This is a genomic window from Paracoccus sp. pheM1, assembly GCF_018499825.1.
GTDB lineage: Bacteria > Pseudomonadota > Alphaproteobacteria > Rhodobacterales > Rhodobacteraceae > Paracoccus > Paracoccus versutus.
Map to the genome: position 1 here is coordinate 167,401 of NZ_JAGXCX010000003.1, position 114,728 is coordinate 282,128.

At 68.4% G+C, this 114,728-nt stretch carries 100 protein-coding genes (2 of these 100 only partly in view); 62 read left to right on the top strand and 38 right to left on the bottom strand.

The genetic code is table 11. The features are described from left to right. The 13 genes from KF941_RS23630 to KF941_RS23690 form a co-directional block, all read right to left on the bottom strand. Positions 1-153: the 5' end (the start) of an HAD-IA family hydrolase gene (locus KF941_RS23630; RefSeq protein ID WP_240540605.1), read on the bottom strand. Its footprint begins 528 nt before the window's first position; only the first 153 of its 681 coding nucleotides appear in the window; its start codon is at positions 151-153; its stop codon lies beyond the left edge, outside the window. Positions 154-226: 73 nt separating this feature from the next. Then, positions 227-1,213, bottom strand: coding sequence for a zinc-dependent alcohol dehydrogenase family protein (locus KF941_RS23635; protein ID WP_214274738.1), 987 nt, complete (start codon positions 1,211-1,213; stop codon positions 227-229). A 55-nt stretch (positions 1,214-1,268) separates the two neighbouring features. Next, positions 1,269-2,039, bottom strand: coding sequence for an L-iditol 2-dehydrogenase (locus tag KF941_RS23640; protein WP_214274739.1), 771 nt, complete (start codon positions 2,037-2,039; stop codon positions 1,269-1,271). After that, positions 2,036-3,034, bottom strand: a complete 999-nt coding sequence (locus KF941_RS23645) for an ABC transporter ATP-binding protein (protein ID WP_114536847.1) — start codon at positions 3,032-3,034, stop codon at positions 2,036-2,038. Before KF941_RS23645 ends, KF941_RS23640 begins: the two co-directional genes overlap by 4 nt. A 10-nt stretch (positions 3,035-3,044) precedes the next feature. Next, positions 3,045-3,875, bottom strand: coding sequence for a carbohydrate ABC transporter permease (locus tag KF941_RS23650; RefSeq protein ID WP_214274740.1), 831 nt, complete (start codon positions 3,873-3,875; stop codon positions 3,045-3,047). Positions 3,876-3,882: 7 nt separating this feature from the next. Further along, positions 3,883-4,755 carry a sugar ABC transporter permease gene (locus KF941_RS23655; protein WP_140847706.1) on the bottom strand — a complete coding sequence of 291 codons (873 nt, stop codon included), beginning with the start codon at positions 4,753-4,755 and terminating at the stop codon, positions 3,883-3,885. 102 nt (positions 4,756-4,857) lie between these two features. Further along, positions 4,858-6,162 carry a sugar ABC transporter substrate-binding protein gene (locus KF941_RS23660; RefSeq protein ID WP_072463456.1) on the bottom strand — a complete coding sequence of 435 codons (1,305 nt, stop codon included), beginning with the start codon at positions 6,160-6,162 and terminating at the stop codon, positions 4,858-4,860. A gap of 109 nt (positions 6,163-6,271) precedes the next feature. Continuing rightward, a complete protein-coding gene (locus tag KF941_RS23665) occupies positions 6,272-7,294 on the bottom strand; it encodes a LacI family DNA-binding transcriptional regulator (RefSeq protein ID WP_072463455.1) in 1,023 nt (340 codons plus the stop codon). A gap of 176 nt (positions 7,295-7,470) precedes the next feature. Continuing rightward, entirely contained in the window at positions 7,471-8,748 is a 1,278-nt protein-coding gene (locus KF941_RS23670) for a D-tagatose-bisphosphate aldolase, class II, non-catalytic subunit (RefSeq protein ID WP_214274741.1), read from the bottom strand. A 3-nt stretch (positions 8,749-8,751) separates the two neighbouring features. Beyond that, the gene (locus KF941_RS23675) at positions 8,752-9,693 is read right to left on the bottom strand and encodes a sugar kinase (RefSeq protein ID WP_214274742.1); all 942 of its coding nucleotides are present in this window, start codon (positions 9,691-9,693) and stop codon (positions 8,752-8,754) included. Positions 9,694-9,695: 2 nt separating this feature from the next. Then, complete coding sequence (locus KF941_RS23680; protein WP_072463452.1) at positions 9,696-10,673, bottom strand: ABC transporter permease; 978 nt, start codon at positions 10,671-10,673, stop codon at positions 9,696-9,698. Continuing rightward, positions 10,670-12,181, bottom strand: coding sequence for a sugar ABC transporter ATP-binding protein (locus KF941_RS23685; protein WP_214274743.1), 1,512 nt, complete (start codon positions 12,179-12,181; stop codon positions 10,670-10,672). The genes KF941_RS23680 and KF941_RS23685 overlap by 4 nt, the downstream gene beginning before the upstream one ends. Positions 12,182-12,241: 60 nt before the next feature. Continuing rightward, entirely contained in the window at positions 12,242-13,129 is an 888-nt protein-coding gene (locus KF941_RS23690) for a substrate-binding domain-containing protein (RefSeq protein ID WP_072463451.1), read from the bottom strand. Between the two features lie 652 nt (positions 13,130-13,781). Here KF941_RS23690 and KF941_RS23695 point away from each other — a divergent pair. The 8 genes from KF941_RS23695 to proC all read left to right on the top strand — a co-directional run bounded on the left by KF941_RS23695 (position 13,782) and on the right by proC (position 21,031). Next, positions 13,782-14,453, top strand: coding sequence for a GntR family transcriptional regulator (locus KF941_RS23695; RefSeq protein WP_240540606.1), 672 nt, complete (start codon positions 13,782-13,784; stop codon positions 14,451-14,453). Continuing rightward, positions 14,450-15,274, top strand: coding sequence for a transporter substrate-binding domain-containing protein (locus KF941_RS23700; RefSeq protein ID WP_024844349.1), 825 nt, complete (start codon positions 14,450-14,452; stop codon positions 15,272-15,274). The genes KF941_RS23695 and KF941_RS23700 overlap by 4 nt, the downstream gene beginning before the upstream one ends. Before the next feature lie 75 nt (positions 15,275-15,349). After that, the gene (locus KF941_RS23705; RefSeq protein ID WP_214274744.1) at positions 15,350-16,015 is read left to right on the top strand and encodes an amino acid ABC transporter permease; all 666 of its coding nucleotides are present in this window, start codon (positions 15,350-15,352) and stop codon (positions 16,013-16,015) included. A 7-nt stretch (positions 16,016-16,022) separates the two neighbouring features. Continuing rightward, the gene (locus KF941_RS23710; protein WP_231486716.1) at positions 16,023-16,691 is read left to right on the top strand and encodes an amino acid ABC transporter permease; all 669 of its coding nucleotides are present in this window, start codon (positions 16,023-16,025) and stop codon (positions 16,689-16,691) included. 19 nt (positions 16,692-16,710) lie between these two features. After that, positions 16,711-17,481 carry an amino acid ABC transporter ATP-binding protein gene (locus KF941_RS23715; RefSeq protein ID WP_036755495.1) on the top strand — a complete coding sequence of 257 codons (771 nt, stop codon included), beginning with the start codon at positions 16,711-16,713 and terminating at the stop codon, positions 17,479-17,481. Positions 17,482-17,507: 26 nt separating this feature from the next. Then, complete coding sequence (locus KF941_RS23720) at positions 17,508-18,422, top strand: aminotransferase class IV (RefSeq protein WP_214274745.1); 915 nt, start codon at positions 17,508-17,510, stop codon at positions 18,420-18,422. 43 nt (positions 18,423-18,465) lie between these two features. Then, positions 18,466-20,187 carry a chloride channel protein gene (locus tag KF941_RS23725; RefSeq protein WP_214274746.1) on the top strand — a complete coding sequence of 574 codons (1,722 nt, stop codon included), beginning with the start codon at positions 18,466-18,468 and terminating at the stop codon, positions 20,185-20,187. A 13-nt stretch (positions 20,188-20,200) separates the two neighbouring features. Then, positions 20,201-21,031 (top strand): pyrroline-5-carboxylate reductase, encoded by an 831-nt coding sequence (gene proC / locus KF941_RS23730; protein WP_214274747.1) that lies wholly within the window; start codon positions 20,201-20,203, stop codon positions 21,029-21,031. 256 nt (positions 21,032-21,287) lie between these two features. Here the strand turns inward: proC and KF941_RS23735 are convergent, their stop codons facing one another. From KF941_RS23735 to KF941_RS28190, 7 genes are all read right to left on the bottom strand, one after another. Beyond that, positions 21,288-21,593, bottom strand: a complete 306-nt coding sequence (locus KF941_RS23735) for a TonB-dependent receptor (protein ID WP_240540607.1) — start codon at positions 21,591-21,593, stop codon at positions 21,288-21,290. A gap of 128 nt (positions 21,594-21,721) precedes the next feature. Then, positions 21,722-21,937, bottom strand: a complete 216-nt coding sequence (locus KF941_RS23740) for a hypothetical protein (RefSeq protein WP_214274748.1) — start codon at positions 21,935-21,937, stop codon at positions 21,722-21,724. Between the two features lie 144 nt (positions 21,938-22,081). Then, positions 22,082-23,041, bottom strand: a complete 960-nt coding sequence (locus KF941_RS23745) for an ornithine cyclodeaminase (RefSeq protein WP_214274749.1) — start codon at positions 23,039-23,041, stop codon at positions 22,082-22,084. A 306-nt stretch (positions 23,042-23,347) separates the two neighbouring features. Next, positions 23,348-24,850 (bottom strand): aldehyde dehydrogenase, encoded by a 1,503-nt coding sequence (locus tag KF941_RS23750; protein WP_214274750.1) that lies wholly within the window; start codon positions 24,848-24,850, stop codon positions 23,348-23,350. A gap of 1 nt (position 24,851) precedes the next feature. Then, positions 24,852-25,757 (bottom strand): dihydrodipicolinate synthase family protein, encoded by a 906-nt coding sequence (locus KF941_RS23755; protein WP_072461324.1) that lies wholly within the window; start codon positions 25,755-25,757, stop codon positions 24,852-24,854. Positions 25,758-25,806: 49 nt separating this feature from the next. After that, positions 25,807-26,187 carry an ABC transporter permease subunit gene (locus KF941_RS28185; RefSeq protein WP_346429025.1) on the bottom strand — a complete coding sequence of 127 codons (381 nt, stop codon included), beginning with the start codon at positions 26,185-26,187 and terminating at the stop codon, positions 25,807-25,809. Further along, on the bottom strand, positions 26,184-26,591 hold the full coding sequence (locus tag KF941_RS28190) for a hypothetical protein (RefSeq protein ID WP_240540608.1): 408 nt from the start codon (positions 26,589-26,591) through the stop codon (positions 26,184-26,186). Before KF941_RS28190 ends, KF941_RS28185 begins: the two co-directional genes overlap by 4 nt. Before the next feature lie 165 nt (positions 26,592-26,756). On the opposite strand from KF941_RS28190, the gene KF941_RS28455 reads away from it, so the two are divergent. Beyond that, complete coding sequence (locus KF941_RS28455) at positions 26,757-27,020, top strand: hypothetical protein (protein ID WP_276315900.1); 264 nt, start codon at positions 26,757-26,759, stop codon at positions 27,018-27,020. A 182-nt stretch (positions 27,021-27,202) separates the two neighbouring features. Here the strand turns inward: KF941_RS28455 and KF941_RS23770 are convergent, their stop codons facing one another. The 3 genes from KF941_RS23770 to KF941_RS23780 are packed head-to-tail and all read right to left on the bottom strand — an operon-like array spanning position 27,203 to position 30,890. Next, positions 27,203-28,453, bottom strand: coding sequence for a glycerate kinase (locus tag KF941_RS23770; protein ID WP_214274751.1), 1,251 nt, complete (start codon positions 28,451-28,453; stop codon positions 27,203-27,205). A 9-nt stretch (positions 28,454-28,462) separates the two neighbouring features. Further along, positions 28,463-29,575, bottom strand: a complete 1,113-nt coding sequence (locus KF941_RS23775) for a tartrate dehydrogenase (protein ID WP_214274752.1) — start codon at positions 29,573-29,575, stop codon at positions 28,463-28,465. Positions 29,576-29,579: 4 nt separating this feature from the next. Then, entirely contained in the window at positions 29,580-30,890 is a 1,311-nt protein-coding gene (locus tag KF941_RS23780; protein ID WP_214274753.1) for an MFS transporter, read from the bottom strand. Between the two features lie 130 nt (positions 30,891-31,020). Between KF941_RS23780 and KF941_RS23785 the strand changes: the two genes are divergently transcribed. Then, positions 31,021-31,938 carry a LysR family transcriptional regulator gene (locus KF941_RS23785; protein ID WP_214274754.1) on the top strand — a complete coding sequence of 306 codons (918 nt, stop codon included), beginning with the start codon at positions 31,021-31,023 and terminating at the stop codon, positions 31,936-31,938. A gap of 186 nt (positions 31,939-32,124) precedes the next feature. Here the strand turns inward: KF941_RS23785 and KF941_RS23790 are convergent, their stop codons facing one another. From KF941_RS23790 to KF941_RS23810, 5 genes are all read right to left on the bottom strand, one after another. Beyond that, a complete protein-coding gene (locus KF941_RS23790; RefSeq protein ID WP_346429026.1) occupies positions 32,125-33,654 on the bottom strand; it encodes a BCCT family transporter in 1,530 nt (509 codons plus the stop codon). Positions 33,655-33,946: 292 nt separating this feature from the next. After that, a complete protein-coding gene (gene fdhA, locus KF941_RS23795) occupies positions 33,947-35,134 on the bottom strand; it encodes a formaldehyde dehydrogenase, glutathione-independent (RefSeq protein ID WP_214274756.1) in 1,188 nt (395 codons plus the stop codon). A 102-nt stretch (positions 35,135-35,236) separates the two neighbouring features. Then, positions 35,237-36,535, bottom strand: coding sequence for a hybrid-cluster NAD(P)-dependent oxidoreductase (locus tag KF941_RS23800; RefSeq protein ID WP_346429027.1), 1,299 nt, complete (start codon positions 36,533-36,535; stop codon positions 35,237-35,239). A gap of 4 nt (positions 36,536-36,539) precedes the next feature. Further along, positions 36,540-37,676, bottom strand: coding sequence for an aromatic ring-hydroxylating dioxygenase subunit alpha (locus KF941_RS23805; RefSeq protein WP_341802565.1), 1,137 nt, complete (start codon positions 37,674-37,676; stop codon positions 36,540-36,542). Positions 37,677-38,021: 345 nt separating this feature from the next. After that, entirely contained in the window at positions 38,022-39,104 is a 1,083-nt protein-coding gene (locus KF941_RS23810) for a GlxA family transcriptional regulator (RefSeq protein WP_052096121.1), read from the bottom strand. A gap of 390 nt (positions 39,105-39,494) precedes the next feature. Between KF941_RS23810 and KF941_RS23815 the strand changes: the two genes are divergently transcribed. From KF941_RS23815 to KF941_RS23830, 4 genes are all read left to right on the top strand, one after another. Beyond that, the gene (locus KF941_RS23815) at positions 39,495-40,250 is read left to right on the top strand and encodes an electron transfer flavoprotein subunit beta/FixA family protein (protein WP_214274757.1); all 756 of its coding nucleotides are present in this window, start codon (positions 39,495-39,497) and stop codon (positions 40,248-40,250) included. 15 nt (positions 40,251-40,265) lie between these two features. Continuing rightward, positions 40,266-41,198, top strand: a complete 933-nt coding sequence (locus tag KF941_RS23820; protein WP_214274758.1) for an electron transfer flavoprotein subunit alpha/FixB family protein — start codon at positions 40,266-40,268, stop codon at positions 41,196-41,198. Positions 41,199-41,232: 34 nt separating this feature from the next. Further along, positions 41,233-42,117, top strand: a complete 885-nt coding sequence (gene folD, locus KF941_RS23825; RefSeq protein ID WP_036758022.1) for a bifunctional methylenetetrahydrofolate dehydrogenase/methenyltetrahydrofolate cyclohydrolase FolD — start codon at positions 41,233-41,235, stop codon at positions 42,115-42,117. Between the two features lie 150 nt (positions 42,118-42,267). Continuing rightward, positions 42,268-44,829, top strand: coding sequence for an FAD-dependent oxidoreductase (locus KF941_RS23830; protein ID WP_214274759.1), 2,562 nt, complete (start codon positions 42,268-42,270; stop codon positions 44,827-44,829). 278 nt (positions 44,830-45,107) lie between these two features. Here KF941_RS23830 and purU read toward each other — a convergent pair whose 3' ends face one another. Further along, entirely contained in the window at positions 45,108-45,986 is an 879-nt protein-coding gene (gene purU / locus KF941_RS23835) for a formyltetrahydrofolate deformylase (protein ID WP_036758019.1), read from the bottom strand. A gap of 143 nt (positions 45,987-46,129) precedes the next feature. On the opposite strand from purU, the gene KF941_RS23840 reads away from it, so the two are divergent. Continuing rightward, complete coding sequence (locus KF941_RS23840; RefSeq protein ID WP_214274760.1) at positions 46,130-47,494, top strand: GlxA family transcriptional regulator; 1,365 nt, start codon at positions 46,130-46,132, stop codon at positions 47,492-47,494. On the opposite strand, the gene KF941_RS23845 is transcribed toward KF941_RS23840, so the two are convergent. From KF941_RS23845 to KF941_RS23865, 5 genes are read right to left on the bottom strand one after another with little or no spacing between them, the layout of a single operon-like run. Continuing rightward, positions 47,463-48,326, bottom strand: coding sequence for an EamA family transporter (locus tag KF941_RS23845; protein ID WP_214274761.1), 864 nt, complete (start codon positions 48,324-48,326; stop codon positions 47,463-47,465). The genes KF941_RS23840 and KF941_RS23845 overlap by 32 nt on opposite strands. Before the next feature lie 41 nt (positions 48,327-48,367). Continuing rightward, entirely contained in the window at positions 48,368-49,036 is a 669-nt protein-coding gene (locus KF941_RS23850; protein ID WP_214274762.1) for a TetR/AcrR family transcriptional regulator, read from the bottom strand. Positions 49,037-49,068: 32 nt separating this feature from the next. Next, complete coding sequence (locus tag KF941_RS23855) at positions 49,069-49,914, bottom strand: sugar phosphate isomerase/epimerase family protein (protein ID WP_072461307.1); 846 nt, start codon at positions 49,912-49,914, stop codon at positions 49,069-49,071. Further along, positions 49,914-51,650, bottom strand: a complete 1,737-nt coding sequence (locus tag KF941_RS23860; protein ID WP_036758014.1) for a hydantoinase B/oxoprolinase family protein — start codon at positions 51,648-51,650, stop codon at positions 49,914-49,916. The genes KF941_RS23855 and KF941_RS23860 overlap by 1 nt, the downstream gene beginning before the upstream one ends. An 11-nt stretch (positions 51,651-51,661) precedes the next feature. Beyond that, entirely contained in the window at positions 51,662-53,746 is a 2,085-nt protein-coding gene (locus KF941_RS23865) for a hydantoinase/oxoprolinase family protein (protein WP_214274763.1), read from the bottom strand. Positions 53,747-53,967: 221 nt separating this feature from the next. On the opposite strand from KF941_RS23865, the gene KF941_RS23870 reads away from it, so the two are divergent. The 6 genes from KF941_RS23870 to KF941_RS23895 are packed head-to-tail and all read left to right on the top strand — an operon-like array spanning position 53,968 to position 59,859. Beyond that, positions 53,968-54,948: an ABC transporter substrate-binding protein gene (locus KF941_RS23870; RefSeq protein WP_083539004.1), complete on the top strand. Its 981-nt coding sequence runs from the start codon at positions 53,968-53,970 to the stop codon at positions 54,946-54,948. Between the two features lie 10 nt (positions 54,949-54,958). Then, positions 54,959-55,756, top strand: a complete 798-nt coding sequence (locus KF941_RS23875; protein WP_240540609.1) for an ABC transporter ATP-binding protein — start codon at positions 54,959-54,961, stop codon at positions 55,754-55,756. Further along, entirely contained in the window at positions 55,753-56,544 is a 792-nt protein-coding gene (locus tag KF941_RS23880; RefSeq protein WP_072461304.1) for an ABC transporter permease, read from the top strand. Before KF941_RS23875 ends, KF941_RS23880 begins: the two co-directional genes overlap by 4 nt. A gap of 50 nt (positions 56,545-56,594) precedes the next feature. Beyond that, on the top strand, positions 56,595-57,683 hold the full coding sequence (locus tag KF941_RS23885) for a phosphotransferase (protein ID WP_072461303.1): 1,089 nt from the start codon (positions 56,595-56,597) through the stop codon (positions 57,681-57,683). Continuing rightward, a complete protein-coding gene (locus tag KF941_RS23890) occupies positions 57,680-59,026 on the top strand; it encodes an aspartate aminotransferase family protein (protein ID WP_240540610.1) in 1,347 nt (448 codons plus the stop codon). Before KF941_RS23885 ends, KF941_RS23890 begins: the two co-directional genes overlap by 4 nt. A 44-nt stretch (positions 59,027-59,070) precedes the next feature. Further along, on the top strand, positions 59,071-59,859 hold the full coding sequence (locus tag KF941_RS23895; RefSeq protein ID WP_114536803.1) for a shikimate dehydrogenase: 789 nt from the start codon (positions 59,071-59,073) through the stop codon (positions 59,857-59,859). Between the two features lie 54 nt (positions 59,860-59,913). Here the strand turns inward: KF941_RS23895 and KF941_RS23900 are convergent, their stop codons facing one another. Then, the gene (locus tag KF941_RS23900) at positions 59,914-60,621 is read right to left on the bottom strand and encodes a GntR family transcriptional regulator (RefSeq protein ID WP_036758008.1); all 708 of its coding nucleotides are present in this window, start codon (positions 60,619-60,621) and stop codon (positions 59,914-59,916) included. A gap of 183 nt (positions 60,622-60,804) precedes the next feature. Between KF941_RS23900 and KF941_RS23905 the strand changes: the two genes are divergently transcribed. From KF941_RS23905 to KF941_RS23975, 15 genes are all read left to right on the top strand, one after another. After that, positions 60,805-61,632: a transporter substrate-binding domain-containing protein gene (locus KF941_RS23905; protein WP_036758006.1), complete on the top strand. Its 828-nt coding sequence runs from the start codon at positions 60,805-60,807 to the stop codon at positions 61,630-61,632. A gap of 86 nt (positions 61,633-61,718) precedes the next feature. After that, positions 61,719-62,495: an amino acid ABC transporter ATP-binding protein gene (locus KF941_RS23910; RefSeq protein ID WP_276241788.1), complete on the top strand. Its 777-nt coding sequence runs from the start codon at positions 61,719-61,721 to the stop codon at positions 62,493-62,495. A gap of 8 nt (positions 62,496-62,503) precedes the next feature. Continuing rightward, the gene (locus tag KF941_RS23915; protein ID WP_214274764.1) at positions 62,504-63,166 is read left to right on the top strand and encodes an amino acid ABC transporter permease; all 663 of its coding nucleotides are present in this window, start codon (positions 62,504-62,506) and stop codon (positions 63,164-63,166) included. 12 nt (positions 63,167-63,178) lie between these two features. Then, positions 63,179-63,850: an amino acid ABC transporter permease gene (locus KF941_RS23920; protein ID WP_214274765.1), complete on the top strand. Its 672-nt coding sequence runs from the start codon at positions 63,179-63,181 to the stop codon at positions 63,848-63,850. A gap of 24 nt (positions 63,851-63,874) precedes the next feature. Continuing rightward, the gene (locus tag KF941_RS23925; RefSeq protein WP_214274766.1) at positions 63,875-64,753 is read left to right on the top strand and encodes a dihydrodipicolinate synthase family protein; all 879 of its coding nucleotides are present in this window, start codon (positions 63,875-63,877) and stop codon (positions 64,751-64,753) included. A 63-nt stretch (positions 64,754-64,816) separates the two neighbouring features. Then, positions 64,817-66,049 carry an FAD-binding oxidoreductase gene (locus KF941_RS23930; RefSeq protein WP_214274767.1) on the top strand — a complete coding sequence of 411 codons (1,233 nt, stop codon included), beginning with the start codon at positions 64,817-64,819 and terminating at the stop codon, positions 66,047-66,049. Positions 66,050-66,061: 12 nt separating this feature from the next. Further along, positions 66,062-66,760, top strand: a complete 699-nt coding sequence (locus tag KF941_RS23935; RefSeq protein WP_072461293.1) for an SDR family oxidoreductase — start codon at positions 66,062-66,064, stop codon at positions 66,758-66,760. A gap of 8 nt (positions 66,761-66,768) precedes the next feature. Further along, positions 66,769-68,238, top strand: a complete 1,470-nt coding sequence (locus tag KF941_RS23940; protein ID WP_214274768.1) for an aldehyde dehydrogenase family protein — start codon at positions 66,769-66,771, stop codon at positions 68,236-68,238. After that, positions 68,235-69,266, top strand: coding sequence for a proline racemase family protein (locus tag KF941_RS23945; protein WP_214274769.1), 1,032 nt, complete (start codon positions 68,235-68,237; stop codon positions 69,264-69,266). The genes KF941_RS23940 and KF941_RS23945 overlap by 4 nt, the downstream gene beginning before the upstream one ends. Next, the gene (locus KF941_RS23950; protein WP_214274770.1) at positions 69,263-70,015 is read left to right on the top strand and encodes an SDR family oxidoreductase; all 753 of its coding nucleotides are present in this window, start codon (positions 69,263-69,265) and stop codon (positions 70,013-70,015) included. Before KF941_RS23945 ends, KF941_RS23950 begins: the two co-directional genes overlap by 4 nt. A 4-nt stretch (positions 70,016-70,019) precedes the next feature. After that, positions 70,020-70,760 (top strand): SDR family NAD(P)-dependent oxidoreductase, encoded by a 741-nt coding sequence (locus KF941_RS23955; protein ID WP_140847378.1) that lies wholly within the window; start codon positions 70,020-70,022, stop codon positions 70,758-70,760. A 187-nt stretch (positions 70,761-70,947) separates the two neighbouring features. Then, complete coding sequence (locus KF941_RS23960) at positions 70,948-71,853, top strand: ABC transporter substrate-binding protein (protein ID WP_214274771.1); 906 nt, start codon at positions 70,948-70,950, stop codon at positions 71,851-71,853. Positions 71,854-71,855: 2 nt separating this feature from the next. After that, the gene (locus KF941_RS23965; protein ID WP_214274772.1) at positions 71,856-73,007 is read left to right on the top strand and encodes an ABC transporter permease; all 1,152 of its coding nucleotides are present in this window, start codon (positions 71,856-71,858) and stop codon (positions 73,005-73,007) included. Continuing rightward, positions 73,004-73,948: an ABC transporter ATP-binding protein gene (locus KF941_RS23970; RefSeq protein ID WP_214274773.1), complete on the top strand. Its 945-nt coding sequence runs from the start codon at positions 73,004-73,006 to the stop codon at positions 73,946-73,948. Before KF941_RS23965 ends, KF941_RS23970 begins: the two co-directional genes overlap by 4 nt. Beyond that, complete coding sequence (locus tag KF941_RS23975; RefSeq protein WP_214274774.1) at positions 73,945-74,694, top strand: ABC transporter permease; 750 nt, start codon at positions 73,945-73,947, stop codon at positions 74,692-74,694. Before KF941_RS23970 ends, KF941_RS23975 begins: the two co-directional genes overlap by 4 nt. On the opposite strand, the gene KF941_RS23980 is transcribed toward KF941_RS23975, so the two are convergent. Continuing rightward, the gene (locus KF941_RS23980) at positions 74,678-75,160 is read right to left on the bottom strand and encodes a pyridoxamine 5'-phosphate oxidase family protein (protein ID WP_072461338.1); all 483 of its coding nucleotides are present in this window, start codon (positions 75,158-75,160) and stop codon (positions 74,678-74,680) included. The two genes, KF941_RS23975 and KF941_RS23980, sit on opposite strands and share 17 nt — an antisense overlap. Positions 75,161-75,656: 496 nt before the next feature. On the opposite strand from KF941_RS23980, the gene KF941_RS23985 reads away from it, so the two are divergent. The 26 genes from KF941_RS23985 to xrtE all read left to right on the top strand — a co-directional run bounded on the left by KF941_RS23985 (position 75,657) and on the right by xrtE (position 111,595). Beyond that, positions 75,657-77,564, top strand: coding sequence for a phage tail sheath C-terminal domain-containing protein (locus tag KF941_RS23985; protein WP_214274775.1), 1,908 nt, complete (start codon positions 75,657-75,659; stop codon positions 77,562-77,564). Between the two features lie 29 nt (positions 77,565-77,593). After that, positions 77,594-78,094, top strand: a complete 501-nt coding sequence (locus tag KF941_RS23990) for a phage tail protein (RefSeq protein WP_036757981.1) — start codon at positions 77,594-77,596, stop codon at positions 78,092-78,094. 73 nt (positions 78,095-78,167) lie between these two features. Next, a complete protein-coding gene (locus tag KF941_RS23995) occupies positions 78,168-78,884 on the top strand; it encodes a hypothetical protein (RefSeq protein ID WP_214274776.1) in 717 nt (238 codons plus the stop codon). Then, positions 78,884-79,909, top strand: a complete 1,026-nt coding sequence (locus KF941_RS24000; RefSeq protein ID WP_214274777.1) for a hypothetical protein — start codon at positions 78,884-78,886, stop codon at positions 79,907-79,909. Before KF941_RS23995 ends, KF941_RS24000 begins: the two co-directional genes overlap by 1 nt. A 1-nt stretch (position 79,910) precedes the next feature. After that, a complete protein-coding gene (locus KF941_RS24005) occupies positions 79,911-81,068 on the top strand; it encodes a Pvc16 family protein (protein ID WP_214274778.1) in 1,158 nt (385 codons plus the stop codon). Next, a complete protein-coding gene (locus KF941_RS24010) occupies positions 81,065-82,966 on the top strand; it encodes an AAA family ATPase (RefSeq protein WP_214274779.1) in 1,902 nt (633 codons plus the stop codon). The genes KF941_RS24005 and KF941_RS24010 overlap by 4 nt, the downstream gene beginning before the upstream one ends. Beyond that, positions 82,963-83,235, top strand: coding sequence for a hypothetical protein (locus KF941_RS24015; RefSeq protein ID WP_072461278.1), 273 nt, complete (start codon positions 82,963-82,965; stop codon positions 83,233-83,235). Before KF941_RS24010 ends, KF941_RS24015 begins: the two co-directional genes overlap by 4 nt. Further along, a complete protein-coding gene (locus KF941_RS24020) occupies positions 83,232-83,912 on the top strand; it encodes a hypothetical protein (RefSeq protein ID WP_072461277.1) in 681 nt (226 codons plus the stop codon). Before KF941_RS24015 ends, KF941_RS24020 begins: the two co-directional genes overlap by 4 nt. Positions 83,913-83,924: 12 nt before the next feature. Further along, positions 83,925-84,203: a hypothetical protein gene (locus KF941_RS24025; RefSeq protein WP_036760184.1), complete on the top strand. Its 279-nt coding sequence runs from the start codon at positions 83,925-83,927 to the stop codon at positions 84,201-84,203. Positions 84,204-84,210: 7 nt separating this feature from the next. Beyond that, positions 84,211-85,356: a hypothetical protein gene (locus KF941_RS24030; RefSeq protein WP_214274780.1), complete on the top strand. Its 1,146-nt coding sequence runs from the start codon at positions 84,211-84,213 to the stop codon at positions 85,354-85,356. Next, positions 85,353-86,096 (top strand): phage baseplate assembly protein V, encoded by a 744-nt coding sequence (locus KF941_RS24035; RefSeq protein WP_214274781.1) that lies wholly within the window; start codon positions 85,353-85,355, stop codon positions 86,094-86,096. Before KF941_RS24030 ends, KF941_RS24035 begins: the two co-directional genes overlap by 4 nt. 3 nt (positions 86,097-86,099) lie before the next feature. Continuing rightward, positions 86,100-86,576 (top strand): hypothetical protein, encoded by a 477-nt coding sequence (locus tag KF941_RS24040; RefSeq protein WP_072461274.1) that lies wholly within the window; start codon positions 86,100-86,102, stop codon positions 86,574-86,576. 13 nt (positions 86,577-86,589) lie between these two features. Further along, positions 86,590-86,988, top strand: coding sequence for a GPW/gp25 family protein (locus KF941_RS24045; RefSeq protein WP_072461273.1), 399 nt, complete (start codon positions 86,590-86,592; stop codon positions 86,986-86,988). Continuing rightward, positions 86,985-89,417 (top strand): baseplate J/gp47 family protein, encoded by a 2,433-nt coding sequence (locus tag KF941_RS24050; RefSeq protein ID WP_214274782.1) that lies wholly within the window; start codon positions 86,985-86,987, stop codon positions 89,415-89,417. Before KF941_RS24045 ends, KF941_RS24050 begins: the two co-directional genes overlap by 4 nt. Positions 89,418-89,421: 4 nt before the next feature. Next, entirely contained in the window at positions 89,422-91,962 is a 2,541-nt protein-coding gene (locus tag KF941_RS24055; protein ID WP_214274783.1) for a hypothetical protein, read from the top strand. Then, positions 91,959-95,222 (top strand): phage tail protein, encoded by a 3,264-nt coding sequence (locus KF941_RS24060; RefSeq protein WP_214274784.1) that lies wholly within the window; start codon positions 91,959-91,961, stop codon positions 95,220-95,222. The genes KF941_RS24055 and KF941_RS24060 overlap by 4 nt, the downstream gene beginning before the upstream one ends. Positions 95,223-95,261: 39 nt before the next feature. Beyond that, complete coding sequence (locus KF941_RS24065) at positions 95,262-98,582, top strand: hypothetical protein (RefSeq protein WP_214274785.1); 3,321 nt, start codon at positions 95,262-95,264, stop codon at positions 98,580-98,582. Between the two features lie 184 nt (positions 98,583-98,766). Further along, positions 98,767-103,182 carry a DUF4157 domain-containing protein gene (locus tag KF941_RS24070; protein ID WP_214274786.1) on the top strand — a complete coding sequence of 1,472 codons (4,416 nt, stop codon included), beginning with the start codon at positions 98,767-98,769 and terminating at the stop codon, positions 103,180-103,182. Next, complete coding sequence (locus tag KF941_RS24075; protein WP_214274787.1) at positions 103,179-103,787, top strand: hypothetical protein; 609 nt, start codon at positions 103,179-103,181, stop codon at positions 103,785-103,787. The genes KF941_RS24070 and KF941_RS24075 overlap by 4 nt, the downstream gene beginning before the upstream one ends. Positions 103,788-104,020: 233 nt before the next feature. Then, the gene (gene map, locus KF941_RS24080) at positions 104,021-104,770 is read left to right on the top strand and encodes a type I methionyl aminopeptidase (protein WP_214274789.1); all 750 of its coding nucleotides are present in this window, start codon (positions 104,021-104,023) and stop codon (positions 104,768-104,770) included. A gap of 368 nt (positions 104,771-105,138) precedes the next feature. Further along, entirely contained in the window at positions 105,139-106,893 is a 1,755-nt protein-coding gene (locus KF941_RS24085) for an alkaline phosphatase (RefSeq protein ID WP_072461266.1), read from the top strand. 67 nt (positions 106,894-106,960) lie between these two features. Beyond that, positions 106,961-107,437 carry a hypothetical protein gene (locus KF941_RS24090; protein ID WP_072461265.1) on the top strand — a complete coding sequence of 159 codons (477 nt, stop codon included), beginning with the start codon at positions 106,961-106,963 and terminating at the stop codon, positions 107,435-107,437. Between the two features lie 9 nt (positions 107,438-107,446). Further along, positions 107,447-108,133: an ABC transporter ATP-binding protein gene (locus KF941_RS24095; protein WP_214274790.1), complete on the top strand. Its 687-nt coding sequence runs from the start codon at positions 107,447-107,449 to the stop codon at positions 108,131-108,133. Beyond that, a complete protein-coding gene (locus tag KF941_RS24100) occupies positions 108,130-109,395 on the top strand; it encodes an FtsX-like permease family protein (protein ID WP_214274791.1) in 1,266 nt (421 codons plus the stop codon). Before KF941_RS24095 ends, KF941_RS24100 begins: the two co-directional genes overlap by 4 nt. A 287-nt stretch (positions 109,396-109,682) precedes the next feature. Then, positions 109,683-109,910, top strand: coding sequence for a hypothetical protein (locus tag KF941_RS24105; protein WP_036754346.1), 228 nt, complete (start codon positions 109,683-109,685; stop codon positions 109,908-109,910). Next, positions 109,907-111,595 (top strand): exosortase E/protease, VPEID-CTERM system, encoded by a 1,689-nt coding sequence (gene xrtE, locus KF941_RS24110; protein WP_214274792.1) that lies wholly within the window; start codon positions 109,907-109,909, stop codon positions 111,593-111,595. The genes KF941_RS24105 and xrtE overlap by 4 nt, the downstream gene beginning before the upstream one ends. Before the next feature lie 119 nt (positions 111,596-111,714). On the opposite strand, the gene KF941_RS24115 is transcribed toward xrtE, so the two are convergent. Beyond that, on the bottom strand, positions 111,715-113,322 hold the full coding sequence (locus KF941_RS24115; RefSeq protein WP_036754501.1) for an isocitrate lyase: 1,608 nt from the start codon (positions 113,320-113,322) through the stop codon (positions 111,715-111,717). 123 nt (positions 113,323-113,445) lie between these two features. Continuing rightward, positions 113,446-114,728: the 3' portion of a malate synthase A gene (gene aceB / locus KF941_RS24120; RefSeq protein WP_214274793.1), read on the bottom strand. 334 nt of this gene lie beyond the right edge of the window; the window shows 1,283 of its 1,617 coding nt (coding positions 335-1,617); the start codon falls outside the window, past its right edge; its stop codon occupies positions 113,446-113,448.

Below are 114,728 nucleotides of genomic sequence, written 5' to 3' on the forward strand. Positions count from 1 at the left end.
CAGATAGGCAAGAACCTCGGCGACCGGCGCGCCGACGCGATGCGCCCAGCCGGTCCAGACCCGCTCGACGGCCGGGATCGAGGTCAGCAGCGTGCCGTCCATGTCGAACAGGAAGGCTTCGTAGCCTCCAGGGGTTTGCGTCAATTCCATCATCCCGCCCGATTTCCCATCCCGTGGTCTGGACCATTTCGGAACCGATCACAAACCCCGATCGCATCCCTGCCGGTCACGCCATCAGCACCTTCATGGCGCCCTTGGGCGTGCCGGCCCGGAAAACCCCGGCGATCTCGGGCAGCGGCAGGCGATGGGTTATCAGCCTGCCCAGGCCCGGACCGCAGGCCTGGATGACCTCCAGCGCCTCGGCGATATTGCGGTTCAGGGAATGCGTGCCGAAAAGCGATAGCTGGCGGCGAAAGATCTCGAAGGGGGAAATCTCGATCCGTGCCGCGGGCGGGCAGACGCCGAAATACAGCACGTTGCCGCCGTTCGCAGCGTATCCCGGCAGGCCCGCCGCCACCGCCGGCACGCCGGTCGCATCCACCGCCAGGTCGCAGCCGCGGCGCAGCCGATCCAGTTCGGCCGAGCCCTGGGGCAGCGCGCCGAGGCCGAACTCCGCCGCCATGGCCAGCCGGCTCTCGTCCAGGTCGACCATCGCCACCTCGGCCCCGCGCTGGTGCAGGGCGATGCCCATCAGCATGCCGATGGGTCCGGCGCCAAAGACCAACGCCCGGTCGATCCGCCGTCCGGCCAGGGGCGACAGGCCGTTCAGCACGCAACCCATCGGCTCGGCCAATGCCGCCAGCGCCGGGTCCATGCCGGGGGCGGGCACCAGGGCATCGGCCCGCAGCACGCAGCACTCGGCAAAGCCGCCGTTGCGGGTCACGCCATAGGCGCCAAGGTTTTCGCACAGGTTGACCCGCCCGGAGCGGCAACCGGGACAATCCCCGCAGCCGAGGTTCGGATCGGCCACGACCAGGTCGCCGGGCGCGAAACCCGTCACCCCCTCGCCCGCCGCCAGAACCTCGCCGGCATATTCGTGACCCGGCACCAGCGGGAAGGCCGAGGCGCCGTAATTGCCGCGCAGGATCTCGATGTCGGTATGGCAGATGCCGCTGGCGCGGATGGCGATCAGCACCTCGCCCGGTCCGGGTTCGGGATCGGGCAGGGTTTCGACGGCGACTTGGCCGCCCTGGCGAAAGACGATGGCTTGCATGTGGACCCCGGATGAGAGGGCGGCCCCGGCGGGCGGGGGCCGCGCAGGTGAAAGCTCAGGCCAGCCAGTTGCCGCCGTCGACGCCGAAGGTCTGCCCGACGATGTAATCGGCCTCGGGCGTGGCCAGGAAGATCGCCATGCCGGTCAGGTCCGAGGCGACGCCCATGCGGCCAAAGGGGACGGCTGCCCCGACCCGCTTTTTCTTCTCGCCGGGCTTCAGCCCCTCGAAACGGGCGAAATGCTCGTCCACCATGTCCCAATGCTCGCCGTCCACCACGCCGGGGGCGATGGCGTTGACGTTGATGCCGTGGCGGATCAGGCCAAGGCCCGCGCTTTGCGTCATGCTGATGACGGCGGCCTTGCTGGCGCAATAGACCGCCACCAGGGGTTCGCCGCGGCGCCCGGCCTGGCTGGCCATGTTGATGATCTTGCCGCCCTTGCCGCCCGCGATCATGTGTTTCGCGGCCGCTTGCATGCAGAAGAAGGCCCCGGTCATGTTCACGGCGATGACGCGGTCGTAATCGGCGCGGGTCACTTCCTCGACCGGGGCGGCGGTGAACAGCGCCGCGTTGTTGATGAGGATGTCGAGATGGCCGAACCGAGCCACGACCTCGGCGAAGCCCGCGTCGATGCTGTCCTGTTTCGTGACATCCATCTGCACCGCGATGGCCTGCGGCCCCAGGCTTTCGGCAGCGGCGCGCACGGCATCGGCGTTGATGTCGGCCAGGGCGACACAGGCGCCCTCGGCGATATAGGCGCGGGCGAATTCCAGCCCGATGCCGCGCGCGGCGCCGGTGATGAGGGCGGTTTTGCCTTGCAGTCTCATGTCATGGACCTTCCATCTTCAGAGAAACGATAAATGCGGTCGGGGCGGGGTGTCAGCCGAACCTCGTCGCCAGGATTCAGCCCACGCTCGCCGCTGACGCGGACGGTCAGCTCGCCCAGCTCGGGACTGTCCACCTTGAGGAAGGTGTCCGAACCCAGATGCTCGGCCAGATGCACCCTGCCCTGCCAGCCGCCCTCGGCCGCGATCTCCAGATGCTCGGGGCGGATGCCGATGGTATGGGCACCGTGTTTCGCCGCCTCGGGGCCGGTGATGAAGTTCATCCGGGGGCTGCCGATGAAGCCCGCGACGAAGATGTTCGCGGGTGCGTTGTAAAGCTCCAGCGGGCTGCCCACCTGCTCGATGCGTCCGGCGTGCAGAACGACGATCTTGTCGGCCATGGTCATGGCCTCGACCTGGTCATGGGTGACGTAGATCATCGTCGTCTTGAGCTTCTGGTGCAGCTCGGTGATCTCGTGCCGCATGGTCACGCGCAGCGCGGCATCCAGGTTCGACAGCGGCTCGTCAAAGAGAAACGCCGCCGGTTCGCGCACGATGGCGCGGCCGATGGCGACGCGCTGGCGCTGGCCGCCGGAAAGCTGGCCCGGACGGCGGTCGAGATAGTTCGACAGGTTCAGGATGCGCGCCGCATCCTCGACGCGGCGGTCCTGCTCGGCCGGCGGCATCCCGGCCATCTTCAGCGGAAAGGCGATGTTCTTCCTGACCGACATATGCGGGTAGAGCGCATAGCTCTGGAACACCATCGCCAGCCCGCGCTCGCCCGGAGGGGCGTTGCTGGCCTCTTTCCCGTCGATGACGATCTGGCCGGAGCTGATGTCCTCGAGCCCGGCGATCAGCCGCAGCAGCGTGGACTTGCCGCAGCCCGAAGGGCCGACGAAGACGACGAACTCGCCGTGGTTGATCTGCAGGTCGATGCCGGGAATGACCTCGGCCTCGCCGAAGGCCTTGCGGACCTTGTTGAGCGTAATCTGTCCCATTGGGTTTACCTCACTTCACCGCGCCGAATGTCAGGCCGCGGACCAGTTGCTTCTGGCTGAACCAGCCAAGGATCAGGATCGGGGCGATGGCCATGGTCGATGCCGCCGAGAGTTTCGCGTAGAACAACCCCTCGGGCGAGGAATAGCTGGCGATGAAGGCCGTCAGCGGCGCCGCTTTCGAGGTGGTCAGCTGCAGGGTCCAGAACGCCTCGTTCCAGGCCAGGATGACGTTCAGCAGCAAGGTCGAGGCGATGCCGGGCACCGCCATCGGCGTCAGCACGTAAAGGATTTCCTTGCCAAGGCTGGCGCCGTCCATCCGTGCCGCCTCGAGGATCTCGGACGGGATCTCGCGGAAATAGGTGTGGAGCATCCAGACCACGATCGGCAGGTTGATCAGCGTCATCACCACCGTCAGCCCGATCCGCGTATCCAGCAGGCCGAAGTCGCGGAACATCAGGTAGATCGGGATCAAGACACCCACGGCCGGCATCATCTTGGTCGACAGCATCCACATCAGCAGGTCCTTGGTCCGCCGGCCGGGCTGGAAGGCCATGGCCCAGGCGGCCGGAATGGCGACGATCAGCGCCAGCACCGTCGAGCCGACCGAGATGATGACCGAGTTCATGAAATGCGCGCCGTAGTTCGAGCGGGCCTGCACCTCGGCATAGCTGGCCGTTGTCCAGGGCGCCGACAGCACCTGCAAGGGCGTGCGGATCGCGTCGGTCTCCGACTTGAAGCTGAGGATCACCGTCCACAGGATCGGCAGGAAGATCAGGAAACCGATGCTCCATGCCGCCACAGTGACAACGGCCCGTTGGGTGGGGGAAGTCTTGCGTGCCATGGCTTCCTCATGCGTCCAGGTTCTTGCCGATCATCCGCATCAGGAAGATCGCGACGATATTGGCCAGGATGACGGCGATGATGCCGCCGGCCGAGCCGCCGCCCACGTCGAAGGACAGAAGCGATTGCGAATAGACCAGGAACGGCAGGTTGGTCGATGCGACGCCGGGACCGCCGTTGGTCGTGACCAGGATCTCGGCAAAGATCGACAACAGGAAGATGGTCTGGATCAGCACCACCACGGTGATCGAGCGCGTCAGATGCGGCAGCGTCAGGTAGCGAAAGCGCGAAAGCCAGCCTGCGCCGTCCATCTCGGCCGCCTCCATCTGCTCGCTGTCCAAGGATTGCAGCGCGGTCAGCAGGATCAGCGTGGCAAAGGGCAGCCAGCTCCAGGAAACGATCAGGATGATCGAGGCCAGCGGCGCCTGCGACAGGAAATCCAGCGGCGCGAACCCCAGCGCCTTGGCCAGATGCGCGAACATGCCGTTGACCGGGTTCATGAAGAAGTTCTTCCACACCAGCGCCGAGACCGTGGGCATGACGAAGAAGGGCGCGATGACCATGACCCGGACGATGCCCTGCCCCCAGAAGGGCTGGTTCAGCAGCAAGGCCAGGGCGATGCCGCCGATCACGGTGATCGAAAGCACGCCAAGGACCAGATACAGCGTGTTCTTCAACGCGATCCAGAACGAGGGCTGCGTCGCGAAGTAATAGTAATTGTCGAAACCCGCCCAGGTCTCCATGCCGGGCATGAGCAGGTTGTAGCGCAGGAAGCTGAAATAAACGGTCATGCCCAGGGGCACGATCATCCACAAGAGCAGCAGGATGACCGAGGGCGAGACCATCAGGCGCGCAAGCGCGCGCGAATGCGCGGTGGCCATGCGTGTCTCCAATGAAAGATGATCGGCGCGTGCGGACGGGTAATCGGCCGCTCTCGAAAAGGGCGGAGCTTGCCGCTCCGCCCCTCTCCAGGGAGGAGCCCTTTACTTGGGGTAGCCGGCGCGGGTCATCTCGCGCGCCGCGTAGTCCTGGGCGGCCTTCAGGGCCGCTTCGACGCTCGTCTGCCCGGCCAGCGCGGCCGAGATCTGCTGGCCGACGACCGTGCCGATGCCTTGGAACTCGGGGATCGTCACATATTGGATGCCGGTATAGGGCACCGGATCCTTCGTGGGCTTGGCCGGATCTGCCGCCTCGATCGAGGCCAGAACGGTCGCGGCGAAGGGCGCGGCTTCTTGATATTCGGGCAGCGCATAGGTCGACAGCCGCGTGCCCGGCGGCACGGCGACCCAGCCCTCGTTCTCGCCGACCAGCTTCACGTAATCCTTCGAGGTCGCCCAGGCGATGAAGGACTTGGCCACGTCGGCCTTGGTCGAGCTGGAGGGGATGGCCAGCGACCAGGCCCAAAACCAGGCCGAACCCGCCGGGGTGACTGCCTGCGGCGCGGGGGCGAAGGCGATCTTGTCGGCGACCTCGCTTTGCTTGGGGTCGTAGACCCGGCCCGCGGCCGAAGTGGCGTCGATCCAGATCGCGCATTTGCCGGTCTGGAACAGCGCCTGGTTCTCGTTGAAGCCGTTGCTGACCGCGCCGGGGGGCCCGTATTTGGTCATCAGGTCGACGTAATAGGTGATCGCCTGCTGCCAGGGCTGGCTGTCGATCTGCGGCTGCCAGTCCATGTCGAACCATTGCCCGCCATGGGTGTTCACCAAGGTGCCCAGGAAGGCCATGTTCTCGCCCCAGCCCGGCTTGCCGCGCAGGCAGATGCCGTATTGCTCCTTCGACTTGTCGGTCAGCTTTTCGGCAAACTCGCCGATCTGGTCATAGGTCGGCTGCTCGGGCATGGTCAGCCCCGCCGCCTCGAACAGATCCTTGCGATACATGGTGAACGAGCTTTCGGCATAGAACGGCGCCGCGACCAGCTTGCCATCGGCCGAAAGCCCGGCCGCGACCGAGGGGATCAGGTCGCCGTAGTCGTAATCCTCGCCCAGGTCGTCGAGCGGCATCAGCCAGCCCTGCTTGCCCCAGATCGGCGCCTCGTAGGAGCCGACGGTCATGATGTCGAATTGTCCGCCCTTGGTGGCGATGTCGGTCGTCACCCGCTGGCGCAACACATTCTCTTCCAGGATCACCCAGTTGATCTTGTGCCCGGTGGCCTTTTCCCATTCGGGGGCCAGTTTCTGCATGATGATCATGTCGCCGTTGTTCACGGTGGCGATGGTCAGTTCCTCGGCCTGCGCGGCGCCCGTCAGGGCGATCGCCGTCGCGGCCAGCAACGCCGTCTTCAGTTTCATCCTTGTCCTCCCTCGGTGAAGCTGTTGCCAAGGAAGCTACGAATTTCCACCGAATGGGTCAATCAATATTTTTACGCGCGAAAATTTTTTAGAAGTCGCGAACCAATAATTAGGCCGAGGCACGCAGGATCAGCCTGCCCTCCAACCGGCGTAGCGGGCTGGACGGGCGCACCCCGTCCTCGATCATGCCGAAAAGCGTCGAGACGCTGTTTTCCGCAATGGAAACATAATCTTGCGCCACCGTTGTCAGGGCCGGCGCGGTAAAGCGGGCCATCGGGTGGTCGTCATGGCCGGCCACGCGCAGCGCCGTGGCGGCACCGCGCCCGACCCGCAGCCCCTTTTCAAAGGCCGCCGCGATCAGCCCGATCGCCATGCGGTCGTTGGCGCAAAGCACGGTATTCGTCGGCAGCTGATGCGTGGGCAGCAGGCGCAGCCCGGCATTGTAGCCCAGCTCCTCGAAATCCCAGCCGGCCGATTCGGCCGGGATCACATGCGGCTCGAAACCCTGCTCCTCCATGGCGCGGACGTAGGCTTCGCGGCGTTCGCGGGCATTGGTGTTGACGGCGGGCATGTCCAGGAAACAGGGCGGCTCGCCGCTGCGGCACAGGTAATCGACCATCAGCCCGACGCTTTGGAAATTGTCGGTGCCGACAAAAATCTCGTCCCCGTTCATGTGGTTGTCGAAGATCACCGTGGGAATGTCCGCCGCAAGCTGCCGGATGCGGTCCGAGACGGAAGTGTCCCCCAGGGGCGCGATGATCGCGCCGGCGATGCGCAGGGAATAAAGCATCTCGATGGCGCTCAGCTCGCGCTCGGCATCGCCGTGCGAGCCCAGGACGATGGCCCAATAGCCCGCCTCGACGCAGCGCGTCTCGATCTGGCGGACGATCTCGGCATAGAAGGGATCGACGATATGCGGGACGATGATGCCGATGTTCTTGGTGAACTTGCGGTTCTGGTTGATGGCGAACAGGTTCGGCCGATAGCCGTAGCGGGCGATGGCCTCTTCGATCCGCTCGCGGGTCGAACGGCGGACGCTGGACGGATCGTTGAAATATTTCGAGATCGTCGGCCGCGAGATGCCGCTGACCGCCGAAAACTCTTCCATATTCCTGATCTTCTGCTCTTCCATGCCGCCTCCCCTTTCGGTTGCAAATCCGAAAGCAATATCTTGTCTCGCGTAAAGACTTATCTTGACAATATCAGCCGCGAAACGGCGAGGGTCAATAGCCGCGATCCCTGGTGCAGCATGGCCGGGAACGGCGAAGGGCCGGGAAGATCCCGGCCCTTGCACGGCGGCGGGGCCGTTCAGGAACAGCAGGCCGCCACATAATCCTGCGCCAGCCGCTCGACCGCCGCCAGCGCCAGATCCCTGGCGCGAGGCCGCAGGCGGCCGGCCCGGACCGCGGGATAAAGCCCGCCCAGATATTGCGCGACCAGCGTCTCGGGCAGGTCCACCCCGTCCAGCAGCGCGAAAAGCTCGTCCACCGCCTGCTCGGCGGCAGGCTGCGGCCAGTAATAGCGGATGCGGTCGCTGTAGGAGAAATGCCGCTGCAAGGCGCGCTCGGCATCGGTGCCGTGATAGTAGCGGTCCCAGTTGCCGGGCGCCTCCAGCATCACCGCCTCCATGGCCTGGCGCAGGGTCCGCCGGCGCCGGCCGGGGAACAGTTCCCCGGCAATGGCATCCAGCCCGTAAAGCGCCTCGCGCAGCACGAAGGTCAGGCCCGGCCCGACCTTGAGGATGGCGAAACCATCGCGGACCAGGGCGGCCAGCGCATCGCGGGTCTGGTAGTCGGTCGAATGCGCCTCGAAGACCGTGCCGGGCATTTGCGCCAGCGCGGCGGACAGGTCGCGCGCCGCCGCGGGGTCATAGTCGATGACGTTGTGATTGCCGAACTCGACCCCCGGCTGCACCACCAGGCCGATGACGCGAGCGAAGGCGTCCTGCTGGCCCGCATCCGCGAAGGCCCGCCGATGCACATCGAAGGTGGTCAGGGCGGCATCGGGGCTGGTCAGTTCCAACCCCTCGATCTCTTCCATCGCGCCGCCGGGGATCGGAACCTCGGTGCCGATGATATAGACCGGGGCAACGCCGCCCTGGGGTCGCGCCGCCTCGGCCGCCGCCGCCAGCCGCGCCGCACGGGTCGCGGTTTCGGCATCGTCCAGCGCCACCGGCTCGCCGGCGCAGCCCATGGAACAGTCCAGGTGCAGCTTGGTGAAGCCAGCCGCGGCAAAGGCGCGGATCATCACCTCGGCCCTCTCCATCGCCTGGTCGGCGGGCAGGCCTTTCCACGGGTTCGGGCCCAGATGGTCGCCGCCCAGGATCAGCCGCTCCGGCGGGAAGCCCGTGCGCGCCGCGATCCCTTCCACGAAGCGGCGGAAATCGGCGGGGGTCATGCCGGTATAGCCGCCGTCCTGGTTGACCTGGTTGCAGGTCGCCTCGATCAGCAGCGGCAGGGGGGTCGGCAGGGTGCAGCGCATCGCCGCCTCGATCGCCATGGGATGCGCGGTGCAGATCGAAGGGATGCCCGAGGGGCCGTGACCGTCGCGCCATTCCGCAATGGATTTCAGAGGATTATAGGTCATACTTCAGCCTTTTTGTTCCGAAAGCAGCGCGTCCAGTTCCGCGCGGGTCGAGGTGCCCTCCATCGGCCCCAGCCGGGTCACGGCGCGCGCGCCCGCGGCATTGGCCAGGCGCAGCGCCTCGGCCGGGTCGGACCCGGCCAGCCACAGGCTGAGAAAGGCGCCGCCGAAGGTGTCGCCGGCCCCCGTGGGATCGACCTCCTCGACCGCCAGCGGCTTGGCATCGACGCGCAGGCCGCACTGGAACAGGCTGGCGCCGCCCGCGCCGCGCTTGACGACCACGGTGCGGATGCCGCGATCCAGCAGGGCGGCGATCACCGCCGGCTCATCCCGACCCGCATCGAACAGGAACAGCTCCTCGCCCGAGGGCATGAACAGGTCGGTCATCGCCAGCACCGCATCCAGCGCCGCGCGCATGCCGGGCGCGTCCAGCAGTTCCGGCCGCAGGTTCGGGTCGAACGAGATGGTGCCGCCGCGCGCCTTGATGCGCCGCGCCGCGTCCATCACCATCCCGCCCAGCTCCGGCGCCGAGAAGGCCGAGCCCATGACATGCAGGTGGGTGCAGCTTTCGATCAGCGCCTCGGATGCCGCGGTCGACCGCAGCTTGCCGCAGGCGGCATGGCGGATGTTGTAGACGAAGGCGCGGCTGCCATCCTCGCGGTAGCGGACGAAGGCGCTGCCGGTGCTTTCGCCCGCCGCGATCTCGATGCCCGAGACATCCACCCCGTCGGCCCGCAGCCTTTCAAGGTTCACCCGGCCGAAATCGTCGTCGCCCACGCGCGAGATGATGGCGCAAGGCGTTCCCAGCTTGCCGACCTGGTCGATGAAGATGGCGGGCGCGCCCGAGGGGAAGGGGCCGACCAGCGGCTGCGCCGCAAGAAAGCCGTTGCCGCGGGTGGTCGCCACGATCTCGACGAGAACCTCGCCGATGGTCAGAACCTTGTTCATGCTCAACCCCGCTTCTGCTTGGCGCGCACGTCCAGCCAGACCGCGACCAGGATCACGAGGCCCTTGACGATGAGCTGGTAGAAATAGGGCACCGACAGCATGTTCATGCCGTTGTTCATCACCCCGATGATCAGCGCGCCGATCAGCGTGCCGACCATGGTGCCGACGCCGCCCGCCAGGCTGGTGCCGCCCAGCACCGCCGCGGCGATGGCGTCAAGCTCGTAGCTCATCCCGGCATTGGTCTGGGCCGAGTAGAGGCGCGAGGACAGCAGGATCCCCGACACCGCCGCCATCACGCCCGAGAGGGTGAAGATGGCGATCTTCAGCCGGTCCACCTTGATGCCGGAATAAAGCGCCGCCTCGCGGTTGCCGCCGGTCAGATAGGCGCGCCGCCCGAAGGTCGTGCGCGACAGCAGGACATGGTTGAACAGGAACAGCGCCACGACGATCCAGATGATGATCGGCAGGCCGAGCCAGCTGTCGCTGCCGATCGCCGTCCAGGCCGGGTCCGAGATCATCGCCGGCGCGCCGTTGGTCGGCAGGCTGACCAAGCCGCGATAGATGCCCATCGTCGCCACCGTGACGATGAACGACGGCAGCATCAGCCGGGCGGTCAGCACGCCGTTCACCAGCCCCATCGCCGCGCCGGCCAGAAGCGTGAACAGCAGCGCGGGGGCAAAGCCCCAGCCAAAGGCCAGCGCCTGCGCGCCCGCCATGCCCGCCACCGCGATGATCGAGCCGATGGACAGGTCGATCTCGCCCAACAGGATGACCCAGGTCATGCCGAAGGCGGCGATGGCGACCACCGCCACCTGCTGCAGGATGTTCGTCAGGTTGGCGACCGTCATGAACCGCTCGTTCAGGACGGTGAAGATCACGCAAAGCAGGATAAGCGAGACGAGGATGCCCCCGTATTGATGCAAGGCGGCGCGCAGCTGCTCTCGCCCGGCGCTAAGGGTCGTGTCGGTTGTCTGGGTCATTGATGCGTTCCCGTTGCATGGGCCATGACAAGCTCGGGCGTCAGGTCGCGGCGGGCCAAGGTGGCCCTCAACTCCCCCTCGGCCATGATGGCGATGCGATCCGCCAGCCCAAGCACCTCGGGCAGTTCCGAGGAGACCAGCAGGATCGCGGTCCCCTCGGCGGCAAGTTCGCGGATGATGCGATAGATCTCGAATTTCGCGCCGACATCGACGCCGCGCGTCGGCTCGTCCAGGATCAGGACGCGCGGGCGGGTCAGCAGCCATTTCGCCAGCACGATCTTTTGCTGGTTGCCGCCGGACAGCTTGCCCGCAAGCGTTTCAAGCGAATTGGTGCGGACCCCAAGGCGCTGCACCTCCGCCCTCGCCGCGCGGCGTTCGCTGCCGAAGCGCAGGAAACCGCCCTTTCCCGCAAAGCCGTCCAGCGCCGCCATCGAGATGTTCGAGCGCACCGGGGCGCCCAGGGCCAGCCCTTCCTCCTTGCGGTTCTCGGTCACGAAGCCGATCCCGGCCGCGATGGCCTCGGCGGGATTGCGCAGCCTGGCCGGCTTGCCGTCGATGCGGATCTCGCCGCCCGCCTGGCGCATGCCGAACAGCGCGTTCATCACGTCCGAGCGGCCCGAGCCGATCAGGCCGAAGAAGCCGAGGATCTCGCCCGGCCGGACCTCGAAGCCGACATCCCGGAACCGGCCCGCGCAGGACAGGCCCCGCACGGCAATCATCGGCGGCATATCCGCACCGGGCACGGGCGAAAGCCGCGGCGGATAGATCTCGTCCATCCTTCGGCCGACCATCAGCGCGATCAGCTCCTCGATGCAGGTCTCGTCGCGCGCGCGTGTCGCGACATAGGCACCGTCGCGGATGACGGTGATGTCGTCGGACAGGCGCATGATCTCTTCCATGCGGTGCGAGATGTAGATGATGGCCGTGCCCCGCGCCTTGAGCCGGTCGATGATGCGGAACAGGATCTCGGCCTCGGAATCCGACAGCGACGAGGTCGGCTCGTCCAGGATCAGCACCTTGGCGGGCCGGCTGAGCCCCTTGGCGATCTCGACAAGCTGGCGCTGCGCGATGGACAGCCGCCCGACCTTTGCGGTGACGTCCACGGGCAGGCCAAGCTCGCGCACCAGCGCCCTGGCATTCGCCCGCAGCATCCGGTCGTTGATGAAGCCGAAGCGCGCCGGTTCATGCGTCGCCATGATGTTCTCGGCGACGCTGAGGTTGTTGCACAGGCTGAGTTCCTGAAAGACGATCGCCAGCCCCTGGGCGGCGGCGTCCTTCGGGCTTTGCGGCGCATAGGCTCGGCCGTCGAGCATCATCTCGCCACCCGAAGGCGGATGCACGCCGACCAGGATCTTCATCAAGGTCGACTTGCCGGCACCGTTCTCGCCCAGGATGGTATGCACGCGGCCCGGCCGGACATCCAGCCGCATGGATTTCAGCGCCTCGACGAGGCCGAAGCTCTTCCTGATATCGCGCAAGGACAGCACGAATTCCGCTGGCTGGTTCATCCGTTCAACTCCCCCCGTGGTCACGCCGCAAGGCATCGTCGAAGCCCTGCGGCGCAGCGGTCACTTCTTGACGTAGACGCCTGGGACGATGGGCTGCTCGGCCGGCACGTCCTGGCCTTCGATCACCATCGCGGCGGTATCCACCGCGGTCTTGCCCATCTGGTCGGGGAACTGCTGGATGACACCGGCCATCACCGGGTTGGTGTCGACCGCGTTGCGGGCCTCCTCCATGCCGTCGAAGCCGATCACCTTGACCTGGTCCTGAAGGCCCGCCGACTTCACCGCGACGGCGGCGGCCAGCGCGGCATCGTCGCCGAAGCCGAAGATGCCCGAGATGTCGGGATTGGCCTGGAGCATGTTCTGCGCGACGGCCAGCGCCTCGGCCCGCGTGATGCCGGTCTGCTGGGCGACGATCTCGATTTCGGGATGGGCCTCCAACGCCTTCCTGAAGCCCTCGACCCGCGCGACGACCGATTGCACGGTCGGATAGTCGATGATCGCGACCTTGCCCTTGCCGCCCAGAACCTCGGCCATCAACTCGCCGGCCTTCACGCCGCCGGTGTAGTTGTCCGTGCCGATATGCGACGTCACCTTGGCATCGGCGGCGGGCACGTCGACCGTGACGACCTTGATCCCCGCCGCATCCGCCTTGGCGATGGCAGCCATCACCCCCTGGCTGTCCACCGGCGAGATCACGATGACATCGACGCCCTTGACGATGAAATCCTCGACATCGGCCAGCTGCTTGTTCAGATCCTGGTTGGCGATGCTGATTTCCAGCGGCACGCCCCTGGCTTCCGCCTGGGCTTTCATCGCATCGGCAAGCTCGATGTAGAACGGATGCTGCTGGGTCAGCAGCGAGGCGCCGATGCCATCGGCATGGGCCGCCCCGCCCAGCCCGCAGGCAACAGTCGTCAACAGCGCCGAAAGCGCTTTCTTGAAGGTCATGGAGTCCTCCCAGGATCTCGATTTCGAGGAGATGGTGCCGGCAAGTCCCGGCCGTCCGCCGAAGCTCCTCCCCTATGGCGGCTCAGGGGACGCTAGCCATGTATTTTACGCGTGTCAAATTTAAAGTTTGTTCGCGAAGATATTTGCGAGCGCATCAAACCTATCGAATTGATTTCAAATTGTAATAGCGCGAGGCAAGGCCGGATGCCTTCTGGAAGGGTTTCGACCCCAAAGACCTGGCAAGCTGAACAGCGTAAGCAGCAACCGGCGAATCGTGAAAGGCGACATGGCCTTGCCGGCCTCATCCGGGGGCGGGCAGGGATTGTGCCGTTGCTTGAAACAGCGATGCCGGCACGGCTTCCAGAAACCTCGGCCCGAACGCCCGCGTCTCCGCATCGAATCAAAGGCCCGCGGCCAGCCACCGATGCCCCTTCCCCTTGGCGACCCTGTCCCTGAAGCGGCCTCCCACCGCCATCATTCCGCCAGGAAATAGATAAAAATATCCATGACAAACAACGACAAGACATCCGTCTGCGATGCCGGTCGCATTTTCTGCTCCTCCGACTCACGCTTTCATTGTAGACAATCTGCAATCAGGGATTCGGACAGCGGGACGGGAACCATGGCTGCGCAGTCGATAAGACGTGAAACGATGGGGGCCCAGCTGGTGGCCATGCTACGGTCGGCGATCCTGTCCGGTGAATTCGCGCCCGGAGAGCCGGTCACCGAGACGGCGCTGGCGCTGCGTTTCGGCGTCAGCCGCGGGCCCATGCGCGAGGCGATGCGGCACCTCATCGACCAGGGCCTGCTCGTCACCGTCCCCTATACCGGCACGCGCGTGCTGGATCTGTCGACCGCCGACATCAACGACATTTATTCGATGCGGATCTGTCTGGAAATCTTTGCCTTCGAACAGGCCTGGGACCGGCGCGATGCGGCCTTCCGGGGCGAGATGGCCGAACGCCACCGCAAGCTGCTGGAGGCGATCGACGCCCGCGACGATGTCCGGGCGATCGACGCCGAACTCGACCTGCACGGGCTGGCCTATGAATGGTGCGGCAACAAGCTGCTGCTCAGCAGCTGGGATGCGGTTCGCGGCCGGCTGCAACTTTACTGGGCGGCGCATCACCGCGCCCATGGCATCACCGGGCCGCTGCGCGAAAGCCATGACGACTATATTCGCCTCGCCTGCGGTGACAGCCTCGAGGCGATGAAGAACGAGATCCACAGCCATATGCGGCGCGGTCTCGACAAGACCAAGGCCTTCGTCGAGTCCCTCGACGAGCAAAGGCGGCAAACATCACCCAACGGGAGAACGAAATGAAACGACGGATGTTCCTGATCGCAGGGGCGGCTGCGTCCTGCCTGCCCTATGCGCGCGCCTTTGCGGCGGACAACGATACGCTTTCGCAGGTCAAGGCCAGCGGCAAGCTGCGCATCGGCGTGACCTCGGCCGAGCCCTGGTTCTTCAAGGATCCGATGACGGAGAAATGGACCGGCGTCGGCATCGCCATGGGCGAGCGCATGGCGCAGGAGCTGGGCGTCGAGATGGTCCCGGTGGAGACGAGCTGGGCCAATGCCGTCGCGGGGCTGCAAGCCAACCAGTTCGACATCATGTTCGTCCTCGACCCCACCGAAGAGCGTCGGAACGCCGTCGATTTCCCGGATCAGCCGCTGTTCTACTATGCCATGGGGGCACTCGTCCCCGAGGATTCCGCCGTCGCAAGCTGGGCCGACCTCGACACGCCGGAAACCAAGCTGGGCGTGACCCTGGGCACCTCGCTCGACCGCAACGTGACCGAGATGATGAAGAGTGCGGCGATCAACCGCTTCTCCTCGAATGACGAGGCGATCGCCGCCTTCGCCGCCGGCCGCGTGGACGCGGTGGTGCAGTTCCATCCGGCGCTTGTCGTGCAATATTCGCGGCTGAAGATGGGCAAGGTCGTGCTGCCCACGCCGGTCGATCCTGTCGCCACCTCGGCCGGGATGCGCAAGGCAAGCGACGACAGCTTCAGGACCTGGGTCGGGGAAACCTTTGCCAAATTCTATGAAGAAGGCGTGCCGGACCAGATCTTCAGCGCCTATCTGGAAAGCAAGAACATCGACCCGACCGGCATTCCGGGCCTCGTGAAAGAGAGCTGGTAGACCACCCCGGACGGCCCGCCGCCTGGTCCCGTGGCCGGGCGCGCCGGCCTTCTTCCCCCAAGCGAAAGATGTCAGATGGACTATTCCTGGGACTTCGGCCCGGTCATTGCCCGTTTCGACATGCTTGCGATCGGTTTCCTGAATACGATCAAGATCGTGATCGTGTCGATCCTTCTGGGCGTCGTCGTCGGCCTGGTGCTGGTGCTGATGCGGCTTTCGCCGCGCAAATGGCTTTCCTGGCCCGCGGCGATCTTCATCGAGTTCTACCGCAATACGCCGCCGATCGTGCATTTCTTCTGGTTCTTCTATGCGCTGCCGATGCTTCTGTCCGTCAGCCTCGATCCCTATGTCGCGGCCGTCCTGGCGCTTTCGACGCAATCCGGCGCCTTCTATGCCGAGGTGTTCCGGGGCGGCATCGTCTCGATCGAGCGCGGCCAGTGGGAGGGCGCCCGCGCGCTTGGCATGACCCATGCCGCGCTGATGCGGCGCATAATCGTGCCGCAGGCGATTTCGCGCATGGTCCCGCCCTTCATCGAGCGCAGCTTCGAATTGCTGAAGACCACGGCGCTGGCCTCGACCCTCGCCTATGCGGACCTGCTCTATCAGGCGATGATGGTGAATGCCGAAACCTTCCGGCCCCTCGAGGTCTATACGACCATCGCGCTGATGTATCTGGTCCTGCTGGTCACCGCCAGCCAGCTCGCGCGCCTCGCCGAGGCCCGGCTGACCGCCTATCAGTAAGAGGTCGATGATGAATTATTCCCCCGATTTCAGCGTCGTCCTGGACAACTGGCCCGTGCTTGCCCGCGGGCTTTGGGTGACGATCCAGATCTGGCTGCCCTCGATCGCGCTGGGGCTGATCGGCGGCTTCCTGATCTCGCAGGCCCGGCTGTCGTCGCGCCGCTGGCTCTCGATCCCGAGCCTGGTCTATGTCGAGCTGTTCCGCGACACGCCGGTGCTGATCCAGCTGATCTGGTTCTTCTACGCCTTCCCGATCCTGATCGGCGTGCAACTGACCCCCTTCACGGCGGCCCTGCTGGGGCTGACGCTGAACACGACGGCCTATTCGGCCGAGATCTTCCGGGGCGGCATCAAGTCGATCCATCGCGGCCAGATGGAGGGGGCCAAGGCCATCGGCATGACCCATGCCCAGGCGATGCGGCGGGTGATCCTGCCCCAGGTGGTCAAGAGGATGCTTCCCGCCTTCACCAACCGGATGATCGAGGTCGCCAAGATGTCCTCGCTCGCCTCGGTCATCTCGGTCCACGAGCTGATGTATCAGGGCCGGCTTCTGTCCTCGACCTATTACCGCCCGTTCGAGATCCTGACGGCGGTGGCCTTCATCTATTTCGTGCTGATCTATCCCGGCACCTTCCTGGCAGGGCGTCTGGAAAAGCGCCTCGCGCGGTCGTCCTGAGCAAAGGAAAGGATACCCCATGCAAAAGCCAATTCTCGAGATCAAGGGCCTGCACAAGCGGTTCGGCGACCACCACGTCCTCAGGGGCATCGACTTTTCCGTCGCAGCGGGAGAGCGCATCGCGATCATCGGCGGATCGGGCTCGGGCAAGTCCACCTTCCTGCGCTGCATGAACTTCATGGAAACGCTGAGCGAGGGCGAAATCTGGCTGGACGGCAAGCGCATCGGCACCGAAAGGAACGGCCAGGTCACCTACCCGGAACGCCAGCTATGCGCGGTGCGCGAACGCGTGGGGATGGTGTTCCAGCAGTTCAACCTTTTCCCGCATATGACCGTGCTTCAGAACGTCATGGAAGGGCTTGTCACCGTCAAGGGCATGGCGAGGGAGCAGGCACGGGAAATCGCCCTGCAGGAATTGGACAAGGTCGGCCTGTCGGAAAAGGTCGATGCCTGGCCCGGCCGCCTTTCCGGGGGCCAGCAGCAGCGCGTGGCCATTGCCCGCGCCCTGTCGATGAAACCCGAGATCCTGCTTTTCGACGAGCCGACATCCTCGCTCGACCCGGAACTGGTGGGCGAGGTCCTGCGGGTGATCAATCACCTTGCCGAGGAAGGCCGCACCATGCTTCTGGTCACGCATGAGCTTGGATTCGCCTATCATTTCGCGACCAAGGTCATCTTCCTGGCGGACGGCGTGTTCCACGAAGTCGGCACGCCGGACGAGGTTCTGAAAAACCCGCGGCAAGCCCGCACGCAGGAATTCCTGCGCCGTTTCGGCGAATTCGCCTTCTGAGCTTCCACATATCAAAGGACACTGAAATGACTCCGCAGAGCAGCGCTTCGTCGCAAAGCTATGTCAAGGATCCGCGCAACGAATCCGTCGAGATCTATGTCAACGGCCAGTTCTACAAGCGCGACGAGGCCAAGGTGTCGATCTTCGATGCGGGCTTCGTCCTGGGCGACGGCGTGTGGGAAGGTCTTCGCCTGGTCAACGGCAAGCTTCTGGCCATCGACGAGCATATGGACCGCATCTTCGAAGGCGCGCGTTCGATCCAGCTGGACATCGGCCTTTCCAAGCAGGGCCTGGTCGAGGAGGTCTGGAAATGCCTGCGCCACAACGGGATGGAGGACGGCGTCCATATCCGGCTGATGATCTCGCGCGGGTTGAAATCGACGCCGAACCAGGATCCGCGCTTCGTCGTCGCCGGCGCGACCATCGTGATCGTGGCCGAATACAAGCAGCCTAACCCCGAGCTGAAGAGGAAGGGGCTGAAGCTGATGACCTCCACCATCCGCTGCTCGACGCCGGACGTGTTCGACCTGCGGCTGAACTCGCACAGCCGCCTGAATTTCATCCAGGCCCTCATCCAGGCGATCAACATGGGCGCGGACGAGGCGCTGATGCTCGACGACCGGGGTTTCGTCGCCTCCTGCAACTCGACCAATTTCTTCATCTTCCGGGGCGACGAGCTTTGGACCTCGGAAGGGCTGACCTGCTTCAACGGCATCACCCGGAAAAAGGCGATCCATATCTGGCGCGAAGCGGGTTTCACCGTGCGCGAAAAGCCTTTCACTCTGGCCGAGGTCTATTCCGCGGACGAGGCCTTCGTCACCGGCACGCTCGGGGGGATCACCCCGGTCGCGATGATCGACGGCCGCCCCATCGGGGACGGGAAGCCCGGCGCCCGCACCGCCCGGATCAACCAACTCTACCAAGAGTATATTTCGCAGTAAGCCGGTGGCAAAGCGAACCGGATTCAATCGCAGGCGCCATCGGTTGCGGCGCTTGCTCGCCCCCTTCCGCCTGCGCGCGCTGGTCCGCCGCAGCGAGATCGCCTATACGGTGATCGCGGCCGTGATCGGGATCGTCGCCGGCGGCGCGGTGGTCCTGATGCAGGAAGCCGTGACCTTCATGGCCGTCCTGATCTTCGATTCCGCCGGCGAAGTCAGCGGCGCGGAAAGCGTGAACCCTTTGCGCGCCCTATCCGGCCCGCTGGCCGGCGGTATCCTGCTCGGCGCGTCCTATCTGATCGGCCAGCGCTGGTTCCGGCGCGTCGCCGACCCGATCGAGGCCAATGCCGTGACCGGCGGCAAGATCGCCGTGCCCGGCAGCCTGTTCATTTCCGGGCAGACCATGGTTTCCAGCGGGTTCGGCGCCTCGGTCGGGATGGAGGCGGCCTATACGCAGGCCGCTTCGGCCCTCGCCTCATGGGGCGGCCAAAAGCTTCGCCTGCGCCGGGAAGACCTGCGCCAGCTGGTCGCCGCCGGTGCCGGGGGCGCGATTGCCGCCGCCTTCGACGCGCCGCTGACCGGGGCGTTCTATGCCTTCGAGCTTGTCCTGGCCTCCTATACGGTCGCCGCGCTTCTGCCCGTCCTTGCCGCCGCGATTTCCGCGACGGCCGTCACCCGCCTCGTCGGCGGGCATCACGGGCTGGACCTTTATTTCGCCGGCCAGATCCCGGCACCGTCCTTCATCCCCATCGCCGTGCTTGCCGTCATCTCTGCCGTGGTCGGCATCCTGATCATGCGCGCCGTCTCCGCGACCGAGAACACGTTCCGCAAAAGCGTCCTGCCGGGATGGAGCCAGCCGGTTGTCGGCGGGCTTTGCGTCGGCCTGCTGGCATTGGCGACGCCGCGCGTGCTGTCCTCCGGCCATGGCGCGATGGACGTGGTGTTCGGCAGCAACCTGACGCTGGGTGCCCTTGTCCTGCTTTTCGTGCTGAAGGCGCTCGCCTCGGTCATCTCCATCGGGTCGGGCTTCCGGGGCGGGCTGTTCTTTGCGTCGCTTCTGCTCGGGGCCATCCTGGGCAAGATCCTCGGCATCGCCTGGCTGATGGCATTCGGGCTGGAACTGCCCATCGTCGTCTTTGCCGTGGTCGGCATGTGCGCCCTGGCGACGGCGGTGATCGGCGCCCCCCTGGCGATGTGCTTCCTTGCCCTCGAGACGACCAAGAGCCTGCCGCTGGCGCTTGCGGTGCTGTTTGCCGCGCTGATCGCCACGGCAATCGTGCGGCAGTTCTTCGGCTTCAGCTTTTCCACCTGGCGTTTCCATATCCGGGGGGAAACGATCCGTTCGGCCGCGGACATCGGCTGGGTGCGCGAACTCAGCGTCGGAAAGATGATGCGTCGCGTAGCGTCCGAGGCACCGGCATCGATGAAGCTGGCAGAGGCCCGGCGCCGGTTTCCGCCGGGCTCGACCAAGGCGGTGCCGATGGTGGACGACGCCGGCCGCTATGCCGGGCTGTGCATCACCAGCGAACTTTATGGCGAAGGGCTGGACCCGCAGATGCCGCTTGCCTCCATCGCCCACCTGACATCGGCATGGTTGCGGCCCGACCAGACGGTGCGCGAGGCGATCTTGGCATTCGGCCGCCACGAGGCCGATACGCTCGCGGTATTGGACGCGGACCACCGGGTTCTCGGCACGCTGAACGAGCAATATTGCCTGCGGCGCTATTCGAACGAGGTCAACCGCCGGCTTTATCCCCAGCGCGGCTAGAAAGGATCAGGACATGAGACGGTTTCTATTTGTCGGCTGCGGCAACATGGGTGGCGCGATCGCCTCTGCCGCGATGCGGGCGATCCCCGATGCGAGGATCACCGTCGTCGACCCCTCGCCCGAGCGGGCAAAGGCGCTTCTGCCCGCCGGCATGGCGGTCGAGATCCACCCGGACTTCGCAAAGCTCGGGGAGGCCAGGTTCGATCTCGGCATCCTCTGCGTGAAACCGCAGCAATTTGCCGAGCTCTCCCCCTTGGCGATTTCGGTGATCCGCTCCGGCGCCATCGCCTCGATCATGGCGGGCGTCACGTTGGACGCGCTTGCAGCACGGCTCGGCAGCGAAAGGATCGCGCGGACCATGCCGAATCTGCCCGCCCTTGTCGGGCAGGCGATGACCGTCGGAGTTGCCGCGGATGGGCTGACCCAGGCCGACCGGCGCATGGTCGCGACCCTGTTCGAGGCCGTCGGCCAGTTCCGCTGGCTTTCGGACGAATCCCTTGTCGATGCGGCAACGGCCGTCGCGGGCAGCGGGCCGGGCTACATATTCGCCTTTGCGCAATACATGATGGAAGCGGCCATGGCGTCGGGCATGGATGCCGCGCTTGCCGACCTGCTCGTGCGCCAAACCTTCCGCGGCGCGGCCGAACTCATGCATGCCGATCCCCGGACGGCGGAAGAGCTGAAGAAAGCCGTGACCAGCAAGGCGGGCACGACCGAGGCCGGTCTGGCCGTCTTCGAAGCAAAAGGCGCGTTGCCGGAACTTTGCCTGAAAGCCGTCGCCGCCGCCGCGCAGCGGGCGCGAGAGCTTTCCCGAACCGCCGCGCCGGAAAGCCCCCGGCGATAGCCGCTCCCGGCAGGACGGGGCTCCGGTGAGCAGCCGCCGGCAAGCGGCCTTCGCCTTGCCGGTTTTTACCATCTCCACCGCCCTTCCCGCCCACCCGCGCGGACCGGACCGGCGCCTGCAAGCCGGTGCCGGCAGAAGGCCAGCGCGAAGAGAGTCAGCGGAAGGCTGAGCCTTCCCGACCGGGCGGCGCCTTGCAGCGCGGTATCGCCGAACGGATCGGCGACGGCCCGGCAAGGTCAGAACCGCCCGCGCAGCGTCAGCGTGGCGTTCCTCGGCTCGCCATACCCGTTGCCGCCGGTGGGCGCGGGCCCAGCACCGAATAATAGGGCTTGTCGAAGACATCGTTGACGTTCAGCATCATCTGCCACGGATCGTCGATCCGGCAGCTGACATGCGCGTCCCCAACCGCATGACCGCCCTGCCGGATCTGGTGGTCCTGGCTCGCTCCGGCGATCCGCGCGGTCCCCGAGGTGCCATGGCGGCCTTTCACCGTCACGCCGCCGCCGACGGTCCATCGGGAGTATACGCCCGGCAGGGTGTAGTCCGTCCACAGCTTCAGCATGTGCCGCGGGGTCAGGGCGTGATAAACCGCGCCATCCCTTACGTTCTTGTTGTGGTTGTAGGCATTGCCCGACCTTATGACTAAGACAACCGGGCGGGCGATTCACTCGGTCGATTGCCGAAAAAAGTTCAGACGCTGGAGATGACCCCCAACAGGCCGGAGACCCGGCGCAACCGGCCGCCGGTCGGGCGGACGGCGGCGTCCAGCGCGCGCTCGGGGTCGGAGATGTCGAAAAGGCCGCTGATCCGTGCGCGACCGATGGCGGCATCCGCGACGATCACGCGGCCGGGCAACCAATGCGCGATCCGCGCGACAAGGCTTCCCAGCGGCTCGGCTTTGGCCACGACGATCCCCTTCGCCCCTGTTTGTGGGCCGTGTCACTCACCCGCTGCCTTGGCAACCGCTTCGGGTCGCTCGGTGATCCGGCGGGCCTGCCAAGAAAACCTGGACGCATGACAAGCCACAAGATCCGCGTCCGGGGCGCGGGCCTATCCATCCGTGGAACAGATCCTTGACGCCTCGACCGCCTCGACGACATAGCTGGCGATCATCAGGTCCAGATGCGCGCCGCCGCCGTTCTTGAACAGCGTGACCTGGTCATCGGACCGGCGGCTGGACCCGTCCGCCGCCACCAGATCGTAAAGATCGCCCCGCACATGGCCGCGGCTGATGGCGCCCGAGAGGATCGGCTGCATGATCTCGCCGATCCGGTCCACGACCGTGTCGACGAAATCCACATAGACCAGGGCCGAGGCGATCAAGGCATCGTCGGCCTCGCGCATCTCCGGCGTGAAGGCCCCGATCAGGTCGACATGCGTGCCGGGGCGCACCCATTCGCCCAAGATCACCGGCTGCCGGGCCATGGTGGCGGCCGAGACGATGTCGGCCTGGCCCACGGCCTCGGGCAGGTTCTCGACGGCCGCGACCTCGGCCCGCAGATCGCCCAGCGTCGCGGCCAGCGCCTGGGCCTGCTCGGTCCGCCGCGACCAGATCGAGATCCGCTCGATGCCGGGAAAGGCCGCGTCATAGCCGCGCGCCAGCGTCGCCGCCACCGCGCCGGCACCGACGATCAGCAGGTGCGGGCTGTCCGGGCGCGCCAAGCATTGCGCGCCCAGCAGGCTGTCGGCCACGGTCTTCACCTGCGTGACCAGCTGGCTGTCGATCACGGCGCGCACGGCGCCGCAATCGGGATCATAGAGCAGCACCGCGCCATGCACCGTGGGCAGGCCCTTGGCGGCATTGCCGGGAAAGATGCTGTCGCCCTTGATCGCGAAGCCGAGGCCCTCGATCCGGGCGGCCCGGTTCAGCAGCCTGGCATCGCCCGAGCCGAGCAGCAGGTCGCCCTGCTCGGGCCGCGGCAGCCGGTGGCCCCGGCGCAGGGCGTCTATCGCACCCGGCCAGCTCAGCGCATGGACGCTTGCCTCATAGGTCAGCACGGCTGGAAGCATGGTCTTTCCTTCCCGAAAAGCTGGCGACCGGGGCGCCGAAACAGTCGATGGTGACGCCCAGGCCGGGCCGGACCGGCCGACACGGATTGCGCTGACGCAACTGATAACGGGCAACATGCTCGTTCGTCCAGTCGCCGAAACAGGAAGCATATGCCTGGGTTTGGGCGAGCGGCGATATGCGACGCCGCCGCCCCGAAGTTCCCGATCCTGGGCAAGCCTCTTTCGACGCACCAGGATCCCTGAAAAGCTTTTCACCCAGTCACTTCAAGCCACCCGTCCCCAAGCAGCGGGTGGCTTGGGAGAGCGCTAGCCCAGGCTCACGTCTTGCTGGTTCAGGTCGATCCAGATGGTCTTGAGCTGGGTATACTGGTCATGGGCGTGGATCGAATTGTCGCGCCCGCCGAAGCCCGATTGCTTGTAGCCGCCGAAGGGGGTGGTCACGTCGCCCTCGCCGAAGCTGTTCACCGTCACCGTGCCCGCCCGCAAGGCCCGCGCCCCGCGCAACGCCCGCTTGCCATTGGCCGAGAAGATCGAGGCCGCAAGCCCGTAGTCGGTGTCGTTGGCGACCGCGATCGCCTCCTCGAAACTGTCCACCACGATCACCGTCAGGATCGGGCCGAAGATCTCCTCCACCGCCAGCCGGGAATCGCGCGCGGTCTCCACGATGGTCGGCTCGATGAAGCCGGGGCTGACGACATTGCCGCCGACCAGCACGGTTTCCGATTTCGCCGCATCCAGATAGCTGCTGACCTTGTCGAAATGCGCCTTCGAGACAAGCGGGCCGACGCGGTTCGCCGGATCCAGCGGATCGCCCACCAGCCAGCCGGCCGCCTCGGCCCGGACCTTCTCCAGCAGCCGGTCCCTGATGCCGCGCTGCACGATCAGGCGGCTGGCGGCCGAGCAGTTCTGGCCCATGTTCCAGAACGCGCCGTTCACCACATGCGCCGCCACCGCGTCCAGGTCCTCGGCATCGTCCAGCACGATGCAGGGGTTCTTGCCGCCCAGCTCCAGCACCACCTCCTTGAGGTTGCTGTCGGCCGAATAGTTCAGGAAGCGCCGGCCGGTCACGGTCGAGCCGGTGAAGCTGACCATGTCGACGTCCGCGTGCCGGCCCAAGGGCTCGCCCACCTCGCGGCCCGAGCCGGTGACGATGTTCAAAACGCCCGCCGGCAGCCCGGCCTCGGCCGCCAGCTCCGCCACCCGCAGCGCGGTCAGCGTCGTCTCGCCCGCGGGCTTCATCACCACCGAGCAGCCGGCGGCCAGCGCCGGGCCGATCTTCCAGGCCAGCATCAGCAGCGGGAAGTTCCAGGGCAGCACCAGCCCGACCACGCCGACCGGCTCGCGCACCACCATGGCGATATGGTTGTCCGAGGCCGGCGAGACCTGGTCGTAGATCTTGTCGATCAGCTCGGCGTGCCATTTGATGACATGGATCGTCTCGGGCACGTCCACGGTTTCGCAGTCGAAGATGGTCTTGCCGGCATCCAGGCTTTCCAGCACCGCCAGCTCGCGGGCGTGGTCCTGCATCAGCGCGGCCAGGCGCAACAGCACCTCCTTGCGCTCGCCGGGATGCAGGCGCGACCAGCGCCCGTCCTCGAAGGCGGCACGGGCGGCGGCCACGGCCAGGTCCACGTCCTGCGCGTCGCAGGCGGCGATCTCGGCCAGCGCCTCGCCCGTCGCCGGGTTGGTGGTGGCGAAGGTCCTGCCCGACAGCGCGGGACGGAAGGCGCCGTCGATGAAGGCCTGCGTCGGGAAAGACAGCCCGGCGGCGATGGCCCTGTAATCCTCGGTGCTCAGCAGATCGGTCATCTCACTTCCCTTCCACGATGGCCTGGACGGCGGTCTTCAGCGTGGCGATGACGCCTTCCAGCTCGGCCTTTTCGCCGTCGTTCAGCCCCTGCAGCGGCGGGCGCATCGGCCCGGCGCGCAGGCCGGTGGTCTCGACCCCGTGCTTGACGCATTGGATGAACTTGCCGCCCTGTTCCAGCACCGCCATCAGCGGCATCATCGCCGTCATGATGCGCCGGCCCTGGGCGAAATCGCCGCGCACGGCGCAGGCTTCGTAAAGCGCCACATGCTCCTCGGGCAGGAAGTTCGAGCCGGCGCAGATCCAGCTGCGCGCCCCCCAGGCGAAGAATTCCAGCGCCTGGTCGTCCATGCCGCAGCTCAGCTGGATCTGCGGATAGTCGCAGGCCAGCGTGTGGATGCGGTTCACGTCGCCCGAGCTTTCCTTGATGCCGATGACGTTCGGCGACTGGCCGACGATGTCCAGGAACGCGCGCCCCATGCTGACGCCCATGCGGCCGGGGTAGTTGTAGAGGATCACCGGCAGGCCGGCGGCGCGGTCGATTTCCAGCGCGTTGGCGGCGTTCTCGGCCTCGGTCGGCACCGAATAGGGCGGCGTGCCGAGCAGGATCGCATCGGCGCCCATCTCGCGCGCACCCTGGGCCAGCGCGATGGAATCGGGGGTGCGCATGGCGCCGGTGCCGACGATGACCGGCAGCCGGCCGTCGGCGCGCTCGGTGATGAAGCGGGCCAGCTCCAGCCGCTCCTCGACCGTCTCGGCATAGTTCTCGCCAGTCGAGCCGCCCGAGATCAACCCGTGCACCCCCGCCGCCACCAACCGCTCGACCAGATCGCCCAAAGCGTCGAAATCAATCGAGCCATCCCCCTGGAACGGCGTGATCACAGGCGTGTAAATGCCTTCAAGAACCATGCGAGTCTTCCTTTGCTTTCCATGGCCAGCGATCGACGCCGGGCAAGGTTCATGCCTTCGCGCGCAGCGACACGATCAGCTTGGCGACCATGCCGAGCAGGGTCAGCAGGATCAGCGCCACCGAGATCGCCGCGATGACGGGATCGACGTTGTCTCGCAGCCCGGCCCAGATCATGCGCGGCAGGGTCACGATCTTGACCGAGGTGACGAACAGCGTGACCGCGATTTCCTCCCATGACCTCACGAAGGACAGGAAGGCGGCGGTCAACACGCCGAAGCGGATATTGGGCAGGACCACCCAGAAGGTCGTCTGCCAGATCGAGGCGCCGGGGTTGCGCACGGCAAGTTCGATCCGGCGGTCGACCTGGCTCAGCGTGACCAGGAGCGCCACCACGGCATAGGGCACCGCCATCACCGCGTGCGAGATCACCACCCCCGGCAGCGTGTCGAAGGCGTTGATGGGGTGACGAGGAAATAGAGCGCCAGCGCCGAGATGATCGGCGGCACCGCCAGGGGCGCCAGCACGATGCCGATGAAAGCCGCGCCGTAGCGCGATTTCGCATACCCGATCCCGATGCAGAACAGCGTCGCGAAGACGGTCGCCAGCCCTGCGGCGAGCAGCGCCACCAAGGCGCTGGTCAGGATGCCGTCGTGCCATTGCGCGCTGGACATCAGCTCCCGGTAATGGCGCAGCGACCAGTCGCCGTCCGGCATCGACAGGAAATGCTTGGGCGTGAACGAGATCGGGATCACCGCCAGCAGCGGCGCGATCAGAAACAGCATCGCCGCATAAACGCAAAGGGTGCTGATCCGGCCGGGTTGCTCGTTGCGCATGGTGGCTCTTTCTGGCTGGAAGCGACGGGGAATGGATCAGAGCAGCCGATCGAGCCGGACGATCCGCGACAGGATCCAGATCAGGCCGACGACCAGCACCAGCAACACCGCCGCCAGCGCCGAGCCGAGGCCTTCGAGCGCATCCACCGTTCGAACCTGATCGGCATGGGCATCCTGCCGCTGCGCCTGCCTGCGGGAACGACGCCGCAGTCGCTGGCGCTGACGGTCGCGGACCGGGTCGGGATCACGCTCGATCCATCGCGGCTGGAACCGCGCGGGCCTGTCCGCGTGGCGATCCACCGCGTCTCGGGCAGGGTCGAGGCGTTCGAGGCGAGCCTTGAGGTCGAGACCCTGGCGAAAGGCGGGCTCATGCCGCTGATCCTCGACCGCGCGACCCGCGCCGAGGCGGCGAACCTTACCGCCGAATAGCTGCCGCTCATCGAAAGCGGAAGGGCGCGGTGTTCGAAGCCCTGGGCCCGACCGGGGCAGTCATCCCAGGGTGCACGGATGCAGCCAGGGCCAGGATCAGGGCCGCAGACCGCACAGCGGCGCAGCACGGGGACGAGGTCCAGCGCCACGGCCGCCCCGACCCCCGGCGCCAGGGGTTGGGTCTATGGAATGTATACCGCCCTGAAGTCGTTGACATTGGTCAGGGTCGGCCCGGTCTTGACCAGGTCGCCGAGCCGCGCGAACAGGCTATAGCTGTCATGGCCCGCCAGCACCGCCGCCGGGTCCAGCCCGGCCGCGCGGGCGCGGGGCAGCGTGTCGGGGGCGATGATCGCGCCCGCCGCATCCTCGGTCCCGTCGATGCCGTCGATGTCGCAGGCCAGCGCGTGGATCGAGGTGCCGTCCAGCGCCAGCGCCATGGCCAGCAGGAACTCGGTATTGCGCCCGCCGCGTCCGGGCCTGGCCGCGCCGATGGTGACGGTGGTCTCGCCGCCCGACAGCAGCACGGCCGGACCCCGGACCGGCTGGCCATGCAGCGCGGCGGATCGGGCGATGCCGGCCATGACCTGGCCCGCCGCGGCTGCCTCGCCCTCGATGGCGTCGCCGAGGATCAGGGGCGTCGCCCCCTCGGCGCGGGCGCGGGCCGCCGCCGCCTCAAGCGCCAGCATCGGGGTCGAGATCAGCCGGTAATCCGCCCCGAATGCCGGCAGGGGCTCGGGCACTTCCAGCAGCAGGCGGCGCGCCGGCTCGGGCAGGTCGGGGCCAAGCATCCGCACCACCTCGGACAGGTCCGCCCCCGCATCCGGGTCATGCACCGTCGGTCCCGAGGCGATGGCCAGCGGATCGTCCCCCGGCACGTCCGAGATCGCCAGCGTCACCACCCGTGCCGGCGCCGCCGCCAGCGCCAGCCGCCCGCCCTTGATGGCCGATAGCCGCCGCCGCACCCGGTTCATCACCGAAATCGGCGCCCCGGAGGCCAGAAGCAGGCGGTTCACCCGCATCTTGTCGTCCAGCGTCAGCCCCGGCGCAGGCGCGGTCATCAGCGCCGAGCCGCCGCCCGAGATCAGCGCCAGCACCAGATCCTCGGGGCCGAGCCCGCCGACGGCATCCAGGATGCGCCGCGCCGCCTGGGCGCCGTTCCGGTCGGGAACGGGATGCGCGGCCTCGATCACCTCGATCCGGCGGGTCGGCACGGCATGGCCGTAGCGGGTGACGACCACCCCCGACAGGTCCACGCCGGGCCAGGCCTCCTCGACCGCGCGGGCCATGGCGGCGGCGGACTTGCCCGCCCCCACCACGACGACCCGGCCGCGCGGCGGGTCCGGCAGATGGCGCGCGACCGTCTTCGCCGGATCGGCGCTGTCCACCGCCGCGGAAAACAGGCGCAGCAGGAAATCCCTGGGGTCGCGAGCCATCGCCTTGCCTCAGATATTGGCGCCGCGGATGGCCGCGCAGACGGCATCCGTGACCTGCTGCGTGGTGGCCGTCCCGCCCACGTCGGGGGTCATCACGCCATCGGCGCAGACCTGCTCGACCGCCGTCATCAGGCGCCTGGCCGCATCAGCCTCGCCCAGATGCTCCAGCATCTGCGCCGCGGTCCAGAAGGTCGCGACCGGGTTGGCGATGCCCTTGCCGGTGATGTCGAAGGCCGAGCCGTGGATCGGCTCGAACATCGAGGGATAGCGCCGTTCCGGGTCGATATTGCCGGTGGGCGCCACGCCCAGGCTGCCGGCCAGCGCGCCCGCCAGATCCGACAGGATGTCCGCGTGCAGGTTCGTCGCGACGATGGTGTCGAGGCTTTGCGGGTTCTTGACCATGCGCACGGTCATCGCATCGACCAGCATCTTGTCCCAGGTCACGTCGGGGAATTCCCGCGAGACCTCGGCCGCGATCTCGTCCCACATCACCATGCCATGGCGCTGCGCATTGGACTTGGTGACGACCGTCAACAGCTTGCGCGGCCGCGACTGCGCCAGCTTGAAGGCATAGCGCATGATCCGGGTGACGCCGACGCGGGTGAAGATCGCGACCTCGGTGCCGACCTCTTCGGGCAGGCCCTTGTGGGCACGGCCGCCATGGCCGGAATATTCGCCCTCGGAGTTCTCGCGCACGATCACCCAGTCCAGGTCGCCGGGGCCGACGCTTTCCAGCGGCGACCGGATGCCGGGCAGAATCTTGGTCGGGCGCACGTTGGCATATTGGTCGAAACCCTGGCAGATCGGCAGGCGCAGGCCCCAAAGCGTGATGTGATCCGGCACGTCCGGCGCACCCACCGCGCCGAAGAAGATGGCGTCGAAGGCCCGCAACTGCTCCGACCCGTCCTCGGGCATCAGCGCGCCGGTCCTCTTGTAGCGGTCCGAGCCCCAGTCGAATTCGGTCACGTCAAAGCGGAAGGTGCCGTCGCGCCTGGCCAGCGCCTCCAGCGCTTGCAGGCCGGCGGCGATGACCTCGGGGCCGATCCCGTCGGCGGGAATGGCGGCAATGCGATAGGTGCGGGATTCGGTGGTCAGCTCTGACGCTTTCTGTGCGATGGTCATGGGTTCAGCCTTTCTGGATGGCGTTGGACGAAAGGGCGGCCGAGCGGCGCGCCGTGCCGGCGATGATCAGGGTGACGACGGCCGACAGGATCAGCAGGCCGGCGACGAAATAGAGGCCCCATTCGAAGCTGCCGGTCGCCTGCTTGATCAGGCCGATGACATAGGGGCCGACGAAACCGCCAAGGTTGCCCAGCGAGTTGATCGTGGCGATGCCGGTGGCCGCGGCCGAGCCCGACAGGAACATGGTCGGCATCGACCACAACGGCGGCTTGGCGGCGCTGACGCCGGCATTCACCACCACCAGCGCCAGGACGACGGCGGCCAGCGAGACGGCGAAGCCGGCGAAGAACAGGCCCGCCCCGGCGGCGATGCAGGCCAGCGTCACATGCCAGGTGCGCTCGCCGGTGCGGTCGGAATGGCGCGACCACAGATACATGGCGACGACGGCAAAGATCGGCGGGATGGCGTTGACAAGGCCGGTCTGGAACGAGGTCAGGCCCAGCCCGTGCAGCATCTGCGGCGCCCAGATCCCCAGCGTGTAAAGCCCGGCCGAGGTGCCGAAATAGACCAGCGCCAGCGCCAGCACGCGCGGATCGGTCAGCCCCTTCAGGATCGAATGGCTGGCCCCGGCCTTGTCCTTGGCCGCGCGCTCGGCGTTCATGGTGCTGGCCAGCCATGCGCGTTCGTCGGCTGCCAGCCATTTCGCCTTTTCCGGCCGGTCGGTCAGGTAGAACAGCACCACGACGCCCAGGATCAGCGCCGGCGCCGCCTCGAGCACGAACATCCACTGCCAGCCGTGCCAGCCCATCAGCCCCTCCATCTCCAGCAGCGCGCCCGAGATCGGCGAACCGAGCGCGACCGAGATCGGCGCCGCGGCCATGAACAGCGCCGTCACCTGCGCGCGGTTTTTCGCGGGGAACCAGTAGCTGAGATACAGGATGATGCCCGGAAAGAAGCCAGCCTCGGCCGCGCCCAGCAGGAAGCGCAGGATGTAGAAGCTGGTCGGCCCCTGCACGAAGGCCATGGCGCCCGAGATCAGGCCCCAGGTCAGCATGACGCGGGCGATCCAGATCCGCGCGCCGAACCTTTCCAGCGCCAGGTTCGAGGGCACCTCGAACAGGAAATAGCCGATGAAGAACAGCCCGGCCCCGAAACCGAAGATGGCGGGCGACAGGCCCAGATCCCCGTTCATGTGGATGGCCGCGAAGCCCACGTTCACGCGGTCGAGGAACGCGATGAAATAAAGCAGCATGATGAAGGGTATGATGCGCCACGAGATCTTCCTCATGACGCGCTTTTCGAGCGCATCGCCCATCTGATCCTCCCCGATGTGACCGGTAAAGGCGCACTCCTCTGCGCCTCGGGGAAAATTACGGGCGTGGGGGCGCTGTTCTCAATCGTTCGTTGATTATATAATAAAACGGAATAATCGGGATGAAGCCGGCATGGAGCTTCGACAGTTGCGCTGCACCGTCGCGGTGGCGGACGAGATGCATTTCGGGCGCGCCGCCGCCCGGCTCGAGATGCTGCCGGCCGCGCTTGGCCGCGCCGTGCGCCAGCTCGAGGACAGTCTGGGCGTGCAGATCTTCGAGCGCACGACGCGCTCGGTCGTCATCACCGCGGAAGGCATACGCGTCATCAAGGAGGCGCGCGCCCTGCTGGCCGAGGCGGACGCAGCCCAGGCACGCTGGCGCAGGCTGGGCCGCAAGGGCGGCCAGGTCCTGCGGCTGGGGGCCATCGACACCGCCGCCAGCGGCCTGGTGCCCGGCCTGCTCCAGGCGGTGCATGCCATCCTGCCGGACCTGAGGATCCAGCTGGTCGAGGAACGCTCGATCAAGCTGATCCCGCGGCTGCTGGCGGGCAATCTGGATCTGGCGCTGGTGCGGCCGGGGCTGAAGCCGTTTCACCGCCGGCTGCGCGGGCATTTCCTGCTTAACGAATCCTCGGTCGTCGTCTTGCCGCCCGGCCATCCGCTTTCGGCCCGGCAGGAGGTCGATATTCCCAGCCTGCGCGACGTGCCGCTGATCGTGCCGGATCGCCGCTCGCGTCCGCATAGCCACGATCTGGTCCTGGCGCTTTTCGAGCATGCCGGGGTCGAGCCCCGCATCGTCCAGAACGCGGACGAGAAGCAGACGATGATGAACATGGTCGCCGCGGGAATCGGCGCGGCGATCGTGCCGCGCTGGTGGTCCGGGTTCGTGCCGCGCGACGTTCATGTCTGCGCGCTGGCCCTGCCCGACGACAGCCTGCGGCTGAAATTGCCGCTGCATGTGGTCTGGGCGCGGGATGTCCGCGATCCCACCAGGGATGCGGTGGTCGAGACCCTGCTTTCGCTGGTGGACCGTTACGCCGGGAAGGCATAGGCGAATTTCGCCGGCAGGCTCGCTTTCGAATGCGCAGAGGACGCGGCATGCACCATGCGGCGGCAAAGATATATACCGGGAAGCGGGTAGCGCTTCTCAGTATGGGGTGCAGGTCGATATGGATCGCAGGGCTTGCCCGAAAGGGACCATGCCAGAATGATTTTCCGACAGGGTCCGGGCAACCGATTATGGATGATGGCGTTCCTTCAAGCCGCCGGTATGGGGGTCTATTTCCTCAAAATGGCCATGCACTTCGATATCGTCCAACAGCCCCTTCCACAGCGATGCGCAAAGCCCGACCATGACCACGAGAAATGGCGCGGCCGCGATGATGGAGGCGGTCTGGAGGCCGCCCAACCCGCCGACGACCAGCAGGATCGAGGCCGAGGCGCCGGCCAGCAACCCCCAAAGCACGACAATGCCGGCACGCGGATGAATCGTCCCGAACGAGGACAGCATTCCCATCACGACCGAAGCGGCATCGGCGCCCGATACGAAGAAGATGGCGACAAGGAACATGGCCACGGAAGAGGTAAAGGCATGCAGCGGATATTGCTCGAGCAAGGCAAAAAGGGAAACCTGCTCGCCTTTTCCGGCAATGGCCTCGACCAGCCCGCCCGGTCCGGTCAGTTCCGAGAAAAGCGCGCTGCCGCCCATGACGGTGAACCAGACGAAGGTCACGGCGCTGGGGATCAACAGAACCCCGACCACGAATTCCCGGATGGTGCGGCCGCGAGAAATCCGGGCGATGAATACGCCGACAAAGGGCGCCCAGGAAACCCACCAGGCCCAGTAGAAAATCGTCCAGCTTGCAAGCCATTTGCTGTCGCTGAAGGCCGAGGTTCGAAAGGACATGGAAACCAGATCGCTCATGTAAAGGCCCATTGCCTCGATCAGCGTATCCAGGATAAAGACCGTCGGCCCCAGCACAGCCAGGAACAGCAGCAACATAAGGGCCGCGACCATGTTGATATTGCTGAGAAACTGGATGCCTCGGCCCACGCCGGAGACCGCGGACAGGATGAACAGCACGGAAAGGACCGCGATGATGGTCAGCGCAATGGTCGGGGATTCTCCGGTATTCCAGAGATAATTCATTCCGCTGTTGATCTGCTGCGCGCCAAGGCCAAGGGATGTCGCGGTTCCGAACAGGGTGGCGATGATCGCCAATATGTCGATCATGCGCCCGATCGGCCCATGGATGCGCTCCCCCAGCAAGGGGTGGAAAGCGCTGGAAACCAGCGTGGGAAGGTCGCGGCGATAGCTGAAATACGCCATTGCCAATCCAGCCATCGCATAGATTGCCCAAGGGTGCAGGGCCCAATGGAAATAGGCATATTGCATGGCCACCAGCGCGGCTTCCTGGGTCTGGGGCTCGGCCAGGCCGTGCGGGGGCGTGCCGAAATGGCTGATCGGCTCGGCCACGCCCCAGAACATGAGGCCGATGCCCATTCCGACGCTGAACATCATGCAAACCCATGACCGGGTCGAGAATTCGGGCTTTTCGTCATCGTGGCCCAGCTTGATCCGGCCAAATCGGCTGAATGCCAGGAATATCGCGAAGGCAAGGAAAAACGCCGTGGAAATCACGAAACTCCAGCCGAAAACGCGGATGATCCAATTCAATGTGGCAGATGCGACGGCAGCCAGGCTGTCTGGACCCAGGACTCCCCACGTCACGAATCCTCCCGCGACGGCCAACGCTGGCCAGAACACGCCAGGGTTTATCCTTCGTGATCCACTTGGTTGCATAGCTTCCTCCTCCAGAACTGAGCAACGATTTCTTGCCCACCCCCACTTCCTGAACGAAAATCGATAAATTTTCCTGCCTTACCGGCCGTTTCGTCGCAGTTTTACGGCTGTTGCGTCGCACCTATTTGGAGATCCGAAGCCTTGGATTTCGCCCCCTCTCTCGCTTGAACTCGTTTCATGGCTGCAAGGCAATATGGACATGAAAAGGCTGCGCTTCGCTTATGGAAACGCAGCCTCCTTCAATTTTATTCAATCGTCAGGCCGCTTTCAGCATGTCATGCGGATCAAGGACAAACTTGACGGCCGCGCCCTGATCGAAGGTTTCATAGCCCTGGGCCGCATCCTCCAGGGAAATGATCTTCGCATTGACGATATCGGCAATCGGCAGGCGGTCATGCAGGATCGCCTGCATCAGCTGGCGATTGTATTTCAGCACCGGGGTCTGCCCGGTATGGAACGACTGCGCCTTGGCCCAGCCCAGCCCGAAGCGGAGCGACAGGCTGCCCTGCCTGGCGGCGCTATCGACCGCGCCCGGATCCTCGGTCACATAGAGGCCGGGGATGCCGATCGAGCCGGCGGCGCGGGTGATCTCCATCATCTGGTTCAACACGACGGCCGGCTGCTCGCCGCCGGAATGGCCGCGGGCCTCGAAGCCCACCGCGTCGATGGCGCTGTCCACCTCGTTCGTGCCGACCACATTCGCGATCAGGTCGCCCAGGCGGTCGCTTTTGCCCAGGTCGATCGGCTCGAAGCCCACCTTGGCGGCATGGGCCAGGCGGTCGGGGTTGAAATCGCCGATCATCACAACCGCCGCGCCAAGGATCCGGGCCGAGGCCGCCGCGGCCAGCCCGACCGGACCGGCACCGGCCACATAGACCACCGAGCCCACGCCGACGCCGGCCTTGACCGCGCCGTGAAAGCCGGTGGGAAGGATGTCCGACAGCATCGTCAGGTCGCGGATCTTGGCCATCGCCCGGTCGCGATCGGGCAGCTTCAGCAGGTTGAAGTCCGCATAGGGCACCATCACGTAGCGGGCCTGCCCGCCGATCCAGCCGCCCATGTCCACATAGCCATAGGCGCCGCCGGCGCGCTCGGGGTTCACCGTCAGGCAGACACCCGTGTCCTGCGACTTGCAGGTGCGGCAGCGACCGCAGGCGACGTTGAAGGGAACCGAGACGATGTCGCCGATTTCCAGCATCTCGACATCGCTGCCCTTCTCGATCACCTCGCCGGTGATCTCGTGGCCCAGGACCAGTCCGGGTTGCGCGGTCGTCCGCCCCCGCACCATGTGCTGGTCCGAGCCGCAGATATTGGTCGAGATGACCTTCAGGATCACGCCATGCTCGATGCGGCGGCCGTTGGGCGCCTCCAGCCTTGGGTCCGCAATGTCCTGAACCTCGACCTTGCCGGGTTCCATGTAAACGACACCCCGATTTCTGCTCATGATCGCCCACTCCTCCATTGACACAGGGTTGCGGCGGCACCTCTCATCGCGCAGCGTCAGGCCACGCCCGCCAAGGCCGGGAAATGCGCGCGCCGAATGTCGTTACGTGACCACAGTCCGCTGGCCGGCGGCTATCACGATAGCGAAGTCGAATTTCGCGAATCTGGAATTCTCGCGCTGCCGGCGATCCTTTGCGCAGCCGCCGCATGTTCGCCCGCACCGCCACGAAGCACGGGCCGGAACCCATCCGGCGACCTTCGGCGCGGCATCGGCCACCTTCACGCCTCGACCTCTAGCTTTCCAAGCGGCCGCGAGCAGCAGGCAAGGATCAAGGATGTAGCCTTCCTCGATTTCCTCGTCGAGGATCCCGCCGTTGTGGTTTATTTCCACCTCGCCCGAGAGCTTCAGGATCTTGCAGGTTCCGCAAAGGCCGGATTCGCAAGCGGCGGGGATGCGCACCCCCGCCGCGCGCGCGGCCTGAAGAACGGTCTGCCCCGGAAGGCATTCGCCCTCGACCCCGGACATGGTGAAGCTGACCGCGGTGACGCCCGTGCCCTCGACGCCATCCACGCCATCGGGCGTGAAGACAACCGGCTCGGTGGGGGCCTCCTTGGGCGGCTCGCCGAAGCTTTCCTGGTGATAATGCGCCATGTCGAAACCGGCATCGCGCAGCAGATCCCGGATATCCTGCATGAAGGGTTCCGGGCCGCAGCAGAACACCTCGCGCTCAAGCAGGTCGGGCGCGAAAAGCGGCAGGCGGACCGCGTCGATCCGGCCCAGGTGCCCGGCCCAGCTTTTGTGAAGCGACCGCTCTTGCACGATGAAGCCAAGCGACAGGGCGGGCATGCGATGGCTGAGCAGCTCAAGCTCCTGCCGGAAGATCAGCTCCTCGGGCCGCCGGGCGCAATTGACGAAGGCGACGTCGGTGCCCGGCGCGCAATCGGAAAGCCAGCGCAGCATGGACATCATCGGCGTGATGCCCGAACCGGCCGAGATGAACAGGTATTTCGAGGCGGAATGCGCGAAAAGCGTGAAATGCCCCGCCGGCCCATAGGCCTTGACCAGGCTGCCGGGCTTGAGGTTCTGGAACATCCAGCGCGTGCCGATGCTGGTCGGCTGCGCCTTGACCGTGACCGAAATCGAAAACGGCCGCGAGGGGGTGGACGACAAGGTGTAGGTCCGCATCAGCGGACCGTCGTCGGCGGGCAGATCAAGGGTGATGAACTGTCCCGGCTTGTATTTGAACCAGGTCTGCGCATCGGACCGGAAGGTGAAGGTCTTCACCTCCGGCGCCTCGTCGGTGACGCTGACCACCTCCAGAACCTGGAGGCGGTCGTTCCACGGCGTCATCTCGTCGAGGTGGCGATAGACGTGGTGATCCGTCGGTTGGCCTGCCTGCATCACGTTATGCGACACTCTTCAGGGGCCTCGGGTCGCTGCCTTCCAGACGCGATCCCATGAAGGTCTTGTACCATTCGACGAACTGGATGACGCCGCCCTCGTGCAATTCGGAATAGGGGCCCGGCTCATAGGCGGGGGATTCGATGCCGCGGGCGTTTTCCTCGACGATCTGGCGGTCCTGGTCGTTGGTGTAGGTCCAGACATGGGTCAGGCGTTCGACATCGTAGTCCACGCCCTCGACGGCATCCTTGTGGACCAGCCACTTGGTCGTGACCGCGGTCTGGTTCGGGCCGATCGGGGTGACGCGGAACGTCACCGCATGGTCCATCAGAACATGGTTCCAGGTGGTCGGATAATGAAACAGCATCAGCGCGCCGATATGGTCGGCCCGGACATCCGACAGCGTGCGGCCGACAGCGGGCTTGCCGTCCATGGTATAGCTGACCGCATCGCGCAGCAGCGGCGACCGGATCGCCCGGAACTGGCCGCTTTCATGCATGTGGAAGCGCGCGGGCAGCCCCGCGGCCTCGCATTTGTCCCAATGCGCGGCCATTTCCGGGTCATCGGCGCCGCCGGATACGCCGGTGACGTTCGGCGCCTCGGGATAGGTGCGGCAAAGCTCGGGGTGGTTGGCCGCGCAATGATAGCATTCGCGGTTGTTTTCCCACACCAGCTTCCAGTTGCCTTCCTCGATGATGGTCGTCTCATGCGCGACCTTCGCCTCCAGCAGGTTGTGGGGGGCAAAGTAGGGCTCCATCAGCGCGCGGAACGGCTGGAAGTCGGCCGGCTCCTTGGCAAGGCAGATGAAGATGTAGCCGGCCACGGTCTCGCAGGCGACCGGCTTGAGCGAATGCGCCGAGGTATCGAAGCCTTCCGCCATCTGGCGCGCGAAAAGCAGCTTGCCGTCCAGGTCGTAGGTCCATTGGTGATAGGGGCAGACCAGCTTGGCCGCAGTCCCCTTGGCCTGGGTGCAGACGCGGCTGCCGCGGTGGCGGCAGGCGTTGTGGAATGCCCGGATGTCGCCGTTGCGGTCGCGCACGACGACGACCGGATAAGACCCGATCTGCAGGGTGAAATAATTGCCGGGCTTGGGAATTTCGCAGTTATGGCCGGCAAACAGCCAGTCACGATACCAGATCATCTCCAGATCGATCTGGAAAAACCCGGGATCCTTGTAAAAGGCCTGGGGCAAGGAATACCCGAATTGGTGCATTCGGATCATGTTCAGCATTTCACTTCGTATATCCATATCGTGGCTTCTCCCTGCACGACCATTCCCGCAAGCGCATGCAATGGGTAAATCCCGACACGAGCTTGCATTCCCCCGAGCGGCGCGGTTCATTCGCTGGCTGCTGGAAGGGAACTTACCCGATACGGAATCGGCAGGTTGGCATCTTAACGACGCAAGTCCGGCGCAAACATATCAGCGCGCCTTATCCGCCCCGGCCGCGATTCGCCGAAAGCGCGCGGCAGCAAGGCGGCGCGGCTAGAGCCCCTTGGGAACATGCGCGGGGCCGTCCCCCTCGGGTGCCTCGCCCAGGCCCATGCTGCGCACGTCCTGCGGCGTGCAACCGTAGAGGCGGCGGAACATGCGGCTGAGGTGCGAGGAATCGCAAAAGCCGCATTCGACCGAGATCATGGCGATCGTCTTGTTGCTGGACACCAGCAGGTGCCGGGCCAGCGCCAGCCTGAGGCCCATGAACGCAGCCTGGGGCGAGGTGTCCAGCGCCGCGCGGAAATGCCGTTCCAGCCGGCGCTTGCTGTGACCCATGCGCTGCGCGATCTCGGACACGGAAAGCGGCGTGTCGATATGCTGCTGCATGATCAGCAGCGCGCGCTGGACCAGCGGATCATCGGTGCGCAGGCCGATGGGGATGCCCGGCTGGGGCTTGTCCGCCTGCAGGACGCCGTCGATGATCATGATGTGCAGGCTCTTGTTCGCCTGCGAGCGGCCGACGTGCTTTTCCACCAGATAGGCCGCAAGATGGGCGGAACTGGCCCCGCCGGAACAGGTCAGCCTGTCGCGATCCACCACGAAGATCTGGTCCGAGACGTGATCCAGGCCCTGGAACTGCTCAAGGAAATCCGCGCTGTGGAACCAGCTTACGCAGCACTTATAGCCATCGAGCAATCCCGCCCGGTGCAGCACGAAGGCGCCCGAGCAGACCCCGATCAGCGGCACGCCGGCGGCGGCCGCCCGGTGCAGATAGGTCTTGTAGGCATGGCTGACGTTCTCGAGCGCATCGGTCAGGCCGCCGACCACGGCGATATAGTCGAATCGCGTCGGGTCGCCCAGCTTCTCATGCGGCTGCACGGCGACGCCGCAACTGGACATCACCACGTCCATCGTGTCCGAAAGCACCGACCAGCGGCACAGGATGGGACGGCTGCGGTCCCCCTCGTCTGCGGCCAGCCGCAGCACGTCGACGAAGTTCGCAAAGGCGCATAGCGTGAACTGCCGGGTCAGGAGGAAGCCGACCGAAAGCCGGGGGCCAGCCTCCCTTGGCCGCAGGGATCCCTTGGCGACAGGGTAGGAACGGGAATGCCCTTCTCTCACGCCGACACCCATCTTCGATCTCCGATGATGCGCCCTATGGCTGGGTTTGTCGTAGCCATCTTGCTTGACCGGCGCAATTGTTCTTCTCGATCCCCGTTTTCGTCGCAATAGTCCGACGAACATTGCCGGGAACGCCACGGTCGCCACAGGGGATTCTGCACGAAAGGCAGGCCCGGCCGGCGACGGGGTGCCGCTTAGCTTCCGAAGCCGTCGGGAAGCAAGGGGAATCCGCGGCGGTCGGGAATGCGCAGCAAAGGGGGAACACTTGCGCTACAGGCTTCTACCCTATCCCGTGGCCGGGTCGTCCGGGCCGGCGGCCGCCGCCGCGGGGCCGGCCAGGCTTGCCGCAAGGGGCGCCTGCCCCGCCCTCCTCTGCCTCAACATCTGGGAAAGGACCGCAAGATGAAAGTATTGGTGCCCGTCAAGCGGGTGGTCGACTTCAACGTCAAGATCCGGGTCAAGGCCGATGGGACCGGGGTCGATCTGTCGAACGTGAAGATGTCGATGAACCCCTTCGACGAAATCGCCGTGGAAGAGGCGATCCGCCTGAAAGAGGCGGGCAAGGCCGAAGAGGTCGTCGTGGTCTCGATCGGCCCGGCGCAAGCCCAGGAGACGCTGCGCACGGCCCTGGCCATGGGCGCGGATCGCGCCATCCTGATCAAGGTCGAGGACATGGTCGAGCCCCTGGCCGTCGCCAAGCTGCTGAAGGCCGTGGCGGATGCCGAAGGCCCGCGGCTGGTCGTCCTGGGCAAGCAGGCCATCGACGACGACGCCAACCAGACCGGGCAGATGCTGTCGGCCCTGCTGGGCTGGTCGCAGGCGACCTTCGCCTCGGCGGTCGCGCTTGAGGGCGACAAGGCTCGTGTCACGCGCGAGGTCGACGGCGGCCTGCAGGTGATCGAGGTCACCCTGCCCGCGGTCGTCACCGCCGACCTGCGCCTGAACGAGCCGCGCTATGCCAGCCTGCCCAATATCATGAAGGCCAAGAAGAAGCCGCTCGAGGAAAAGACCCCGGCGGATTACGGCGTGAACGTCGATGCGCGCCTGAAGGTGCTGAAAACCGAGGAGCCGGGCACCCGCAAGGCCGGCGTCAAGGTCGCCAGCGTCGCCGAGCTGCTGGACAAGCTGAAGAACGAAGCCGGCGTTCTGCAATTCTGATCGGAGAGAAATCCCATGGCCATCCTGCTTTTCGCCGAACACGACAACGCCGCCCTGTCCGACCAGACCGCGCGCACGCTGACCGCCGCCCGCCGGATCGGCGGCGAGATCGACATCCTGGTGGCCGGCAAGGACGCCGCCGCCGTGGCCCAGGCCGCCACGGCCTTCCAGGGGGTCCGCAAGATCCTGCTGGCCGAAGCCGATGCGCTGGAGCATCGCCTGGCCGAACCGACCGCCGCGCTGATCGTTTCGCTGGCCGGCGACTACGACACCGTGATCGCCCCGGCGACCACCACCGGCAAGAACGTCCTGCCGCGCGTGGCCGCGCTTCTGGACGTGATACAGGTTTCGGAAATCGTCGAAGTCGTCTCGGCCGACACGTTCAAGCGGCCGATCTATGCCGGCAACGCCATCCAGACGGTGCAGGCGACCGACGGCAAGAAGGTCATCACCGTGCGGACCTCGGGCTTCGAGGCGGCGCAGGCCGAGGGGGGCAGCGCCCCGGTCGAAACCATTAGCGAGACGGCCGACCCGCGCCTGTCCGGCTTTGTCGAAAACCGCCTCTCGGAAAGCGAACGCCCCGAGCTGGCCTCGGCTCACATCATCGTCTCGGGCGGCCGCGCCCTGGGCTCGGAAGAAAGGTTCCGCCAGGTGATCCTGCCTGTCGCCGACAAGCTCGGCGCCGCGGTCGGCGCCTCGCGCGCGGCGGTCGATGCGGGCTATGCCCCGAACGACTGGCAGGTCGGCCAGACCGGCAAGGTGGTCGCCCCGGAGCTCTACGTGGCGGTGGGCATCTCCGGCGCGATCCAGCACCTGGCGGGGATGAAGGACAGCAAGGTCATCGTCGCCATCAACAAGGACGAGGACGCCCCGATCTTCCAGGTTGCCGATTACGGCCTGGTCGCCGACATCTTCGATGCGCTGCCGGAGTTGGAGCGCGCGCTCTGACCCCGCCGGATCGCTTGGCACGAGGAGGATGCCCATGACGGCACAGACAATCGACGGGAAGGCCCATGCCGACGGCCTTGGCGCCCGGATCAGCGGCGCCATCCCCTCCTTTCGGGAACAGACGGGCCGGCCGCCGGGCCTTGCCGTGGTCCTGGTCGGCACCGATCCGGCCAGCGAGGTCTATGTCAGCAGCAAGGGCCGCATGGCCCGCAAGCTGGGCATGGCAAGCTTCGAGCATATCCTGCCCGAAGCCACCACCCAGCAACAGCTTCTGGACCTGATCGCGCAGTTGAACGCCGATGACAGCGTCGATGGCATCCTGGTCCAGTTGCCGCTGCCCGCTCACCTGGATTCCCTGCCGGTGATCGAGGCGATCGATCCCGCCAAGGACGTGGACGGGCTGCACCCGTCCAGCGCGGGCCGCCTGGTGTCGGGGCTGCCCGGCCTCGTCTCATGCACGCCGCTGGGATGCCTGATGCTGCTCCGGTCGCAGCTTGGCAACCTTTCGGGGCTGGATGCCGTGGTGGTGGGCCGCTCGATCCTGGTGGGCAAGCCGATGGCGCAGCTGCTGCTGGCCGAGAACTGCACCGTGAGCATGGCCCATTCCCGCACCCGCGACCTGCCGGGAAAGATCCGCCAGGCCGACATCGTGGTCGCGGCCGCGGGCCAGGCCGAGATGATCAAGGGCGACTGGATCAAGCCGGGGGCGACGGTGATCGATGTCGGCACCAGCCGCATCGTCCGCGACGGCCGGAAGACGCTGGTGGGCGATGTCGAGTTCGCCTCGGCCTGCGGGGTCGCGGGGGCGATCACCCCGGTTCCCGGCGGCGTCGGCCCGATGACGATCATGTGCCTGATGCACAATACGCTGCTTGCCGCCTGTCGGCGCAAGGCGCTGGCCGAGCCACGGCTATGGTAGCGGCCCTGACGGCACATGCATCGACAACTGGACAAGGCATGACCCGCTTTGCGGGCCATGCCGTCGCATTTGGGCAGCCCGGCTTCGCCTGCTGGCGGTCACGGGAACCCTTTCGTCACAATCTCCCTTCAGACATCGAGAGGACAGAACATGTCGGGATTTCCTGATAGAGCGCGGGTGGTCATCGTCGGCCTTGGCGGCATCGTGGGCGCCTCGGTCGCGCATCACCTGATCGAGCGCGGCTGGGACGATATCGTCGGCGTCGACAAGTCGGGCATCCCGACCGATATCGGCTCGACCGCGCATGCGTCGGATTTCTGCTTTGCGACCAGCCACGATTTCCTCAGCACCTGGACCACGCTCTATTCCATCGATTTCTTCGAGAAGATGGGCCATTACGCCAAGGTCGGCGGGATCGAGGTCGCGCGGGTGGGCGACGAGACGCGCATGAACGAGCTCAAGCGCAAGGTCGCCTCGGGCAAGGCCTTCGGCACGCGGGCGACGATGATCAGCCCCGCCGAGGTCAAGGCGAAATTCCCGCTGGTCGAGGAAGACCAGATCCAGGGCGCGCTGTGGGATCCCGACGCGGGGCTGGTGGTGCCGCGCTCGCAGACCGTGGCGGGCAAGCTGGTCGACCAGGGCGTGGCCTCGGGCAAGCTGCGGGCCTTCGCCAATTGCCCGGCCACCTCGCTGGTGATCGAGGACGGGCACATCCGGGGCGTCGTCACCCCGCGCGGCACCATCATGGCCGACCTGGTCATCGTCTGCGCCGGTCTCTGGGGCCGCCTGATCGCCGAGATGGCGGGCGAGGACCTGCCGGTCTTTCCGGTCGACCATCCGCTGACCTTCTTCGGGCCCTACGACGAGTTCGAGAATACCGGCAAGGAGATCGGCTATCCGCTGCTGCGCGACCAGGGCAACTCGGCCTATCTGCGCGACACGGGCGACCCCAAGACCACCGAGGGCGGCCAGATCGAATGGGGCTATTACTACGAATCGGACCCGCGCCTGTGCCATCCGCGCGACATCCTGGAAAAGGAATACGCCCGCCTGTCGCCCTCGCAGCGCGACCTGGAGCTGGACGATGTGCTGTCGCCGCTGGAACGCGCCATCGAGCTGACCCCGATCCTGGGCGAGCTGGGCTATAACGAAAGCCATTCCTTCAACGGGCTGTTGCAGACCACCACCGACGGCGGGCCGTCCATCGGCGAAAGCCAGAAGGTGCGCGGGTTGTGGTATGCCGTGGCGATCTGGGTCAAGGACGCGCCCGGCATGGCCAAGCTGGTGGTGGACTGGATCACCGACGGGCGCACCGGCATCGACCATGCCAGCATCGACTATTCGCGCTTCAACCCCTTCGCATTGCAGGAAAAGTTCATCGAGGAACGCTGCATCGAGACGGCGGCCAAGATCTACAACCCGCCGGTCCACCCGCGCGAACCCTTCGCCGGCGGCCGCGGCATCCGCCGCTCGCCCTTCTACGAGCGCGAGGTGGAGCTGGGCGGCTACTTCATGGAGCTGGGCGGCTGGGAGCGCGCCCATGGCTATGCCGCCAACGAACACCTGCTGGAGAAATACGCGGATCAGGTGCCGGTGCGCGAGCATGAATGGGACAACCGCCATTTCTGGCGCGTCTCGAATGCCGAGCATCTGGAGATGAGTGCGGATTGCGGCATCATCAACCTGTCGCATTTCCACATGACCGACATTGCCGGCCCCGATCACGTCGAACTGCTGGAATGGCTCTGCGCCGCCAAGATCGGCGGCGAGGGCAATATCGGCAAGGGGATCTACACGCATTTCCTGGATGACGAGGGCAATGTGCGCGCCGATTTCACCGTGTTCCGCCTGGCCGACCGCTGCCGGCTGGTCAACGGCGCCGATGCCGGGCCGCGCGACCTGAACTACATGCGCCGCGTGGCGCAGGACCGGGGCCTGGACGTCACCATCACCGACGTGACCGAGCAGTTCATCACCATCGGCATCTGGGGTCCGAACGCGCGGGTGAACCTGCAAAAGGTGGTCGAGGATCCGGCGGGGCTGGAAAAGGACGCCTTCCCCTTCGCCGCCATCAAGCCGATCCGCATCGCCGGCCGCGACGTGACCGCCTTCCGCATCTCCTATGTCGGCGAGCAGGGCTGGGAGCTGCACATGGCCTATGAGGACGGGCTGGCGGTCTGGGACGCCTTGCGGTCCACGGGCGTGATCGCGGTGGGGATCGAAACCTACGCCAACTCGCGCCGGCTCGAAAAAAGCCTGCGGCTGCAGAACGCCGACCTGCGCACGGAATACAACCTCTACGAGGCCGACCTGGCCCGTCCCAAGGTCAAGGAGGCCGATTTCCGCGGCAAGGCCAAGCACCTGGAATATCGCGCCCGCGACCACCAGCCGGCGATGCTCTGCACCCTGGTCATGACCGACAACGTGGACAGCAACGGCATCGCCCGCTATCCGGTCGGCATCCTGCCGGTGCAGGATGCCGAGACGGGCGAGGTTCTGGTCGACACCCTGGGCCGGCGGTCCTGGACCAGCTCGATCGTCTACGGCCCGACCATCGGCAGGAACATCGCGCTGGCCTACCTGCCTTGGTCGCATTGCCAGGAAGGCCGCAAGCTGACGGTCGAATACATGGGCGAAACCTTCCCGGTCGAGGTCGCCGCCGTCGGCTACAAGCCCCTCTACGACCCCGAGAACCTGAAGCCCAGAAGCTGATACGCGCCAAGCAGAAGGACCGGGCGAATGCCCGGTCCCCTGATCGCCCGGCCCCTATTCGGCGCGAATGGGTAAAAGAAAATCTGCCGGGTCAGGATATCGGACGAACCCAAGACCGCATGACGAAAACCGGCCCGGCGCATTGCGCACCGGGCCGGTTTTTCATCTGGTCCTGAGCCCCGCGTTTGATTTCTTGCGCAAGCCGGGCGCTGGACGGAACCGTCAAGGCCAGAGAAACGAGCGGATCATCCCGCGCCGCGCCCTGGCCCTTTTCGTCATTATCCCATGCGCTCCGAGGCATATTCTCCCGGCGATGCGGGAAAGACGACGGTCTTGTTTCCGTTCAGGAAAACCCGGTGATGAATATGGGCATGAACCGCCCGAGCCAGCACCTGCGCCTCGACGTCGCGGCCAAGGCTGACATAATCGGCGGCGCTTTGGGCATGGGTGACGCGGATGATATCCTGTTCGATGATCGGCCCCTCGTCCAGGTCGGCGGTCACGTAATGCGCCGTTGCCCCGATCAGCCGGACCCCGCGCTCATAAGCCTGTTTGTAGGGGTTGGCGCCCTTGAAGCTGGGCAGGAAGGAATGGTGGATATTGATGATCCGGCCCGACATTTCGCGGCACATCTGGTCCGACAGCACCTGCATATAGCGCGCCAGAACGATCAGCTCGGCCCCGGTGTCGCGCACCACCTGCATGATGGCAGCCTCGGCCTCGGGCTTGGTTTCAGGCGTGACGCGGATGCAGTGAAACGGGATGTCCTCGTTCACCACCTGCCTCTGGTAATCGGTATGGTTCGAGATCACCGCAACGATTTCGACCGGCAGCGCCCCGATGCGCGACCGATACAAAAGGTCGTTGAGGCAATGGCCGAAACGCGACACCATCAGGACAACCCTGGCTTTTTGCGACAGGTCGCGGATTTCGTAATCCATCTGGAACTCTCGGGCCGTGGCGGCAAAGCCCTGCGCCAGCCCTTCGCCGTCCCGATCCGACTGAAAGCGCAGCCGCATGAAGAACCGGCCGTTTTCCTGATCGGTGAATTGCGAACTGTCCTGGATGTCGCAGCCGGCAGCGGCCAGATAGCCCGATACGGCGGCAACGATGCCCGCGCGCGTCGGACAGGAAACTTTCATCACGTGATTGGTCATATCTTTTCTCTCCCCCCGGAAATCAAGAGCCGGGCAAATCCGCGGGAATGCCGCCCTGCTTGATTTCGAAGCATTTCAAGATCGTGCTGCGTCGGTTTCGCCCCAGGCCGTGGCGCAAGCCACGCGACGCCATGAAGCAAGGCATGAAATGCTTCGAAACATGGCATGTCGCGACCCGATGGTTATGGCGTGTCCGAAATGGTTACGACCTGTCCGAATTTCGCGAAAGAACAACTGCGTCATCGAAACGTAACATTGCGCCGCGCTTTTGCGCGATATGGGCGGAAAATGCCCTTGCCGCTTTGCCCCGCCGAACCGTGATCGCCATCCGGTTCGACACGTCCCAAAATTACCGGCACGCCGTCGCAGATGTTATTGGACCCGCGCCGCCGTTAAATTACCTCCCTTGTCCTGGCTGGCCCGGCATCTGCATATGCGGGGATTGCCGTGGCCACGGGGCAGCGCTTTACATGAACAAGTTGGCTAACAAAGAAAAAGCGTTCATATTCCTGCTCATGCCGGAATTCACGCTGCTTGCCTTTTCATCAGCCGTCGAAGCCCTGCGCATGGCGAATGCCGCCATCGGATACGATGTCTATACCTGGAAGGTCGTCGCGCCCCAAGGGGACGAGGTCCAGTCCAGTTGCGGCGTGCAAATCCATTGCGACAGCTCGGTCGCGGCTTTGCGTCGCTCGGTGAATTCCTCGATCCGCGATTCGACAATCATCGTCTGCGGCGGCCTGAATATCCAGATCCATTCCGACAGGGCGACCGAATCCTGGTTGCGCGAATGCAAGCAGAGCGGCTGCATGATCGGAAGCCTTTGCACCGGCGCATATATCCTGGGCCAGGCCAAGCTTCTGGGCGAAAGGAAATGCGTCATCCATTGGGAAAATGCCGCCAGCTTCGGCGAGCAATTCCATGACGCCTCGGTCCGTGCCGCCCTGTTCGAGATCGACAACGGGATCGCGACCTGCGCCGGCGGGATGGCCGCGTTCGACATGATGCTCTACCTGATCCAGCAGGAACATGGCGAGGAAATCGTCGCCGCGATCTGCGAGCGCGCGATTGTCGACCGCATCCGCAATCCGGGGGACCGGCAAAGATCCATTCTCACGTCGCATGTCAACAGGCAAAACCAGGTCGTGACAACCTTGATCGAGCGAATGCAGGAATCGCTGACCGATCCGATTCCCGTCAAGGACATATTGTCGGGCATCGGGTTGACGCGCCGCCAGGTCGAAAGGATCTTTCAGCAGGAGCTGCATATTTCCCCCGCCAAATATTACATGAAGCTCAGGCTGGAACGCGCCAGGCTTCTGCTGCACCAGACGAATACCCAGATCGTGGACATCGCCATGGCAAGCGGGTTTTCCTCGGCCTCGCATTTTTCCAAGGCCTATCGGGATTTTTACGGCCATTCGCCCCACAGGGCACGCAAGGGCGCCGGGATCAGGAAGAATGAGCCGGACGGGATCACGCCTTCCCACCGGAAAGGGACGCCCTGACCGAAAGCCCGATCGACAGGAACACCATCGCCACGCCCAGCCCCTGCTGCGCGTCCAGCGTCTCGTGCATGAGGCCGATGCCCAGAAGCAATGCCACCACCGGGCTAAGGAATGCCAGCACCGAAACCCGGCTGCCCAGCCGCTGCACGCCGCCGACCCAGAGCCAATAGCCCAGGGCGGTCGCGAACAGCACCAGATAGCCCAGGCCCAGGCTGTTGCGCATGTCCCAATGCGCGGGCAGGCCCTCGACCAGCAGGGCAATGGGCAGGATCAGGGCGCCCCCGATCAGCAATTGCCATGCCGTCATCTGCACCGGCGGCGCAAGATCGCGCCAGCGCTCCATCAGCACGATGCCGAGCGCCATGGACAATGCCGCGCCGATACCCGCCAGGACGCCGGCCGGGTCGAAGGCGAGGCCGCCGTTCAGCACCATCAGTCCGACGCCGGCCATGCCCAGCACCGCCAGCGCGATCTGGCCCATCCCCGGCCGGCGCCCCAGCAGCGGCCATGCCAGGAACGCGACCAGCAAGGGCTGGCAGGCGGCCAGCGTGGCGGTGATCCCGCCCGGCAGCCGGGCCGCGCTGATCAGCAGCAAGGCGAAGAACAGGCCGATATTGGTCAGCGCCAGCACGGTGACGGGAAACAGGATGCGGCGCGGCGGCAGGCGCCGGACCAGAAGCAGCAGCAAGAGCCCCGCCGGCAACGCCCGCAGCGCCGAGATCAGCACCGGGTGATCCGTCGGCAATGTCCCGACGAAGACGACATAGGTCGTGCCCCAAAGCATCGGCCCGATGGCGGTGCCGATGAAGCGGCCGGCATTGTGGTCAGCCATGCCAATCCTCGCGGTCCGGATGATCCTTGCCGGCGCGCCGGTCAGCGCGCCAGTTCCGGCGTCCAGTCTCCGGGCTCGGGCTGGCGGGTCAGGTAGCTGATCACCATGTCGACCAGATGCGCCTGCCGATGCTCGATATTCTCGGGCGCGCTCAGCTTTCGGTTGAACAGCATCGACAGCGTGTGCTGGTTCGACAGGTAGAAATAGCCCAGGCCCGAGATCGAGATGTACAGTTCGACCGGATCGACGCCCTTGCGGAACACGCCCTGCTCTTCCCCGACCCGCAGGATCTCGCGCAGGTTTTCCGACAACCGGTCATACATGCTGCGGATGATCGTGGACTTGGCGATATGCCGGGCGCGATACAGGTTCTCGGTGTTCAGCATCACGATCACGTCCGGCTCTTCGACGAAGACCCGGAAGGTGTTCTCGCAAAGCCGGATCATCGCGCTGAGCGGATCGAGCCCGTTCACCGGAACGTCGCTTTGCCGGCGGCGAAGCGTCTCGTAGGTGCGTTCGAGGATGCGGATATACAGATCCTCCTTGCCGCGGAAATAGTGGTAGAGCAAGTTCTTGCTGACCTTGGCCCGCGCCACGATGGCATCCACGCGCGCGCCGTCATAGCCGCGGCGCGCGAATTCGGCCTGCGCCGCCGCGAGGATCTTTTCCTGCGTCCGTATCGCATCCCGGATAGCGGGTTTCTCCGCCATCTGCCCTCCTACCCCTTCCGGCAAAGGGCCGTTCAGCACGGCACCTTCTGCCTTTCCCTCACAAAGGGCGCGCAACGCTCGACCGAAACGGCGACCGTTTCGTTGCCGTCGCGCAACCACCAGTCGAACTTCGAGAACAGCTCGATCTCGAAGGGACCGTCATAGCCGATCTCGTCGAGAAGCGCCTTGCACCCCGCGAAGTCGACCACGCCGTCGCCGATCATGCCCCTGTCATGGTATAGATCGCGGGTCGGCACAAGCCAGTCGCACAGATGGAAGGTCAGGATGTTTTCCGGCCCCGCCTGGCGCAGCCCCGGCAGGAAACCGGCGTCCCACCAGCAATGATAGGTGTCGGCGACGATGCCCGCGCCGTCGCCCAGGCTGCGGCAAAGATCCAGGCAATGCGCAAAGCTGTTGAGACAGCTGCGATCGGCGGCATACATCGGATGCAGGGGCTCGAGGCCCAGCTTGACCCCGACCTGCCGGGCATGGGGCAAAAGCTCTTCCAGCGCGCCGATCACCCGCGACCGCGCCGCCGCCAGATCCTTTTCCCCCGTGGCCAGCCCGCCCGGCACCACGACCAGGCAGGGCGCGCCGATCTCGGCCGCCGCGTCCAGGCGACGGCGGTTTTCGGCAAGAGCGGCGGCAAAGCCGGCCTTGTCCGCGATATTGACCCAGGCGCTGGTGCAAAGGCAGGGCACGAACAGCCCGGCATCGCGGATCAGCCGGGCGCCCCGCCCGACCCCGGCGGCGTCCAGATAATCCATCCAGACCCCGATCCCGGCCACCCCCTGGCGGGCATAGCCATCGACCGCCTGTTCAAGGGTCCAGTCGCGCGTGGTGATCTGGTTGATCGCAAAGCGGCGCAGATCGGGCATCAGGCCATCTCCGGTTGCAGATTGCGCAGCTCGGCCGTCGCCTTTTCGTCGATCCGGCCATCCTCGATCACGACGCGGTAATGCTCGCGGGCGAAGGCCGGGGTGATCTTGCCGTCCAGCGCATCCTCCAGCACCTGCTCCAGCGGGCGCTGCAACGGGTCGCCATAGCCGCCGCCGCCGGCCTGTTCGTGGCGGATCACGTCGCCCCTGGTCACATTGCGCGTGACCTTGCTGTCCAGCAGCTCGAACGCGCCGCCGTTCAGGCTCAGCAGGTTGCGCGAGGACGCGGCCGGATTGCCGCCGAAGAGGCCATAGGGCCGATGCTGGTAGCGGTCGGCGCGCAGTTGCAGCACCGCATCCTCGGCCAGCAGGCGGTATTGCCGCACCACGCCCAGGCCGCCGCGCTGCCTGCCTGCACCGCAGGAATCGGTGCGCAGCGAATATTCCTCGATGCGGATCGGATAGGTCGATTCCATCAGCTCGACCGGCATGTTCGACATGTTCTGCGACGGGTTGGTGATCGCGTCGATGCCATCCTTGGTGGCACGCGCGCCCAGGGCACCGTTGATCATGTCGACCATGACGAATGGCTGGCGGGTTTGCCTGTCATAGCCGCCCAGGCAGACCACCGAATTGCCGCCCTCGCCCGCCGCCGCGACGCGGGTCGGCACGATCTTGGACAGCGCGCCAAGCACGGTATCGACCACGCGATAGCCGGTCAGGGCGCGCGCCGCGACCGGCGCCGGGAAATGCGGGTTCAGGAAGCAGCCCTTCGGCGCCGCGATGTCGATGGCGCGATACATGCCCGAATTGTTCGGCACCTCGCTGTCCAGCGTGCAGCGGATCGCCAGGTAGGTGGCCGATTTCACGAAGGACAGGGTCGAGTTGATGGCGCCCTTGACCTGGGGCGAGCTGCCGGTGAAGTCCACCTCCAGATGGTCGCCCTTGACGGTGATCGTCACCTTGATCGGGATCGGCGCCGGGTCGAAGCCGTCGCCGTCGATGTAATCGGTGAACTCGTAGCTGCCATCGGGCCATTTGGCGATCTCGTTGCGGGTCAGCCGCTCGCCATAGTCCAGGAAGTCGGCAAGGAACTGGTTGAAGACGGGCGCGCCGTATTTGTCGACGATGCGCAGCAATTCGCGCTCGCCAAGCGCGCAGGTCGCCAGCTGCGCCTCGATGTCGCCGATGACCAGGTCCGGCAGGCGCACGTTGCGGCCGATGATGTCGAAAACGATGTCGTTGCGGACCCCGCGATCATAAAGCTTCAGCGGCGGCAGGCGCAGCCCCTCCTGGAATATCTCGGTCGAGTCGCTGGCGTTCGAGCCGGGCACGCGGCCGCCCACGTCGCAGTGGTGGCAGATCACCACCGAGAAGCCGAGGTGTTCGTCGCCATGGAAGATCGGCTTGAACATGAAGATGTCGGGCAGGTGCATGCCGCCTTCATAGGGATCGTTGAAGATGATGACGTCGCCGGGGTGCAGGTCGCCCTGGAACCGCGCCAGCAGCGCCTCCATCGCGTCGGGCACGGCGCCCAGGTGCAGCGCCACGGTCTTGGCCTGCGCCAGGATGCGGCCCTTGGCGTCGCACATGGTGGTGGAATAATCCAGCACGTCGCGGACGATGGGCGAACGCGCGGTCCGCATCACCGTATAGGCCATGTCGTCGACGATGGATTCGACGGCGCTTTTCAGCACGGCAAAGGTGATCGGGTCGTTGGCGGAAATCTCGGCCATGACGGCGCTCCTTACGAAAGGCGGATGTGAAGGTTCAGGAAATCGTCGCGCTCGACCGTGGCATCCGGCGGAACGACCACGGTCGAGTCGTTCGATTCCAGGACGACCGGGCCGGTCAGCTTGCGCGGCGAGCGGGTGCGGTCATAGACCGGGGTTTCGATCCAGCCGGCATCCTTGCCGAAATAGACCTTGCGCCGCGAGACCGGCCCCGCCTCTTCGTGATCCGGCGCCGAGAGCTTGCGGAAATCCAGCCGCCCCTGGCGCAGCCCGCGGCCGGTCATGCGGATGCCGACCACCTCGACCGCGTCGGACGACACATAGCTGTAGATCGAGCGATAGGTTTCCAGGAAATCCTCGCGCACGCGGGCCGGATCGAAGGGTTCGGCAAAGGGGATCGCCAGCGACATTTCCTGGCCGCGGAAGCGCATGTTCGCCTCGGGCAGCAGTTCCATCGCCTCCTCGGGGATGCCCTCCTCGCGCAGGTTGGCGATGGCCTGCCGGCGCAGATCCGCGGTCGCGGCGGCAAGGTCTTGCAGGTCCACATCCTCGACCACCCGACCGATGGGGGCGGTGAAATAGCGCTCGATGTCGCCCGAAAGCATGCCCATGGCGGTAAAGACGCCGGGCGTGGCCGGGATCAGCAGCTTGTCCATCGACAGGAGCGAGGCGATGGCGGCGGCATGCACGGGGCCCGAGCCGCCGATGGCGACCAGGGTGAAGTCGCGCGGGTCCACGCCGCGCTCGACAGTCACGGCGCGGATGGCGCGGGCCATGTTGGCGTTCACCACCTCGCGGATGCCATGGGCGGCCTCGGTCGCCTCAAGGCCAAGCGCGTCGCCGAGCCGGGCGGCGATGGCGACCTCGGACGCGGCCTTGTCCAGGTGGCGCGCGCCGCCGGCCAGTTCCTCGGGCAGGTAGCCCAGCACCAGGTTCGCATCCGTCACCGTCGGCGCCTCGCCGCCAAGGCCGTAGCAGACCGGCCCCGGATCCGCCCCGGCCGAAAGCGGTCCGACCCGGATCAGCCCGGCGCTGTCCAGCGCGGCGATGGAGCCGGCGCCGCTGCCCACCTCGGCCACGTCGACGGTCGGCACGCTCATCATGTAGCCGCCGGCCTTGATGAAGCGCGAGGGCGTCGAGATCCCGGCGCGGAATTCGTATTCGCTGACCCGGCTCAACTCGCCGCCATTGACCAGCGTGGCCGAGGCGGTGGTGCCGCCCATGTCGAAGATGACCAAGTTTTCCTGGGCCAGCGCCTCGCCCAGGCGGGCGCCGCCGACGGCGCCGGCCGCCCGTCCCGACGAGATGAAGAACACCGGCTTCTCGCAGGCGGTCTCGGCCGAGGCCAGCGCGCCGTTCGAGTTGCTGACCAGCAGCGGCGCATTCACGCCCAGCCTTTTGATGCCGGTCTGCAGGCGCTGCAGATAGGCGGCCAGGACCGGCCCGACATAGGCGTTCACCACCGTGGTGCTGGTGCGCTCGTATTCCTTGGCCTCGGGCAGGACCGAGACCGAGGTGGTGATCTGGACCTTGGGGAAGCGCGCGCGGATCAGTTCCTCGGCGCGCTGTTCATGGACGGGATTGCGATAGCTGTTCAGGAAGCAGACGGCGATGGAGTCCACCCCCGCCTCGACCAGGGCGGCGGCGGCGGCGATGAAGCTTGCCTCGTCCAGCGGCGTGATCACGGTGCCGTCGGCGGCGATGCGCTCCTGCGCCTCCAGCCGGTGCCGGCGCGGGATCAGCGGCGCGGGCTTGTCCCATTGCAGGTCGAACATGTTCGGCGTGCGCAGCCGGCCGATCTCCAGCACGTCGCGGAATCCGGCCGTGGTGATCAGGCCGGCCCGCGCGCCGACCTTTTGCAGCAGCGTGTTCGAGCCGACGGTGGTGCCATGCACGATCTCGCGCACATCGGCGACCGAGATGCCCGAATCCCGCACCAAGTCCGAGATGCCGGTGATCACCGCCTCCTCGGGCGCCGCGGGGGTCGAGGGCACCTTGGCATGATAGAGCCGCCCGTCGCCCTCGATCATCACGAGATCGGTGAAGGTGCCGCCGATGTCGACGCCGATTCGCGCAGTTCTGGTCGCTGAAACCGTCATGATTCCCATCCTTGTTGGACTAGTTGGTTAGTTTAGTAACACGCAGGTTTCCGAACCGACAAGCGATTTTTTATTCTATATATTCCAGTATATTACTGATGTTTTTCGCCGGATACGCTAAAGAAACTTGATTACAATTGGACTAGTAGTGCTATTAATCATCTTGGAAACAAGAACACCCGCGGGCGATTCGCCGCAGGCCGCACAACAGGAGAGGACGAATGAGAAAGATGCAGATCTTGCCGCCAGCCGCCGCCGCTGCGCTGCTGATCCTGGCCGGGCCCGGCCTGGCGCAGGACAAACTGACCGTGCGGCTGGACTTCTCGCCATGGGGCAGCCATGCCGCCATGCACCTGGCCCAGCAGCAGGGCTGGTTCAAGGAAGCCGGGCTGGATGTGGACGTGCAGGACGGGCGCGGCTCGGGCAATACCTTGCAGCTGGTCAACGCCGGCCAGGTCGATGTCGGCCAGATCCAGCTGGGCCTGGTCCCGGCGGCGCGCCAGGGCGGCGCCAAGGTCAAGGGCATCGCCGGCTGGGACCGCCGCACCGATCTTTGCGTGCTGGTCGACAAGGATGCGCCGGTCGAGCAGATCGCGGATCTCAAGGGCAAGAAGATCGTCGTCTTCGCCGCCAGCCCCTGGGCGCCCTATATCGACACCTTCCTGGCCGCCGGCGGGCTGGATCGCAACAACACCCCCATCGAGTTCGTCGATGCCTCGGCCCTGTGGGGCACCTATACCTCGGGGCGGGCGGACGGGATGATGTCCACCGTCGCCTCGGCCCTGCCGTTGGCCGAGGCGCAGCGGCCGTCGAAATGCCTAACCTCGGATTCGGCCGACCTGTTCTTTCCCAGCTACGGCCTGGTCGCCTCGGACGACACGATCGCCAACCGGGCGAAGGCGCTGGAGAAGCTGGTCGCGGTCCAGCAGCGCGCCTGGGCGGAAATCGCCAAAAATCCCGACCTGGGCGTCGAGGCGATGCTGGCCCAGCGTCCCGATGCCATGCTGAACCCGGACGTGCTGCGCGAACAGATCCGCCTGACCGTGGAATATTTCGACACGCCCGCGACCCAGGGCAAGCCGCTGGGCTGGCAGGCGGACGAGGATTGGGAAGCCGCGCTGAAGGGCATGGAGCGTGCCGGCGTGGTCAATCCCGGCTGGCAGGTCGCCGACTATTTCACCAACGACCTGATCCCGGAATGAGGCGGTGGGCATGAACATGATGACCGGCACCACCCCCGACACCTATCTGCGCATCAAGGGGGCGGGCAAGACCTACCCCTCGCAGCACGGGCCCGTCGTCGCGCTCAGCGACATCAACCTGGACGTGCGTCCGGGCGAGTTCCTCAGCATCGTCGGGCCCAGCGGCTGCGGCAAGAGCACGCTGCTGAAATGCCTTGCCGGGCTGGAAGACATCACCTCGGGCGGCATCACCGTTTCCGGCAAGCCGCTGGCCGGGCCGCCGGACCGCATGGGCGTGGTGTTCCAGCGCGACGTCCTGCTGGACTGGCGCACCATCCTGGACAACGTGCTGTTGCAGGCCGAATTCCTAGGCCACCCGCGCGAGCAATACCGCGACCGCGCCTTGCAGCTGCTGGAACGTTTCGGGCTCAAGGGCTATGAAAAGCGCCATCCTTGGGAGCTGTCCGGCGGCATGCGGCAGCGCGCCTCGATCTGCCGGGCGCTGCTGTGCGATCCCGACCTGCTGCTGATGGACGAGCCCTTCGGTGCGCTGGACGCGATGACCCGCGACGACCTAAACGTCGAGCTGGCCCGCATGTGGCAAGAGACCAGCAAGACGGTGATCTTCATCACCCATTCGATCTCCGAGGCGGTCTTTCTGGCCGACCGCGTGGTAATGATGTCGCGCGGGCCGGGCCGCATCGTCGATGTCTTCGACGTGGACCTGCCCCGGCCGCGGCCGCTGTCGGTGCGCGAATCCGATGCCTTCGGCGTCTATGCCCAGCGTATCCGCCATCATTTCGCCGAATTGGGAGTGCTCAAGGAATGAAAGACAGCCTCATCGCGAAAATCATGCGGGACAATCGCTCGCTCGACATCGTCCTGGTGCTGCTGGGAACGATCCTGCTGTGGGAACTGGGGGTGCGGCTGTTCAATCCACCGGCGATCATCCTGCCGGCGCCCTCGGCGATCTGGGCGGCCTTCATGCAAAGCCCCTGGGTGTTCATCCGCAACATGCTTTACACGCTGATGACCACGGGCCTGGCCTTCGTCATCTCGGTGGTGCTGGGCGTGATCATGGCGGTGGGCATCGTGCAGTCGAAATTCCTCGAGCGCACGGTCTACACCCTGCTCATCGCCATCAACTCGGTGCCCAAGGTGGCGCTGGCGCCGCTGTTCGTGATCTGGCTGGGCACCGGCGTATCCTCGCAACTGGCGGTGGCGGTGATGCTGGCGATCTTTCCCATCGTCATCAACACCGTCCTGGGCCTGCGCTCGGTCGATCCCGACATGCTGAACCTCGCCAAGGCGACGCGGGCCTCGAAATTCGACATCATCTACAAGATCCGGGTGCCGAACGCCCTGCCCTCGCTGTTCTCGGGCATGAAAGTGGGCATCTCCTTCGCGCTGGTCGGCGCCATCGTCGGAGAATTCGTCGCCGGCGGCCGCGGCCTGGGCTTCCTGGTGCTGACCGCACAGGGCCAGTTCGACACCACGCGCGTCTTCGTCTCGCTGGTGCTGCTGGGAGTAATGGGGACGATCCTGTTCTATGCCGTCGACGTGATGGAGCGGATCGCCCTGCCCTGGCACAGCTCGCAACGCCAGCCCAATGCCTGAGCCAGGGGGCCGTCCAGCCCCCTTTTCCCAGCCGATCCGAAAGACATCCCATGTCCTCAACCAATCTGCTATGCGCCGGCGGCCTTGCCACGCCGTTCCGCTCGATCCCCGCCGACGAGGCGCTGGCGGTGCTGGAGACGCATTACGGCCTGACCGGCACCCTGCAACGCCTGGACACCGAAAAGGACGACACCTTCCGGCTGGCCACGCCCAGGGGGGAACGCTTCATCGCCAAGTTCTCGAACCCCGATGAGGATCCGGCCGAGCTGTCGCTGCAAGCCGACCTGCTGGACCATCTGGCGCGCGTCGATCCCGGCCTGCCGGTGCCGCGCGTGGTGCACAGCCGCGACGGCCTGGGCTTCTTCACCGTCACGGACAGCCACGGCCAGCCGCGCATGGTGCGGATGCTGACCTATCTGGAGGGCACGCCGCTGGATCGGATCGATCCCACCCCGGAGGAGCGCTTTCGGCTGGGTGCCACGCTTGCCCGGCTGCGGTTGGCCATGGCCGGATTTTCGCATCCGCACGAGGCGCGTGAGATCGCATGGGATGTCCAGCACCTGCCGAAGCTCGCCTTCCTGCTGGACGGCGTGACCGATCCCGACCACCGCGCCATGCTGGCCGAAGGGATGGCGCGCTTTCGCCAGATCGAAGGCAGGCTGCGGACCTGCCGGCGCCAGGTGCTGCACAACGATTTCAATCGCTCGAACGTGGTCGTGGACCGCAGCGACCCGGCTTTCGTCACCGGGGTGATCGATTTCGGCGATGCCGTGCGCACCCATACCGTCATCGACCTCTCGACCGCGCTGCTGGCCTATCTCGAACCCGAGGGCGGGCCGGCGATGTTCGACCGCGGCCGCGACCTGCTGGCCGGCTATCTCTCGGTCGCCGACCTGACCCCGGACGAGCTGGAAGTCCTGCCGCATCTGGTCATGGCCCGCGTCATCGCCCGCGCGCTGATCACGACATGGCGGGCCCGGCAGTTCCCGGATAATGAGCCCTATATCATGCGAAACACCCATCAGGGCTGGCAGCAGCTTCGGCAGTTCCTCAGCCTGCCGCCGGACCAGATCAGCCGGACATTCGCCCCAGGCGCCGCAAGCCAGGCGGCCCGCAAGACAGAGGAAGCACGGATATGAATGCGCATGACAAGCCCCGGATCAACGTGGGCATGGTGAACGGCTTCGACCCGGACGACATGGACAGGCTCGATCCGGCGATGCAGGATCTGATCCGCCGGCGCCGCAGCCTGCTGGGCCCGGCCTATCGCCTGATGTATGCCGATCCGGTGCAGATCAGCCGCGCCCTGGGCACGAAGATGTGGGACCGCGACGGCAAGGAATATCTGGACGCCTACAACAACGTCGTCTCGGTCGGCCATTGCAACCCGCGCGTGGTCGAGGCGGTGCATCGGCAGATGCAGACGCTCTGCACCCATACCCGCTACGTGCAGGACGGCATCCTGGAATTCGCCGAGCAGATCGTGCCGACCTTTGGCGCACCGATCGAACATGTCATGTTCACCTGCACGGGCTCCGAGGCGAACGACCTGGCGCTGCGCATCGCCATGCACCAGACCGGGCGCAAGGGCATCGTCATCACCTCGGAAGCCTATACCGGCAACTCGCACCTGACGGCGGGCCTGTCGCCCTCGCTGGGCAGGAAAAGCCCGCTGGGGCAATGGGTGCGCCGCATTCCCGCGCCCGATTCCTATCGCATGGAGCCCTCCGAGATCGGCGCCTTCCTGGCCCGCCGGGTCCGGCACGAGATCGACGAGCTGGAACGACGCGGCGAAGGCATCGCCGCCTTCATCGCGGATTCGCTGTTCTCCTCGGACGGGATCTATGCCCATCCGACCGACATCCTCCAGCAGATCGCCGAGGTCGTCCATGCCGCCGGCGGCGTCGTGATCGCCGACGAGGTGCAGGCGGGCTTCGGCCGCTCGGGCGACCGGCTCTGGGGGTTCCAGCGCCACGGCCAGCACCCCGACATCGTCACCATGGGCAAGCCGATGGGCAACGGCTTCCCGGTCGCGGCAGTCGCCGTGCGCAGCGAGGTGGTCGAGCGTTTCGGCAGCGAGATGCGCTATTTCAACACCTTCGGCGGCAATACCGTGGCCATTGCCGCGGCGCAGGCGACCTTCGACGTGATCCGCGACGACAGATTGCAGGAAAACGCCGCCCGCATCGGCGCGATGATCCAGGACGGCTTGCGCGAGATCGCCCAAGAGGACGGGCGCATCGGCGACGTGCGCGGCGCGGGCCTTTATATCGGGGTTGAATTCGTCAAGGACCGGGACGGCAAGGAACCGGATTCGGCCACGGCCCTGGCGGTCGTGGACGGGCTGCGGCAGCGGCGAGTGCTGATTTCGGCCACCGGCCATCACGCCAATACGCTGAAGATCCGTCCGCCGCTGGTATTCTCGGAAAGCGACGTGGACCGGCTGCTGACCGAGACGCGCAACACGCTGGCCGCGATCTGACGAAGCGCCGCAGGCGGCAGGACGAACCCAAGGGAACAGGACAGATGATCACCGGCAACACCCGGATCTTCTTCATGCTTGCAGACCCGATCCACCATGTCCGCACCCCCGAAGTCCTGAACCCCTTGTTCAGGGCGCGGGGCATCGACGCGGTCATGGTGCCGGTCCACTATGCGCCTGCGGATTTCGCCGCCGCCTGGCAGGCGATGAAGCGGATGCGCAACCTGGGCGGCATGGTGGTCAGCGTGCCGCTGAAGGAACAGGCGCTTGAACTGGCCGATCGCGTCGGCGACGAGGCGCAGGAGCTGGGGGCCGCGAATACCGTCCGCCGCGAAGCAGACGGAACCATGGTGGCCGAGAATTTCGACGGCCGCGGCTTCCTGCAGGGGCTGCTGGGCGGCGGCGCCGATGCCCAGGGGCGCGAGGCATTGCTTCTGGGCGCCGGCGGCGCCGGGCGGGCCATCGCCTTCGGCCTTGCCCGCAGCGGCGTGGCCTCGTTGCGCGTGCATGACCCCGACGCGGCCCGCGCGCAATCGCTGGCCGACAGGATCGCCGCCGGCTATCCGCAGCTGCGCGTCAGCGCAGGGCCGAACGACCTGGACGGGGTCGACCTGCTGGTCAATGCCTCGCCCTGCGGGCTGCACCCCGAAACCGACCCGGCGCCGGTCGACCTGTCCCGGTTGCGCCCCGAGATCCTGGTCGCCGACATCATCATGAAGCCGCGCGAAACCCCGCTGCTGCGCGCCGCGCAGGACAAGGGCTGCCAGGTCCGCCATGGCGCGCCGATGCTCGACTGCCAGCTTGAGCTGATGCTGGAGTTCTTCGGGCTCTGAGCCGGCCTCTGCGGCATCAAAGCCCCCCGCCAGGCGTCACCCCCGGCCGGACGGCTATTTCCCGACGAAAGAGAAGTTCTGCGAATAGTTTTCCTTCATGAACTCGATGAAGTTGTCGCGGAATTGCCGGGTATGGGCATGGGCCAGCGCATCCGCCCGCTCGACATCCCGCGCCCGGATCGCCTCCAGCATCTCGCTATGCTCGTCCGTCAGCAAATAGCTGTCGTTGCTGCGCTCGATATAGTCGAAATGCAGGTGCAGCATGCGGCGGCCCTGGTTCAGCAGCCGCTCGTAGAAGGCGGCCAGATAGGGGTTCCGGCCGGCGCTGGCGATGGCCATGTGGAACTGCTTGTTCGCCTCGGACATCAGCAGGTGGTTGCCGTTCTTGACCGCCGCCTCGAACTCGGCCTGGCGCGCGGCAATGGCCTTCAGGTCGGCCTCGCTGCGCAGCTCGGCGGCCAGGCGCGTGTTCATGCGCTGCGCCACGTCCAGCGCCTCGACATATTTCGGAAAGCTCAGCACGTCGATCGGCGCCACGATGGTCGAGCGGTTGGACAGCGTCACCACCAGGTCGTCGCCCGACAGCCGGATCAGCGCCTCGCGGATGGGCGAGCGGGACATGCCGAATCGCTCGGCCAAGGTCGTCTCGTCCAGAAGCGCCCCCGGCTCCAGGACCAGGGACAGGATTTCGTCGTGCAAGGTCTGGTAGACAAAGCGCCAGCCCGTCCCCTTGGCATGCCTGATCTCAGCTTCGTCGGCCAAACGCGTTCTCCTGCCGGTGTTTTCTGCACCCGATGATAGGGCCAGGCGAAAGCCGATGTCGACACAAAGTTTTTGTTGACGTGTCGTCATTGTGTCGCCATGCTGGATTCATGTCGGCACAATGTTGACAAAAAGAATGCCGCAGAGACGACAAGCCAAAGACCAACACACCGGGAGACTGACATGCTGATGAAGAAAATCTCGAAACCTGCGACAATCATGGCCCTGGCCGTCGCGCTCTCGGCGGGCGCCGCCCCTGCCCAGGAGGCGGGCGGCTATTGGCAGAAGGTTCAAAGTGCCGGCAAGCTGCGCTGCGGCGCCGCCGTCGCCCCGCCCTATGTGATGCGCGACCCGGCGACGGGCGAATATTCCGGCTTCTACGCCGATCTCTGCCGCGAATTCGCCGCCGTGCTGGAGGTGCAGCCCGAGTTCGTCGACACCACCTGGGACAATATCGTGGCCGGGCTTCAGGCCGGGAAATGGGACATGTCGCTGGCGCTGAACCGCACGCCGGTGCGCGCCATGGCGGTGCAGTTCTCGATCCCGGCGATGGAATACCAAATCTCGCTCGTCTACAACAAGGACAACCCCAAGATCCCCGCGAACCCGGTTTCGGTCGCCGATGTCGACGTGGCCGGCGTCACCATGGCGGTCATGTCCGGCACCGCCCAGGACAAGGCGATCTCGGCGGCGGTCAAGAACGCGACGATCCTGCGCCTACCCTCGGCCGACGAGACCCGCCTCGCGGTGCAGTCGCGCCGCGCCGACATCATCGTGGACGCCTCGGACACCAACCTGCTGTTCACGCAGGCGAACCCGGACTGGGCGGTCGCCCTGAACCCCGAACCGGCGCTGGCCAAGCAGGGCGTGTCCTTCGGCCTGCCGCTGAACCTGCGCGCCTCGGACGTGGCGGTCGTGGACATCTTCCTGGAGGAAAGGGTCGCCACAGGCGCCGTCGATGCGCTGATCTCGAAGGCGGCCGACGAGGTCCTGGCCGCGGCCGGGAACTAAGACCTGCCCCACACGACAAGAACTGCTCAACGAACCGGCGCGGGAGGCGGCGGTTCGCGGAAAAGCCATATTCGGGAGTAAGGCTTATGGCGGATATGCGGGACGGATCTGCGCTGGTCGAGATCCGCGACCTTCACAAGAGCTATGGTCCGAACATCCAGGTTCTCAAGGGCCTGGACATCCAGATGATGCCGGGCGAGCGGGTGGTGGTCATCGGCCCCTCGGGCGGCGGCAAGTCGACCCTGCTGCGCGTGGTCATGGGGCTGGAGCAGATCCAGGGCGGCTCGGTCCGCTTCGGCGGCAAGCCCTATATCTCGGCCAAGGGCGACAAGACCGTCATCGACACCGAGCTGCGCAAGCAGATCGGCATGGTCTTCCAGCACTACACCCTGTTCCCGCACCTCAGCATCATGGAGAACCTGATCCTTGCCCCGCGCAAGGTCCACGGTGAAAGCCGCGCCTCGGCCCGCCAGCGCGGCCAGAAGATCCTGGAACGCTTCGGCCTGGGCGCCAAGGCCGACGCCTATCCCAGCCAGCTGTCCGGCGGCCAGAAACAGCGCGTCGCCATCGCCCGCGCGCTGATGCTGGACCCCAAGCTGATGCTGTTCGACGAAGTGACCTCGGCGCTCGACCCGGAACTGGTGGCCGAGGTCGAGGCGGTGATCCTGCAACTCGCGGAAAGCGGCATGCCGATGATGATGGTCACGCATGACATGTGGTTCGCCAGGAATGTCGCCAGCCGGGTGATCTTCTGCGCCGGCGGCGTGGTGGTCGAGGACGGCCCGCCCGAACAGGTGCTGGGCGACCCGCGCGAAGAGCGCACCCGCGAGTTCATCAACCGCGTCTTCCACATCAAGGCCTGAGGCGCGCCATGGATTACACACTCGACTTGGGGGCGGTGACCCGGAACATGGGCCCGCTCATGGACGGGCTTTGGGTGACGCTGCAACTGACGCTGGCCGCCAATGCCATCGGCGTCGTCGCCGGTTTCGCGCTGGCCCTGCTGACCACCAGCAAGCTTGCCGTCCTGCGGCTTCCCGCGATGCTGTTCGTGGAATTCTTCCGCTGCACCCCGGCCATCGTCCAGATCGTCTGGTTCTTCTATTGCGTGCCGATGATCTTCAACGTGTTCTGGGGCCCGGTCTTCATGGGCATCGTCGCCCTGGGCCTGAACCTGACCGCCTTCAACGCCGAAGCCTATCGCGCCTCGATCCAAGCGGTCCCGCGCGAGCATCTGGATGCCGGCATCGCGCTTGGCCTGTCGCCGACGCAGCGGGTGCTGAACATCGTGCTGCCGCAGGCCCTGCGCAATTCGGTGCCGGTGCTGCTGACCAACGGCATCGGCATCTTCCAGCAAAGCGCGCTGGTCGCCATCGTCGGCGTGGCCGACCTGATGTATCAGGGCAAGACGCTGGCCACGGCCACCTATCGCCCGATCGAGACTTTCACGGTCGTCGCCCTGATCTATCTCGCCATCTCCTACCCGGTCGGCCAGTTCGTGAACTGGCTCGAGCGCCGGCAGAGCTATTCCTAAGGGGGACGGGTCATGGGTATGACACTGGATTTCTCGATCCTGCTGCGCTTTACCGACGCGCTGGCGCTGGGGCTGTGGACGACGCTCAGGCTGACCTTGCTGTGCATCGTCCTGGGCACGTCGCTAGGCTTCGTCATCGGGTTGCTGCGCAGCAGCGGCAATGCCGTCGTCCGCGGCCTGCTGGGCCTTTATGTCGAGCTGTTCCGCGGCACGCCGGTGCTGATCCAGCTGTTCTGGATCTTCTTCTGCCTGCCGCTGATCCTGGGGGTCGAGTTCTCGAACTTCGTCTCGGCCACCATCGCCCTGACGCTCTACATGGGCGCGATCACCTCCGAGACCTTCCGCGCCTCGCTGCGTTCGGTGGGCCGCGAGCAGATGGATGCCTGCGTGGCGCTTGGCCTGCCGCGCCGGGCGCAGATCGTCAACGTGATCCTGCCGCAGGCGGTGCTGCGCGCCGTGCCGACGCTGCTGTCGAACGCCGTCTCGCTGTTCAAGGAAAGCGCGCTGGTCTCGGCCGTGGGCATGGCCGACCTGATGTTCATCGGCCAGAACATCTCGAACAACACCGCCCGGCCGGTCGAGGTGCTGACCGTGGTCGCCGCCATCTACTTCGTCATCGCCTTCCCCCTGACACGGGCCGTCACCGTGGTCGAGCAGAAGCTGCTTCGCAAATTCTCTGCATAATTATCTGGAAAGAAAGGAAACGCCATGAAACTGCAAGGTGTCATGCCCGCGCTGGTCACGCCCTTCGATGCGGCCGGCAAGATCGACTTCGCCGCTTTCGAGAAGCTGCTGACCAACCTGCGCGAAGCCGGCGTCTCGGGCTGGGTGCCCTGCGGCTCATCGGGCGAATACAACTTCATGTCGGACGAGGAACGCGACAGCGTGCTGCAATTCGTGCGTGATTTCGCCAAGCCGGGCGAGATCCTGATCGCCGGCACCAACGCGCCCTCGACCGCCGGCGTCATCGCCAATACGCTGCGCGCCAAGGAAATGGGCTATGATGCCGTGCTGCTGGCAACGCCCTTCTACACCAAGCCGACCCAGGCCGAGCTGATCCGGCATTTCCAGGCGGTGCTGGACGCCACCGACATGCCCATCGTGCTTTACAGCTATCCCGACAAGGACGGCATCGAGCTGGGCTGGGAGGTGCTGGACGCGCTGGCCGACGATCCGCGCGTCATCGGCATCAAGGAAAGCTCGGGCTCGCTGCAGCGCGCCATCGGCATCGCCACCCGCTACAAGGGCCGCATCCAGCTGGTCTCGGGCTCGGACGACATCGCGCTGGACTTCATGCTCTGGGGCGCCGACGCCTGGATCTGTGGCCCGGCCAACTGCATGGCCAGGGCGGTCTGCGATCTGGACCGCAGCTATCGCTCGGGCGATCTCGACAAGGCGCGCGAACAGATGGCGACGCTTTATACTGCCATGAACATCCTGGAATCGGGCAAGTTCGTGCAGAAGCTGAAATACGGCTGCGAGATCCAGGGGATGCCGGTCGGCGAATGCCGCGCGCCGCTGGGTCCGCTGACCGACCAGGAAAAGGCCGATTTCCGCGCCGCGATGGAGCCGATCCTGAACTGGTAAGCCAACCTGGCCGGGCGACGAGCACCGCCCGGCCGCCACGAGATCAAGGGAGAGGGACACAGCATGACCACCGTGGTTGTCGGCGCCGGCATCATCGGGACCAGCCTGGCCTATGAGCTGCAAAAGCGCGGCCGGCAGGTCGTCCTGCTGGACAAGGGCGAGGTCGGGCGCGGCGCCTCCTATGGCAACATGGCCTCGATCGCGGTGACGGAATTCATGCCCGCGTCGCGCCCCTCGGTCTGGCGGCAGATCCCCGGCTGGATGCTGGACCCCGAAGGTCCGGTCCGCATCCGCCCCTCCTACATGCCCAGGCTGGTGCCCTGGTTCGCCCGCTTCGTCGCCGCCTCGCGCCCCTCGAAGCTGCGCGCCCTTGAGGCGCAGGGCGCGGCGCTGTGCTTGCGCGTCTATGACGACCTCTTGCCGCTTTTGCACGAGACCGGGCTGACCGGCGAGCTGACCGAGGAAGGCTGCCTGTCGCTTTACAGCGACGAGGCCGAATTCCGCGCCGACCGCGAGCATATCGGGATCCTCGAACGCTTCGGCTTTCCGCACCAACGCCTGACCGGCGCCGAGGCGCGCGAACTGGAGCCGGAACTGTCGGACAGCATCGGCATCGCCGTGCTGTTTCCGCAGAACCGCAGCCTGCGCGACCCGTATCGGCTGGTCGTGGCCCTTGCCGACCGCTTCGCCGCCCTGGGCGGGCGCATCGAGCGGGGCGAGGTCGCGGGCTTCGACCGCAGCGACCGCGTCACCGCGGTGCGGCTGGCGGACGGCCGCACCATCCCTGCCGCCGAGGTGGTGATCTGCGCCGGCGCCCATAGCGCGCGGCTGTCGAAACTGCTGGGCGAGCCGATGCCGCTGGAGACCGAGCGCGGCTATCACACCCAGATCATGGCGCCCGGCATCGCCATGCGGCATTCGATCATCTGGCCCGCCCGCGCCTTCATGGTCACGCCCACCGCGGGCGGCATCCGCGTCGGCGGCACGGTCGAGATGGCGGGGCTGGACGCAGCCCCCGACTATCGGCGCAGCAAGATCACCGTGAAGCGCGCGCGCGAGGCTCTGCCGAACCTGGCTTGCGAGGATTTCACCGAATGGATGGGCCACCGGCCGGCCTTCCCCGATACCGTGCCGGTCATGTCGGCCTCGGCCAGGGTGCCGGGCGTGTTCTACGCCACCGGCCACGGCCACCTGGGCGTGACCTATGCCGCGACCAATGCGCGGCTGATGGGCGACCTGATCACCGGGGCGCCCCCGCCCATCGACATGCGCCCCTATCGCATCGACCGTTTCTGAAAGGGAGTTCCCATGACCCAGAAGGTTTGTCTGATCACCGGCGGCGGCCGCGGCATGGGCGCCGCGGTGGCGCGCGAGATGCATGCCCGCGGCTACCGGCTGGCGCTGATGTCGCCCTCGGACAGCTGCGAGACGCTGGCGGCGGAACTGGGCGGCGTGGCCCGGCGCGGGGTCGCGCAAAGCGCCGACGACCTCAAGGGCATCGTCGAGCTGGCGATGTCGGCCCATGGCCGCATCGACGCGGTTCTGAACCACACCGGCCATCCGCCGAAAGGCGATCTGCTTGAGATCACGGATGAAAACTGGGATCTCGCCAACGACATGATCGTGAAGTCGGTCGTCCGCATGGCGCGGCTGGTGACGCCGATCATGCAGGCGCAGGGCGGCGGCGCCATCGTCAACATCACCACCTATGCGGCCTTCGAGCCCTCGCTGTGGTTCCCGGCCTCCTGCGTCTATCGCGCCGGGGTGTCGTCCTTCACCAAGCTTTATTCCGACCGCTACGGCCCGGACAACATCCGCATGAACTGCCTGCTGCCCGGCTTCACCGACAGCCTGGACGTCGGGAAATTCGGCGATCTGACGGCGCTCAAGCGCATCGGCAAGGTCGAGGAACAGGCCAAGGCCGCCGCTTTCCTGCTGACCGACGATTCAAGCTACATCACCGGCCAAAGCCTTCGGGTCGATGGCGGTCTGACCCGGCACATGTGAGGAACAAGATGCAGACCAGACTTTATATCAACGGCGAATGGGTGGCCCCGGCCGAGGGCGGGACGCTGCCGGTCATCGACCCGGCGACCGAGGAAGTGTTCCACCACATTCCCGCCGCCACCGCCCCCGATGCCGAGGCCGCCGTCGCCGCCGCGCGCGAGGCGTTCGACAACGGCCCCTGGCCGCGCATGACCGGCGCCGAGCGCGCGAAATACCTGCGCGCCATCGCCCAGGGCATCCGCGACCGGCTGCCGGAGCTGGCGCATATGGAGACGCGCGACAACGGCAAGCCGCTGCCCGAATCCGAATGGGATCTGTCGGACGCGGCCGGCTGCTTCGACTTCTACGCCGATCTCGCCGAGGAACTGGACGGCGAGGTCGAGGAGATCGCGCTGGCCGACGACCGTTTCACCGCAAGGGCGGTGCGCGAGCCGCTGGGCGTCGCGGTCGCCATCGTGCCCTGGAACTATCCGCTGCTCATGGCCTCGTGGAAGGTCGCGCCGGCACTGGCCGCGGGCTGCACCATGATCCTGAAGCCGGCCGAGACCACCTCGCTCACCGCGCTGGAACTGGGTGCCATCGCCGAGGCGGCCGGCCTGCCCAAGGGGGTGCTGAACATCCTGTCCGGCAAGGGCTCGGTCGTGGGCCAGGCGCTGGTCGAGCATCCGCAGGTCGACAAGGTGGCCTTCACCGGCTCGGGCCCGGTCGGCTCGCGGATCATGGCGACGGGCGCCCGCGACATCAAGCGCATCAGCCTGGAGCTGGGCGGCAAGTCGCCCTTTGTCGTCTTCGCCGACAGCGAGATCGAAAAGGCGGTCGAATGGATCATGTTCGGCATCTTCTGGAACCAGGGCCAGGTCTGCTCGGCCACCTCGCGCGTGCTGGTCGAGGCGCCGCTCTACCCGCGCCTGCTGGAGCGGCTGGTCGAGGAAGCGCAGAAGATCAGGATCGGCAACGGCCTGGACGAGGGCACGCTGCTTGGCCCGCTGGTCAACAAGAGCCAGTATGAGGACGTCCTGCGCCATATCGACCGCGCCGTCGAACAAGGCGCCACCGTCGCCTGTGGCGGCCGGCATGACGGCTTCGACAGGGGTTTCTGGGTCGCGCCCACCGTGCTGACCGACACGGCGCCGGACAGCGACGCCTGGGTCGAGGAGATCTTCGGTCCCGTCGTCTGCATCCGCCCCTTCGACACCGAGGACGAGGCGATCCGGCTGGCCAACGACTCGCGCTTCGGCCTGGCCGCCGCGGTGATGTCCGCCGACGAGACGCGCTGCGAGCGCGTCGCCCGCGCCTTCCGCGCCGGCATCGTCTGGATCAACTGCAGCCAGCCCACCTTCACCGAGGCGCCCTGGGGCGGCTACAAGCAATCCGGCATCGGCCGCGAACTGGGCCGCTGGGGCCTGGATAACTATCTGGAAACCAAGCAGATCACCAGCTTTGTCAGCAAGGAACCCTGGGGGTGGTATCTGAAATGAGCTTCGAGAAATCACTCGACATCCTGCTGGTGCATTGCCAGGGCGAAAGCGGCAACGTGCTGGTCGGCGGCGCGCCCGAGATTCCGGGCGCCACCATCCTCGACAAGATGAACCACCTCAATCATGTGGACCCTTCGCTGCGGCTGTTCCTGACGCGCGAGCCCCGCGCGCAGGTGGTCCATACCACCAACCTGCTGCTGGCGCCGACCCGGCCCGATGCCGATGCGGGCTTCATCGTGCTGCAACCGGATCGCGCGCACCCCATGTCGGGCTCGAACTGCATCTGCGTGGTGACGGCGCTGCTGGAAACCGGGCGGGTGAAGATGGTCGAGCCGGAAACCGTGGTCCGGCTCGACACCGCCGCCGGGCTGATCCTGGCCCGCGCGCGATGCGAGAACGGGCGCTGCCTGTCGGTCAGCCTCGACAACGTGCCGGCCTTCGTCCAGCAGCTCGACGCCCCGGTCTCGACCCCGCAATGGGGCACGATCCGAGCCGACATCGCCTTCGGCGGCGTCTTTTATGCCCAGATCGACGTGGACCAGGTCGGCCTGCGCATCGTCCCCGAGGCGGCCCGCGCCCTGGCCGAGGCCGGGACCGAGATCAAGGCGCTCTTGGCCGAGCAGGTCGCGGTCCAGCACCCCGAGATCCCCAGTCTGGACGAGATCGCCTATGTGATGTTCCGCGACTACCGGCCGGACGGCTCGGTCGTTACCTGCACCACGCTGAAGCCGGGCCGGGTGGACCGCTCGCCCTGCGGCACCGGCTCGTCGGCCAATCTGGCGGTGCTGCATGCGCGCGGGCTGGCCAGGACCGGCGACAGGCGGCTGTCGCGCAGCATCATCGGCGGCACCTTCACCGCCGAGATCCTGGGCGAGACCACCGTCGGCAACCGCCCCGCCATCCTGCCCCGCATCACCGGGCAGGGCTATGTCTTCGGCCGCCAGCAATTGCGGCTGGACCCGCAGGATCCCTTTGCCCAGGGCTTTGCCCTGTCGGACACCTGGGGCCCGCAGGTGGGTGAGCTATGACGCTTTCCGGGCAATGCATCCTCGTCACCGGCGCGACCGGCGCCATCGGCCGGGCGATCTGCCATGCGCTGGTCGCCGAAGGCGCGCGGGTCGTCATCCATTACGGCCGCAACCGCGACGCGGCCGAGGCGCTGCTGGCCGCGCTGGACGGGCGGGGCTGGTGCCTTCCGGCCGACCTGTCCGACCCCGCCGCGCCGCAGGCGCTTTGGGATCGGGTGGTGGCGGCGGCAGGCCGGCTGACTGGGCTGGTCAACAATGCCGGCATCCGTTCCGAGGTCGCGGTCGATGCGCCGATGGACGAATGGCAGCGGGTCTGGGCGCGCGAGATGCGGGTGAACTTCCTGTCGGCCGTGGACCTGTCGAAGCTGGCGATCCCGCACTTTCGCGACAATGGCGGCGGGCGCATCCTCAACATGGCCAGCCGCGCCGGCCAGCGCGGCTATGCCTCGAATGCCATGGCCTATGGCGCCTCCAAGGCCGCTTTGATCAACCTGACCAAATCCATCGCGCAAAGCCATGGCCACGAGGGCGTGACCGCGGTCGCGCTGGCGCCGGGTTGGGTGCGCACCGACATGGCCGAGGCCTATGTCGCCCGGCACGGCGAGGCAGCGGCGCTGGCCGGCATCCCCATCGGCCGGATGGCCGCGCCCGAGGAGATCGGCGAACTCGCAGCCTTTGCCTTCCGTCCCTCGCAGGCATCGCTGAACGGCGCGGTGCTGGATATAAACGGCGGCAGCTATCTGAGGTAAAACCATGCGCTTCAAGGACAAAACCGTCATCGTCACCGGCGCTGCGGGCGGCATCGGCTCGGCCATCGCGCGGCGCTTCGCCGCCGAGGGCGCCCGCGTCGTCATCACCGACGTGAACGCCGAAGGGGCCGAGGCGACCGCCGCCGCCATCCCCGGCAGCCGGGCCCTGGCCAGCGACATCTCGCAGCCCGAGGGTTGCCGGGCGATCATCGAAAACGTCATCGCCACCGAAGGCGCCATCGACGTGCTGTGCAACAATGCCGGCATCAACCGGCGCGGCAACCTGCTGGCGCTGACGCCCGAGGACTGGCGGCTGTCCTTCGCCATCAACGTCGATGCGATGTTCCACCTGTGCCAGGCCGCCCTGCCGCATATGATCGCGGCCGGCGGCGGCGCCATCGTCAACACCGCCTCGCAATGGGGGCTGCACCCGGCGCCGAACCACATCGCCTATAACGTGACCAAGGCGGCGGTGGCGAGCTTTACCCAGAACCTCGCCCGCGACTATGCGCCCCAGAAGATCCGCGTGAACGCCGTCTGCCCCGGCGAGATCCACACGCCCATGCTTGAGGCGGGGGTCAGGCGCGCGGGCCGCACCATCGCCGACCTGGACCGGCTGGTGCCCTTCGGCCGCATCGGCAAGCCCGAGGAAGTGGCCGCGCTGGTCGCCTTCCTGGCCTCGGACGAGGCGGCGTTCATGTGCGGCTCGCTGGTCGAGATCACCGGCGCGCAGGCCGTGGCCTGACGGCCGCCAGGGGCAAGGCCCCTTGCAGCAGGCGGGCGGCATTCGCGGCAAACCCGCAGCGCGCACGGAACTGGAACCAAGGCTTGCGGGTTTCCCGTCCTGGCAGCGGGGAAACCGAACAAGCCGACCGGGCCGATGCGGGCCGGCATCCATGCACCGGCTGCGCGCTCACTGCAAAGGAAACGACATGCTGAAACCTGTCTCGCTGGCAATCATCGCCCTTGCCGCCGGTCTTGGCACCGCCCATGCGCAAGTCGTCGTGTCGTCCAAGATCGACACCGAAGGCGGGGTGCTGGGCCAGATCATCCTGCAGCTGCTGGACCACGCCGGCATCCCGACCCGCGACCGCATCCAGCTGGGCGGCACCCCCATCCTGCGCGAGGCGATCCTGGCCGGCGAGATCGATATCTATCCCGAATATACCGGCAACGCCGCCTTCTTCTTCAATCGCGCCGACGAGCCGATCTGGCAGGATGCCGCCGCCGGCTACCAGGCGGCCAGGCAGCTGGACGAAGAAGCCAACGACATCGTCTGGCTGGCCCCCGCGCCCGCCAACAACACCTGGGGCGTCGCCCTGCGCTCGGAGGTGGCCGAGCAGGCGGGGGTCAGCACCTTCTCGCAATTCGGGGAATGGGTGTCGGGCGGCGGCGAGGTCAAGCTGGTCGCCTCGGCCGAATTCGTCAACTCGGCCCCGGCGCTGCCCGCCTTCCAGCGGGCCTATGGCTTTACGCTGGATCAGGACCAGCTGCTGGTGCTGTCGGGCGGCGATACCGCCGCCACGATCCAGGCGGCGGCGAACGGGACCAGCGGGGCCAATGCGGCCATGGTCTATGGCACGGACGGCGCCCTTGCCTTTTCCGGGCTGACAGTGCTCGAGGACGACAAGAACGTCCAGCCGGTCTACCAGCCCGCGCCCATCGTCCGCGCCGAGATCCTGGCCGAATATCCGCAGATCGCCGAGCTTCTGGAACCGGCCTTCGCCGGGCTGGAGCTGGAGGTTCTGCAAAGGCTGAACGGCCAGGTCCAGGTCGAGGGCCTGCCCGCCGCCGAGGTGGCGCAGGCCTACCTGACCGAGGCCGGGCTGCTCGACTGAGGATGCCCAGGCCGCGCATCGACCGGCTGTCGGCCGTCCTGGCGCTGCCGCTGCTAGCGGCGCCGGCGCTTTCGGCATTCGGCCTGCGGCCCAACCGGATCGCGCAGCCCCAGGCTCTTGGCTGGGCCGAGGCGTTCGGGGCGCCCACGGCCGCCGCGCTTGCCGCCGGCACCCTGCTGCTCGTGGTCGCGCTGCTGCTGCTGCGCCGGCCGGGACTGCGGATGCTGCTTCTGGCCGCGGCGCTGGCCGGGCTGATCCTTATGCTGGGACGGGGCGCTGCCATCCTGCTGGAACAGGCGGCCCCTGCGGCGCGGGTCTCGCCCGGCCTGGGCTTCTGGCTGGCCGCCGGGGTGCTGGTGCTGCTGCTGGTGGACGCCTTTGCGCGCATGCAGCCCGGCCCCGCGCCCCGCGCCGCGCTGCTGGCCGCCACCCTGGCGGCGGTGGCGGCGCTTCTGGGCTCGGGCGCGCTGGCCGATCTTTCGGTCGCGGCCGAGTTCCGGCTGCGCGCCGCCGCCTTCCACAAGGCCACGGCGGATCACCTGGTCCTGGCCTTCGGCTCGTTCCTGGCCGCGCTGGCCGTGGGCCTGCCGGCAGGGCTGGCCGTCCAGCGCCATAGGGCCCTGCGCGCCCCGGTGCTGAACCTGCTGACGCTGATCCAGACCATCCCCTCGATCGCGCTGTTCGGGATGCTGATCGTGCCGCTGGCCTGGATCGCCGCCCATGTCCCCGCCGCGGCCGAGGCCGGGATCAGGGGCATCGGCATGGCGCCGGCGCTGGTGGCGCTGTTTCTCTATTCCCTGCTGCCCATCGTCGCCAATACCGTGGCCGGGGTCGATGCCGTGCCGCCGGCGGTGGCCGAGGCCGCGGCCGGCATGGGCATGACCGGCGCCCAGCGGCTGCGGATGGTCGAGCTGCCGCTGGCCCTGCCCGTCATCCTTGCCGCCGCGCGGATCGTGCTGGTGCAGAATATCGGGCTGGCCACGGTGGGGGCGCTGATCGGCTCGGGCGGGTATGGAACCTTCATCTTCCAGGGCATCGGCCAGACCGCGACCGACCTGATCCTGCTGGGCGTGCTGCCGACGGTGGCGCTGGCCTTCCTGACCTCGGCGGTGCTGGACCTGGTGATCGCCTCCTTCAGGATGCAGCCGCCATGATCGAGATCGAGGCCCTGACCAAGACCTACGGCGGCAGGCCCGTCGTGGACGGCGTCACCGCCCGCTTTGCGCGCGGCACGCTGACCGCCATCGTCGGCAGCTCGGGCTCGGGCAAGACGACGCTGCTGCGTATGATCAACCGCCTGGTCGAGCCAAGCTCGGGCCGGGTCTTGATCGACGGCAAGGACGTCGCCCGCATCCCCGAGGTGTCGCTGCGCCAGGGCATCGGCTACGTCATCCAGGGCTACGGGCTGTTCCCGCACTGGACCGCGGCGCGCAATATCGGCGTCGTCCCCACCCTGCTGGGATGGCCCAGGTCGCGGATCAAGGCCCGCACCCAGGAATTGCTGCACATGCTGCAACTGGACCCGGCCGAGATCGGCCCCCGCTATCCGCATCAGCTGTCCGGCGGGCAGGCGCAGCGGATCGGCGTCGCACGCGCGCTGGCCGCCCGGCCCGAGGTGCTGCTGATGGACGAGCCCTTCGGCGCGCTGGACCCGCTGATCCGCCGGCAGGCGCAGCGCGACCTGACGCGGATCCGCCGCCAGCTGGGCACCACCGTCGTGCTGGTCACGCATGACATGAACGAGGCGCTGTATCTGGGCGACGCCATCGCCGTGATGCGCGACGGACGCTTCGAGCAGTTCGGCCCGCCCGAGGACATCGTCCGCGCCCCCGCCACCCCCTTCGTGGCCGACCTGGTGGGCGAGACGGGCCGCGCGCTGCGCCTGCTGGCGCTGAAGCCGGTCGGCACGCTCCTGCGCGCGGGCCAGGCCCAGGGCGATCCGGTCGATGCCGCCGCCTCGCTTTCGGACGCCCTGGCCGAGATGATCTGGACCGGCCGCGACCGGCTGCCGGTGGTGGACGGCCGGGGGCAAGGGCTGGGGATCGTCACGCGCGACGACATCCTGGCCGCGGGCCGACAGGCCCCGTCGGCATGATCGCGCTGCGCTGGATCGTTCTGGTCGGCATGACGGGCGCGCTGGTCCTGTTCCCCGCCCTGTTCGAGCCCGTCCTGCGCCCCTTTGCGCCCGCCGGCGGGCCGGTCATCTACGACCGCGCCACGCTGGCCGGGCTGACCGCATCGCATCTGATGCTGGTGATGCTGGCGATGGTGCCCTCGACCCTCATCGCGCTGGCGCTGGCCATCCTCGTCACCCGCCCCGCCGGGGCCGAGTTCCTGCCCACCGCCCGGATGCTCGCCAATATCGGCCAGACCTTCCCGCCGGTCGCCGTGCTGGCGCTGTCGGTGCCGCTCTTGGGCTTCGGCACCCGGCCGACGGTCCTGGCCCTGTTTCTCTATGGCCTGCTGCCGATCTTCGAGAACGCGCTGGCGGGGCTGCGGGGGGTGCCCGGCTCGGTCCTGCTGTCCGCCAGGGCGGTCGGCATGACCCCGCGCCAGATGCTGGTGCAGGTCGAGATGCCGCTGGCCCTGCCGCTGATCCTGGAGGGCATCCGCATCTCGGTCGTCATCGCGCTGTCCACGGCGACCATCGGCTCGACCGTGGCCGCGCGCAGCCTGGGCGAGGTGATCATCGCCGGGCTGACCTCGAACAACCCGGCCTTCGTCATCCAGGGCGGGGTGCTGACCGGCTGCATCGCCGTGCTGGTCTATGATGTCTTCGGCCTGCTGATCCTTGCGACAAGGCGGCCCGCGGCCACGGCAAGGATCAGAAGCCGAGGCTGAAATGCTCTCCCATGTCCGGCTTGTCGCCGGTGATCTTGGCCTTGGCCATCTGGTAGAGAAAGGACAGGCTGCCCCCCGTCACCCAGACCTCGGCATCGGCAAGGTCGAAGCGCAGAAGCTGGACATCCTCGTCCTGCTTGCCGTCCTCGAACCAGCTCGAAGCCACGGCGTTCCACAGCTCGTCAAGCTTGGCGCGGTCGTCGGACAGGGACAGCGCGCCGTGGATGCGGGCGAAGAGCCCCTTCCCCTCGTCGGCGACCACATGCACCGCATCCTTGCCGCCGGCGGCCAGGGACCGGGCCAGGTCGGTTCCCTTGGCGGTGATGAACCAAAGCCTGCCGGCCTCCGCGTCGGCATAATGCGACATGGGCACAAGCCGCGCGTCCTCGGTCAGGCCCAGCATGCCGGAGTTGATGCCCCCGAGCCGGCTCCAGAATTTCTCCACGTGATCGTCATGGTCGGTCATGCTCGCCTCCTGTTGATCCCGGACAACGAAGGGCATCGGGAAATGTTCCTGCCGGGATGCGCGCGCCCCTTCTGCGCGCACCGGCGGGATTGGCGGATCGCGATGGCGATCGGCCCCTCTTGCCCCTGCCAACCTCCCTGCCAAACCCACGCCGGGGCTTGACAGAATCGGGCCGTGAGCTATCGTAAATGTGATAATGGACGGGGAACGACACCCTCTGCCATTGGGGCCGTCATTCTGGGGCCCTTGCCCCGAAAACGACAGGATATGAAGTGCTTCGGCCGCTCCGGGACACCGGAAGACCGCCGATCACGCTTCCGCGCAAGCGCCGGCCGGAAGGACTGCTTTTCAGGCGCCCGACCCCTGGGTCGGAAAGCAAGGCCGGACAATCGAATTTCTCTGGGTCGGGAACGGCGCGGACAGGTGGAGAGACAGTCTCCGCTTCTGAATATTCTGTCCCCGGACCGCTGCCGACAAGCAGCAAGGATCATGCATCATGACTACGCCTCTCACGCCGGGGGTCTATGTTCGCGAGGCGCCCGGCGGCGCGCGCGCGATCGAGGCCGCGCCGACCGCCGTCACCATCCTTGTCGGCGAAACCGAACGCGGCCCGACCGGCCCGACGCCGATCTCGTCCGAGATCCAGTTCCAGCGCATCTTCGGCGGCTATTTCCGCAACGAAGGCGACGCGGGCACGGCGCGGCTGTTGCTGCCCTATGCGATCAAGGGCTTTTTCGAGAACGGCGGTCCCCGCGCCTATGTCCTGCGCCTGGCCGCCGGCATCGGCAATGCGCCGGCGACCGTGGCCAGCCTGCCCGTCGATGCCGAACGCGCGATCACCGTCAGCGATGCGGGCGGGGCGACGGCGCGGATCGTGCAGGCGCGCGCGCCCGCCGCGGATGAGCAGATCCAAGTCGTCATCGCCAATGCGGCCGACGGGGATGCGACGCATTTCAACCTGACGGTCCGCGTATCGACCAACAACGGCGCGAGTTTCGCCAACCGCGCGCCCAACCCGACGCTGACCAACCTGACGACCGCCGACGGCGACCCCAACAACGTCATCACCCGACTGGCCGCGGACCCCGACATCCGCTGGGCCGGCCCGGCCATCCGGCCCGTCAACATGCCCGCCGGCCCCGAGGGCATCCTGCTGGGCGCGGGCGGCACGACGGCCGGCTCGACCCTGCGGGCGCGGGGCGCGGGGGCCTGGGGCAACGCACTGCGCGTGGCCATCGCCGACAGCACCGATGCCGACCCCGCCCGCTTCAACCTCGTCGTCTTCTACCGCCCCGTCGGAGAGGCGAACTTTGCCGAGGTCGAGCGGTTCGAGGGCCTGTCCCCCGATCCGGCGGACGAGAAATACATGCTGGACCAGCTTGCCCGCTCGGCCTACCTGGCCTGGGCCGATGTCGAGCCGCCCATCGCCTTCCGCCCGCGCAACCAGGGGGCGCTGACCGGGGCCACGCCGGGCACGGCGCTGGCCGGGGGCACCGGCGGCAACGCCACCTTCCCCGCGGCCGGCTACGGCGCGGCGCTGACCGCGCTGGACGGGATCGACGATGCGGCGCTGATCGTCTGCGCCTCGGACGGGCTGCTGAGCGCGACGACCAATGCGCAGCATGCCGGCTTCGTCAACGCCGTGCTGGCCTATGTCGAGGCGCGCCCGCAGCGCGACCTGTTCCTGGTGGCCGATGCGCCACGCTCGACCGCGGCCGAGGATCCCGTGGGCAATGCGGTGGACCAGGCGCGCAACGGCATCACCGGCTCGGATTTCCGCGCGCTCTACTGGCCGCGGATCGTGGTCCCCGATCCCGCGGGCCTTGGCCGCGATCCGGTGCGGGCGATCCCGGCGGCCGGCCATGTCGCCGGGCTTTACGGGCGCACCGACGGGCGGCGCGGCGTCTGGAAGGTGGCGGCGGGGCTGGAAGCCGCACTGTCGGGCACGGTGGGCCTGGATTTCCAGGTGCTGGACCGCGACCAGGACCGCATGAACCCGCACGGGCTGAATGCGCTGCGCACGGTGCCGGGCGCGGGCCGCGTGGTCTGGGGCGCGCGCACCGGGCGGCCGACCACGGAATGGCGCTATATCAACGTCCGCCGCACCGCGATGTTCCTGCGCAGGTCGATCTTCAACGGCATCCAATGGGCCGTGTTCGAGGGCAATGACGAACGGCTCTGGGCCGCGCTGCGCGCCACCATCGGCGCCTTCATGGAGGCCCAGTTCCGCAACGGCGCCTTTGCCGGGGCGACCAGCCGCGAGGCATATTTCGTCAAATGCGACAGCGACACCACCACGCCGGACGACCAGGCGGCGGGGGTGGTCAATGTCCAGGTCGGCTTCGCGCCGCTGCGCCCGGCCGAATTCGTCATCGTAACACTCAGCCAGATGACCCGCCGCTAGGCGCGGGCTGATCGAAAAGGAGGCAGCCCATGCCGATGTTCAACGTGAACGCCCATCGCATCGACCCCTACAAGAACTTCCGCTTCCGGGTGACATGGGACGGGCGCGTCGTCGCCGCCCTGTCCAAGATGTCGGCGATCAAGAAGACGACCGAGGCGATCGAATGGCGCGTCGCCGCCGATGCCGGCATCGTGCGCAAGATGCCCGGCCGCACCAAGTTCGAGCCGGTGACATTCGAATCCGGCCTGACCCATGACCGGCAGTTCCTGGAATGGGCCAACCAGGTCAACAACCCGCAGGGCGAGGCGGCCAACAGCCTGGTCAACTATCGCAAATCCGTCCGGGTCGAGGTGCTGAACATGCAGGGCGCCCCGGTCATGGCCTTCAACCTGATGCGGGCCTGGGCCAGCGAATTCCAGGCCCTGCCGGAAATGGACGCCAACGCCAACGCCGTCGCCATCCAGACGCTGAAGGTCGAATACGAGAACTTCGTCCTCGACGAGGCCGTGACCGAGCCTGCCGAAACCTGACCGGCCACCGGATCACCGGATCACCGGATCACCGGATCACCGGAAGACTGGACCGCCGGGAAAGGAGCAAGCCGTGCGCGCTTTGACGGGACAGGATGAAATCGCCTTCCACGCCCCCGCGGGCGGGCCCCACGGGCGGCTGGCCGCGCTGGCCGCCGCGGTCGGGGGCCGCGGGATCGAGGCGCTGTCCGCCCTGACCCTGCCCGATTGGGAAGAGGCGCTGCTGGCCCTGCGCCGCGCCCTGATCGGCCCGCACATCGAATCCGAGACCGATTGCACCGGCTGCGGCGCCGGCAATGCGCTGGCCTTTTCCCTGGACGACCTGCCCCGCGAACCCGCGGCGCCGCTGCCGCTGGACGGCGTGCCGCTGAGGCTCCTGCGGCTTGGAGATCTCATCGCGCTGGAACGGCGGGGGCTTCGCGGAGAGGCGGCGCTGGCCGCGCTGCTTTCGCTGGCGGCGGGGATGGAGCCCGCCCAGGCCGAGGCGCGGCTGGCCGGTCCCGACCGCGAAACCGTCATCGCCGCGCTGGAAAGCGCGGTCGCCGGGCTGGGGCTGGAAATCGGCACCGCCTGCACGGATTGCGGCACGGCGCTGGTCCTGCCGCTGGATGTGGCCGAGTTCCTCGACACCGAGTTGCGCAGCCGCGCGGCAACGCTGCTGGACGAGATCCACCTGATCGCGATGAGCTATCACTGGTCCGAGACCGAGATCCTCGCCCTGCCCGCTTCGCGCCGGCAGGACTATCTGCGCCGCATCCTTGCCGCGCGGACGCTGGCGGAGGAGCCGTGATGCGCGCGCCCAGGCTGACATCGCTGGTCGGTCCCCTCGCCGGTGCGGGCGATCCCCAGCCCCGGCTGCGCCCCGCCACCGGGCCGCAACCGGCGCCCGAATCCGCGGGGATCCCTGTGATGGAGCAGGCCGCGCCCCTGCCCCCGGCAGCGCCCCCCTCGCCGCCGCGCGCGCCTGCGCCCCCGCCGCCCCAGCCCCGGCCGGCATCGCAGCCCAAGCCCGCCGCGCCGCGGCCCAGGACGGCAAAGGACAAGTCAGCAGCACCGCCGCCGCCCGACCGGAAGCCCGCGCCGCAAAGGGTCGCGACACCGGCAAGGCCGCCCCTGGCCACCGCCCGGCCCGAGCCTGCCCCGCGACCGCGACTGCGCAAGCCCGCAGCCAAGTCCCAGGCCGCGCCGCCCAAGGCCCAGCGGCCCGAGCCGGCCCCGCCGCCTGCGCCCCGGCCCGGCAACCCGCCGGCCCCCGTCACCGCGCGGGTGGTCCTGAAGGGCTTTCGCCACCTCGCCCCGCCAAGGACGCAGCAGCCGCAACCCGCCGCCCCGGCCCCGGCGAAAGCGCGAAGCCTGCCCACCGACCCCGAGCGCCTGGCCGCGACGGCCGAACGGCTGCAACTGCGCGCACCTGACCCGCCCGCACCGGCCCGGCCCGCGCCCCAGATCCTGGCGCGGAAACCGGCCCCGAAGCCTGCCGCGCCGCAGCCGGCAGCCGGCGTGGCGCCCCGCGCCGCCCCGGCCAAGCCCGCCGAGCCCCCGGCGCAACCGCGACCGCAGCCCGCGCCCTCCGCGCCCGAAAAGCTGCGCGCGACGCCTGCCGGCCCCGCCCTGCGCCCCGCGCGCCAGCCGCAGGCGCCGCTTCCCGCCGCACCGCCGCAGGCGGCCCCGCAGGTCCGCATCCGCATCGGCGCGCTGACCATCGTCACGCGCAACCCCGCCGAACGGCCCGCGGCCGCGCGCAAGACCCTGCTCGCCAAGCCGTCCCGGCGCGCGCCGCGCGGCCATTCCATCCCCCGCCCGGACGGAGGCTGAGATGGCGCGCTTCGTCAACCTGCACGATGCCGGCCGCGCCCTTGCCGCCCATCTGAAGGCGGGGATCGCGCCGCTGCTGCCCGACATCGCCGCCGGCCCGCCGATCGAGAACCCGACCGCGCAGGGCGAGGCGATCCGCGTATCGCTGCTGTGGGTGACGCCGCAGCCGACGCATCGCAACGACGAATGGTTCATCGGCGACGACGGCCAGCGCCGCCCGCCGCCGCTGTCGCTTTCGGCCTTCTTCGTCATCACCGCCTATGGCACCTCGCCCGCCGGCGAGCCGGTGCAGGCGATCAACCGGCTTGGCCAGGCGCTTCAGGCCATCGAGACCGATCCCGTCATCGAACTGCCGATCCCCGCCTCGGCCGACATCGACCCGGTGCAGGGCGAGGGGCGGATGACGGCGACCCTGGTCCCGGTCGCGGCGGACCTGATGGAAAAGATCTTCACGCCCCTGCAGATGCGCCACCGGCCCTGGGCGCTGGTCGAGCTGGGGCCGGTGCAGCTGGAACGGCTGAACCTGCCCTTGCCCGCCCCCGACATCGTCGCGCCGGGGGGCGTGCGGCTGGCCGGTCCGCGGCCGATCACCCGGCCCGCGATCATCGGCGCGCTGCCGAACCCGCTGGGCGCGGGCCGCCGCCTGCGCATCGAAACGGCCGAGGCGGCGAATGCGACCGAGCTGCACCTTGGCCCGCACAGCTTCGCCCTGGCCGACCCGCCGCTCGGCCCCGGCCAGATCGCCCGGCCCGACGCCCTGGGCCGCATCTTCGTCACCTGCCCGCCGGGGGCCGATCCGGGCACGCTGGACATCGTGCTGGTCGCGCCCGAGGGCGGATCGGAGCGGCACGCCCTGTCCGTCACCACCGGCCGGCCCGCGCTGGATGCCCCCGCGGCGGCGCTGGCGCCCGGCGCGGACCTGGTGCTGACCGGCAGCGACCTTGCCGGGGCCGCGCAGGTGTTTTTGTGGCCCGCGCGCGGCATCTTGTCGCCGCTCGAGGTGATCGAGCTTGCGCCCACGTCGGCGACGCCCGCGCAGGTGGTGGTGGCCCGCGCCGCGCTGGACGCGGCGGGGCTGCGCGCCATTCCCATGCTGGCGGCGCTGCGCATGGGCCCGAACCGCTTCACCCCCGCCGTTCCGGTCGAGGTGACGCCATGACCGCGATGGGGATCGGCGCGGCAGGCGGCAGGCCCGCGGACTGGATGCGCGAGGCGGCGCTGCTGGCCGTCGCCCATCACCTTCGCGATGCCGAGACGGGATACGACCCGCGCGCGGGCTGGCCCGACCATGCGGAGGACTGGCGGCCGCTGGCCCTGCGCGCCGCCGAGCTGCCGCTGTCGCCCGCCGCCTGGATCGAGGCGGCCGCCGTCGCGGCGGAACGCTTCCCGGACGCCGCCGCCGCCTTTTCCATCCTTGCCGACAATGCCGGCCTGCACCTGCCGACGCCCGCGGTCTTTGCCCGGATCGCGGTGGCCGGGCTGGGCCTCGACCATGACGCGGCGCTGGCCGCGGCGCTGGTCGCGCCCCAGGACAACCCCCGGCTGGAACTGGCCCAGCCGCCGGGCGCCTGCCTGCCCTCGGCGCAATGGGGCCTGCGCCTGACGCCCGAAGGGCTGGCCCGCAGCTTCCGCGGCCAGCCCCGCATGCAGGGCGATTTCGTCCCGGCCACCCACCGCCCGGTGATGCTGCGCCCTGCCCGCGCCGCGGCCCGCATCCTCGCCGCCGACGGCGTGCTGTGGCTGCGCAGCCCCTCGCGGCGCATGGCGCTGCAACTGGCCGCGGACCTTGCCGCATTGCTGCCGGCGCGGGGCTTCGATCTGGTCGCGCTGCGCCCCGGCGAGCCGCTGCCCCTGCCCGATGACGACGCCCCGCCGCTGGTCGTCGACCTGTTCGCGCTGGAGGCGCCGCCGCGCATCCCCCCGCGGCAAGGCGCGAGCGCGCTGGTCCTGCTGGCCCCCGACCGTTTCGACGCCGGGCGGCTGCGCGCCATCGATGCCCCGCCCTTTACCCCGGCCGAGGCGCGCGCGGCATGGGACGCCGCCGGCATCGACGCGGCCATCGCCGACAGGCTCGCCCCCCGCTTCCAGCTGACGCTGGCCGAGTTGCTCGCCGCGCGGCACGAGGCCGAGATCCTGGCCAGCCTTGCCGGGGATGCGCCCGGCGACCGGCCCGATCCTGCGGGCTTCGCGGCGGCGATCTGCGCGGCGGGCGCGCGCCGCATGGGCCCCTTCGTCACCAATATCCGCTCGGACGTGACGCTGGACGACCTAGTCGCCGGCAGCGAGATCCGCAGCCGCCTGGCCGATGCCATCGCCTGGCGCGAGGCGCAGCGGCGGGTCTGGACCGAGATGGGCGTGCCCGTGGACGCGGGGGAATCGCAGGGGCTGGCGCTGCTGTTTTCCGGCCCGCCGGGCGGCGGCAAGACCTTTGCCGCGCGCTGCCTTGCCAATGCGCTTGGGCTGAACCTCTATCGCACCGACCTGTCGCAGGTCGTCTCGAAATACATCGGCGAGACGGAAAAGAACCTCTCGCGCATCTTCGACGATGCCGAGGCCGGCCACGGCATCCTGTTCTTCGACGAGGCGGACGCGGTTTTCGGCAAGCGCTCCGAGGTCAAGGACGCCCATGACCGCTATGCCAATATCGAGGTGGGCTTCCTGCTGCAAAGGCTGGAAACCTTCGGCGGCATCGTCGTGCTGGCGACGAACCTGCGCGCGAACCTGGACCCCGCCTTTACCCGGCGGATGCAGTTCGTCATCGACTTTCCCATGCCGCAAAAGGCCGAGCGCGAACAGCTGTGGCGCCGCAACCTGCCGCGGCCCGACTGGTGCGAGGACGGGCTGGACATCGCCATGCTGGCCGAGCGGTTCCGCTTTGCCGGCGGCAATATCCGCAACGCCGCCGTCGCCGCGGCCCATCTGGCGGCCGCCGAAAATGTCCGGCTGGCCCCGCGCCACCTTGCCCGCGCCGTCCTGCGCGAGCTGGAGAAATCCGGGCTGCCAAGGGGGGCCGACGACCTGGGCCCCCTGGCCCGCTGGCTGGAGGAGGCGCAATGAACACCGCGGCGGACCTGGTCATCGACATCGGCGAAATCAGCGTCGAAAGCGCCTCGGCCCAGGACGCCGCCCGCCTGCGCGCGGTGATCGAACGCGCCCTGGCCCAGGCCGCGCGCAGCCTTGCCGGGCTGGCGGCGGGCGCCGGGGCCCTGGGCGACCTGCGGCTGGAGCTGGCCGAGGTCCGCGACCTGCTGGCCCCCGGCGCCGAGGCCGCGCTGGCCCGCAGGCTGGAGATCGCCATCCGCGCCGCATGGGAGGCCGCAAGATGAGCGACGCGATCAATTTCACCCAGGGCGCCTTCGCCGTCTACAATCCCGACGACACCGCCGTCATGGCCAGCTTCATCCCCTTCCGCTTCAACCCGGAATCGCTGACCCGCCAGCTGCAGCTGGAACAGGCGCAGGGGGCCGAGGGCGGGGCAGAGCCCGGCGCCCAGGGCTCGGGGGGCAGCAGCGGGGAACAGGGGGCCGACGCCTCGTCCGGCGCGCTCAAGGAAAGCTTCTCGGTGGTGCTGCGCTTCGACCTGGCCGACCGGGTCGAGGCGCATTCCTCGCTGCCGGTGGAATTCGGCGTGCTGCCGGAAATCTCGGCGCTCGAGGAACTGCTCTATCCCGTCGAAAGCGAGACCGAGGCGCCTTCCGACGGCAGCGAGCCGGTGCGCGCCCGCGGCCGCCGCCCGATCGTGCTGTTCATCTGGGGCGAAAGGCGCGTGGTGCCGGTCAAGATCACCGGCATGGCGATCGCCGAGACCTTCTTCAACGGCAAGCTCTATCCCGTCCGCGCCGAGATCGAGGTCGGGCTGGAGGTGCTGGGCGAGGCCGAGGCCCGCGACAACACCCGCGTCCAGTCCTCGCTGAACTTCACCGCCGCGAACCGCCGCAAGATGGCGCGGCTCTATCTCGATACGACCGCCGACCAGGGCACCAGCATCAACCTGCCGCAATAGGGGAAACCAGCGATGGCCGTCGACAAGAAAAGCCGTTACGCGAAATCCGGCCGGGTGGCCTGGGTGCGGGCGGACGGCTCGCAGGTCGAGCTGATCGGCCTGACCCCGCGCCCCGCCCGCGCGGCGATCTTTGCCGCCGTGGCCACCGACACCGACCGGCTGGATACGCTGGCGACCCGCTATTACCGCGATCCGCTGAAGCTGTGGCGCATCGCCGACGCCTCGCCCGCGCTCGATCCCTTCGACGCGGTGGTGCCGGGCACGCCCGTGCAGATCCCCCCGGACAAGTGAGGACGCCATGGCCACGCCGCGCTTTTCCATCGAGATCGACGGAACCCGGCTTCCGGGGGCGCTGCTTGGCCGGGTCAGCGCGCTGGAACTGACCGAGGCGGACGACCAGCCCGCGCGCCTGGCGTTGCGGATCGGGTTGCGGCAGGGGGCGGACGGCACCTATGACGTGCTGGACGACGGCCCCTTCGAGCCGGGCGCCGAGATCCGCCTGACCCTGGCCGCGCCTGGCGGGGCGGACCAGGTGATGTTTGCCGGCTACCTGTCGCATCTGCGCCCGCATTTCGAGGAACCCGAGGCCAATTCCTGGCTGGAGGTTCTGGCCGCCGACGCCGCCATGCTGATGGCCGCGGAGGAACGCGTGGCCAGCTATCCCGACGCCGGCGATTCCGATGCCGCGCGCGAGATCGCCGGCCGCTACGGGCTGCAGGTCGAGGCGCAGGACACCGACGCCAAGCTGGCCGCCGACGACATGCTGCTGATCCAGCGCGCCGACGACTGGTCGTTCCTGCGCCATCTGGCGGCGCGCAACGGCTTCGTCACCTATCTGGAACCCGATCCCGCCTCGGGCCAGCCGACCTGCCATTTCCATCCGCGCGACCTGGGGGGCCAGCCGCAGGCCGACCTGACCATCCTGCGCGAGAATGCCAACCTGGACTGGATCGACTTCGCCGCCAGCCTGGAGCGCCCGGAAAAGCGCCTGGCCCACGGCATCGACGCGGTGGCCAAGCGCATGGTCCGGGCCGACGGCGAGGCGCAGGACGAGCTGCTGGGGCAGGCGCTTTTCGCCGCCGAGGCCGCCGAAGGGCTGGCCCGCGCCGGGGCGACCGGCTCGGTCCGTTTCCTGCGCGGCGCGCTGCCCCGCGACGCGGCGATGGGCGCCCATGCGCGGGGGCGCGGGGTCCGGGACCACCTGGCGATCGAGGCAAGGGGCCAGCTCGACCCCGCGCGCTATCGCGGCCTGCTGCGGGCGCATCGCACCGCGCTGATCAAGGGCGTCGGCAACCGGCTCAGCGGCACCTGGTATATCCGCGAGGTCACGACCGAGATGGCCGAGGGCATGCTGGTCCAGCGCTTCTCGGCGCTGTCGAACGCCCTGGGACGGCGCGGCGGCGAAGGTTTCGGGCAATCGGCGGAAGAGGAGCCCCCGGCATGAGCGGCAACGGACCAAGGGCGGATTTCGGGCGGATGCTGGCGACGGACGGGTTGTCCTCGGACCTGCTGCGCGCGCTGGCCGCGCTGGTGGGCGAGGCCGGGCGGCCGGCCTTCTACGGCAAATATGCCGGCATCGTCACCGACCGCGACGACCCCAAGAAGATCGCCCGCATCCGCGCCCGCGTCCCCGAAGTCCTGGGCGAGGACCAGGAAACCGGCTGGGCGCTGCCCTGCCTGCCCTGGGGCGGCGGCCACAACCGCGGCTTCTTCGCCCTGCCCGAGGTCGGCGACACCGTCTGGATCGAGTTCGAGGCCGGCGACCCGATGCGCCCGATCTGGGCCGGCACCTTCTGGGGCGCGCCGGAAAGCAGCGGCGGGCAGGACGACCTGGGAACCGACACCGGCACCGAGGCGCCCGAGGGGCCCGACGGCCCCGCCGCCCCCGGCCTGGTCATCCTGCGCACCAGGGCCGGCCATGTCGTCAGCCTGGACGACGACGGCGAGGTCGTCGTCATCGCCGAGGCCTCGGGCGCCGAGCTGCGCATCTCGGGGCAGGGAGAGATCACCATCACCGCCGACACGATCAAGCTGGGGGCCAATGCCTCGGAATCGCTGATCCTCGGCGACGCCTTCATGCAGCTTTTCAACAGCCATACCCATCCGACCGGCGTCGGCCCCTCGGGGCCGCCCGCCCAGCCGATGGGCTCCAGCCATCTCAGCCAGGTTTCGAAGACGGAATAGACCATGCCGCTTGTCCCCGCCGCCCTTTCGCAATCGCTTCAGTCGCAATGGTTGCCGCGCGACGAGAACGGCGATTTCAAGGACGACGCCTCGGCCTCGGCGCAGGCCCTGGCGGGGGCCGTCGCCGACTGGTTCGGCATGGCGATGGCGGCGGGCATTCCCTGCGCGACGGCGGCGGCGCGCAAGGGCCAGTTGCAGGCGCAGCTGGTGCCCGTGCTGCAAGCCGGCTCGGCTGGGGCGGCGGGACAGGGGATCGCGCTGTCCTTCATGGCCTATGTCGCCGGCCAGTCCTTTGGCCCCGGCGTGGCCGCGCCGCCCGTCGCGACCGCGGCGGCTGGGGCGGCGATCACCGCGGCCCTGTCCGACACCGGCGCCGCGCAATCCTCGCGCGCCGACCGGATCGCGGCGGCGCTGCATGCCCAGGCCCTGTCCGCGATCGTGACCTTTCCGCCGCCCATGCCCCCCGCGCCCGTCACCTGAAAGGAAAGACAGGATGGCCGCCCGACATATCGCCGATCCCTTCGCCCTTGGCCCGCCGCTGGTGCGCGCCGGCACCCGGCTGCGCCGCGAGGGGCTGGCCGAGACCGAGGATGCGCATCTCCATGTCCGCGACCGCATCATGGCGGTGCTGTTCACCCGCCCGGCCGAGCGCGTCATGCGCCCGCGCTTCGGCGCGGGGCTGGATGCGCAGGTGTTCCAGAACATCTCTCCGCTGGCGCTGTCGGCCATCGAATACCGCATCCGCGAAAGCCTCGACGCGGTTTTCGCCGGCGAGGTCACGCTGGAGGAGCTGACCGTCGAGGATGGCGGCGACGAGGGCACGGTTCTGGTCTCGATCGACTACGCCCTGCGCGCCGACCGCACGCCCCACCGGCTGGAGGTGGTGCTATGAGCGAGCCGGGCGCCTTCGGACTGCAATGGGGCGAGGCCGAGATCGGGCCGGGCTGGCAGGGAATCGCGGCGCTGAGCTTTTCCGAACCGCCACCGCCGGGCTTTGCCGTGGCCCTGTCGGTGCGGCTGGCCAAGCCGGCCGCGGGCCTTGCGCCCCAGGACATCGCCGTCACCGCGCCGGGCGGCCTGCCGCTGGAGGCCGAGGTGATGCCGGTCGCGGATGGCGACGGCACCATCACCGTCCGCTTCGTCCAGCAGGGGCCGCGCGGCCGGACGCTGGTGCGGCTGCTTTCGGGCGGCGACGACCCGCTCGACCCGTTCTTCGCCGAGGCCGGCTTCGATTTCTTCGTCGCCTGCCCGGCGGGCGATTGCCGCGAACCCGCCGCGCCGCCCCCGCCGCCGGGGGTGCAGCCCGCCATCGACCTCGCGACCAAGGATTTCACCGGCTTCCTTGCGGTGATGCAGAACTGGGCCGCCGCCACCGATCCGAACTGGGCCGGCACCAACCCCGCCTCGACCGAGGCGATGCTGGTCGAACTGCTGGCCCATCATGCCGAGATGCTGTCGCTGCACCAGGACCGCGTCGCGCAGGAGGCGTTCGTCGACACCGCGCGCGAGCGGCTTTCGCTCAGCCGCCATGCCGCCGCGCTCGGCCTGGCGCTGGACGAGGGCGACTCGGCCCTTGCCGTCGTCGCCGTGGACCTGCCGCCCGGCCGGGCGGGCTTCCTGCCCGCGGGCACCCGTTTCGTGCGCGAAGAGGGCATGGGCCGGATCACCGCCACCTTCACCAGCCGGGCCCCCGCCATGCTGGACGCCGCCTGGAATGCCGGGCTGCAACGCGATGCCGACCGCGGCCTGCTGCGGCCGGCGGCCTGGCCCGGCGCGCCCGATGCGATCCTGCCCGCCGGCGCGCGCGAATTGCTGCTGTGGGGCTGGGGCGCGCATCTGCTGCCGGGCCAGCGCATCGCGCTGGTGCAGGGCCGCGCCGCCCATGTCACCCGGATCGCGGCCCTGGCCGAGATCAGCCAGCCGGGCTGGGCCGCCGACCCCTCGGACCCCGCCCACACGCTGCCGCGCGAGCTGACGCGGCTGGAACTGGCCGAGCCGCTGCCCCTGCCCTTCCGGCCCTGGTCGGACCCCGAGGGCGCGCCGCTGCTGATCACCGCGAACCTGGTCGAGGCGATCCACGGCGACCCCGCCAGCGCCGCGAACGAGGAAGGCGCGGCAATGGGCCTGGGCGCCGGCCGGCAGGACGTCGTCACCGCGACCGACCTGCTGACCGGGGCAGTCACGATCCGCGCGCTCAGGACGCCGCAGCCGCAGGTGCTGACGGACGGGGACGGCCGCCCCTCGGTCCGGCTGCATGTCGGGGCCGAGGCATGGGAATGGCAGCCGACGCTGATGAACTCGGCCGGCTTCGACCGCCATTTCACCACCGAGACGGAAGAGGACGGCGCGGTCTGGCTGATGTTCGGCGACGGCAATCGCGGCCGGGCGCTGCCCCTGCCGCCGGGGTCGGGGCCGCGGGCGCTGGCGAACCAGCCCGCGCACCAGCGCATAAGGCTGGACTGGCGGCAGGGCGATGCCGAGGCGGGAAACCTGGGCGCCTTCGCCCTGACCGGCGCGCGCCCGCCGGGCGGCGGCGATGCCGGGGCGGCGGCGGATTTCGCGACGCTGGCGCCGGTCGCCGCGACGAACCTGCTGCCGGCGGCGGGCGGGCGGGCGCGGGTCTCGACCGCCGTTGCCCGCGACCTGATCCCGGAATCGATCCGCAACCCCGCCCGCGCCCGCTGCGTCACCGCCGACGACTACGCCCGCGCGGCCGAGGACATCCCCGGCGTCGCCCGCGCCGCGGCAAAACCGCTGGGAGGGGTGTTCAACACCATCCTGGTCCTTTGCGCCCCGGACCAGGGCGACCGGCTGGACGCGGCGACGGCGGCGGCGGTCCACGCCCATCTCGACGCGCTGCGCATGGCGGGACGCGAGCATGTGCTGGGCGCGCCGGATTACGTGGCGCTGGACCTGCATCTTGTCGTCTGCCCGCGCGCGGGCGCCGGCGCCGCCGCGATCCGCCGCGCCCTGCGCGAGGCGCTGGCGCCGGGCAGCGCGGCGCGGCCGGGCTTCTTCCACCCCTCGCGCCGGGGCTTCGGCGACACCGTGCTGCTGTCCGAACTGCTGGCCGCCGCCGCCCGCGCCCCCGGCGTGGGCGCGGTCAAGGCCGCGACCTTCCGCCCGCTGCGCCGCGCGGGCGCGCCCGCCGTCCTGCCGGCGATCGAGCTGGGCCCGACCGAGATCGCGCAGTTTTCCGGCGACGAGGCGCGGCCCGAACGGGGCCGGCTGACCGTCACCGTCATGGGCACCGACACGCCGCCGCCCGGCCAGGGCTTCGTCGTGGCCGGCCCCGCACCCGAACCCGCAAGCACGGGGTAAAGCCATGTCGCGCCCGCCGATCCATCGCCCCAGCCCCTCGCCCCGCGGCGAAAGCCGCTATTTCGGGCCCGATTTCAACGCATTGGTCGCGCTGGCCGAGGCCGTCGCCCGCGACGGCCACGGCATCGAGATCCCGGCCAAGGGGCGCGGCCTTGCCCGCACGCTGATCGAACTGCCGGCGCTGGTCGCGCATATCCTGGGCGAGCATCAGGGGCTTTATGCGCGCGAAGCCTGCCTCGGCTCGGCCCGGCTGGCCGAAAACCTGACCCGCCATGCCCGCAAGCTGGCCTACAGCCCCGGCCCCGGCGCGGCGGCGACCGGGCTTGCGGCCTTCACCGTCAAGCCCGGCCTGTCGGGCAGCCTGCCGCAGGGCTTCGCCTTGCAGACCTCGCCCCTGGGCGAGGCCAGGGCGCAGACCTTCGAGACCCTGGCCGAGGCGCAGCTCGACGCGCAATGGAACGCCATCCGCCCCGCCGGGGCCGAGATCCCGGACCCGGTCCAGGCCAGCGGCGGGCATCTGGTGCTGCGCCTGAAAAAACGCCACGGGCTGGGCAAGGACGAGATCGTCGTCCTGGACGGCGCGCGCGGGCTCGGCGTCTTTCGCGTCGCCGACGCGATGGAGGGCAGCAGGCCGCCGCAGATCGGGCTGCGGCACATCGGCGGCCATGCCTTTGCCGAGGCGGGCACCGGCGCGGACTGGCTGGCCGGCTATCGCATCCTGGCCCGGCCGCGCCATGACGCGCGGCTGTTCGGCTGGAACGCTCCGGGCGCGCTCTGGCCGGCCGGGGCACTGGCCGCGGCCCAGCCCTATGCCAGCCCGCCGACCACCCAGCCCGCGGGCACCACCGCCTTCGGCTATGTCTCGCCCGCGGCGCTCGGCGATGCCCTGCTGCTTGCGGAAGCGCTGAACGATCCGCCCGCGCCCGGCGACGCGGCCGTGGTGCTTTTCCCCGACCGGGCCGAGGTCTATTGGCTGGAAACCCTGGCCGAGACGGTCGTGACCTTCCTGCGCGGCGAAGTGACCGAACAGCCCAAGGTCGCGACCTCGACCAATGCGGCGGGCGCGGCCGTGGTGTCGGTCACGACCGAAAAGACCGTCACCGAAACCGCGCTTTCCGGCCGGGCGACCACGCTGGGGCTGGCCATGCCCTCGCCCGCCCGGCCGCTGCGGTCATGGACCGAGTTTCCGCTGGACGCCCATGTCCTGACCGGCTGGTCCGAGGTGCTGGAGCTCCTGCCCGCCATCCCGAACCCGGCGCCGCTCCAGCCCGAGTTCGCGGTCGCGGCGGACCTCTCTGCCATGCGCCCCGGCCGCCCGGCGATCCTGCGCCGCGTCTCGACCGGCGAGGCGCGCGAGGCGATCTTCGCCGCGATCAAGCCGCCGGCCGCCGGCAGCGAGGGATGGACCCTGCGGCTGGAAGTGCCGGGCGGCTTTCCCGCGGGCTGGCCGATGGGCGATGTCGAGGTGCTGGGCAATGTCGTCCGCGTCAGCCATGGCGAGGCGAAGCAGGAAATCCTGGGCAGTTCGGACGGGGTGACGCCGCACCAGGAATTCGCGCTGAAGAACGCCCCCGTCACCCGCCTGCCCGGCGCGCTCGGCAGCCGGATGGCGCTGGAGGTGCGCGTCGACGGCGTGCTGTGGGATCTGGCCCCGGACTTCCACGGCGCCGGCCCCGACGCGCGGGTCCATCTGGCCCAGACCGATGCGGCGGGCGAGGTCCGCATCCGCTTCGGCGGCGAGGGGCGGGGCGCGATCCCGCCCTCGGGGCAGCGCAACGTGACCGCCGCCTATCGCTGCGGGCTGGGGGCCGCGGGCAATGCCGGCGCCGGCCGGCTCAGCCGCATCCGCAAGGCGTCGCCGCTGATCGGGGCGGTGACGAACCCCCTGCCCATCGCCGGCGGCGCCGATCCCGCCGGCGCCGACGACATCGCCCGGCAGGCGGTGCGCCCGGTCCGGGTATTCGACCGCGCCGTCTCGATCGAGGACCACGCCGACCTGGCGCTGCTTTTCCCCGGCATCAGCCGCGCCTCGGCCCGCTGGCGCGACGGCGTGGGGATCGAGCTTGTCGCCGCCGATGCCGAGGGCAACGGGCCGGCCGATCTTGCGGGTTTCACCGCCTTCCTGGATGCGCGCCGCGATACCGGGCAGGCGCTGATCGTCGCCGCCCCGCAGGCGGTGGACATCGCGCTGGCCTTGCGGATCGAACGCGACCGCGCCTGGCTGGCCGAGGCCGCGCGGCACGAGGCCGAGGCGCTGTTGCTGGGCGGGCGCGACCTGCCGGGGCTGTTCAGCTTTGCCGGGCGCGAACTCTCGGCGCCGCAATCGCTGTCGGGCCTTTACGCGCAGCTGCTGGATCGGCCCGGCATCGCCGCGGTGCTGGCGACGCGCTACCGCCTGGCCCTGCCCGCGGCGGGCACGGCCGAGGTCGCCGACATCATCCACGCCAGCACCCGGCAATGGCTGCGGCTGAAGCCCTCGGCGCTGGAGATCCAGGTGCTGGAACCCGGCGCCTTGGGCCGCCTGCAACAGGGGGGCACGCCATGAGCTATCCCTATGACCGCGACCACCTGAACCGCACGCGCGACCTGCTCCATGCGCTCGTCCCCGAATACTACAAGCGCCGCGACCGGGCCGCCGCGCTGGCCGAGCCGCCCGAGCCCGCCGAGCTGCTGGCCATGGTCGAGGCGCTTGCCGCCCCCCTGGCCGCCCTGCGCCAATCGGTCGAGGAACTCCATGCCGACCTGTTCATCGAAAGCGCGGGCGAAGAGATGCTGCCGGTGCTGGCCGCCTCGATCGGGCTGGAGCTGGTGTTTCGCGACGCGGACGCGAACCGCCGCAACCTCGGCGCGGCGATGGGCTGGCGGCGGCGCAAGGGCACGCCCGCGATGCTCGAGGAAATGGCGCGGGTGCTGTCCGACCGGCAGGTGGCGCTGAGGGAAGGCTGGAAGGCGCTGATGCTGACACAGGATCTGAACCTGTTGCGCGCCGAGCGGGTGATGGCCGACCTGCGCCCCGCCTCGGTCGCCGACCGCGCCTCGGGGCCCTTGGCGGGGCTGATGCGGCTCTTCGACCCGCGCCCCATCGGCCCCGATTCGGGCCATGTCCATCCGCGGCACCTGGTCCACTGGACCTTTCCGACGCAGCTTCAGCCCCTGCGCCGGGCGGCCTGCCATGAACTGCCCGCAGGCGCGGGGGATCGCCGCTTTGCCTTCGACCCGGACAATGCCTGGCGGCCGCTGCGCGTGCGCGCCTCGGGGTTCGACGACCGCCCCGGCACCGACCGCGTGCCCGACGGGCTGTTCGCCGAGGAACCGGGTGCCTGGTTCGGGCGCGAGGGGCGCTTTGCCGTGCGGCTGACCGGCGTTCCCGCCGCCGCCGTCCGGCCCGCCACGCCCGTCCCACGCAATGCCAGGCGCGATCCGGCCGACAATATCCTGGGCCGCAGCCCCGCCGTGCTGGGCCTGATCGACGCCGACACCCGGCGCTATTCCGGCCCGGTCCAGATCGAGCTGGTCTCGGCCCCGCTTGCCGGCAACCTGCCCGACCTGGCGCTGGCGGAGCTGCGCGGGCAGATCACCGTCGGCCCGGCGGGCCAGGCCGGGACCGCGCCGGGCGCGGGCGATGTCCTCGACAGCCATGCCATGCTGCTGCGCCTGCGCCCCGAGGCCCCCGCCGCCAGCCGCATGATCGGCGCGACGGTGATCGAGGTCGCGGGCAGCGCGCCCTCGGCCGGCCGCGCCGCGGCGGTGGCCGAGCTGGCGCTGGCGGGCTATCTGCGCGGCGCGCTGTATCTGCGCATCCCCGAACAGCGGATCAGCGGCGAAAGGCTCTACTGGATCGGCGCCGACGGCGCGCTGCACGAACCCCTGCCGCTGGCGGCGGGCGCGCTGCCCGGCCGGGCGCTGGCCTCGGCCCCCGTCGGGCCGGTCTGGCCCGAGGCCGAGGGCACCGCCGAGCGCGCGCCCTTCGCCCCGGCGCTGGCCGCCCCCGCCGCCGCGCCCGCGGTGCTGCATGGCGGGACCGTGCTGCGGGCGAACGGCCTGCTGCCAGCGACCCCGGCCACCCGCTGCGCGCTGGTGCTGGCGCTGTCCTTTTTCGCCGGCCAGCGCCGCTTTGCCCCGATGCTGCGGCTGGATTGGAGCGGCCCCGACCCGCGCAGCGCCAGCTGGTCGGCGGTTGGCGCGGACGGCGTGCCGCTGGCCGCCGCCGCGCTGCCCGCGCGTTTCGCCGCGCTTGGCGCGATCCTGGCCGCGGGGCCTTCCGACCTGGCGCTGTCGCTGCGCTTCGAATCCGGCCTGAACGGCGCGGTCATGACCCCCGCCGAGGTCGCCTTTACCGCCTATGACGGCAGCGCGGCGCTGATCCACCTGCCCGAACTCGTCGCCTCGCAGACGGCCGAGACGGCGCCGGACGGCAGCGCCTTCTGGCCGCGCGGCCCGCTGCTGGCCCGGCACAGCCTGGCGGTCCAGGTCGGCGCGGACGGCTCGACCTGGCTTGCGGGGACGACGACGCCGATGCGGCGCAGCCTGGGCGATGCCGCGCCCCTGCCCGGCCCGGTCCCGATCCGGCGGCGCGAGGCGGGCTGGCGCCGGCTGTGTCCGTGGCAAAGCGAATCCGGCCCCGACGTGCTGGAACCGGCCCGGCCGGGGCGGCTGGACATCGACCCGCGCTTCGGGCTTTTCGCGATGAACGCGGGCGACGGCATCGTGCCGCATCCGCCCGCCGCCGGCATCGCCGAGCCGGGCCCGGTGACGGTGGACCTGCAAGAGGGCGCAACCATGCCCATGGGCGCCCTGCCCGTCGACCACCGCCGCTGGCTGGGCCTGCGCCCGGCGCCGACGCGGCTGGTCTCGGCCTCGGGGCATCTTGGCAGCGGCGCCTCGCCGGATCTGCTGGGCCTGCCGCTGCACCGCACGGTCGCGGCGGCGCTGGCGGCGGCAGGCGCGGGCCAGTCCGAGGAGATCATCGAGATCGTCGATTCCGGCTTCTACCCGGCCGAGGCGCTGGCCTGGCCCGCCGGCCCCGCCCGGCTGGAACTGCGCGCCGCGCCCTTCGAGCGGCCGGTGATCCAGGTCGCCTCCTCGGCGCCGGGCGCGGCCAGCTATGACAGCCTGGCGCTTGGCGGCATCGCCCTGACCCGCGCGGGCGCGGCCGCCATGACGCTGGAACTGCCCCCGGCGCAGCAGGTCTTCCTGGGCTTCCTGGGCGTGCTGCGCGCCGACATCACCCTGCGGCTGCGCCTGCTCGAGGCCGCGGGGGTCGAGCGCGCGACGATCCGGCGCTGCATCCTCGGCCCGCTGCTGGTCGATGAACCGGGCGAGATCGACATCGCCGATTCCATCCTCGCCGCGGCCGAGGACATCCAGCCGGCGCTGACCGCGCCGCTGGCACGGCTGGCCAGCGAACGCGCCACCCTGCTGGGCCGGATCGAGGTGGGCCAGGCCGAGCTTTCCGACACCATCGTCGCCGGGCTCCTGCTGGCGCATGAACGGTTTCGCGGCTGCCTGCGCTATTCGCTGGTCGGCCCCGGCAGCCAGACGCCGCGCCGCCACCGCGTGCTGGAAACCGACCCCGCGACCGGCCAGCCGATCCGCCCGCCCTTCGAAAGCCGCGAGCGCCGCGACCCGGCATTCCTGCGGCTGGATGCGCAGGGCGACGGGCGGGTGCTGACCGGCGCTTCGGACGGGCGCGAGATCGGCGCCTTCAACGCCGCAAGGCTGGGCGAGCTTTACGCCGGGCTGGAGCGGCGCCTGGCCGAGCATACGCCGGCCGGGCTGGGAACGGGAATCGTGGCGCGGGCCTGACAGGGCCCGGCCGGACGGGAACGACAGGGAGGACAGGCCATGGAAGGGGATTTTTCGCGCGGACACCGGCCTGACGCCAAGCGCGGGCGCAGCTATCGGCGCGTGCTGCCGCGGCAGGGCGCACCGATCCTCGACAGCGACCTGCATGCGCTGATGGACGCCGGCGACCGCATCGACCGGCAGGGGCTGGCGCATGTCGCCTGCGAAAGCGGCTCGACCGACCTGGGGTTCTTCGTCACGCCGGGGCGGCTTCTGGCGATGTTCGACCCGGTCCTGGGGCAACAGCCGCAGGCGGCGGGCGGCGCCAGCGCGACGCGGGACTTCTCGCGCAAGTATCTGGACCGGCTGCCGGGGCTTCAGCTTGGCGGCGGGGCGGGAACCGTCGCCGTGCCGCTGCGCAGCCCGTTGGCCGCGCCGACGCCCTGCCGGGTCTGGATGCGCGCCGACCAGCCGGCGACGGTGGCGGTCGCGGGCACCGTGCTCAACATCCCGGCGGCCGGCAGCTACGCCCCCTTCGCCGTCACGCTGAACGGGGCGCAGGCCGTCTTCGCCCCCGGCGCGCAGCCCTGCTGGGTCGCCCTGATCGAAACCGAGGCCCCCGCCGCCGCCGCGGCCGTGCTGCATTGGTGCGCAGGCGGCTTCCAGATCGGCGGGCTGCTGGCCGATGCCCGCGAGGCCGCCTGGCCGGACCTGACCGGACCCGCGGCGGACCAGCTGCGCGCCGCCTCGGCCGGGGCGCCGGGCTCGCGCGTCGCGGCCTATCTGGAACTGGCCGAGCGCGTCGTCACCGCCGTCGAGGATCCCGGCCTGCGCGAACAGGCGCTTGGCCCCGGCCGCGAGACGACCAGCCGCTCCGAGGTGGTGGCCCAGGTCAAGCTGGCCCCCGTCACGGGGCTCAGCGATCCCGCGGCCATCGCCGCCGCCTTCGGCCGCCTGACCCTGCCCACGGGCAGCGTCACCTTCGGCACCAGCGCCGGCACCGCCGCCGCCGATCCCTGCGACCTGCCGGTGCCGGGCGGCTACAGCGGCACGGAAAACCGCCTGTATCGGCTGGTCGTGCATGAGGTCACGACCGGCGGCGGCGCGGTCACGCGGTTCAAGTGGTCGCGCGACAATGCGGCGGGGCTGTGGCCCTGCACCCTGATGCCCGACCAGCCGCCGGGCGCGGCCGTCACCCATGTCCGCGTCGGCGCGAACGATCCCTTGCGCGCGGGCGACCTGGTCGAGCTGACCTCGGACGCGATCGAGCGCGGCGACGCCGCCCCCGGCGCGGTCAATGCCGCAGGCTTCCTGCGCCCGCGCAGGATGCAGGGGATGCTGTTCCGGCTGGACGGCGGCGATGTCGTCGCCGGCTCGCTGCGCGAGTTCCGGCTGCTGGACCCGCTGACCGAAACCCCGGCACCGCCCTTCAGCCCCGCGCCCCTGGGCAGCGACGGGCTCAAGCTGCGGCTGTGGTCGGGCCTCCTGGAAAGGCCCGGCACCGGCGCGGCCACGCTGACGCTGGAACACGGGCTGATCGCCGAGGTCGCCGGCGCCTTCGAACCCGGCGACTGGTGGCAGGCCGAGGCCCGCGTGCTGGCGCCCCAGGCCAACGGCCCCGCCGTCACCACCGCCCACGGCCCCGAGCGGCAGTTCGCGCCGCTGGCGCTGCTGGAGCGGGGCGCGGCGGCGACGCCGATGATCCTGCGCGCATGGCTGGACAGGCGCAGCCGCAAGCTGTGCCGGCAAGAGGCCGATTTCACCGGCTACGACGGCGCCCGCGTCGGCACCGAGGCCGATACCGTGCAAGAGGCGCTGGACGAACTGTTCCTGCGCCTGTCGGACGGCTGCGGCGAGATCGCAGTGCCGCCGGGGGCCTCGGTCCAGGCGGTGATCGACACCATTCCCGCGGACGGCAACGCCCGCATCTGCCTGAATGCCGGGGTGCGCGACCTGGCAGCGACCATCGTCGTCGCCGACAAGGGCGACCTGATCGTCGGCGGCATCGGGCCGGGCACGATCCTGCGCGGCAACCTGCGGCGCATCATCCGCTTCGAGCGCTGCCGCTCGGTCGACCTGCGCGACTTCGCGGCCGAGGCGCTGGCGGCAGGCGACGGGGCGGTCATCGACTTCGTCGACTGCGGCGAGGTGCGGCTGGACCAGATCCGCATCACCGCGGCCGGCCTTGCCGCACCCGGCCCCGCGGCCGTGCGGCAGGTGTCGGGGCCCGCCCGCCCGACCCGCCGCTTCGCCATGCGCCGCTGCACGCTGAGCCTGGGGCAGTTCGACAGCGGCGTCACCGCCGCCGATCCCGGCCATGCCGAGATCGAGGACAATGTCATCGCCATCCGCCCCGATCCGCTGAACCTTGCCGCCGAACTCGCCGCCGGGGGCGAGATCCTGCGCGCGGTCGGCGAGGTGCTGCTGGACCGCATCACCCTGCATGACGGCGATGGCGGCTTCGACTTCGTCGGCGGGCCGGTCTTCGCCTTTGCCCCGCCGCCGGGTCCGCCCGTGGTGGCGCGGCACGGCATCGCCATGGCGAACGGCATGTGGGGCCGCGACACGCTGAGCTTCTCCACCCATGCGACGCTGGGCAGCGAGCTGTGGGAGCGGGTCGCGGAAACCAACCAGCCCCCCGGCGGCGCCAGCCACCCGCCCGAGATCATGGACGATTTCCTGCGCGACTTTCGCCGCGACCTGGCGCGCGCGGTCTTCGGCCTGGGCTCTTCGGCCACCATCCCGGCCGGGATGGGGCCGCTGTTCCAGCCCCTGCGCGACGGGCTGACCGCCACGAACGGCCTGGTCCACGGCCGGACCGGCATCACCGTCGCCGCCTCTCGCGGGCCGGCGCGCGGCAAGACGCTGGCCCGCCCGGTCGCCGCGCTGCTGGCCCTGCCGGGCCAGGGCGCGCGCATCCGCGGCAACCAGGTTTCGGGCTTCGCGCAGGGGATCCGCGTCGCCGGCTCTTCGGGCCGGTCGCGGTCGAACTTCATCTTCCTGCGCTCGGTCGAGGTGCAGGACAACCGCATCGACCTGCGCCTGCCCTGGCAGGCCCGCCAGCGCGGCGGCATCTGGATCGGCAGCACCCTGTCGGCGCGGATCAACGGCAACCAGGCCATCGACGCCGGCTATGTGCCACTGGCGGATGGCGAGCAGCCGATCGGGCTGGATTGCGACGGCATCCGCCTGTGGGGCTGGTTCGGGCCGCTGGTCGAGGTCAGGGGCAATTTCTGCCACGGCCCCTCGGTCGGGATACGCTGGGTCAGCCTTGGCAATGACGAGCCAAGCTGGGGCCGCCCCGACGTCTTCATCGGCGCCTTCGCCGACAACGCCTATTCGGGGATGGGCAGTCCCAGCCTGCCTGCGACCCTGCCCTGAGGCGGAGAATTGCTTTGGAGCGGACCCGCGGAAATGCTAGGCTGAAGGGGATCTCGAACCGGGAAACTGCGTTCGAGTCGTCTGGTCGGCGGATGCCGAAGGGTTCAAGTCCCTGGGAGTGGACCGTGCTACGGCTTGGTCCACTTCCTCTTTCCGGCGTGCCCCGCAAGGCGGGAGGCCCAGGATGAAGGCCAGGTCCGGCCCCGTTTCGACCCGTTCGGCCGACGCCTCGCGCAGCCCGGCGGCGCCTGCCCCGGCCCCCGCCCCGGTTTCGGCCCCGGTTTCGGCCGCGACCGGCCACGACAACGCCCCACAACCGCTGAACCTGCTGCAGCGCAGCCTTGTCGGCGGCGCGGCGCTGCCCGCCAGCCTGCGCGCCCGGATGGAAACGGGCTTCGGCGCCTCGTTTTCCGATGTGCGCATCCATACCGGCGGGGCGGCGGCGCAGGCGACGGGACGGGCGCGGGCCCAGGCGCTGACCTCGGGCAGCGATATCGCCTTTGCGCCGGGCCGCTATCGGCCGGGCTCGACGGCGGGCGACAGCCTGATCGCGCATGAGCTGGCCCATGTCGTGCAGCAGCGCCGCTCGGGCGGCGGCGGCGCGGTGCAGGCGAAATCGCTGGTCTCGAATCCCGGCGATGCGGCCGAAACCGCCGCCGACACGGCGGCCGCGACGGTCCTGGCGGGGGGGCGGGCGCAGGTCGGGGCGGCGGGGCAGTCGCTGCGAGGCCGGATCATGCGCCGCGCCCTGGCGGGGGCCGCGCCCTTCGCCGCCTCGCCCGCGCTGTCGCAGGCCCCGGCCCGGCCGGGTGCGGTGGCGCCGGGGGCGGGGCCGGTGCTGACGCCGATGATGACCTCGCAGGTCTCGGCCGCGGGCGGGCAGATTTCGGGCCTGACCAGGCCCGGCGGCCGGCCGGGGGCGACCGCGCCCGCGAGCAAGGCCCCAGACGATTCGCAAACCGCGCGCGGCGAGAACGCGGCCGAGGCGAAGCCCGCGCCTTCGGTCGCCATCGCCGGCGCGCCGGCCGGGGCGGCCGAGACCGCGCCGGACCGCACCCCGCAGAAGAAAAAGGACAGGGACGGCGCGGATCGCCGCCGGACAAAGGACGAGAAGGGCAAGGCCGCGGCTGCCAAGGACAAGGGCGGCCCCCGCGCCAAGGGCGGCGGCGGAGGTGGTGGCGGCGGCGGCGGCGCGAAGCGTTTCGGCCAGAACCTTGGCGACCGCGGCGAAGCCGCGGCGGAAGAGGCGCGGGAACGGCTTTCCGAACGCGCCGACGCCCTGCAGGTGAACGAGGGCGCGGATGCGCGGATCGGCGCCGCGCGGGCCGCGGCAGAGCCCGCGCCGAATGCGGCCGAGGCCGATGGCCAAAGCCAGCAGGCAGGCAGCCTTGCCCAGGCCGCGATCCCCGCCCCCGACGCGGCGGCGGCGCAGCAAAGGGCGGGGGCGGCGCTGGCCTCGGCCGCGCCCTCGACCATCGAGGAGCTGGATAATTTCGCCGGGCCGGGCGGCGCGGGCACGCGCCAGCAGATCAGCGCGCAGGTCGCCGCCGAGGCCGGCCAGCAGGCGGCGCCGGTCCAGTCCTCGATGTCGGCGGTGCGCGACCCGCCGGCCGGCGCGGCCCCGCCCCCGGCCGTGCCCCAGCCCGCGCCCGTCGCCGCCCCGGCCACGGCGGCGCCGGGCCTGACCGGCGCGGCGCCCCCCGCGGTGCCCGAGGAATCGCTGGACGCAAGCGAGTTCCGCGAAGCCGCCGACGAGGCCTTGGCCGAACATGACGTGGACGACGCGACCCTGGCCAAGGCCGAGGAAGGCCCGCTGCGCGCCATCGGCGACGACAAGGACGAGCTGAACGAGAACGTGGACGGCGCCGCGACCGACGCCCGCGCGACCGAGACCGCCGCCACGCAAGAGGCCGCAGCGGGGCTGGCCGCGACCGAGGCCGAAAGCGTCGGCGGGATGGAGGCCGGGCGGGAGGCGGCGCAAGAGGCGGTGAGCGGCGAGCAGACCGGCACCCGCTCGGGCGAAGAGACCGGCCAGCGCAGCCTGGCCGAACAGATCAACGCGACCTATGCCACCGCCGAGGGGCAGGTGAACGAAAAGCTGGGCTCGCTGGAAAGCGATGCGGTGCAAAGCTTTCGCGACCGCCAGGGCCAGCGGCTGGAGGCCTTTGCCTCGGGCGTCCGGGCCGATCTGGAGGCGTTCAAGGCGCGGCGCTATACCGGCGCCAAGGGGCTTTACAACCGCGCGCGGGACTGGCTGCTGTCGATCAACAGCCTGCCCGAGGTCAAGGCACTCTACGACCGCCACCGCAACCAGTATATCGCCGACATCGACGCGCTGCTGAACGAGATCCGCGGCAGCATCCAGCGCACCATCGACGACTGCAAGGCCATCCTGGCCGAGGCGAAGGCCGCCATCGACCAGCTGGTCGAGGCCAACAAGGGCAACCTGGACGCCGAGGCGCAGGCGGCGTTGACCCGCGCGCAGGCGCAGTTCCAGGCGATGGAAAGCCGCATCGAGGCGACGCAGCGCGCCGCCCTTGCCGCGCTGGACCGCGAACGCGAGCGCGCGATCCGCGAGATGGATGCGAAGCTGGCCGAGATCCAGGCCGAGAACGCGGGCCTCGTCGATCGCATCGCCGCGGCGATCAAGGCGCTGGCCGATGCGCTTGGCGAGTTCATGGCGCTGATGGCGCGGGTGACGCGGATGGGGATCGGCGCATTCCTGTCGGCGGCCGGGTCGCAGGCGCAGGAAGGGGTCAAGAACCACCTGTGGGATTCGCTGAAGGAAGCCTTCAAGGAATGGTTCTTCAACAAGGTTCCCGGCCTGCAGCTGCTGATGAACCTGCCGCCGAACTGGGTCGAGATGCTGACAGCGCTGGCGACCAGCATGATCGGCCTGATCACCGAAAGCCTGCCCCTGCTGATGCCCGCGATGGCGGGCGCGGCGATGATCTGGCTGGCCACCCAGCTTGCGCTGAAGCTGATCCCCGGCGCGGGCGCGATCATGGCGGTGATCGACGCGATCCGCGCGGCCTGGTCGCTGGTGCAGTCGCTGTTCTCGGCCGCCCGCGCCTTCCTGGAATTCGTCATGCAGGTGGCGGCGCCCGGCAATGGCGCGGCGGCCTTCGCGCGCGCCCTGGCGCATGGCATCGTCGCGGCGGTGGACATGGTGCTGACCTTCCTTGGCGTCGATGCGCTGATCCGCCGCCTGCTGGGGGCCATCGCGCGGCCCTTCGGCCGCATCGTCGCCCGCATCCAGCAGCGTTTCCGCCAGTTCATGGAGCGCCGGCGGCGGCGCAGCGGCGAGCGGCGCGCGGGCGGCCGGGGGCGGCGGCGCGACGACGGGGACGACCGCGGCGGCAGCGCCGATGCCCGCCGCCGCGCCCGCGACCAGGCCCGCCGCGACCGCCGCGCCGCGGACCGCCGCCAGCGGGACCGGGATCGCGGCCGCGACCGCAGGCGCGAGCGTTCCGAAAGCGATGCCGACCGCCGGCGCCGCCGCCGCCAGGAGGAAGAGCGCCGCCAGCGCGAACGGCTGGACCGGGCGGTGCGGGCGATCCAGCCGCAGGTCCAGCAACTGGCGCGGCGCGGCGTCTCGCGCCTGGGCCTTGGCGCAAGGCTAACCTTCTGGCGGCTGCGCTATCGCCTGACCTCGCTGGAACGGCAGGGCGATTCCATCGTCGCCCGGATCAACCCATCTTCCCCCGCGGGGCGCATCGCGCAGCTCAGCCCGGCGCGCATCGGCCGGGCGCTGGAGCCGATCCTGCGCGAGGCCGAACGGCTGTTCGAGCAGGAGCGGGCGTCCAATCCCGCCGTTCGCGCCCAGTCGGCCGAGCTTGAGCGGCAGATGCGCGAAGGCCGCGAGGTCACGGCCGGCGCGGGCCTGAACGAGGCCGATGTCGTCTTTGCCGGGCGCCGGTTCCTGTCCGCTCCGGGCCAGTTGCCCCTGCCCTTGGGCCGCGCAAGGTTCGGCAGGTTCTCGGGGCCGTTCCACGCCTCGATCAGCATGCCGGGCAGCCGACCGGCCTATATCCGCGACGTGCGGCGTTCCTCGATGCTGTTCCAGGCGAATGCGCCCGCCTACGAGGGGTTCCGGGCCGAACATCTCGACAGCCCCGACGCGGGCCAGCTGCGCAACGTGGTGGAACCCATTCGCGCGCCGGGCCAGCTTGCGGCGCGCGCCACCGCCCGCTCATTGGAGGAACGCGGCATGATCGACCCGCGGCTCGAGGCGGCGCGCGGCGAATATGCGCCGATGGCGCCGCGCGGCGCCTCGGTCGCCGCCGACCAGGACTTCCGGGGCCGCCAGGACAGGGGCAGCTTCACCCGCGGCCAGATCGCGAGTGCCCGCCAGGCCCGCCACAGGCGCACCGGCAATATCTTCAAGCTTCTCGACCGGGTGCTTCGGCAGCAGGCCGGCGCCATGACGGTGCTGGGCGAGGACCAGGCCCTGCGCGACCTTGCGCAGGCGTTTCGTTCATGGGCATTATCGAACGTAAGCCGCGCAGGCCGCCGCGCCTCGACCCCGGCCGAACAGGCGGCGGCGGCGCAGCAGTTCATCGCCAGCATGGTCGCCTTCCTCAGGAGCCGATACCCATGACCCAGAGCCAGGATGACGACGACCTGCTTTCCTTCGGCAGATATGTCGCGCTCGAGGACGACCTCGACAAGGTCAGGCAAGGCGCGTTCGAGGCGATCCGGCTGCTGAATGCGGAAACGCCGCTGGACCTTTTCACGGTGCCGGACATGGCGGGGGATTCCGCGGGCGCGATCCGCTGGATGGAGTCGCATGACCCCGAGCTTCTGGTGACGCTCACGCTCGACCGGACCAACCGCATCGCCCATGTCGATGCCCAGGCCAGCGACCCCGAGGCCGCCGCCGCGATCCTGCAAGCCTTCGACGCGACCGCAACCTATGGGACGCTGGACCAGCATCTTGCCCTGCTGGCGCGTGACGACAGCGAGCGGCAACTGGTCCGGGTGGCCCTGGCGGCCGTGGGGCAGGACTACGACCAGCGGGTCGCCGATGCCTTTGCCAAGGCCTTCGCCTCGCCACTGGCGGGGCACAGGAGGGCGGCGACCTATGCGGTCCGCGTCTTGGGATGGCCCGTGCTGGCCGAGGCGCTGGCCAAGGCGGAGCCGGACGAGCCGGACGGGGAGTTGCGGCGCCTGATGCGCGCCGTCCTCGATCACAGCGCGCCCTGAAGGCATCCCGTCCCCTGCAACCCGCAAAGCCGCTTTGGCCGGAACCTGCAAAGCCCGCGCGGCTGGCCGCAGCGAAAACCGCCATCCCGCATTCCGAGTGGGTATTCCCCCTGAACCTCCCGGAAGCATCTGGCGAGGTTCGGCGGAGCCCGGTAGCATCGGCGATGCGGGGGATGCCGGCGCTTCCCTGCCGGCCTTGGCCCATCCATCCGCGTCTCAAGGGGAACCACCGCATGACGATCACCAACCAGGACGAACTCGACGGGCTGAAGGACATCGGCCGGATCGTCGCCAACACCATGCAGGCCATGGCGAAGGCGCTGGAACCCGGCATGACCACCGGCGAGCTGGACGGGATCGGCCGCGCGCTGCTGGAACGCGAGGGCGCCGTCCCGGCACCGCAGTCCACCTATGGCTTTCCCGGCGCGACCTGCATCAGCGTGAACGAGGAAATCGCCCATGGCATTCCCGGCGACCGGGTGATCGCGGCGGGAGACCTGGTCAATATCGACGTCTCGGCCTCGAAGAACGGCTATTTCGCCGATACCGGGGCGACATATCGCGTTGCGCCCGTTCGGCCCGCACTGGACCGGCTGTGCCGCGACGGCCGGCGCGCCATGCAGATCGGCATCGCCCAGGTCGGCAGCGGCCGGCCGCTTGCCGGCATCGGCAGGGCCATCGGCCGCTTTGCCGCGGGGCGCGGCTATACGCTGATCCGCAATCTCGCCAGCCATGGCGTCGGGCGGTCGCTGCACGAATACCCCGAGGACATCCCGACCTGGCCCAGCCGAACCGAGAAGCGCCGCATCGACAAGGGGCTGGTGCTGACCGTCGAGCCGTTCCTCTCGGCCGGCGGCCTCTGGGCGACCGAGGGGGATGACGGCTGGACGCTCTACAGCCAGCCCCCTGCCCCGGTGGTGCAATATGAGCATACGGTGGTGGCGACGGATCGCGGGGCGATCGTCGTCACCCTGCCGGGCTGACCATCCCGCCCCCTTCTCCGCAGGAACCGACGGGACTGCGGCAGCGTAGGCATCCATGCATCCTGCGCACCGATGGCCTTGCGGATCGGACTTGCCGCGATGCGATGGCGCAGGGGCAGCCCCTGCCCGGCATCCGCCACCGGACCCGTCCGCGTGCAAACCGAGTCCCACGGGTTCTCCGGCCATGCCGGCTCAGCCAAATCGATATGATATAACATAATGAAACGGCTGGGATTTTGCTGAAAATCGCCCCTTTCGGGAAGATTGCGCCGCCACCCAGCCATTCTGTCACGTTCGCGCCACAGAAGGGGACTAGGCCGCCCTTGCGGGAAGACCCTCCGTTTTTTCGAAACCCACAAGAGGCGATCATGCGAAATCTGTTTGCGATGCTTGCGGCAACGACCTTTCTGACGGGCGCCGCCCAGGCCGCCACGATCTATCCGCTCGACCGGGCGACGATCCTGGTGAACTCTCCCTTCGATTTCAAGATCGAGCTGGACGAGGTTCATCCCGAAGGCGACCTGGCCGTCACCGTGAACGGCAAGCCCTATGCCGAGGTCTTCGGCAAGCCGGCCGAATTCGTGGCCGAGGAAAAGGGCGAGGACGACGCGGCCCTCGGCTCGGCCCTGATCCTGCGCGACCTGGCGCTGGCCGAACCGGGCCAATACACGGTCGAGGTCAAGGCCGGCAACGAGATGAAGTCGGTGACTTGGGAGGTCTATTCGACCCCCGAGACCGCCAAGGCGAAGAACGTCATCTTCATCCTGGGCGACGGCCTGTCGGTGGCGCATCGCACCGCGGCGCGGATCATGTCCAAGGGCATGACCGAGGGCAAGGCCAACGGCCGCCTGGCCATGGACGACCTGGACCACATGGCCTTCATCGGCACCTCGTCCACCCATTCCATCGCCACCGATTCGGCCAACACCGCCTCGGCCTACATGACCGGCCACAAGAGCCGCGTGAACGCGCTTGGCGTCTATGCCGACCGCACCCCGGACAGCCTGGACGACCCCAGGGTCGAAACCATCGCCGAGGCGCTGCGCCGCACCACCAACAAGGCGATCGGCGTCGTCTCGACCTCGGAACTGCAGGACGCGACCCCGGCGGCGGTCGTGGCCCATACCCGCAAGCGCGCCGACAAGGCCGAGATCGTCGGCATGTTCCACGACGTCCAGCCCGAGGTTATCCTGGGCGGCGGCTCGGCCTATTTCCTCAAGGCCGACATCCCCGGCTCGAAGCGCAAGGACGACAAGGACTATATCCAGCTGTTCAAGGATGCCGGCTATGCGCTGGCGACCAGCAAGGACGAACTGGCCGCGGCGGCGGGCAGCAATGCCGGCAAGCTGCTGGGCCTGTTCCACACCGGCAACATGGACACCTGGCTGGACCGCAACCAGCTGAAGAAGGGCACCGTCGACAAGTTCCCCGACCAGCCCGGCCTGGTCGAGATGACGAAATCGGCGCTGGACCAGCTGTCGAAGAACCCCGACGGCTTCTTCCTGATGGTCGAGGGCGCCTCGATCGACAAGATGTCCCACCCGATGGACTGGGATCGCGCCGTGGTCGAGACCATCGAGCTGGACCAGGTCGTGGCCCTGGCCCGCGAATTCGCCGAGGCCAACCCCGACACGCTGATCGTGGTCACGGGCGACCATACCCATGGCGTCTCGCTGATCGGCACCATCGACGACAACCGGCCCGGCGACGAAATGCGCCAGAAGGTCGGCGTCTATGACGAGGCGGGCTTTCCCGACTATGTCGATGCCGATGGCGACGGCTATCCCGACTCGGTCGACGTGGCCCGGCGCTTCGCGATCTTCGCCTCGAACTATCCCGACCATTACGAGACCTGGGGTCCGAAGCTGGACGGCCCGTTCCAGCCGGCGGTGCAGAACGAGAACGGCGAATATGTCGCCAACGAAGCCTACAAGGATCTGCCCGGCGCGGTCTTCCGCGAGGGCAACCTGCCCAAGGACAACGACACCGCCGTCCATGCCGTGGACGACATCGTGCTGCAGGCCGCCGGCCCCGGCGCCGAGGCGTTCAAGGGCTATATGGAGCAGTCCGACGTCTACAAGATCCTGGCCGACGCCTTTGCCCTCGGCACCGTGCAGAAGTGAGCCTTGCGGCCTGTCCGGGGTTTCCGCCCCGGACAGGCCGAACCGTATTCCTTGCCGGAGATGCAGGATGACCCGTCCCCAAGACCCGATCCGTTTCCGTCCCGACCGCCGCGCCTGCCTGGGCGGGCTGGCGGCGCTGCTGGCCCTGGGCGCCCCGGTCCCGGCGCTGGCCCGCGCGCCCGCGCTGACCTTCGACGAGCTTTATGCCTCATACGGCGTGCTGGGGCTGGAGTTCTCGGACAAGGTCAAGCTGCTGACCGGCAAGACGGTCGGCATCCGCGGCTTCATGGCCCCGCCGCTGAAGGCCGAGGCGCAGTTCTTCGTCCTGTCCGAGATCCCGATGGCGCTTTGCCCCTTTTGCTCGTCCGATGCGGACTGGCCGGACAACATCGTCGTGGTCTACCTGGACCGGCGGCAGACCTTTACCCAGCCCAACCAGATGATCGAGGCAGTCGGCCGGCTCGAGCGCGGCTCCTGGATCGACCCCGAAACCGGCTTCGTCAGCCAGCTGCGGCTGCGCGAAGCGCGCTATGCCACGGTCTGAGATCGCACCATGCCCTGCCTGCACCTCGACGCTGCCGAAGTCTCGTTTCCCGGCCTGCCCGCGCCGGTCCTGCACATCCCGCGGCTGGACATCGCAGCCGGCAGCCAAGTCGCGGTGATCGGCCCCTCGGGGTCGGGGAAATCCACCCTGGTCAATGTCATCACCGGCCTGGCCCGCCCGACCCAAGGCCGCGTGTTCTGGGACGAATGCGACATCGCGCAGCTTTCCGAAGGCCGCCGCGACCGCTGGCGCGGCGCCAATATCGGCCTGGTCATGCAGGATTTCCACCTGTTTCCGGGGCTTTCGGCGCTGGAGAACGTGCTGCTGCCCGCCCGGCTGGCGCGCGTGGCGGACGGCGCCATCCGGGCGCGCGCGGCCGCGCTTCTGTCCCGCGTCGGCCTGTCGCGGCCGGACCAGCCGGTCGAGACCCTGTCGCGCGGCGAGATGCAGCGCGTCGCGGCCGCGCGCGCGCTGCTGCGCAATCCCGGCGTGATCGTCGCGGACGAACCGACGGCCAGCCTCGACCCCGAAAACGGCGCGGTCATCGCCACCCTGCTGCTGGAACTGGCCGCGCAGACCGGGGCGACGCTGATCGTCGTCACCCATGACCAGCGCCTGATCTCACGCCTGCCACGCCGGATCGCCATGGCGGACGGCACCGTCCAGTCCGACAGCATGGCGGAGGTGCGGCCATGATCCGGTTTGTCCTGGCCGACCTGAAACGGCTCTGGGCCGGTTCCGTGGTGATCGTCCTGCTGGTCGCGCTGGCGGTGGCGCTTGGCGTCGGCGTCAGCTTGCAGGAACGCGCGCTGCGCCTGGGCAGCGCGCGCGCCGCCGAGAAGTTCGACGTGATCGTCGGCGCGCCGGGCAGCGAAACCCAGCTGGTGCTTTCGGCGGTCTTCCTGCAACCGGCCGCCCTGCCCCTGATGCCGGGCGAGGTGCTGGCCGAGTTGAACGACGACCCGCGCGTGGAATGGGCCGCGCCGGTGGGTTTCGGCGACTTCCATGCCGGCTACCCGATCGTCGGCACCACCACCACCCTGATCGAGGCCACCGCGGGCGGCTTTTCCCAGGGCGGGATGTTCAGGACCGAGGGCGAGGCCGTCGTCGGCTCGGCCGTCCCCCTGCAGCCGGGCGAGACGGTGGTGCCGACCCATGGCCAGGTCGAACAGGGCGGGCACGAACACGAAGGCATCCGGTATCGGGTGAGCGGCCGGCTGAACCCGACCGGCACGCCCTGGGACCGGGCGATCCTGGTGCCGATCCAGGCGGTCTGGCATGTGCATGGCATGGGCCTTGAAGCCGGTCACGACCACGACCACGCCGGCCACGACACCGCGCATGAGGACGAGGAGGCGCATGAACATCACGGCATGGATGCCGACGCGCCCCTGGACGAGGACTGGCATCGCGGCGCGCTGCCCGGCCTGCCGGCCATCCTGATCAAGCCCAAGACCATCGCCGACGCCTACCGGCTGCGCCAGGATTATCGCGCGGACGGCCGGACGCTTGCGGTCTTTCCGGGCGAAGTCCTGACCGGGCTTTACGCGACGCTGGGCGATGCCCGGCAGGTGCTGGCGGTCATCGCGGCCGGGACGCAGCTTCTGGTCGCGGCGGCGCTGCTGATGGTGACGGTGATCCATGTCGGCCAGCGCCGGCGGCAGATCGGCGCATTGCGGGCCTTTGGCGCGCCGCGGGCGGCGGTGTTCGGGATCGTCTGGCTTGAACTGTCCGTGCTGGTCGGGCTTGGCATCCTGCTGGGCTATGGCGGCGGCTACCTGGCCGCCAGCCTGCTGTCGCGCGCCTTCGCCATGCAGCGCGGCTTCAGCCTGCCGGTCGGCTTCACGCCCGAGGACGGCGCGATGCTGGCGATCCTTGCCGCGGTCGCGGCGCTGCTGGCGGCGCTGCCGGCCTGGCTGGCCTATCGCCAGTCGCCGGCAGCCGCCCTGCGCAACTGAGCGCCTGCACCCCGGCAACCCCAATCAGCGCAGAGACCCGCTTGCCGCGGATCATTCCGGCCGGCCGCGACACCGCAAGGCATCACCGCCGCAGGCGGAACCCATCGCAGGCTCGCCGCGCCTGCGGAAAATGCGCCCCGAACTGCCGCCCTGACCCGAAACAGGCCGGCAGAACAGCGGAAACCTGGCGATTCTGACAGGTTGCCCCTTTTCCTTGCATGATGAATTCTTGGTCAACGACGCTCTTGTCCGGCTGTCGCGTTTCCTAGGTATTTGGGTCCGTTTCGATGTTCTATGTTGCGCTTTTGGTCCTGCTGACCCTGTCCGCCGCCGGCACCCACCTCGCGCTGGCCGATCCGTCGGAAAGCCATGGCGGCCCCGCCCATCCGACAAGCCCCACCGCGCCCCACAGCGTCCCCGAGATCGACCTGTTCGCGGGCGCGTCGGTCCTGATGATCGCGGTGATCGTCGCGCTTCTGCTTTGGGAGTGGCGCCGGCGCTCGGTCAACCCGTGACCGACAGCGCCGACCCCTCGGACCCGGCGGCGGTTGGCGGCGCCGGGCCAGATCATGGGCAGGCGGGAGCGCCTGCGCCGAAAGCGCCGTTCCTTGCAAGCGGCTGGCGCAGGCTCGGCCTTTTCGCCGCCCTGCTGCTGGGCGAGCTGCTGATCGTCGCCTTCTGCTACCAGTTCCTCGTCGAGATCGAATGCACAGATTTCCAGACGCCGCAAGCTTGCCTCGCGCTGCGCGAGGGGCTGGGACGGCTGCTTGCCCTGGCCCTGCTTACCGGGCTGGCGATGACCGCGCGGCCCCAGCTTTTCGGCTTCCTGGGCGCGGGCGGCAGCGGTGCGGGCCGCCTGTCGCCCGGCGCCGCGACGGCCGCCATGCTGGCGGGGCTGGCGATCATGCTGCTGCCGGCGCTTTGGGGCGACATGACCGCCAGCCTGGCGCCGCTTGCCCTGGCCCTTGCGGCGGGCGCCGCCGTTTCGGTTGCGGCGGCGCTGGCCGGGACCGCGCCCATCGCCTGCTGGCTTTCGGTGCTTCGCCGGGGCGGCCCCTGGCTGTGGGCGGCCATGGGGATCGCGCTGCTCTCGCCGGAACTGACCGGGCTTTTCAACGGCACCTGGGGCTGGCCGCCCCTGACCGCCGCCACATTCGAGCTGGTGCTGCGCCTGCTTGCCCTGCTGCCGGGAAGGGTCGCGGCCGCCCCGAACGAGATGGTGATCGGCTTTGACGATTTCCTCATCCGCGTGGGCGACCCATGCTCGGGGATGCAAGGCTTTGCGCTCATCACCCTGGTGATGGCCGGCTTCATCGCGCTCGAGCGGCGGCGCCTGCGCCTGCCTCTGGCCCTGGTGCTGCTGCCGATCGGGCTGCTGGCCAGTTTCGGCCTGAACGTGCTGCGCATCGCGGTCCTGATCTGGATCGGGGCGCGCATATCGCCCGACCTCGCGGTCAATGCCTTTCACAGCTATGCGGGCTGGCTGCTGTTCACCTTGCTCAGCATCGGGATGGTCGGCGCGGCGCATCTGGTGCCGGCGCTGTGGCGGGGCGAAAAGGCCGGCCCGGCCTTTGGCGCAAGGACGGCCGCCTTCCGGCACGATCCGGTCAGCGCGATGCTGGTGCCGCTGGTGGTATTGCTGCTCTCGGGTCTTTTCGTATCGACATTCTTCACCAATCCCGAAGCGGCCTATCCCTACCGGGTGCCGGCGATGTGCGCGGGGCTGGTCCTGTTCCTTCCGGTCTGGGCCGGGCTCGACTGGCGCGTCGATCCGCTGCCTCTGCAGGTCGGCGTCGCGGTCGGCGTCATGTGGATTGCCGCCGGCGTCGCCGCGGGGGGCGAGGCGCCCCCGCCGCCCTTCGCCGGGCTGGGGCTTGCGGCGGCAAGCTGGATCGTGCTGCGCCTGGCCGGCACCGTGCTGCTGGTGCCCCTGATCGAAGAGGCGGCCTTCCGGGGCTATCTGCTGGGCCACCTGCTGAAGCTGCCCGGCCCGGCCGGGCAGGCAGGCGCCGTGCTGATGTCCTCGGCCGCCTTCGCGCTGCTCCATGACAGCGGCGCGGCGGCCTTCGTCGCCGGGCTGGCCTTTGCCCTGGTCTACAGGCGCCGCGGCAGGCTGACCGACGCGGTATGGGCGCATGCGGCAGCGAACCTCGTGGTCTTCGCCGCCGCGGCGGCCAGCGGCAACTGGGCATTGATCTGAACAAGGGCGTGCCGGGCGGCACGGTAAAAGCGCCGCCCCCGAAGGACCAGGGGCGGCGCAAGCAGGCCGGGGCCGATGAGCGAATCCACCGAAGGCAGGCGGCTCCGGCCTGATCCGGCCTATTCGGCGGCGAACTGGTTCATGGTATTGGCATGGCCGCCCGCCTTCAGCGCGCGCTCGCCCGCGACCATCTCCTTGAAGCTGTCGCCCAGGTCCGAGCCGACCTCGTGCTGGTGCCTGACCGCCGAGATGCCGCGGCGGATCTCCTGGCGCTGCACGGTCCTGACATAGGCCAGCATCTTTTCCTCGCCGAAATAGCCGCGGCTGAGTTCGTCCACCGACTTGGCGGTCAGGTGGAAGGTCGGCAGCGTGATCAGGTTGTGGAACACGCCCGCGCGGGCCGAGATGTCGGTCTGGAAGCGCTGCAACCGGGCGTCGGCCTCGCGGCCCAGGTCGGTATCGTCGAAATCGGGCTTCATCAATTCGTTGCCGTCCGGGTAGTCGGCCTCGGCAATGCTGCCCTCGGCCAGCCATTGCGCCCGCACCTGCTTGCGCAGGTTCAGCGTCCAGTTGAAGCTGGGCGAGTTGTTATAGGTCAGCTTGGCGTTCGGCACCGCCTTGCGGATCTCGGCCACCATGCCGGCAATCTCGTCCACGTTGGGCGTGTCGGTCTCGATCCACAACAGGTCGGCGCCGCCCTGGGTCAGGCTGGCGATGCAATCCTCGATCACCCGCTGCCGCCCCGTGCCCTCGCGGAAGGGGAAAAGCCCGTTCGGCAGCCGCGCCGGCTTGACGAAGGCGCCGTTCTGGTAAAGCGCCAGCTCGCCCTCGCGGATCGGGTTCGCTTCGGTGATCGGCTCGACCTTCAGCCATTTGATATAGTCCGAGGCCAGGTCTCCCGGCCGCTGGCTGACCGGCACCTTCTGCGTCAGCCCGGCGCCCAGGCTGTCGGTGCGGGCGACGATGACGCCATCGTCCACGCCCAGTTCCTCGAAGGCCAGGCGGCAGGCGCGCAGCTTTTCGATGAAATCCTCGCGCGGGACCGTGACCTTGCCGTCCTGGTGGCCGCATTGCTTGGCGTCCGAGACCTGGTTCTCGATCTGCAGGCAGCAGGCGCCGGCCTTGATCAGTTCCTTGGCCAGCAGATAGGTGGCGTGTTCGTTGCCGAAGCCCGCGTCGATATCGGCGATGATCGGCACGACATGGGATTCGAAACCGTCGATCGCCGCGATGGCCTGCTGCCGCTCCGCCTCGGTCGTGGCGGCTTTCAGCGCCTTGAACAGGTCGTTCAGCGCCACCTCGTCGGCCTGGCGCAGCGAGACGTAGATCTCCTGGATCAGGTCGGCCACGGCGGTCTTTTCATGCATGGACTGGTCGGGCAGATGGCCCCAGCGGTTGCGCAGGCCCGCGACCATCCAGCCCGACAGGTAGACATAGGTGCCCCTGGCCGTGCCGCGCAGGCGCTTGACCGCCTTGATCATCTGCTGGGCGTGAAAGCCCGACCAGCAGCCCAGCGACTGGGTGAACTTGCCGGGGTCGGCGTCATAGGCCGCCATGTCGGCGCGCATGACCCCGGCCATGCCGCGGGCGATGTCCAGATGCGTGTCATAGGTGTTCTGCAGCCGCAGCTGCACGATGTCATCGACCGAAACGCCACCCGGCGTTTGACCGGAGGGGTAGCGGGACGACACCTCGGCATGGATTTCCGAAAAAGTCTTTCTGCTCATGATGCTTCCTTTCAGCAGGGTCGGTTCGGGGATCGGCAGCCGCGGCTTGCGGCAAGGCGGGGCATCCGGGGGGAAGCGGTCCGCCAAAGGGGGAAAGCGTGCGGATGATGTCCATCGGGCCCCTCAGTCCAGCGCGTTCAGCAGGTCATAGGCCGGCAGGGTGATGAAATCGGGCAGGGTCTCGGCCGTGGCCGCCTCTTGCACGATGCGCGCGGCCGAGGCGTAATGGCCGCGATGGAACCCGTTCGGGCCGAGCCGGTCGAGGATGCGCACGATCTCGGCCTGCATCAACTCGCCCAGCCATTCGGCGGTCAGCCGGCGCTCCCCGCCGCCCTCCAGCGCGACCGGGGCGCCGTGGCGCAGCCATTGCCACAGCTGGGCGCGGCTGATCTCGGCGGTGGCGGCATCCTCCATCATGTTCTGGATCGGCACCGCCCCGCGGCCGGACAGCCATTGCGCCAGGTATTCGACGGCGACCTGGATGTTCAGCCGCACGCCCGCCTCGGTGATCCGGCCCTGATGCGGTTTCAGCAGCATGGCGGGCTCGATCCGCCATTGCTGGCGCGGCTTGCGGATCTGGTTCGGACCGGGCATGGCGGCGTCGAAGACCGCCTGCGCCACCGGCACCAGGTCGGGATGCGCGACCCAACAGCCGTCGAAGCCCATGCCGACCTCGCGCTGCTTGTCGGCGCGGACGCGGGCAAAGGCGGCCTCGTTCGCCTCGGCATCGCCCCGGACGGGGATCGCCGCCGACATGCCGCCCATGGCATGGATGCCGCGGCGGTGGCAGACCTTGACCACGCGGGCGGCATAGGCGGCCAGGAAGGCGTCCTCCATCCCGACCTGCGCCCGGTCGGGCAGCACATAGGCGGCATGGCTGCGCAGGGTCTTGATATAGCTGAAGATATAGTCCCAGCGGCCGCAGTTCAGCCCGGCGATATGGTCGCGCAGCTCCCAGACGATCTCGTCCATCTCGAAGGCGGCGGGCAGGGTTTCGATCAGCACCGTGGCCTTGATCGTGCCCTGCGCCAGCCCCATGCGGTCCTGGGCAAAGGCAAAGACCTCGTTCCAGAACCGCGCCTCGCCATGGGCTTCCAGCTTGGGCAGGTAATAGAACGGCCCGCGCCCGGTCGCGGCCAGCGCCCGTCCGCAATGATAAAGCGACAGGCCGAAATCGAACAGTGCCGCCGAGACCGGCTGGCCGCCGATCAGCACATTCGCCTCGGGCAGGTGCAGCCCGCGCGGGCGGACGACCAGCAGCGCCGGGTTGGGGCCGACGCGATAGCTCTTGCCATTCGCCTGGTGCTCCAGCGTGCCGTCGCGATAGTCGATCAGGTTCGCCTGCCCGGCGATGACATTGGCAAAGCTGGGCGCGGTCGCATCCTCGAAATCGGCCATGAAGACGC

Bases quoted from the DNA above. Each gene is read 5' to 3' on its own strand.
- KF941_RS23635 (WP_214274738.1), bottom strand. From the start codon at position 1,213: ATGCAAGCCATCGTCTTTCGCCAGGGCGGCCAAGTCGCCGTCGAAACC.
- KF941_RS23640 (WP_214274739.1), bottom strand. From the start codon at position 2,039: ATGAGACTGCAAGGCAAAACCGCCCTCATCACCGGCGCCGCGCGCGGC.
- KF941_RS23645 (WP_114536847.1), bottom strand. From the start codon at position 3,034: ATGGGACAGATTACGCTCAACAAGGTCCGCAAGGCCTTCGGCGAGGCC.
- KF941_RS23650 (WP_214274740.1), bottom strand. From the start codon at position 3,875: ATGGCACGCAAGACTTCCCCCACCCAACGGGCCGTTGTCACTGTGGCG.
- KF941_RS23655 (WP_140847706.1), bottom strand. From the start codon at position 4,755: ATGGCCACCGCGCATTCGCGCGCGCTTGCGCGCCTGATGGTCTCGCCC.
- KF941_RS23660 (WP_072463456.1), bottom strand. From the start codon at position 6,162: ATGAAACTGAAGACGGCGTTGCTGGCCGCGACGGCGATCGCCCTGACG.
- KF941_RS23665 (WP_072463455.1), bottom strand. From the start codon at position 7,294: ATGGAAGAGCAGAAGATCAGGAATATGGAAGAGTTTTCGGCGGTCAGC.
- KF941_RS23670 (WP_214274741.1), bottom strand. From the start codon at position 8,748: ATGACCTATAATCCTCTGAAATCCATTGCGGAATGGCGCGACGGTCAC.
- KF941_RS23675 (WP_214274742.1), bottom strand. From the start codon at position 9,693: ATGAACAAGGTTCTGACCATCGGCGAGGTTCTCGTCGAGATCGTGGCG.
- KF941_RS23680 (WP_072463452.1), bottom strand. From the start codon at position 10,673: ATGACCCAGACAACCGACACGACCCTTAGCGCCGGGCGAGAGCAGCTG.
- KF941_RS23685 (WP_214274743.1), bottom strand. From the start codon at position 12,181: ATGAACCAGCCAGCGGAATTCGTGCTGTCCTTGCGCGATATCAGGAAG.
- KF941_RS23690 (WP_072463451.1), bottom strand. From the start codon at position 13,129: ATGACCTTCAAGAAAGCGCTTTCGGCGCTGTTGACGACTGTTGCCTGC.
- KF941_RS23695 (WP_240540606.1), top strand. From the start codon at position 13,782: ATGGGGGCCCAGCTGGTGGCCATGCTACGGTCGGCGATCCTGTCCGGT.
- KF941_RS23700 (WP_024844349.1), top strand. From the start codon at position 14,450: ATGAAACGACGGATGTTCCTGATCGCAGGGGCGGCTGCGTCCTGCCTG.
- KF941_RS23705 (WP_214274744.1), top strand. From the start codon at position 15,350: ATGGACTATTCCTGGGACTTCGGCCCGGTCATTGCCCGTTTCGACATG.
- KF941_RS23710 (WP_231486716.1), top strand. From the start codon at position 16,023: ATGATGAATTATTCCCCCGATTTCAGCGTCGTCCTGGACAACTGGCCC.
- KF941_RS23715 (WP_036755495.1), top strand. From the start codon at position 16,711: ATGCAAAAGCCAATTCTCGAGATCAAGGGCCTGCACAAGCGGTTCGGC.
- KF941_RS23720 (WP_214274745.1), top strand. From the start codon at position 17,508: ATGACTCCGCAGAGCAGCGCTTCGTCGCAAAGCTATGTCAAGGATCCG.
- proC (WP_214274747.1), top strand. From the start codon at position 20,201: ATGAGACGGTTTCTATTTGTCGGCTGCGGCAACATGGGTGGCGCGATC.
- KF941_RS23735 (WP_240540607.1), bottom strand. From the start codon at position 21,593: ATGCTGAAGCTGTGGACGGACTACACCCTGCCGGGCGTATACTCCCGA.
- KF941_RS23745 (WP_214274749.1), bottom strand. From the start codon at position 23,041: ATGCTTCCAGCCGTGCTGACCTATGAGGCAAGCGTCCATGCGCTGAGC.
- KF941_RS23750 (WP_214274750.1), bottom strand. From the start codon at position 24,850: ATGACCGATCTGCTGAGCACCGAGGATTACAGGGCCATCGCCGCCGGG.
- KF941_RS23755 (WP_072461324.1), bottom strand. From the start codon at position 25,757: ATGGTTCTTGAAGGCATTTACACGCCTGTGATCACGCCGTTCCAGGGG.
- KF941_RS28190 (WP_240540608.1), bottom strand. From the start codon at position 26,591: ATGCGCAACGAGCAACCCGGCCGGATCAGCACCCTTTGCGTTTATGCG.
- KF941_RS28455 (WP_276315900.1), top strand. From the start codon at position 26,757: ATGGGCATCCTGCCGCTGCGCCTGCCTGCGGGAACGACGCCGCAGTCG.
- KF941_RS23770 (WP_214274751.1), bottom strand. From the start codon at position 28,453: ATGGCTCGCGACCCCAGGGATTTCCTGCTGCGCCTGTTTTCCGCGGCG.
- KF941_RS23775 (WP_214274752.1), bottom strand. From the start codon at position 29,575: ATGACCATCGCACAGAAAGCGTCAGAGCTGACCACCGAATCCCGCACC.
- KF941_RS23780 (WP_214274753.1), bottom strand. From the start codon at position 30,890: ATGGGCGATGCGCTCGAAAAGCGCGTCATGAGGAAGATCTCGTGGCGC.
- KF941_RS23785 (WP_214274754.1), top strand. From the start codon at position 31,021: ATGGAGCTTCGACAGTTGCGCTGCACCGTCGCGGTGGCGGACGAGATG.
- fdhA (WP_214274756.1), bottom strand. From the start codon at position 35,134: ATGAGCAGAAATCGGGGTGTCGTTTACATGGAACCCGGCAAGGTCGAG.
- KF941_RS23800 (WP_346429027.1), bottom strand. From the start codon at position 36,535: ATGCAGGCAGGCCAACCGACGGATCACCACGTCTATCGCCACCTCGAC.
- KF941_RS23805 (WP_341802565.1), bottom strand. From the start codon at position 37,676: ATGATCTGGTATCGTGACTGGCTGTTTGCCGGCCATAACTGCGAAATT.
- KF941_RS23810 (WP_052096121.1), bottom strand. From the start codon at position 39,104: ATGGGTGTCGGCGTGAGAGAAGGGCATTCCCGTTCCTACCCTGTCGCC.
- KF941_RS23815 (WP_214274757.1), top strand. From the start codon at position 39,495: ATGAAAGTATTGGTGCCCGTCAAGCGGGTGGTCGACTTCAACGTCAAG.
- KF941_RS23820 (WP_214274758.1), top strand. From the start codon at position 40,266: ATGGCCATCCTGCTTTTCGCCGAACACGACAACGCCGCCCTGTCCGAC.
- folD (WP_036758022.1), top strand. From the start codon at position 41,233: ATGACGGCACAGACAATCGACGGGAAGGCCCATGCCGACGGCCTTGGC.
- KF941_RS23830 (WP_214274759.1), top strand. From the start codon at position 42,268: ATGTCGGGATTTCCTGATAGAGCGCGGGTGGTCATCGTCGGCCTTGGC.
- purU (WP_036758019.1), bottom strand. From the start codon at position 45,986: ATGACCAATCACGTGATGAAAGTTTCCTGTCCGACGCGCGCGGGCATC.
- KF941_RS23840 (WP_214274760.1), top strand. From the start codon at position 46,130: ATGAAATGCTTCGAAACATGGCATGTCGCGACCCGATGGTTATGGCGT.
- KF941_RS23845 (WP_214274761.1), bottom strand. From the start codon at position 48,326: ATGGCTGACCACAATGCCGGCCGCTTCATCGGCACCGCCATCGGGCCG.
- KF941_RS23850 (WP_214274762.1), bottom strand. From the start codon at position 49,036: ATGGCGGAGAAACCCGCTATCCGGGATGCGATACGGACGCAGGAAAAG.
- KF941_RS23855 (WP_072461307.1), bottom strand. From the start codon at position 49,914: ATGCCCGATCTGCGCCGCTTTGCGATCAACCAGATCACCACGCGCGAC.
- KF941_RS23860 (WP_036758014.1), bottom strand. From the start codon at position 51,650: ATGGCCGAGATTTCCGCCAACGACCCGATCACCTTTGCCGTGCTGAAA.
- KF941_RS23865 (WP_214274763.1), bottom strand. From the start codon at position 53,746: ATGACGGTTTCAGCGACCAGAACTGCGCGAATCGGCGTCGACATCGGC.
- KF941_RS23870 (WP_083539004.1), top strand. From the start codon at position 53,968: ATGAGAAAGATGCAGATCTTGCCGCCAGCCGCCGCCGCTGCGCTGCTG.
- KF941_RS23875 (WP_240540609.1), top strand. From the start codon at position 54,959: ATGAACATGATGACCGGCACCACCCCCGACACCTATCTGCGCATCAAG.
- KF941_RS23880 (WP_072461304.1), top strand. From the start codon at position 55,753: ATGAAAGACAGCCTCATCGCGAAAATCATGCGGGACAATCGCTCGCTC.
- KF941_RS23885 (WP_072461303.1), top strand. From the start codon at position 56,595: ATGTCCTCAACCAATCTGCTATGCGCCGGCGGCCTTGCCACGCCGTTC.
- KF941_RS23890 (WP_240540610.1), top strand. From the start codon at position 57,680: ATGAATGCGCATGACAAGCCCCGGATCAACGTGGGCATGGTGAACGGC.
- KF941_RS23895 (WP_114536803.1), top strand. From the start codon at position 59,071: ATGATCACCGGCAACACCCGGATCTTCTTCATGCTTGCAGACCCGATC.
- KF941_RS23905 (WP_036758006.1), top strand. From the start codon at position 60,805: ATGCTGATGAAGAAAATCTCGAAACCTGCGACAATCATGGCCCTGGCC.
- KF941_RS23910 (WP_276241788.1), top strand. From the start codon at position 61,719: ATGGCGGATATGCGGGACGGATCTGCGCTGGTCGAGATCCGCGACCTT.
- KF941_RS23915 (WP_214274764.1), top strand. From the start codon at position 62,504: ATGGATTACACACTCGACTTGGGGGCGGTGACCCGGAACATGGGCCCG.
- KF941_RS23920 (WP_214274765.1), top strand. From the start codon at position 63,179: ATGGGTATGACACTGGATTTCTCGATCCTGCTGCGCTTTACCGACGCG.
- KF941_RS23925 (WP_214274766.1), top strand. From the start codon at position 63,875: ATGAAACTGCAAGGTGTCATGCCCGCGCTGGTCACGCCCTTCGATGCG.
- KF941_RS23930 (WP_214274767.1), top strand. From the start codon at position 64,817: ATGACCACCGTGGTTGTCGGCGCCGGCATCATCGGGACCAGCCTGGCC.
- KF941_RS23935 (WP_072461293.1), top strand. From the start codon at position 66,062: ATGACCCAGAAGGTTTGTCTGATCACCGGCGGCGGCCGCGGCATGGGC.
- KF941_RS23940 (WP_214274768.1), top strand. From the start codon at position 66,769: ATGCAGACCAGACTTTATATCAACGGCGAATGGGTGGCCCCGGCCGAG.
- KF941_RS23945 (WP_214274769.1), top strand. From the start codon at position 68,235: ATGAGCTTCGAGAAATCACTCGACATCCTGCTGGTGCATTGCCAGGGC.
- KF941_RS23950 (WP_214274770.1), top strand. From the start codon at position 69,263: ATGACGCTTTCCGGGCAATGCATCCTCGTCACCGGCGCGACCGGCGCC.
- KF941_RS23955 (WP_140847378.1), top strand. From the start codon at position 70,020: ATGCGCTTCAAGGACAAAACCGTCATCGTCACCGGCGCTGCGGGCGGC.
- KF941_RS23960 (WP_214274771.1), top strand. From the start codon at position 70,948: ATGCTGAAACCTGTCTCGCTGGCAATCATCGCCCTTGCCGCCGGTCTT.
- KF941_RS23965 (WP_214274772.1), top strand. From the start codon at position 71,856: ATGCCCAGGCCGCGCATCGACCGGCTGTCGGCCGTCCTGGCGCTGCCG.
- KF941_RS23970 (WP_214274773.1), top strand. From the start codon at position 73,004: ATGATCGAGATCGAGGCCCTGACCAAGACCTACGGCGGCAGGCCCGTC.
- KF941_RS23975 (WP_214274774.1), top strand. From the start codon at position 73,945: ATGATCGCGCTGCGCTGGATCGTTCTGGTCGGCATGACGGGCGCGCTG.
- KF941_RS23980 (WP_072461338.1), bottom strand. From the start codon at position 75,160: ATGACCGACCATGACGATCACGTGGAGAAATTCTGGAGCCGGCTCGGG.
- KF941_RS23985 (WP_214274775.1), top strand. From the start codon at position 75,657: ATGACTACGCCTCTCACGCCGGGGGTCTATGTTCGCGAGGCGCCCGGC.
- KF941_RS23990 (WP_036757981.1), top strand. From the start codon at position 77,594: ATGCCGATGTTCAACGTGAACGCCCATCGCATCGACCCCTACAAGAAC.
- KF941_RS24000 (WP_214274777.1), top strand. From the start codon at position 78,884: ATGCGCGCGCCCAGGCTGACATCGCTGGTCGGTCCCCTCGCCGGTGCG.
- KF941_RS24005 (WP_214274778.1), top strand. From the start codon at position 79,911: ATGGCGCGCTTCGTCAACCTGCACGATGCCGGCCGCGCCCTTGCCGCC.
- KF941_RS24010 (WP_214274779.1), top strand. From the start codon at position 81,065: ATGACCGCGATGGGGATCGGCGCGGCAGGCGGCAGGCCCGCGGACTGG.
- KF941_RS24015 (WP_072461278.1), top strand. From the start codon at position 82,963: ATGAACACCGCGGCGGACCTGGTCATCGACATCGGCGAAATCAGCGTC.
- KF941_RS24020 (WP_072461277.1), top strand. From the start codon at position 83,232: ATGAGCGACGCGATCAATTTCACCCAGGGCGCCTTCGCCGTCTACAAT.
- KF941_RS24025 (WP_036760184.1), top strand. From the start codon at position 83,925: ATGGCCGTCGACAAGAAAAGCCGTTACGCGAAATCCGGCCGGGTGGCC.
- KF941_RS24030 (WP_214274780.1), top strand. From the start codon at position 84,211: ATGGCCACGCCGCGCTTTTCCATCGAGATCGACGGAACCCGGCTTCCG.
- KF941_RS24035 (WP_214274781.1), top strand. From the start codon at position 85,353: ATGAGCGGCAACGGACCAAGGGCGGATTTCGGGCGGATGCTGGCGACG.
- KF941_RS24040 (WP_072461274.1), top strand. From the start codon at position 86,100: ATGCCGCTTGTCCCCGCCGCCCTTTCGCAATCGCTTCAGTCGCAATGG.
- KF941_RS24045 (WP_072461273.1), top strand. From the start codon at position 86,590: ATGGCCGCCCGACATATCGCCGATCCCTTCGCCCTTGGCCCGCCGCTG.
- KF941_RS24050 (WP_214274782.1), top strand. From the start codon at position 86,985: ATGAGCGAGCCGGGCGCCTTCGGACTGCAATGGGGCGAGGCCGAGATC.
- KF941_RS24055 (WP_214274783.1), top strand. From the start codon at position 89,422: ATGTCGCGCCCGCCGATCCATCGCCCCAGCCCCTCGCCCCGCGGCGAA.
- KF941_RS24060 (WP_214274784.1), top strand. From the start codon at position 91,959: ATGAGCTATCCCTATGACCGCGACCACCTGAACCGCACGCGCGACCTG.
- KF941_RS24065 (WP_214274785.1), top strand. From the start codon at position 95,262: ATGGAAGGGGATTTTTCGCGCGGACACCGGCCTGACGCCAAGCGCGGG.
- KF941_RS24070 (WP_214274786.1), top strand. From the start codon at position 98,767: ATGAAGGCCAGGTCCGGCCCCGTTTCGACCCGTTCGGCCGACGCCTCG.
- KF941_RS24075 (WP_214274787.1), top strand. From the start codon at position 103,179: ATGACCCAGAGCCAGGATGACGACGACCTGCTTTCCTTCGGCAGATAT.
- map (WP_214274789.1), top strand. From the start codon at position 104,021: ATGACGATCACCAACCAGGACGAACTCGACGGGCTGAAGGACATCGGC.
- KF941_RS24085 (WP_072461266.1), top strand. From the start codon at position 105,139: ATGCGAAATCTGTTTGCGATGCTTGCGGCAACGACCTTTCTGACGGGC.
- KF941_RS24090 (WP_072461265.1), top strand. From the start codon at position 106,961: ATGACCCGTCCCCAAGACCCGATCCGTTTCCGTCCCGACCGCCGCGCC.
- KF941_RS24095 (WP_214274790.1), top strand. From the start codon at position 107,447: ATGCCCTGCCTGCACCTCGACGCTGCCGAAGTCTCGTTTCCCGGCCTG.
- KF941_RS24100 (WP_214274791.1), top strand. From the start codon at position 108,130: ATGATCCGGTTTGTCCTGGCCGACCTGAAACGGCTCTGGGCCGGTTCC.
- KF941_RS24105 (WP_036754346.1), top strand. From the start codon at position 109,683: ATGTTCTATGTTGCGCTTTTGGTCCTGCTGACCCTGTCCGCCGCCGGC.
- KF941_RS24115 (WP_036754501.1), bottom strand. From the start codon at position 113,322: ATGAGCAGAAAGACTTTTTCGGAAATCCATGCCGAGGTGTCGTCCCGC.